Annotated in this window: 107 protein-coding genes, 2 tRNA genes and 1 pseudogene (1 of these 110 running past the window's edge); 57 read left to right on the forward strand and 53 right to left on the reverse strand. The window is 53.0% G+C overall.

All coding sequences use genetic code 11. The features are described 5' to 3' along the window. From RKA07_RS10130 to RKA07_RS10150, 5 genes are all read left to right on the forward strand, one after another. Positions 1-712, forward strand: the 3' portion of a protein-coding gene (locus RKA07_RS10130) for a DUF4892 domain-containing protein (RefSeq protein ID WP_227714609.1). Its footprint begins 191 nt before the window's first position; 712 of the gene's 903 nt are visible here — the last part of the coding sequence; the start codon falls outside the window, past its left edge; it ends in the stop codon at positions 710-712. A gap of 18 nt (positions 713-730) precedes the next feature. Further along, positions 731-1,849, forward strand: coding sequence for a patatin-like phospholipase family protein (locus RKA07_RS10135; protein ID WP_200369508.1), 1,119 nt, complete (start codon positions 731-733; stop codon positions 1,847-1,849). 92 nt (positions 1,850-1,941) lie between these two features. Next, positions 1,942-2,844, forward strand: a complete 903-nt coding sequence (prmB, locus tag RKA07_RS10140) for a 50S ribosomal protein L3 N(5)-glutamine methyltransferase (protein WP_310966264.1) — start codon at positions 1,942-1,944, stop codon at positions 2,842-2,844. Between the two features lie 37 nt (positions 2,845-2,881). Next, positions 2,882-3,976, forward strand: coding sequence for a chorismate synthase (gene aroC / locus RKA07_RS10145; RefSeq protein WP_200369509.1), 1,095 nt, complete (start codon positions 2,882-2,884; stop codon positions 3,974-3,976). A gap of 152 nt (positions 3,977-4,128) precedes the next feature. After that, a complete protein-coding gene (locus tag RKA07_RS10150; protein ID WP_310966265.1) occupies positions 4,129-5,298 on the forward strand; it encodes an MFS transporter in 1,170 nt (389 codons plus the stop codon). Here the strand turns inward: RKA07_RS10150 and RKA07_RS10155 are convergent. Further along, complete coding sequence (locus tag RKA07_RS10155) at positions 5,286-6,164, reverse strand: LysR family transcriptional regulator (protein WP_200200781.1); 879 nt, start codon at positions 6,162-6,164, stop codon at positions 5,286-5,288. The genes RKA07_RS10150 and RKA07_RS10155 overlap by 13 nt on opposite strands. Positions 6,165-6,341: 177 nt before the next feature. Here RKA07_RS10155 and leuC point away from each other — a divergent pair, with 177 nt between their 5' ends. The 20 genes and pseudogenes from leuC to cobA form a co-directional block, all read left to right on the forward strand. Further along, positions 6,342-7,760, forward strand: coding sequence for a 3-isopropylmalate dehydratase large subunit (leuC, locus tag RKA07_RS10160; protein WP_200369510.1), 1,419 nt, complete (start codon positions 6,342-6,344; stop codon positions 7,758-7,760). Positions 7,761-7,781: 21 nt separating this feature from the next. Then, complete coding sequence (gene leuD, locus RKA07_RS10165) at positions 7,782-8,429, forward strand: 3-isopropylmalate dehydratase small subunit (RefSeq protein WP_310966266.1); 648 nt, start codon at positions 7,782-7,784, stop codon at positions 8,427-8,429. A 125-nt stretch (positions 8,430-8,554) separates the two neighbouring features. Then, a complete protein-coding gene (gene leuB, locus RKA07_RS10170; RefSeq protein ID WP_200200778.1) occupies positions 8,555-9,628 on the forward strand; it encodes a 3-isopropylmalate dehydrogenase in 1,074 nt (357 codons plus the stop codon). Between the two features lie 112 nt (positions 9,629-9,740). Further along, complete coding sequence (asd, locus tag RKA07_RS10175) at positions 9,741-10,856, forward strand: aspartate-semialdehyde dehydrogenase (RefSeq protein ID WP_200369511.1); 1,116 nt, start codon at positions 9,741-9,743, stop codon at positions 10,854-10,856. A gap of 311 nt (positions 10,857-11,167) precedes the next feature. Beyond that, on the forward strand, positions 11,168-14,275 hold the full coding sequence (locus RKA07_RS10180) for a FimV/HubP family polar landmark protein (RefSeq protein ID WP_310966267.1): 3,108 nt from the start codon (positions 11,168-11,170) through the stop codon (positions 14,273-14,275). A 106-nt stretch (positions 14,276-14,381) separates the two neighbouring features. Further along, positions 14,382-15,293: a tRNA pseudouridine(38-40) synthase TruA gene (gene truA, locus RKA07_RS10185; RefSeq protein WP_310966268.1), complete on the forward strand. Its 912-nt coding sequence runs from the start codon at positions 14,382-14,384 to the stop codon at positions 15,291-15,293. Beyond that, entirely contained in the window at positions 15,290-15,919 is a 630-nt protein-coding gene (locus RKA07_RS10190) for a phosphoribosylanthranilate isomerase (protein ID WP_310966269.1), read from the forward strand. The genes truA and RKA07_RS10190 overlap by 4 nt, the downstream gene beginning before the upstream one ends. Positions 15,920-15,923: 4 nt before the next feature. Further along, positions 15,924-17,120 (forward strand): tryptophan synthase subunit beta, encoded by a 1,197-nt coding sequence (gene trpB, locus RKA07_RS10195; protein WP_200201278.1) that lies wholly within the window; start codon positions 15,924-15,926, stop codon positions 17,118-17,120. Between the two features lie 31 nt (positions 17,121-17,151). After that, positions 17,152-17,964, forward strand: coding sequence for a tryptophan synthase subunit alpha (gene trpA / locus RKA07_RS10200; RefSeq protein ID WP_200200773.1), 813 nt, complete (start codon positions 17,152-17,154; stop codon positions 17,962-17,964). Positions 17,965-18,016: 52 nt separating this feature from the next. Continuing rightward, a complete protein-coding gene (gene accD / locus RKA07_RS10205; RefSeq protein ID WP_310966270.1) occupies positions 18,017-18,943 on the forward strand; it encodes an acetyl-CoA carboxylase, carboxyltransferase subunit beta in 927 nt (308 codons plus the stop codon). Beyond that, positions 18,927-20,228 (forward strand): bifunctional folylpolyglutamate synthase/dihydrofolate synthase, encoded by a 1,302-nt coding sequence (locus RKA07_RS10210; protein WP_310966272.1) that lies wholly within the window; start codon positions 18,927-18,929, stop codon positions 20,226-20,228. Before accD ends, RKA07_RS10210 begins: the two co-directional genes overlap by 17 nt. 111 nt (positions 20,229-20,339) lie before the next feature. Next, on the forward strand, positions 20,340-21,017 hold the full coding sequence (locus tag RKA07_RS10215) for an SPOR domain-containing protein (protein ID WP_310966310.1): 678 nt from the start codon (positions 20,340-20,342) through the stop codon (positions 21,015-21,017). A gap of 91 nt (positions 21,018-21,108) precedes the next feature. Then, positions 21,109-21,645, forward strand: a complete 537-nt coding sequence (locus RKA07_RS10220; RefSeq protein WP_310966273.1) for a CvpA family protein — start codon at positions 21,109-21,111, stop codon at positions 21,643-21,645. A gap of 34 nt (positions 21,646-21,679) precedes the next feature. Then, the gene (gene purF, locus RKA07_RS10225) at positions 21,680-23,206 is read left to right on the forward strand and encodes an amidophosphoribosyltransferase (protein WP_200369516.1); all 1,527 of its coding nucleotides are present in this window, start codon (positions 21,680-21,682) and stop codon (positions 23,204-23,206) included. Between the two features lie 26 nt (positions 23,207-23,232). After that, complete coding sequence (locus tag RKA07_RS10230) at positions 23,233-24,468, forward strand: O-succinylhomoserine sulfhydrylase (RefSeq protein WP_310966274.1); 1,236 nt, start codon at positions 23,233-23,235, stop codon at positions 24,466-24,468. 13 nt (positions 24,469-24,481) lie between these two features. Continuing rightward, positions 24,482-27,073, forward strand: a complete 2,592-nt coding sequence (locus RKA07_RS10235; protein WP_200369518.1) for a DNA translocase FtsK — start codon at positions 24,482-24,484, stop codon at positions 27,071-27,073. A 12-nt stretch (positions 27,074-27,085) separates the two neighbouring features. Further along, positions 27,086-27,745: an outer membrane lipoprotein periplasmic chaperone LolA gene (gene lolA / locus RKA07_RS10240; RefSeq protein ID WP_200369519.1), complete on the forward strand. Its 660-nt coding sequence runs from the start codon at positions 27,086-27,088 to the stop codon at positions 27,743-27,745. Position 27,746: 1 nt separating this feature from the next. Beyond that, positions 27,747-29,084, forward strand: coding sequence for a replication-associated recombination protein A (locus RKA07_RS10245; RefSeq protein ID WP_310966275.1), 1,338 nt, complete (start codon positions 27,747-27,749; stop codon positions 29,082-29,084). A gap of 100 nt (positions 29,085-29,184) precedes the next feature. Next, a complete protein-coding gene (serS, locus tag RKA07_RS10250) occupies positions 29,185-30,459 on the forward strand; it encodes a serine--tRNA ligase (protein WP_200200764.1) in 1,275 nt (424 codons plus the stop codon). Between the two features lie 95 nt (positions 30,460-30,554). Continuing rightward, positions 30,555-31,313: pseudogene (cobA, locus tag RKA07_RS10255) on the forward strand (uroporphyrinogen-III C-methyltransferase); the annotation flags it as partial. Positions 31,314-31,383: 70 nt separating this feature from the next. Here the strand turns inward: cobA and RKA07_RS10260 are convergent. Continuing rightward, positions 31,384-32,460: a 3-deoxy-7-phosphoheptulonate synthase gene (locus RKA07_RS10260; RefSeq protein WP_200369522.1), complete on the reverse strand. Its 1,077-nt coding sequence runs from the start codon at positions 32,458-32,460 to the stop codon at positions 31,384-31,386. 174 nt (positions 32,461-32,634) lie between these two features. On the opposite strand from RKA07_RS10260, the gene RKA07_RS10265 reads away from it, so the two are divergent. Both RKA07_RS10265 and RKA07_RS10270 read left to right on the forward strand, forming a co-directional pair. Beyond that, on the forward strand, positions 32,635-34,458 hold the full coding sequence (locus RKA07_RS10265) for a DUF1631 family protein (protein ID WP_310966276.1): 1,824 nt from the start codon (positions 32,635-32,637) through the stop codon (positions 34,456-34,458). A 31-nt stretch (positions 34,459-34,489) separates the two neighbouring features. After that, positions 34,490-34,903 (forward strand): PilZ domain-containing protein, encoded by a 414-nt coding sequence (locus tag RKA07_RS10270; RefSeq protein ID WP_200369524.1) that lies wholly within the window; start codon positions 34,490-34,492, stop codon positions 34,901-34,903. 68 nt (positions 34,904-34,971) lie between these two features. On the opposite strand, the gene RKA07_RS10275 is transcribed toward RKA07_RS10270, so the two are convergent. The 7 genes from RKA07_RS10275 to gloB form a co-directional block, all read right to left on the reverse strand. After that, positions 34,972-35,757, reverse strand: a complete 786-nt coding sequence (locus RKA07_RS10275) for an enoyl-ACP reductase FabI (RefSeq protein WP_200200759.1) — start codon at positions 35,755-35,757, stop codon at positions 34,972-34,974. Positions 35,758-35,823: 66 nt separating this feature from the next. Next, positions 35,824-37,440, reverse strand: a complete 1,617-nt coding sequence (locus tag RKA07_RS10280; RefSeq protein WP_310966277.1) for an ABC transporter ATP-binding protein — start codon at positions 37,438-37,440, stop codon at positions 35,824-35,826. Positions 37,441-37,451: 11 nt separating this feature from the next. After that, on the reverse strand, positions 37,452-38,477 hold the full coding sequence (locus tag RKA07_RS10285) for an ABC transporter permease (protein ID WP_310966278.1): 1,026 nt from the start codon (positions 38,475-38,477) through the stop codon (positions 37,452-37,454). A gap of 1 nt (position 38,478) precedes the next feature. Beyond that, positions 38,479-39,564: a microcin C ABC transporter permease YejB gene (locus RKA07_RS10290; protein WP_200200756.1), complete on the reverse strand. Its 1,086-nt coding sequence runs from the start codon at positions 39,562-39,564 to the stop codon at positions 38,479-38,481. Positions 39,565-39,579: 15 nt separating this feature from the next. Beyond that, positions 39,580-41,421: an extracellular solute-binding protein gene (locus tag RKA07_RS10295; RefSeq protein ID WP_310966279.1), complete on the reverse strand. Its 1,842-nt coding sequence runs from the start codon at positions 41,419-41,421 to the stop codon at positions 39,580-39,582. A 120-nt stretch (positions 41,422-41,541) separates the two neighbouring features. Next, on the reverse strand, positions 41,542-43,251 hold the full coding sequence (locus RKA07_RS10300) for a LysM peptidoglycan-binding domain-containing protein (protein WP_200200754.1): 1,710 nt from the start codon (positions 43,249-43,251) through the stop codon (positions 41,542-41,544). A 154-nt stretch (positions 43,252-43,405) separates the two neighbouring features. Continuing rightward, positions 43,406-44,200, reverse strand: coding sequence for a hydroxyacylglutathione hydrolase (gloB, locus tag RKA07_RS10305; protein ID WP_200369528.1), 795 nt, complete (start codon positions 44,198-44,200; stop codon positions 43,406-43,408). A gap of 123 nt (positions 44,201-44,323) precedes the next feature. On the opposite strand from gloB, the gene RKA07_RS10310 reads away from it, so the two are divergent. The 4 genes from RKA07_RS10310 to RKA07_RS10325 all read left to right on the forward strand — a co-directional run bounded on the left by RKA07_RS10310 (position 44,324) and on the right by RKA07_RS10325 (position 48,241). After that, complete coding sequence (locus RKA07_RS10310) at positions 44,324-45,115, forward strand: class I SAM-dependent methyltransferase (RefSeq protein ID WP_200369529.1); 792 nt, start codon at positions 44,324-44,326, stop codon at positions 45,113-45,115. Positions 45,116-45,149: 34 nt separating this feature from the next. Beyond that, positions 45,150-45,587, forward strand: a complete 438-nt coding sequence (gene rnhA / locus RKA07_RS10315; RefSeq protein WP_200369530.1) for a ribonuclease HI — start codon at positions 45,150-45,152, stop codon at positions 45,585-45,587. Between the two features lie 10 nt (positions 45,588-45,597). Next, positions 45,598-46,308 (forward strand): DNA polymerase III subunit epsilon, encoded by a 711-nt coding sequence (dnaQ, locus tag RKA07_RS10320; protein WP_200200750.1) that lies wholly within the window; start codon positions 45,598-45,600, stop codon positions 46,306-46,308. Between the two features lie 226 nt (positions 46,309-46,534). Next, entirely contained in the window at positions 46,535-48,241 is a 1,707-nt protein-coding gene (locus RKA07_RS10325) for a FimL-related protein (RefSeq protein ID WP_200200749.1), read from the forward strand. A gap of 88 nt (positions 48,242-48,329) precedes the next feature. Here the strand turns inward: RKA07_RS10325 and RKA07_RS10330 are convergent, their stop codons facing one another. Beyond that, positions 48,330-48,644 (reverse strand): SCP2 sterol-binding domain-containing protein, encoded by a 315-nt coding sequence (locus RKA07_RS10330; protein ID WP_200200748.1) that lies wholly within the window; start codon positions 48,642-48,644, stop codon positions 48,330-48,332. A 234-nt stretch (positions 48,645-48,878) separates the two neighbouring features. On the opposite strand from RKA07_RS10330, the gene sohB reads away from it, so the two are divergent. Together sohB and RKA07_RS10340 are read left to right on the forward strand one after the other, a co-directional pair. Beyond that, a complete protein-coding gene (sohB, locus tag RKA07_RS10335) occupies positions 48,879-49,943 on the forward strand; it encodes a protease SohB (RefSeq protein WP_200369532.1) in 1,065 nt (354 codons plus the stop codon). Between the two features lie 22 nt (positions 49,944-49,965). Next, the gene (locus RKA07_RS10340) at positions 49,966-50,964 is read left to right on the forward strand and encodes a YhdH/YhfP family quinone oxidoreductase (protein WP_200369533.1); all 999 of its coding nucleotides are present in this window, start codon (positions 49,966-49,968) and stop codon (positions 50,962-50,964) included. Positions 50,965-51,108: 144 nt separating this feature from the next. Here RKA07_RS10340 and RKA07_RS10345 read toward each other — a convergent pair whose 3' ends face one another. The 4 genes from RKA07_RS10345 to metH form a co-directional block, all read right to left on the reverse strand. Next, the gene (locus RKA07_RS10345; protein WP_200369534.1) at positions 51,109-51,615 is read right to left on the reverse strand and encodes a DUF934 domain-containing protein; all 507 of its coding nucleotides are present in this window, start codon (positions 51,613-51,615) and stop codon (positions 51,109-51,111) included. After that, positions 51,608-53,260, reverse strand: a complete 1,653-nt coding sequence (locus RKA07_RS10350) for a nitrite/sulfite reductase (RefSeq protein WP_200369535.1) — start codon at positions 53,258-53,260, stop codon at positions 51,608-51,610. The genes RKA07_RS10345 and RKA07_RS10350 overlap by 8 nt, the downstream gene beginning before the upstream one ends. 367 nt (positions 53,261-53,627) lie before the next feature. Next, on the reverse strand, positions 53,628-53,864 hold the full coding sequence (locus RKA07_RS10355) for a DUF2970 domain-containing protein (RefSeq protein ID WP_200200743.1): 237 nt from the start codon (positions 53,862-53,864) through the stop codon (positions 53,628-53,630). A 34-nt stretch (positions 53,865-53,898) separates the two neighbouring features. Then, positions 53,899-57,597, reverse strand: coding sequence for a methionine synthase (gene metH, locus RKA07_RS10360; RefSeq protein ID WP_200200742.1), 3,699 nt, complete (start codon positions 57,595-57,597; stop codon positions 53,899-53,901). 242 nt (positions 57,598-57,839) lie between these two features. Here metH and nfuA point away from each other — a divergent pair, with 242 nt between their 5' ends. The 3 genes from nfuA (at position 57,840) to RKA07_RS10375 (ending at position 60,314) form a co-directional block, all read left to right on the forward strand. Beyond that, entirely contained in the window at positions 57,840-58,427 is a 588-nt protein-coding gene (gene nfuA, locus RKA07_RS10365; protein WP_227714611.1) for a Fe-S biogenesis protein NfuA, read from the forward strand. Positions 58,428-58,751: 324 nt separating this feature from the next. Further along, complete coding sequence (locus RKA07_RS10370) at positions 58,752-59,951, forward strand: DUF445 domain-containing protein (protein ID WP_310966281.1); 1,200 nt, start codon at positions 58,752-58,754, stop codon at positions 59,949-59,951. Positions 59,952-59,981: 30 nt separating this feature from the next. Next, on the forward strand, positions 59,982-60,314 hold the full coding sequence (locus RKA07_RS10375) for a hypothetical protein (protein WP_200200740.1): 333 nt from the start codon (positions 59,982-59,984) through the stop codon (positions 60,312-60,314). On the opposite strand, the gene RKA07_RS10380 is transcribed toward RKA07_RS10375, so the two are convergent. The 5 genes from RKA07_RS10380 to RKA07_RS10400 form a co-directional block, all read right to left on the reverse strand. Beyond that, a complete protein-coding gene (locus tag RKA07_RS10380) occupies positions 60,311-60,637 on the reverse strand; it encodes a TusE/DsrC/DsvC family sulfur relay protein (RefSeq protein WP_200369536.1) in 327 nt (108 codons plus the stop codon). The two genes, RKA07_RS10375 and RKA07_RS10380, sit on opposite strands and share 4 nt — an antisense overlap. Before the next feature lie 3 nt (positions 60,638-60,640). Further along, positions 60,641-60,925, reverse strand: a complete 285-nt coding sequence (gene tusB, locus RKA07_RS10385; protein WP_200369537.1) for a sulfurtransferase complex subunit TusB — start codon at positions 60,923-60,925, stop codon at positions 60,641-60,643. Between the two features lie 23 nt (positions 60,926-60,948). After that, entirely contained in the window at positions 60,949-61,299 is a 351-nt protein-coding gene (locus tag RKA07_RS10390) for a DsrE family protein (protein WP_200200737.1), read from the reverse strand. Between the two features lie 2 nt (positions 61,300-61,301). Then, a complete protein-coding gene (gene tusD, locus RKA07_RS10395) occupies positions 61,302-61,718 on the reverse strand; it encodes a sulfurtransferase complex subunit TusD (protein ID WP_310966282.1) in 417 nt (138 codons plus the stop codon). A 105-nt stretch (positions 61,719-61,823) separates the two neighbouring features. Beyond that, positions 61,824-62,540, reverse strand: coding sequence for a Bax inhibitor-1/YccA family protein (locus RKA07_RS10400; protein WP_200200735.1), 717 nt, complete (start codon positions 62,538-62,540; stop codon positions 61,824-61,826). A gap of 257 nt (positions 62,541-62,797) precedes the next feature. On the opposite strand from RKA07_RS10400, the gene RKA07_RS10405 reads away from it, so the two are divergent. From RKA07_RS10405 to RKA07_RS10415, 3 genes are all read left to right on the forward strand, one after another. Further along, a tRNA-Ser gene (locus RKA07_RS10405) sits at positions 62,798-62,888 on the forward strand. 120 nt (positions 62,889-63,008) lie between these two features. Beyond that, the gene (locus RKA07_RS10410) at positions 63,009-63,692 is read left to right on the forward strand and encodes a hypothetical protein (RefSeq protein ID WP_310966284.1); all 684 of its coding nucleotides are present in this window, start codon (positions 63,009-63,011) and stop codon (positions 63,690-63,692) included. Between the two features lie 19 nt (positions 63,693-63,711). Next, positions 63,712-63,951 (forward strand): hypothetical protein, encoded by a 240-nt coding sequence (locus tag RKA07_RS10415; RefSeq protein WP_310966285.1) that lies wholly within the window; start codon positions 63,712-63,714, stop codon positions 63,949-63,951. Between the two features lie 236 nt (positions 63,952-64,187). On the opposite strand, the gene RKA07_RS10420 is transcribed toward RKA07_RS10415, so the two are convergent. The 9 genes from RKA07_RS10420 to RKA07_RS10460 form a co-directional block, all read right to left on the reverse strand. Beyond that, positions 64,188-64,448, reverse strand: a complete 261-nt coding sequence (locus tag RKA07_RS10420) for a hypothetical protein (RefSeq protein ID WP_310966286.1) — start codon at positions 64,446-64,448, stop codon at positions 64,188-64,190. 248 nt (positions 64,449-64,696) lie between these two features. Then, positions 64,697-67,444: a phage tail tape measure protein gene (locus RKA07_RS10425; RefSeq protein ID WP_310966287.1), complete on the reverse strand. Its 2,748-nt coding sequence runs from the start codon at positions 67,442-67,444 to the stop codon at positions 64,697-64,699. Positions 67,445-67,456: 12 nt separating this feature from the next. Then, entirely contained in the window at positions 67,457-69,316 is a 1,860-nt protein-coding gene (locus tag RKA07_RS10430) for a head maturation protease, ClpP-related (RefSeq protein ID WP_310966288.1), read from the reverse strand. An 87-nt stretch (positions 69,317-69,403) separates the two neighbouring features. Next, positions 69,404-69,850: a hypothetical protein gene (locus tag RKA07_RS10435; protein WP_310966289.1), complete on the reverse strand. Its 447-nt coding sequence runs from the start codon at positions 69,848-69,850 to the stop codon at positions 69,404-69,406. Positions 69,851-70,088: 238 nt separating this feature from the next. Then, positions 70,089-70,499, reverse strand: a complete 411-nt coding sequence (locus RKA07_RS10440; RefSeq protein ID WP_310966290.1) for a hypothetical protein — start codon at positions 70,497-70,499, stop codon at positions 70,089-70,091. 291 nt (positions 70,500-70,790) lie between these two features. Further along, positions 70,791-71,018 carry a hypothetical protein gene (locus RKA07_RS10445; RefSeq protein WP_310966291.1) on the reverse strand — a complete coding sequence of 76 codons (228 nt, stop codon included), beginning with the start codon at positions 71,016-71,018 and terminating at the stop codon, positions 70,791-70,793. Then, the gene (locus tag RKA07_RS10450) at positions 71,015-71,209 is read right to left on the reverse strand and encodes a helix-turn-helix transcriptional regulator (RefSeq protein ID WP_310966292.1); all 195 of its coding nucleotides are present in this window, start codon (positions 71,207-71,209) and stop codon (positions 71,015-71,017) included. The genes RKA07_RS10445 and RKA07_RS10450 overlap by 4 nt, the downstream gene beginning before the upstream one ends. A gap of 107 nt (positions 71,210-71,316) precedes the next feature. Continuing rightward, entirely contained in the window at positions 71,317-71,814 is a 498-nt protein-coding gene (locus tag RKA07_RS10455) for a hypothetical protein (RefSeq protein ID WP_310966293.1), read from the reverse strand. After that, a complete protein-coding gene (locus tag RKA07_RS10460; protein WP_310966294.1) occupies positions 71,811-73,106 on the reverse strand; it encodes a tyrosine-type recombinase/integrase in 1,296 nt (431 codons plus the stop codon). Before RKA07_RS10460 ends, RKA07_RS10455 begins: the two co-directional genes overlap by 4 nt. A gap of 375 nt (positions 73,107-73,481) precedes the next feature. Between RKA07_RS10460 and RKA07_RS10465 the strand changes: the two genes are divergently transcribed. Further along, the gene (locus tag RKA07_RS10465) at positions 73,482-73,700 is read left to right on the forward strand and encodes a hypothetical protein (RefSeq protein WP_200200734.1); all 219 of its coding nucleotides are present in this window, start codon (positions 73,482-73,484) and stop codon (positions 73,698-73,700) included. A 67-nt stretch (positions 73,701-73,767) separates the two neighbouring features. Here RKA07_RS10465 and hemH read toward each other — a convergent pair whose 3' ends face one another. From hemH to RKA07_RS10485, 4 genes are all read right to left on the reverse strand, one after another. Then, positions 73,768-74,877, reverse strand: coding sequence for a ferrochelatase (gene hemH / locus RKA07_RS10470; protein WP_200369539.1), 1,110 nt, complete (start codon positions 74,875-74,877; stop codon positions 73,768-73,770). 44 nt (positions 74,878-74,921) lie between these two features. Further along, on the reverse strand, positions 74,922-75,350 hold the full coding sequence (locus RKA07_RS10475) for a protein tyrosine phosphatase family protein (protein ID WP_200200732.1): 429 nt from the start codon (positions 75,348-75,350) through the stop codon (positions 74,922-74,924). Positions 75,351-75,436: 86 nt separating this feature from the next. Beyond that, a complete protein-coding gene (locus RKA07_RS10480) occupies positions 75,437-75,895 on the reverse strand; it encodes a DUF6691 family protein (RefSeq protein WP_200200731.1) in 459 nt (152 codons plus the stop codon). Between the two features lie 3 nt (positions 75,896-75,898). Beyond that, on the reverse strand, positions 75,899-76,336 hold the full coding sequence (locus tag RKA07_RS10485) for a YeeE/YedE family protein (protein WP_200369541.1): 438 nt from the start codon (positions 76,334-76,336) through the stop codon (positions 75,899-75,901). Between the two features lie 393 nt (positions 76,337-76,729). Between RKA07_RS10485 and RKA07_RS10490 the strand changes: the two genes are divergently transcribed. Then, positions 76,730-77,146, forward strand: coding sequence for a phasin family protein (locus RKA07_RS10490; RefSeq protein ID WP_200369542.1), 417 nt, complete (start codon positions 76,730-76,732; stop codon positions 77,144-77,146). 7 nt (positions 77,147-77,153) lie between these two features. On the opposite strand, the gene RKA07_RS10495 is transcribed toward RKA07_RS10490, so the two are convergent. From RKA07_RS10495 to RKA07_RS10540, 10 genes are all read right to left on the reverse strand, one after another. Next, positions 77,154-77,786 (reverse strand): TetR/AcrR family transcriptional regulator, encoded by a 633-nt coding sequence (locus RKA07_RS10495; RefSeq protein ID WP_200369543.1) that lies wholly within the window; start codon positions 77,784-77,786, stop codon positions 77,154-77,156. Positions 77,787-77,804: 18 nt separating this feature from the next. Further along, on the reverse strand, positions 77,805-78,617 hold the full coding sequence (gene xthA / locus RKA07_RS10500; protein WP_200200727.1) for an exodeoxyribonuclease III: 813 nt from the start codon (positions 78,615-78,617) through the stop codon (positions 77,805-77,807). An 81-nt stretch (positions 78,618-78,698) separates the two neighbouring features. Continuing rightward, positions 78,699-79,451: a hypothetical protein gene (locus RKA07_RS10505; RefSeq protein WP_310966296.1), complete on the reverse strand. Its 753-nt coding sequence runs from the start codon at positions 79,449-79,451 to the stop codon at positions 78,699-78,701. Next, positions 79,452-79,976, reverse strand: a complete 525-nt coding sequence (locus RKA07_RS10510) for a DUF2878 domain-containing protein (RefSeq protein ID WP_200369544.1) — start codon at positions 79,974-79,976, stop codon at positions 79,452-79,454. Then, positions 79,973-81,250 (reverse strand): SAM-dependent methyltransferase, encoded by a 1,278-nt coding sequence (locus RKA07_RS10515; protein WP_200369545.1) that lies wholly within the window; start codon positions 81,248-81,250, stop codon positions 79,973-79,975. The genes RKA07_RS10510 and RKA07_RS10515 overlap by 4 nt, the downstream gene beginning before the upstream one ends. After that, the gene (locus tag RKA07_RS10520) at positions 81,238-82,122 is read right to left on the reverse strand and encodes a DUF1365 domain-containing protein (RefSeq protein WP_200369546.1); all 885 of its coding nucleotides are present in this window, start codon (positions 82,120-82,122) and stop codon (positions 81,238-81,240) included. Before RKA07_RS10520 ends, RKA07_RS10515 begins: the two co-directional genes overlap by 13 nt. Before the next feature lie 2 nt (positions 82,123-82,124). Continuing rightward, complete coding sequence (locus RKA07_RS10525; protein ID WP_200369547.1) at positions 82,125-83,390, reverse strand: NAD(P)/FAD-dependent oxidoreductase; 1,266 nt, start codon at positions 83,388-83,390, stop codon at positions 82,125-82,127. After that, entirely contained in the window at positions 83,387-84,187 is an 801-nt protein-coding gene (locus tag RKA07_RS10530; RefSeq protein ID WP_200369548.1) for an SDR family NAD(P)-dependent oxidoreductase, read from the reverse strand. The genes RKA07_RS10525 and RKA07_RS10530 overlap by 4 nt, the downstream gene beginning before the upstream one ends. Beyond that, positions 84,184-84,639, reverse strand: coding sequence for a nuclear transport factor 2 family protein (locus tag RKA07_RS10535; protein WP_227714612.1), 456 nt, complete (start codon positions 84,637-84,639; stop codon positions 84,184-84,186). The genes RKA07_RS10530 and RKA07_RS10535 overlap by 4 nt, the downstream gene beginning before the upstream one ends. After that, positions 84,636-85,592, reverse strand: a complete 957-nt coding sequence (locus tag RKA07_RS10540; protein ID WP_200369549.1) for an acyl-CoA desaturase — start codon at positions 85,590-85,592, stop codon at positions 84,636-84,638. The genes RKA07_RS10535 and RKA07_RS10540 overlap by 4 nt, the downstream gene beginning before the upstream one ends. 118 nt (positions 85,593-85,710) lie before the next feature. On the opposite strand from RKA07_RS10540, the gene RKA07_RS10545 reads away from it, so the two are divergent. Next, positions 85,711-86,754, forward strand: coding sequence for an NAD(P)/FAD-dependent oxidoreductase (locus RKA07_RS10545; RefSeq protein WP_200369550.1), 1,044 nt, complete (start codon positions 85,711-85,713; stop codon positions 86,752-86,754). Here RKA07_RS10545 and RKA07_RS10550 read toward each other — a convergent pair. Further along, the gene (locus RKA07_RS10550) at positions 86,744-88,228 is read right to left on the reverse strand and encodes an HD domain-containing protein (protein ID WP_310966297.1); all 1,485 of its coding nucleotides are present in this window, start codon (positions 88,226-88,228) and stop codon (positions 86,744-86,746) included. The genes RKA07_RS10545 and RKA07_RS10550 overlap by 11 nt on opposite strands. 113 nt (positions 88,229-88,341) lie before the next feature. Here RKA07_RS10550 and RKA07_RS10555 point away from each other — a divergent pair, with 113 nt between their 5' ends. From RKA07_RS10555 to RKA07_RS10585, 7 genes are all read left to right on the forward strand, one after another. Then, on the forward strand, positions 88,342-89,562 hold the full coding sequence (locus RKA07_RS10555; protein ID WP_310966298.1) for a PP2C family protein-serine/threonine phosphatase: 1,221 nt from the start codon (positions 88,342-88,344) through the stop codon (positions 89,560-89,562). A 16-nt stretch (positions 89,563-89,578) separates the two neighbouring features. Continuing rightward, positions 89,579-90,070: an STAS domain-containing protein gene (locus RKA07_RS10560; protein WP_200200716.1), complete on the forward strand. Its 492-nt coding sequence runs from the start codon at positions 89,579-89,581 to the stop codon at positions 90,068-90,070. Between the two features lie 66 nt (positions 90,071-90,136). Further along, positions 90,137-91,204 (forward strand): NAD(P)H-dependent glycerol-3-phosphate dehydrogenase, encoded by a 1,068-nt coding sequence (locus RKA07_RS10565; RefSeq protein WP_310966299.1) that lies wholly within the window; start codon positions 90,137-90,139, stop codon positions 91,202-91,204. A gap of 41 nt (positions 91,205-91,245) precedes the next feature. Then, complete coding sequence (gene sixA, locus RKA07_RS10570) at positions 91,246-91,695, forward strand: phosphohistidine phosphatase SixA (RefSeq protein ID WP_200369553.1); 450 nt, start codon at positions 91,246-91,248, stop codon at positions 91,693-91,695. Between the two features lie 43 nt (positions 91,696-91,738). Next, a complete protein-coding gene (locus tag RKA07_RS10575; protein ID WP_310966300.1) occupies positions 91,739-92,635 on the forward strand; it encodes a radical SAM protein in 897 nt (298 codons plus the stop codon). A 23-nt stretch (positions 92,636-92,658) separates the two neighbouring features. Further along, positions 92,659-93,225 carry a DUF1285 domain-containing protein gene (locus tag RKA07_RS10580; protein WP_310966301.1) on the forward strand — a complete coding sequence of 189 codons (567 nt, stop codon included), beginning with the start codon at positions 92,659-92,661 and terminating at the stop codon, positions 93,223-93,225. Between the two features lie 200 nt (positions 93,226-93,425). Next, complete coding sequence (locus RKA07_RS10585) at positions 93,426-93,887, forward strand: FKBP-type peptidyl-prolyl cis-trans isomerase (protein WP_310966303.1); 462 nt, start codon at positions 93,426-93,428, stop codon at positions 93,885-93,887. Between the two features lie 154 nt (positions 93,888-94,041). Here the strand turns inward: RKA07_RS10585 and RKA07_RS10590 are convergent, their stop codons facing one another. Beyond that, entirely contained in the window at positions 94,042-95,694 is a 1,653-nt protein-coding gene (locus RKA07_RS10590; RefSeq protein WP_310966304.1) for an electron transfer flavoprotein-ubiquinone oxidoreductase, read from the reverse strand. 533 nt (positions 95,695-96,227) lie between these two features. Here RKA07_RS10590 and RKA07_RS10595 point away from each other — a divergent pair. The 3 genes from RKA07_RS10595 (at position 96,228) to RKA07_RS10605 (ending at position 98,869) form a co-directional block, all read left to right on the forward strand. Beyond that, complete coding sequence (locus RKA07_RS10595; protein WP_200369560.1) at positions 96,228-96,977, forward strand: electron transfer flavoprotein subunit beta/FixA family protein; 750 nt, start codon at positions 96,228-96,230, stop codon at positions 96,975-96,977. Further along, a complete protein-coding gene (locus tag RKA07_RS10600; RefSeq protein WP_200200708.1) occupies positions 96,978-97,919 on the forward strand; it encodes an electron transfer flavoprotein subunit alpha/FixB family protein in 942 nt (313 codons plus the stop codon). 107 nt (positions 97,920-98,026) lie between these two features. Continuing rightward, positions 98,027-98,869 carry a putative RNA methyltransferase gene (locus tag RKA07_RS10605; protein WP_200369561.1) on the forward strand — a complete coding sequence of 281 codons (843 nt, stop codon included), beginning with the start codon at positions 98,027-98,029 and terminating at the stop codon, positions 98,867-98,869. Between the two features lie 13 nt (positions 98,870-98,882). Here the strand turns inward: RKA07_RS10605 and RKA07_RS10610 are convergent, their stop codons facing one another. Next, positions 98,883-99,359, reverse strand: coding sequence for a hypothetical protein (locus RKA07_RS10610; RefSeq protein ID WP_200200706.1), 477 nt, complete (start codon positions 99,357-99,359; stop codon positions 98,883-98,885). A 12-nt stretch (positions 99,360-99,371) separates the two neighbouring features. Continuing rightward, positions 99,372-99,713 carry a hypothetical protein gene (locus RKA07_RS10615; protein WP_200200705.1) on the reverse strand — a complete coding sequence of 114 codons (342 nt, stop codon included), beginning with the start codon at positions 99,711-99,713 and terminating at the stop codon, positions 99,372-99,374. Positions 99,714-99,923: 210 nt separating this feature from the next. Between RKA07_RS10615 and RKA07_RS10620 the strand changes: the two genes are divergently transcribed. Continuing rightward, entirely contained in the window at positions 99,924-101,165 is a 1,242-nt protein-coding gene (locus RKA07_RS10620; protein WP_200369562.1) for a saccharopine dehydrogenase family protein, read from the forward strand. Positions 101,166-101,175: 10 nt separating this feature from the next. Here RKA07_RS10620 and cydC read toward each other — a convergent pair whose 3' ends face one another. From cydC to RKA07_RS10640, 4 genes are read right to left on the reverse strand one after another with little or no spacing between them, the layout of a single operon-like run. Further along, positions 101,176-102,792: a thiol reductant ABC exporter subunit CydC gene (gene cydC / locus RKA07_RS10625; RefSeq protein ID WP_200369563.1), complete on the reverse strand. Its 1,617-nt coding sequence runs from the start codon at positions 102,790-102,792 to the stop codon at positions 101,176-101,178. Beyond that, positions 102,785-104,500 (reverse strand): thiol reductant ABC exporter subunit CydD, encoded by a 1,716-nt coding sequence (gene cydD, locus RKA07_RS10630; RefSeq protein ID WP_200369564.1) that lies wholly within the window; start codon positions 104,498-104,500, stop codon positions 102,785-102,787. The genes cydC and cydD overlap by 8 nt, the downstream gene beginning before the upstream one ends. Beyond that, entirely contained in the window at positions 104,501-105,502 is a 1,002-nt protein-coding gene (cydB, locus tag RKA07_RS10635) for a cytochrome d ubiquinol oxidase subunit II (RefSeq protein ID WP_200369565.1), read from the reverse strand. 2 nt (positions 105,503-105,504) lie between these two features. Continuing rightward, positions 105,505-106,932, reverse strand: a complete 1,428-nt coding sequence (locus RKA07_RS10640) for a cytochrome ubiquinol oxidase subunit I (protein ID WP_200369566.1) — start codon at positions 106,930-106,932, stop codon at positions 105,505-105,507. Between the two features lie 184 nt (positions 106,933-107,116). Between RKA07_RS10640 and RKA07_RS10645 the strand changes: the two genes are divergently transcribed. The 4 genes from RKA07_RS10645 to RKA07_RS10660 all read left to right on the forward strand — a co-directional run bounded on the left by RKA07_RS10645 (position 107,117) and on the right by RKA07_RS10660 (position 109,833). Further along, on the forward strand, positions 107,117-107,743 hold the full coding sequence (locus RKA07_RS10645) for a class I SAM-dependent methyltransferase (RefSeq protein ID WP_200369567.1): 627 nt from the start codon (positions 107,117-107,119) through the stop codon (positions 107,741-107,743). An 84-nt stretch (positions 107,744-107,827) separates the two neighbouring features. After that, positions 107,828-107,914, forward strand: a tRNA-Leu gene (locus RKA07_RS10650). A 670-nt stretch (positions 107,915-108,584) separates the two neighbouring features. Beyond that, positions 108,585-108,902, forward strand: a complete 318-nt coding sequence (locus tag RKA07_RS10655; RefSeq protein WP_200369568.1) for a hypothetical protein — start codon at positions 108,585-108,587, stop codon at positions 108,900-108,902. Beyond that, the gene (locus RKA07_RS10660; RefSeq protein WP_310966307.1) at positions 108,874-109,833 is read left to right on the forward strand and encodes a reverse transcriptase family protein; all 960 of its coding nucleotides are present in this window, start codon (positions 108,874-108,876) and stop codon (positions 109,831-109,833) included. The genes RKA07_RS10655 and RKA07_RS10660 overlap by 29 nt, the downstream gene beginning before the upstream one ends. A 502-nt stretch (positions 109,834-110,335) precedes the next feature. On the opposite strand, the gene tnpC is transcribed toward RKA07_RS10660, so the two are convergent. The 3 genes from tnpC to tnpA form a co-directional block, all read right to left on the reverse strand. Further along, positions 110,336-111,877 (reverse strand): IS66 family transposase, encoded by a 1,542-nt coding sequence (tnpC, locus tag RKA07_RS10665; RefSeq protein WP_200371917.1) that lies wholly within the window; start codon positions 111,875-111,877, stop codon positions 110,336-110,338. A 75-nt stretch (positions 111,878-111,952) separates the two neighbouring features. Continuing rightward, on the reverse strand, positions 111,953-112,288 hold the full coding sequence (tnpB, locus tag RKA07_RS10670) for an IS66 family insertion sequence element accessory protein TnpB (RefSeq protein WP_200371918.1): 336 nt from the start codon (positions 112,286-112,288) through the stop codon (positions 111,953-111,955). After that, positions 112,285-112,650 carry an IS66-like element accessory protein TnpA gene (tnpA, locus tag RKA07_RS10675; RefSeq protein ID WP_200371919.1) on the reverse strand — a complete coding sequence of 122 codons (366 nt, stop codon included), beginning with the start codon at positions 112,648-112,650 and terminating at the stop codon, positions 112,285-112,287. Before tnpA ends, tnpB begins: the two co-directional genes overlap by 4 nt. Positions 112,651-112,732 lie beyond the last annotated feature (82 nt).

The following is a 112,732-nucleotide window of genomic DNA, read 5'->3' on the forward strand; positions in this document are numbered from 1 at the left end:
TCGCTCCGAAACCATGGCCCGATTGCCGGTTTCCGGGGAAGGACGCCTTTACCAAATTTCCCGGGACGCAAATCGCCGGGAAGCACTGGAACACTATCTTGGCCAGCTCAACCAGCGCGGTGCACAGATCCTGTTCGAGTGTTCTGGCATCCGTTGTGGCCGCAGTAATGTGTGGGCAAACCAGATTTTCAATCAGCCGGTTCTTTATGGCCGTGATGGCACTCAGGATTACTTGGTGGCAGGTGTGGTGGCCGACGATGGCACCCGCTGGTTGACCTCTGTTTACACGGTTACCCGGGGCAACCTCAGGGAATATGTATGGGTTGAACACCTGAAGGTTGCCACTGGGGCCGTTGTCCCTGGGCTTGGGTCGGCTACCAGCAGGGTTGAAGGGCCAGTGGTAGTACCCTGGCAGGGTGGCGTTACCTACCGCTTTGACTGGCAGGCTACGGATCGCCGCAAGGTCAGTGAGCTTGCACGCGCTGAGGGCGCCAAAGTGGTACTTGTAGGTTACTCCGCGCTAGGAGATGGGGAATCGTTCAGTGCTTCCATGGAGCGCGCTCGCAGAGCGGTTGAGTCCCTTTCCGAAGTTCTGGCTAAAACCGGAGTATCGAGGCAGCAGCAGGAGTTGGTTATTGTTGGGCCGTCCGTAGTGGTGACAGATCCGGCACGTCAGGGTGATCGGGTTGAAGTAATGGTTATAACGCGCTAAATGGAATGAGGTAGTAACGTGCCGGATAACCCTGTAGCCAAGGTTCCTGAAAACTCAGAAAACAAAGTCCCGGAGCGCAAACGCCAAACGGTTGCTCTCACGCTTGGTAGTGGTGGTGCCCGCGGTTATGCCCATATTGGTGCTATCGAAATTCTGGCAGAGCGCGGCTACAACATTGTGGCAATCTCCGGCTGTTCTATGGGTGCCCTTGTAGGCGGAATGTACGCTGCCGGCAAGATGCAGGACTATAAAGACTGGGTAACCGGGCTGGGCCAGTTTGATGTGCTCAAGTTGCTCGATTTGACCTTCAATGCTGTTGGTGCGATTCGGGGTGAAAAGATTTTTTCAATTGTCCGCGAAATGCTGGGCGACACCCGTATCGAAAACCTGCCGCTGCACTATACGGCTGTCGCCACTGATTTGCTGGCACATAAGGAAATCTGGTTTCAGGAGGGGCCGTTGGACAGGGCAATCCGGGCGTCCGTTGCCATTCCTAGTGTAGTTACCCCTCTGGTTCTTGACGGCCGTGTATTGGTTGATGGTGCGTTGCTTAATCCGCTACCCATCATGCCGACTATTTCTGCCCATGCAGATCTGGTTGTGGCCGTGAATCTCAGTGGGGAAAATGACCGGCGCCAGCGTATTCCCGATGCTGCTTTTAGCGGGTACCAAAGTGAATCCGAGGATGACGGCCCGGATGCGCTGATGGATACGTTCCGAGATAAGGCCTCCCGTTGGCTTGACTGGAACTCGCTAAGATCCCTCGGTGTTGGGAGGGCGAGCGCAGGCGAAGATGAAAGCCCGGAAGAAAAAATTCACAAGCAAGTTGAAAAAGAACGCAGCAAGAAGAACGAAAAAAAGTACCAGGAAGAGCATGAAACGATCAACTGGGACAAGCTGGGTATCGGCAAGTTTGATGTGATGAACCTGACGATCGAAACCATGCAAAGTGCTTTGGTGCAGTACAAGCTTGCGGGTTATCCGCCTGATTTATTAGTGAATGTTCCCAAAAATGCCTGCCGGACATACGACTTTCATAAAGCGCCTGAGTTGATTCAGCTTGGGCGCGAATGCATGGCTGCCGCTTTGGACCGATTTGAGGAAAACCGGAACAGTTCTGGGCCGCTATCAGTTTGAGCCAATGAGGCCAGGGCAATACCATGGCTGCAGTAGAGCATTTAAACAGCGTATAATCCGCGCTGAATCTGACCTGACAGGAAACAGCGTTTGTGACCAGCCCGATTGAAGACCTCCACACCGTTCGCGATTACCTTCGCTACGCCTCATCGCAATTCGCTGCAGCGCCGGTGTTTTTCGGCCATGGCACAGACAATGTGTGGGATGAAGCCGTGCAACTGGTAATGCGCAGCCTTTACCTTCCGCTGGAAAACAACACGCTGTTTCTGGATGCGCGGCTGACCCGGGATGAGCGCCAGCTTGTGCTTGAACGTATTCGGCGCCGCATTGATGATCGGGTTCCCCTGGCTTACCTTCTGGGCGAAGCCTGGTTTATGGGGATGCCATTTCATGTGGATGAGCGTGTGTTGGTTCCGCGCTCTCCCATTGGGGAGTTGATTGAAAACGGGTTCCAGCCCTGGTTAGGAGACAAACCTGTTGAGCGGATTCTTGATCTTTGTACTGGCAGCGGTTGTATTGGCATAGGTGCAGCAACAGTATTCGAAGACGCTGATGTAGATTTGTCTGATATATCGCCAGATGCTTTGGCAGTTGCCGAATCCAATATAGAGTTTCATGAACTTGAAGGCAGAGTGCGCACTGTACAGTCGGATGTGTTCGCAAATATAAGAGGGCGGTACGATATTATTGTGAGCAACCCGCCTTATGTTGATGCAGAAGATATGGGCGACATGCCCGATGAATTTCACCATGAGCCCGTATTGGGGCTGGCTGCCGGTGATGATGGGCTGGATATTGCGCACCGGATTATCGCCGGAGCAGCAGAGCATCTTACGCCCGGCGGTTTGCTGATCGTCGAAGTGGGGAATAGCTGGGTGGCTCTGGATGAGGCTTATCCGGAACTCCCGTTTACCTGGTTGGAATTCGGCAATGGCGGCGATGGTGTTTTTGCCATTACTGAGCAAGACCTTCGTCAGTGGCAAAGCAAACATTAAACCATATTATTCAAATACCCTTACAAGATATTGAATTATGTCAGGAAATACTTTCGGAAAACTCTTTACCGTTACTACCTTCGGTGAAAGCCATGGGGCCGCACTGGGTTGTATTATCGATGGTTGCCCTCCTGGGCTGGAACTGTCGGAAGCTGATATGCAGGCAGATCTGGATCGGCGTAAGCCCGGTACTTCCCGACATACAACCCAGCGCCGTGAGGCTGATGAGGTTCGTATTCTGTCTGGCGTGTTTGAGGGTAAAACCACGGGTACACCCATTGGGCTGATTATTGAGAATACCGATCAGCGCTCGAAAGACTACTCCAAGATCTCTGAGCAGTTCCGCCCGGCACACGCTGATTACACCTATGCTCACAAATACGGCATTCGGGATTATCGTGGTGGTGGCCGTTCTTCAGCCCGTGAAACCGCGATGCGAGTTGCAGCTGGTGCTGTGGCCCGGAAGTTTTTGCAGGAGCGGTTGGGCATCCGAATTCGCGGGTACTTGTCTGAGCTTGGGCCGGTTCGTGCGGAGAAGCTTGATTGGGATCAGGTTCATCAGAACCCGTTTTTTTGTCCCGATGTCGATAAGGTGCCGGAGATGGAGGCTTATATGGATGCCCTTCGTAAGGAAGGGGATTCCATTGGCGCGCGAATTAATGTTGTGGCCGAGGGTGTGCCCCCGGGGCTGGGTGAGCCGATTTTTGATCGTTTGGATGCGGATTTGGCCCATGCGCTGATGAGTATCAATGCGGTAAAGGGTGTGGAGATCGGCGCGGGCTTTGGGTGTATCGCTCAAAAGGGTACAGAGCACCGTGATGAGATGACGCCTGAGGGCTTTTTGTCGAACCATGCTGGCGGTGTACTGGGGGGTATTTCTTCCGGGCAGCCGATTTTGGCGAGCATTGCGCTGAAGCCCACATCGAGTTTGCGTTTGCCGGGCCGCAGTATTGATGTGCATGGCAATCCGGTGGAGGTTATTACTACTGGGCGGCACGATCCTTGTGTGGGTATTCGCGCTACGCCGATTGCGGAGGCGATGATGGCCATTGTATTAATGGATCATTACTTGCGTCATCGTGGTCAGAATGCTGATGTTGCTGTTGAAACGCCGGTTATTGGGCAGCTTTAAGCCTGCTAACTTGAGTGCCGATCCAGCCAGGTGAAACTATTCAAAAAACGCCCGTAAATACATCCATGTAGGGCTTCGTCGCGCCGTCCTTGGCGCTCCAGATTTTTGAATAGCTTCACCTGACTGAATCACCGTAGTTCGGCGTTTTACCCGTGTTTCTGGGAGATACAGAAATCTACTGGCGCCTTTCTAATCTCTACTTCTGGTTTTTCGCCCTCTTGGGCGGGCTTTTGCCCTATTGGTCTTTGTACCTTCAGGAGCAGGGCTTTTCCTATCTTCAAATTGCCACCTTGATGGCGACCATTCAGCTCACAAAGATCGTAGCACCAAGCCTTTGGGGGCATCTGGGGGATAGGGCTGGCCAGAGGGTTCGGCTTGTTCGTCTTGGAGCTATTACCGGTTCGTTGTTTTTTGCCGGTGTGTTCCTGGAACCAGGGTTTTACGGGCTGCTGCTGGTGATGCTGGCGTTTACGTTTTTCTGGAACGCTATTCTTCCGCTGTATGAGGTGATTACGCTTAGATCACTTGGAGAGCATCGGGACAAGTATGGCAAGGTGCGACTCTGGGGCTCGATTGGCTTTATTGGTGCTGTCGCCGGAGTCGGTCTGATTCTGGGGTGGGTGTCGATTCAATGGTTACCCTGGCTGCTTGTGCCGGTGTTTATCGGAATTGTGGTGTCGGTGTTTCTTTTGCCGGCAGAACAGGGGGAGCGGAAGCCTCCCGCGCCAAAGGGCAGTCTGCGGGCGATTGTGACGCATCCGGCGGTGGTTGCCTTTTTTCTGATGAACTTTCTTCTGCAGGTTTCCCACGGCGCCTATTACACGTTTTTCAGTATTCATCTGGAGCAACACGGGTACGGGAATCTTGCGATAGGGCTGCTTTGGTCGCTTGGGGTTATTTCGGAGATTGGATTGTTTTTGGTAATGCACCAGTTAACCCGGCATTTCACAGTGCGGCAGATTGTGATTGGTTCTTTGGTGCTTACGATGATTCGTTGGGTATTAATTGCCGAGCTAACGGATTTTCTCCCGGTGCTGCTGTTTGCTCAACTATTACATGCGGCTTCGTACGGCGCGCTTCATGCGGTTTCGGTGCAGTATGTTCAGGGATTTTTCGGCAAGCATCATCATGGGCAGGGCCAGGCGCTATACAGCGGGCTAACGTTCGGGGCGGGTGGGGCGCTGGGGGCCTGGCTATCAGGCTTTCTGGTAGAAGGGTTCAGCACGTCCGTCGCATTTTGGGGTGGCGCTGTCGCCATGGCAATCGCCATTGTTATAACGGCGCGGGGGCTGAGTGCTCCGCCGGAGCCTTATTCCGGGTGATCTTCCTCCTGTTGAACAATGGAAAGTAGTGCTTTGGCCGCGTTACCCGGATGCCTGTCGGTTAGTCCGATTCCTCCAAGAACCCGTGAAACCGGCTGCTTTACCTCGAGCACTTTCAAACTTTCGTCAACCATGCGCAGTGGTAATACGCTCCAGCCTAAGCCGACGCTGGTCATCATTTTCAGTGTTTCCAGGTAGTTTGTAGGCATTTGGGGGTGTAAAGGCAGGCTTTTTTCGAGAAACAACCGGCTCACTGCTCGATACGTTGAGGTGGATGTATCTGGAAGCAAGGCTGGGTGTGGTGCCAGGTCGGCGAGGGTTGGCTTTTTGACTGTTGCCAGGGGGTGGTCGGCGCCTGCAACGAACGCCATGGGATCTGGCCATTGGGCGAATACGTTGAAATTTGGCAGCATGCTGTCACTCAGAGTGACAAAGGCCAACTCGGCGTTGCGCTTACGCATTTGTTCGTATGCAGCATCGGATTCCATAAACTGCAGGTTTATGGTTACCTGCGGGTATTCACGCTTGAAACGTCTCAACCACTTGGGCAGGTGGTGTAAGCCTATATGGTGGCTGGCAATAATTTGTAGTTCGCCCTCAAGTAATTCTGAGTCGGGTGATAAGGCAACGCGGGCATTGTGAATTTCGTCGAGAATTTTTCGCGCATGGGGTAGAAGCCTGCTCCCGGTATCAGTCAGGCGGATTTGCCTGTGGGTGCGGTCGATCAGAGTTGTGCCTAGTTGGTTTTCCAAGGCAGCAAGGCGTTTGCTGATGGCTGGCTGCGTGAGGTGAAGTTGCTCAGCTGCCTCCGAAAATGAGCCTTGGTCGACGATGGTGAGGAAGGCTTTGAGTGCATTTGAATCCACGGTTGGTGCTCCACCGGTGTTTTTCGGTAAAGATTACATTATAGCCAAATGGAATGCGATGAATGCCAAACATGAATTGCGGTTATCCGAAGGTGGGCGGTATGATTACTTCAAGGTTGGACATAAGTATCCAGGTATAGCACTAGAAACAGTACCTCCAGACAGTGAGAGAGAATCATGGCGGGTAAGACTTTATACGACAAATTGTGGGACGACCATTTGGTCAAGCAGCGGGAAGATGGTTCCGCGTTGATCTACATAGATCGGCAGTTGTTGCACGAGGTAACGTCACCCCAGGCGTTTGAAGGGCTGCGCTTGGCCAATCGCAAGCCTTGGCGTATCGACGCAAACCTGGCTACCCCTGACCACAACGTTCCGACTACGGATCGTGCGAAGGGCATTGAAGGTATTGTCGATCCGGTTTCGCGTATTCAGGTGGAAACCTTGGGCAAGAACTGCGATGAGTTCGGCATTCTTGAATTCAAGATCATGGATAAGCGCCAGGGTATCGTGCATGTGATTGGGCCCGAACAAGGCGCCACTTTGCCGGGCATGACCATTGTGTGTGGGGATTCCCATACCTCTACCCACGGTGCGTTTGGGTGTCTTGCCCACGGCATAGGAACATCCGAAGTTGAGCACGTGCTGGCTACCCAGTGCCTGGTTCAGCAGAAGATGAAGAATATGCTGGTGAAGGTAGACGGCAAGCTGGGGAAAGGTGTTACCGCCAAAGATGTGGTGCTGGCGATTATTGGTAAAATCGGCACCGCCGGTGGTACCGGCCACGCCATCGAATTTGGTGGTGAGGTGCTGCAGAACATGAGCATGGAAGGTCGAATGACCGTGTGCAATATGGCCATTGAAGCCGGTGCCCGGGTTGGCATGGTTGCCGTAGATGGCACCACGATCGACTATGTAAAAGGTCGTCCTTTTTCGCCCACGGGAGAAAACTGGGACGCCGCCGTAAAATACTGGCGCACGCTGCACAGCGATCTGGACGCGGTCTTTGACAAGGTGGTTGAGCTGGACGGTTCAGAGATCAAGCCTCAAGTAAGCTGGGGTACCTCGCCAGAGATGGTCGCAGATGTTACCGGTAATGTGCCGGACCCAGCCAAAGAAGAAGATCCTATCAAGCGCGAAGGCATTGAGCGGGCCCTGAAATACATGGGTTTGCAGGCTAATCAGGCGATTACCGATATCAAGCTCGACAGGGTGTTTATTGGTTCCTGCACCAACAGCCGTATTGAAGACCTGCGAGAGGCTGCTGTGGTCGTTAAAGGGCGTAAGGTTGCTGATAGTCTCAAGCAGGCGATGGTGGTGCCGGGTTCCGGTCTGGTAAAAGCCCAGGCGGAAGAGGAAGGGCTGGATCGTATTTTCCTGGAAGCTGGCCTTGAATGGCGCGACCCGGGCTGTTCCATGTGTCTGGCCATGAACGCTGACAAATTGGGACAGGGCGAGCACTGTGCGTCCACATCCAACCGTAACTTTGAAGGCCGGCAGGGCTTTGGCGGGCGTACCCATTTGGTAAGCCCTGCGATGGCAGCAGCCGCTGCTATTGCTGGTCATTTTGTTGATGTTCGCGAACTGCTGAACTGAGCCACAGGAGAGAACTGAACCATGCGCGCATTTACGCAACACCAGGGCCTTGTGGCCCCCATGGACCGTTCCAATGTGGATACGGACATGATTATTCCCAAGCAGTTTCTGAAATCCATCAAGCGCACGGGCTTTGGCCCTAACCTGTTTGATGAGTTGCGCTATCTGGATGAAGGCAAACCGGATCAGGACAGCTCCCAGCGTCCGCTAAATCCGGATTTTGTGCTAAACCAGCCCCGTTACAAGGGCGCAAGTGTGTTGTTGGCTCGCAGTAACTTCGGTTGCGGATCGAGCCGTGAGCACGCCCCCTGGGCGCTTGATGATTATGGCTTTCGGGTTATTATCGCTCCAAGTTTCGCAGATATTTTCTACAACAACTGCTTTAAGAATGGTCTGTTGCCCATTGTTCTTGAAGAAAAATTGGTAGATAAGTTGTTTGATGAGGCTGAGGTTCTGGAAGGCTATCAACTGACTGTGGATCTGGAGGCCAAAACCGTGATCACGCCGTCTGGTGAATCTTTCAGTTTTGATGTTGATGATTTCCGTCGTCATTGCCTGTTGAATGGGCTGGATGATATCGGCGTGACTCTGGAAGATGCAGAGCTGATCAAGTCCTATGAAGATCAACGTCGCAAAACGGCGCCCTGGTTGTTTGGCGCAAGCCAGTAAACTGGGCTTCAGGTATTTTTCTGAAGAGCTGAAAAACGTAACAGTCCGGGCGCAAATTCCATACCCGGCAACATTTAATGTGCCGGCCTGGTCGGGGCCGGCTTATCACGATATGGAAGCACATGATGTCCAGAACAGTACTTCTTCTGCCGGGTGACGGCATAGGCCCGGAAATTATTACCGAAGCAGAAAAGATCCTGCGTGCCATCAATGAAAAGTTTGACCTGAAACTTACGTTTGAGACAGGCCTCGTTGGTGGGGCTGCTCTGGACGAAGAAGATAATCCGTTACCGGATGAGACCCTGGAGAAGGCGCGCAAAGCAGATGCTATTTTGTTGGGTGCAGTTGGTGGGCCAAAGTGGGATGCGCTGCCCATGGCCAAGCGTCCCGAGAAAGGCCTGCTGGGTTTGCGTTCCAACCTGAAGCTGTTTGCCAATCTGCGGCCGGCTATTCTTTACCCACAACTGGCCTCTGCATCTTCACTCAAGCCCGAGGTTGTTTCGGGCCTGGATATCATGATTGTTCGTGAGCTAACCGGTGGTATCTACTTCGGTCAGCCGCGTGGTGTGCGTCAGTTGGAGAGCGGTGAACGCCAAGGCTACAACACTTACGCTTACACCGAGACCGAGATTCGCCGTATTGGCCGGGTGGCATTTGAAGCTGCTCAGCAGCGGGGCAAGAAGCTGTGCTCGGTAGACAAAGCCAACGTGCTTGAGGTGACCGTGCTGTGGCGCGAAATCATGAACGAACTGAAAAGCGAATACCCGGATGTCGAGTTGTCCCATATGTACGTGGATAACGCGGCAATGCAGCTGGTTCGTGCGCCCAAGCAGTTCGATGTGATTGTGACTGGCAACATGTTTGGTGATATTCTTTCAGATGAAGCAGCCATGCTGACTGGCTCCATTGGCATGTTGCCATCGGCATCGCTGAACTCTGAAAAGCAGGGCATGTACGAGCCGTGCCACGGTTCTGCACCGGACATTGCCGGTAAAGGCATTGCCAATCCTTTGGCAACGATTATCAGTGCCGCAATGATGTTGCGGTACAGCCTTGATGAAGAGGCAGCAGCTGCGGCGATCGAAGCGGCTGTGAACAGGGTGCTGGACCAAGGGCTACGTACTGCCGACATAATGTCGGAAGGCGGTACCCGGGTATCAACCCGTGAAATGGGCGATGCGGTACTGGCCGCCCTGTAAATTACGACCATCCCCGACAGCAACACGATGCGGTTGCTGCGGGAACATTCATCCTGTCCCCGCCAGCGATATAGGCCGAGGGCGGGCATAAAGCGAGGTTCAAAGGTCGCACATGAAGCGAGTTGGACTTGTAGGTTGGCGCGGTATGGTGGGCTCTGTCCTCATGCAGCGCATGCGCGAAGAAAATGATTTTGCTGATATCGATCCGGTATTTTTCACCACCTCTCAAGCTGGTCAGCCAGCGCCGGATGTGGGCAAGGAAGGCGTGCCGCCCTTGCAGGATGCATTCGATATCGAAACCCTCAAAACTCTGGATGTGATTCTTACTTGTCAGGGTGGCGACTACACCGGTGCTGTCTATCAGAAACTGCGTGATGCAGGCTGGGAAGGCTACTGGATTGATGCTGCGTCTACGCTGCGCATGAAGGATCACTCTGTCATTGTTCTGGATCCCGTGAACCGCAACGTTATTGATGATGCGTTGAAGCTGGGTGTGAAGGATTACATTGGCGGTAACTGCACTGTAAGCCTGATGATGCTCGCCCTCGGCGGGCTGCTCGAACAGGATCTGATTGAGTGGGCTTCACCCATGACGTACCAGGCTGCTTCTGGCTCTGGCGCCCAGAACATGCGTGAGTTGCTCAACCAGATGGGCGAACTTAACCGCAGTGTGAGTGATGAGCTCGCCAGCCCGTCCTCAGCAATTCTGGACATTGATCGCAAGATCACTGAGGCCATGCGTTCAGATGCGTTTCCAACCGAGCATTTTCAGGTGCCTCTGGCTGGCAGCCTGATACCGTTTATCGACAAACAGCTTGATAACGGCATGAGCAAGGAAGAGTGGAAAGCAGGGGTGGAGACCAATAAAATTCTTGGTCGGACAGATAACCCGATTCCTATTGATGGCATTTGCGTGCGGATTGGAGCCATGCGCTCCCACAGCCAGGCGCTAACCATCAAACTCAAGAAAGATCTGTCGGTTTCAGAAATTGAGTCAATTCTGGCGAAGGCTAACGACTGGGTTAAAGTGATTCCCAACGAGCGCGATGCAAGCGTTACGGAACTGACACCTGCGAAGGTGACCGGCACTCTGAGCATACCCATTGGTCGAATTCGTAAATTGGCCATGGGGCCGGAGTATATTTCTGCGTTTACAGTAGGCGATCAACTGTTGTGGGGTGCCGCTGAGCCCTTGCGCCGCATGTTGCGAATCCTTCAGGAACGTTAAGAATTGTTACACAGAGGCAATAAATGCCAACTGTGTCCGGTTTCAGAAAACCGGTTACGGGGCGGAGGCTGATTTCAGGCTCCGCCCCTGTTATTTTCAGGGCTAGTAGGGAGTTCCGTGCAACTGATAAATAATTGGTGCAAGGATTGCGGCTGATTGATTGATAAAAGAGGTTTTATCAACAATACTTGCCGGACTAAGAGTTGAAAACGCGACATATTAATCCAGAATTATCCAGACGGAAGTCACCCTACCTCGTCCGGTTCTGTTTAAAAACAGTCGCGGATAACGGAGACTTGAAAGGAAAAAGCATGAAGGTACGCAAGCTTGCGGTTGCACTGGCGTTGGCGGGAGGGCTCGGATCCGGCGTCGCTCAAGCCCTGGGGCTGGGTGAAATTGAACTTCAGTCCTATCTGAATGAGCCGATGGACGCGGAAATTGTTCTGCCACAAAGCCGGGGAGTTGATCCCGGTGATGTGTTTGTGAACGTCGCTCCAGAAAGGGCATATCAGAGATTGGGTCTGCAACGGAGCCAGTTTGTTGGCAAGCTCCGTTTTAATGTAACTACGAGCCCCGATGGCAGTCTGGTGGTGAATGTATCCTCCCGGGAGCCGTTGAGAGAGCCGTACCTCAATTTCCTGCTGGAACTGACCTGGCCTAATGGCCGGATCATGCGTGAATACGCAGTTCTTGTAGACCCTCCGGTTTTTGCGGAAGACTCAGGCATTGCAGAGCCTGTGCGAGCACCTTCTGCACAATCCCGTCCCGCTACTGCAGATCGCAGTGCTGAGTCAGTTCGACGTCAAACAAGGGTAGAGCAGTCGCGAAGCAGCGGATATGGTTCAGATACCTTCGGGCCTACAGGCCCCGCTGATACGCTTTGGACTATCGCATCTGCTGTTCGCCCTGATAACAGCCTGTCCATGCAGCAGGTAATGCTGGCGCTGCAGGATCTGAATCCTGACGCGTTTATTGGCAACAACATTAACCGGCTCAAGCGCGGTCAGGTTTTGCGTGTTCCAACGGCAGATCAAATCCGTAATCGCAGCCGTGCCGAGGCAACCCGTGCGGTAGCCCGGCAAAATCAGGAATTCCAGCAACCCAAACGCACGGTAGATGCCACACCTGCCCAGCAAACCGCTGCGAGCAGTGCAGGAGCAGTGCAGGCCGGTGGCGACGAACTTAAACTGCTGGTTGCCGATGATGAAGGCGGTCGTACTCAGGCTGAAGGTGGTTCAGCCGGCGGTGATGGACAGCTGTCTGGTGGTGTAGATAGCGGTTCAGCCATAGTGATGGAGCAGCTTGAAAGCACGCGCCGTGAGAACGATGAGCTCAATAGCCGCGTTGATGATCTTCAAGACCAGGTGCAAACTCTGCAGCGCTTGCTTGAACTTAAAAACACTCAGCTAGCGGAAATGCAACAAGGTGCAGCCGCTGCCACTGCTACAGTCGATGCTGAAACAGCTCCTGCGGCAGACGTAACTGTTGATGAAACGGTTGCTAGCGAAGATGACGCTGTATCTGAGCAGGGCGAAACACTCGCAGGCATGACTGAGGCTGAGCCTACAGGTGAGCTTGGTGAAGAGCAGGCAGCAGCTGAAACTGATCCTGCCGGTATGGAGGTGGCGGTTGATCAGGAAGAGTCTGCAGGTGAAGCGGATTCTACCGACGTAACTGCTGAACCCGAGCCGACCGGGGAAGCGGCCGAAAGCGGTCTGGAAGCAGATGTGACCAGCAGTGATGCAGTGCCTGTCGCTGGTGAGCAGCCAGATATGACAGAACAGCCTGCAGCGCCAGACGCACCTGTGGCCAAAGCCCAGCCAAAACCTGCGCCCGCTGTTGAGAAGGGCTTTCCCGGCAATATTATCGATGCCATTACTGGCAACACGATGTACCAGATTGCCCTTGGTGGTGGCCTGATTCTGTTGCTACTTCTCCTTCTGCTTCTTGCCCGACGCAGTGCGAACAGAGAAAAAGCGTTTTACGAGCAGTTGAGCAGTGACCCTGAAGGTCCGGAAGATACCTTTGATCTTACCTTGGATGATGAAGAGTCTGTTCAGAGTGAAGTCACCAGTGATGCTCTGGAGGAGGCTGACACTTACGTAGCATACGGCCGCTACGATCAGGCAGCTCAGGTTCTGGAAGCTGCAATCTCCAAAGAACCAAGCCGCACAGACCTGCGCCTGAAACTTCTTGGTGTCTATGCCGACAACCGGGATCGTGAGTCTTTCGAGAAGCAGTTTGGTGAAATTCAGGCACTGGATGACGACGAGGCTCTTGCGCAGGCGAACGAACTTAGCGCTCGCCTCGAAGAAGCCGAGTCAATGCCGAGCATTGATGACCTGGAGTCCCAGCTTCGTTCCGACTCCTTCGGCGAAGAATTCGAGGCGCCTGCACCTCTGTCTGATGAGCTGTTGTCTGATAAGGCTGAGTCAACGCGCGAAGAGTCGGTTGAAAACGAATTCGGCGATTTTGACGCCGATCTGGCTGACTTTGATCTCGATTCGCTGGAAGATACAGAAAGTTCTGTGGATGCCAGCGCAGATGAAGAGGAATCAGCAGAAGGCGAAGAAAAGAAGGATTCTGATGCCCTGATCGAATACGACTTGTCGGGCCTTGAGTTGCCTAAAGCCGATGAAGAGGGGTCAGGCATTCAGGAGGAGAGTGACTTTTCTTCTCTGGAGATAGACCTGGATGATTCTGATGAGTCTCTCGAGGATACCCTTGGGGAGCTTGACGAACTGGGTGACTCCTCAGATCTGATGCTAGATGATGCCCTCGAATCCGACTTCAAGGTTGCGCCTGAGGCAGCCCCGAAGAATGAAGCAGAACCGGAAGCTGAGGTTGACGGCTTGGGTCTTGATTCATTGGATGAAAGCTTCCTTGACGAGTTGGATGCCGAGCTTGATAAGGTCGCCGGTGAAGAAGGCGAACTTGCCGACGGCGAGCTGGAAGAGTCTACGCTTGATGATCTTGAGCTGGATGTGTCCGATGAAGACCTGGCCTTGATGGAAGAGTTCTCTGACGCTGTCGAGAGCGATAACGTCAGTCTTGAAGACGATGAGCTCTCTCTTGATGATGAATTGTCACTGGATGACGAGCTTGGGCTGGAAGACACTCTTGAGTCGGAAGATGACGAAAGCCTTCTTGATGAAGAGCTGCCTATTGCTTCCGAAGAGGTGCAGGATGGTGTCGTAAAACCACCGCTTTCCGAGATTAATGAAGATGATCTTGGTGACGATAATGATTTCGACTTCCTCGCAGGAACTGATGAGGCCGCGACCAAACTTGATCTGGCAAGGGCTTACATTGAAATGGGCGACAGTGACGGAGCCCGTGACATTCTTGAAGAGGTTGCTCTTGAGGGTAACGACGAGCAGAAAGCTGAAGCACAGGACTTGCTTAAAAATCTGTCCTGATCCGTTATAATCGGATTATTGAGGCAGCAAGCGCCGGCCGCCGGGGAATCTCTCGGCAATCAGCCGGCGCTTTGTTTTTACAGCAACATACATTTCGGATTCACACTTGTTTCTCTACCCTCAGGAACTCACAACGGACAATGCCATTGGTGGCGGGCGTGTTGCCTTGGCTTTTGAATACGATGGCCGAAAATTTCATGGCTGGCAGTTGCAAAAGTCCGGAGTTCGATCGGTTGAAGCTGAGCTTACAAAAGCCGTTTCCAGGGTGGCTGACCATCCCATAAATCTCGTATGTGCCGGCCGTACTGATACCGGGGTACATGCAAGCTATCAAATTGCCCATTTTGAAACGCACGCTGTTCGTAATCTCCGCTCTTGGGTTATGGGCATCAATACGGCATTGCCGTTCGATATTGCTGTGCACTGGGCAGGGAACACCAGTGAGGACTTCCACGCGCGCTTTTCCGCCGTGTACAGACGCTACCGCTACGTTATATACAACAGCCCGGTACGCCCCGGAATTCAGCGTGGGCAAGTGAGCTGGACGTTTCGTGAACTGGACGCGGAGAGAATGCACGAAGCAGCCCAGTCGCTGGTGGGGGAGCATGATTTCTCCTCTTTCCGTGCTGCCGGTTGCCAATCTCGAACCCCTATTCGGTTTCTTGAACAGATAAAAGTAACCCGCAAAGCAAACTTCGTCGTAATTGATGTGCAGGCTAATGCTTTTCTCCACCACATGGTGCGGAATATTGCGGGGGCTCTAATGGCTGTAGGGTCCGGAAAGCAGTCCTTATCCTGGATTCATGACATACTGGCTGCGAAGGATCGGACCCTGGCCGGAGTCACCGCGCCGCCTCACGGCTTGTATCTGGTTGATGTGGGGTATCCTGACAGTTATGAAATACCACCTGCGGAATGTGGTCCGGGATTTGCCCGGCCCTGGTTTAGCGTGGTGGATAATTCCCCGGTTCAGCCAACGCACATTCATCCAAAGCAAAAGCCGGTGCAGATGCCATGAATACGCGAGTTAAAATTTGTGGGCTGACCCGAGCTGAGGACATTGAGGCAGCAGTCGCCAAAGGAGCTGATGCAATTGGGTTCGTGTTTTACGAGCCGAGCCCCCGTTCCGTTACCATTGAGCAGGCGGAGGCCCTTGCCCATCACATCCCGGCATTCGTGTCGGTTGTCGGGCTGTTTGTGAATCCAGAGCGAGATTACGTCAACGAAGTTTTGAGGCGTATTCCTCTTGATTTGTTGCAGTTTCATGGCGATGAAACTGCGGGGTTTTGCGAACAGTTTGATCGTCGCTGGATCAAGGCTATAAGGGTTCAGCGGGCCGGGCAGATCGAACAGGCATTTGACGATTACAAGTTCGCCTCCGGGCTTTTGGTTGATGCCTGGGACCCTGATCGCTATGGGGGCACTGGCCACTCATTCAATTGGGACCTGATTCCGTCTGAGCGTGCTTTACCCCTCATATTGGCCGGTGGGTTGTCATCTGATAACGTGTCTGGCGCCGTAAAGAAGGTGAGGCCCTGGGCTGTTGATGTCAGTGGTGGTGTAGAGAAGAGCAAAGGCATCAAAGACGTCGAAAAAATCACCAAGTTTATTAGAGAGGTTCACCGTGTCTGTAAAACTGACTGAAGAAATGCTGACGGCATTGCCGGATGCGCGAGGACACTTCGGCGCCTTTGGCGGACGATTCGTTTCCGAGACGCTGATGGATTCCCTGATGACGCTAGAGCGGGAATACTTGCGGCTCAAGAACGATCCTGAGTTTCAGGCCACGTTTGATAAAGATCTTGCAGATTATGTTGGCCGCCCCAGCCCTTTGTACTTTGCTGAGCGACTGACCCGGGAAACCGGTGGTGCCCAAATCTGGCTAAAGCGGGAAGACCTGAATCACACAGGCGCTCACAAGGTAAACAACACCATCGGCCAGGCCTTGCTCGCCAGCTTCCTTGGTAAAAAGCGGATCATCGCAGAAACCGGTGCCGGGCAACATGGCGTTGCTACAGCCACTGTTTGCGCCCGACTGGGCCTGGAATGCCATGTGTTCATGGGCGCAGACGACGTTCAACGTCAGTCACTGAACGTATACCGCATGAAGCTTCTCGGCGCACAGGTGCATGCCGTTCAGAGCGGCAGTCGTACACTTAAAGATGCAATGAACGATGCCATGCGCGATTGGGTTACCAATGTGGACGATACTTTCTACATTATCGGTACGGTAGCCGGGCCCCATCCTTACCCGTTGTTGGTACGCGATTTTCAATCGGTTATCGGGCGCGAAACCCGCCGTCAATCTCTTGAAAAAACGGGTAAATTGCCGGACGCTCTGGTTGCCTGTGTCGGTGGTGGCTCCAACGCGATTGGCATGTTCTACCCGTTCCTTACGGATGAATCTGTGCAGCTTTATGGCGTTGAAGCCGGCGGTCATGGCATTGAAACCGGTGAGCATGCTGCGCCTTTGTGTGCTGGTCGCCCTGGAGTACTCCACGGCAACCGCACCTACCTGATGGAAGACGATGACGGGCAGATCGCCAGCACCCATTCCGTCAGTGCCGGGCTGGATTACCCGGGAGTAGGGCCAGAGCATAGCTGGTTGAAGGATATCGGGCGGGCTAACTATGTGTCGGTAACCGATGATGAGGCGCTCGAAGCATTTCGTATGCTGACGCTCGTTGAGGGCATCATGCCAGCGCTGGAATCCGCTCACGCAGTCGCCTACGCGGTCAAGCTTGCAGCCACGATGGACAAAGACCAGATGGTGGTAATTAATGTCTCCGGTCGCGGCGACAAAGACATCCATACCGTCGCACAGCTGGATGGTATTGAACTGTGAATAGTGGTCTGATTAATCGACAGGAGCAGGCATGAGCCGAATTGAAGGGGTTCTCCAGACCCTCAAAGGACAGGGCCGTAAGGCACTTATTCCGTTTATTACCGCTGGTGATCCGCACCCCGACGAAACTGTGGGGTTGATGCACACTATGGTAGACGCTGGTGTCGATATCATCGAGCTGGGTGTGCCTTTTTCAGACCCGATGGCCGATGGGCCGGTGATTCAGCTGGCCTGCGAGCGCGCGCTAAAACACGGTACATCATTGCGTCGTGTGTTGGCGATGGTGAGCGAGTTCAGAAAAACCAATGACACCACTCCAGTGGTGCTGATGGGGTACCTCAATCCCATTGAAGCCATGGGCTATGAAGCTTTTGCAGATGCAGCGGTCGCGGCGGGTGTCGATGGCGTTCTGACTGTGGATTTACCCCCGGAAGAAGCGGACCAGGTTGCGCCTTTGTTCGCTGAGCGTGGGCTGGATCCGATTTTCCTGCTGGCGCCGACCACCACGGATGAGAGAATTCGTGCAATTGCCGATCACTCTTCCGGTTATGTGTACTATGTTTCATTTAATGGTGTGACCGGAGCTGCCAAAATAAACGTCGATGAAGTCGCCGCTAAAGTGGCCCATATCCATGAGTTGACGGCACTGCCGGTTGGTGTTGGCTTTGGTATTCGTGACGCTGAAACAGCTGCTGCCGTAGGAAGGGTATCCGATGGTGTAATTGTTGGCAGTGTATTGGTAGATACAATAGCCAGAAATCAAACAGATATCGACGCGCTTAAACGAGCACTGACAGATCTGCTCAACCCGATGCGTGAAGCACTGGACAGCCTGGCCTCCTGACCTGAAAGTTGGAAGGTGAGGGCAGACAGGAATCAAAGGACAGGATGAAACCATGAGTAACTGGCTGGACAAGATAATGCCGGGCAAAATTCGCTCGGAATCCAATCGCAGAACAGGTGTTCCTGAAGGGCTTTGGAAAAAATGTCCCAAATGTGGAGCCTTTCTCTACAAGCCGGAGCTGGAGAAAAACCTGGATGTTTGCCCCAAGTGCAATCATCACCTGAGGGTTGCTGCCCGTCGCCGTCTTGATATTTTTCTGGACCCGGAAGATCGCGAAGAAATTGGTGCAAACCTTGAGCCTTGGGATCGGTTGAAGTTCAAGGACACCAAGCGCTACAAAGATCGCCTCGTGCAAGCTCAAAAAGCTACGGGTGAGAAAGACGCCCTCGTTGCCATGAAAGGCAAAACACTGGGTGTTCCACTGGTTGCCTGCTCTTTTGAATTTGGTTTCATGGGCGGTTCTATGGGGCAGGTGGTGGGTGAGAAGTTCGTTCAGGCAGCCAATGTGGCGCTTGCCGATCGGATTCCTCTGGTCTGCTTTTCTGCCAGCGGTGGGGCCCGGATGCAGGAAGCCATTCTTTCATTGATGCAGATGTCCAAAACAGCAGCTGTGTTGGAGCGCATGAAGCAGGAAGGCATACCGTATATTTCTGTGATGACGGATCCGGTTTTCGGTGGTGTATCTGCCAGTCTTGCGATGCTGGGCGACCTCAATATCGCCGAACCCAACGCATTGATTGGTTTCGCGGGGCCTCGGGTTATTGAACAGACGGTTCGTGAAAAACTTCCCGAAGGCTTCCAGCGCAGTGAATTCCTGCTGGAGCACGGAGCGATAGACATGATTCTGCACCGTCACCAGATGCGTGAGCGAATTGCCCACGTACTGGCGAAGTTTACCGGGCAGGAACGCCCGGGTACCGACGAACCCATCGAATTTGAGATAACGGAAAAGCCAGACGCTGATGTTCCAGCCGAGTAAACCGAAATCCCAGCCCCCGAAAGCACCGGGGGCTGGGGCCTCCCTTGATAACTGGCTGTCCTGGCTGGAATCGATCCACCCCACCGAAATTGATCTTGGGCTCGACCGGGTGCTTTTGGTGTTGCGCCGGCTTTTCCGCAGCAAGCCCAGGGCACGTGTAATTAGTGTTGCCGGAACCAACGGCAAGGGCAGCACGGTCGCAGCCCTGGAAGCAGTGTTACAAGCCCACGGCCGGCGCACCGGTGCCTATACCTCACCGCATCTGCAGAATTACAACGAGCGTATCCGTGTTGATGGTGTGGACGTTGATGATGCGACTCTGATTTCAGCGTTTGAAAAGGTAGAGGCGGCCCGCGGTTCAGTAACACTGACGTACTTTGAATTCGGCACCCTTGCTGCATTTGTTGTTCTCAATGAGGCCGGTGTTCAGGACTGGATTCTTGAGGTGGGCCTCGGAGGGCGCCTCGATGCCGTTAATGTGATTGATCCGGATCTTGCGATTATTACTTCTGTGGATATTGACCATGTGGCGTTTCTTGGAGACAACCGGGAGGTTATCGGTTTCGAGAAGGCCGGTATTCTGCGGCCCGGCATACCAGCAGTGCTTGCCGATGTCGACCCGCCGCGCTCAGTGATTCAGCAGGCGGTTGCACAGAAAGTCGCACTCAAACGAGTAGGCGAGAACTACACAATTGAGGAGGTTGCAGGTGGTAACGCTGGCCTGGACTTCATTCTGCATGTTCAGGAGCAGGATATTCGGTTGCCGGCTGGGCCTTTGCCTGTTCCTGGCGTGGCTGCTGCGGCTGTTGCAATGCTGACGCTTGAGCCAGGCATGGCGATCGGGTCACTTGAAGCTGCGCTGGCCAAGGTCACAGTGCCGGGTAGGTTCGAGCGTCTTGGGTACGAACCCGATCTATATGTTGATGTGGGCCACAATCCCCACGCCGCCCGTTGGCTTTCAGCAAGGTTGCAGGCTCTGAAAGGAGCAAGTCAAAAAGTGCATGCAGTATATGCAGCATTGGCAGATAAGGATGTGGAGGGTGTTGCGCACGCCATGGCCCCGATTGTTGACTGCTGGCACCTTGCGGGGCTTAAGGTGCCCAGAGGCCTGAGTTCGGAAACCCTGCAAGACAGGCTTGTGCCCTGTGAACTAAGCAGAGTTTGCGCACACGATTCTGTCGCCAGTGCTATCGCAGAGGCGCGGGTGGCGGCAGGCCCGAATGACATTATTATTGTTTTTGGTTCGTTTTTTACGGTCGCAGAGGCGCGTTCACTGCTTGTATGAGCAGTCGGGGGCCAGCCTTAAACTTTGTCCATAGCTTGCCGCAAGGCTTGGAGTTATGGATGGCGGGCAGTTAGTATGACTCTGGGAAAAATGAGCGAGGAGCCAAGAAACGTGGATGGACTGAAGCAAAGAATCATTGGGGCGCTGGTTCTTATTTCACTGGCTGTTATTTTTGTCCCTATGGTTTTCGATGAGCCCCACTCAAAGCGCACTTCCACCTCGATTAATATCCCCGAGGAACCGCCTTTCCCGGAAGTTGAAACACCGGTATCAGATTTGGCAGCGCCCCCCACGTATCAACAAGATAGCGTGGAAAGTGCCAGCTCCGGCAATCAAGGCTTCAGAATTCTGGAAGATGATACATCTGCTGCCCAGCCTGTACCGGATGCACGAGAAAAGCCCACCGCGGATGTGGTCAAACCTGCACCGGCAGAACCGTCTCAGCCCAAACCGGTTGCGTCTTCTGTTACGACCCGGCAGACCGCGCCAGATCCAAAAGCGCCTGAAACCAGCGCAGAGCAGGAAAGTGCAGAGTATACGCGCTCTCTGGAAGGAGCCTGGGTTGTTCAGTTGGGTAGCTTTGGGGATAGTGATAATGCCCGCCGTCTCCGCGATAACGTCCGCAAAGCGGGCTATAGCTCCCATCTTCAGGAAGTTGTTCGAGGTGATACCACGCTGACACGCGTTTTCAGTGGGCCTTTTGCTGAAAAATCCAAAGCAGAGGAAGCGAAGCGTGCCCTTGATGAAGCTTTTAAATTGAACAGCTTGGTCACTTCTGGCGACAAATAACGCTTTTGATCTGCTTTATGTCAATCAGGCGTTTTGGCGCACGGCGGTTTCCTGATAGAATTCGCGCTTCCTTTTCTCCACCGGGACTTCCATGGAAGCGCTGATCTGGATCGACTGGGTCATCATTGCCCTCATTACAGTTTCCACTCTCATCAGTTTGAAGCGGGGCTTCGTCAAGGAAGCCTTGTCTCTCGTGACGTGGGTGGGCGCGTTCATACTTGCCCGAACCTTCCATCCCCAGATGCAGGCGTTGCTCGAGAACACCGTAGAAACGCCGCTGGTGCGACTGATTGCAGCCTTTGCCATTCTCTTTTTCGGCACGCTTATCGTCGGCGCTATAATCAACAATATGATTGGCCATCTTGTCCGTGCCACAGGGCTCTCTGCCACCGACCGTGTTCTGGGTATGGGGTTTGGGCTGTTGCGCGGCATTGTTGTTGTGATTGTCGCGATAGCCTTCATTCGTTTTACCCCTCTGGCCCAGGATACCTGGTGGAGGACATCCGTCATGATTGATCGATTGGGGGTGGTTGAAGACTGGTCCCGGCGAACATTCGGTGACGAGTTTGCGCGTTTTCTGGCACCAGAATCTCAAAAGGCCGTGGAACCCACGTCCGCATCCCGCTAACATTCAGAACTAACACCCGGAGATCATCTTATCCATGTGTGGCATTGTCGGCATCGTCAGTAGTTCCCATGTAAATCAGTCGCTTTATGATGCGCTGACTGTACTTCAGCACCGAGGCCAGGATGCGGCAGGTATTGTAACGTTCCAGGATGATCGCTTTTTTCTGCGTAAAGACAATGGCTTGGTGCGGGACGTTTTCCATACCCGTCACATGCACCGTCTTGTGGGCAATGTTGGCATAGGCCATGTGCGCTATCCCACCGCAGGCAGTTCCAGTTCCGCCGAATCCCAGCCTTTCTATGTGAACAGCCCTTACGGTATTACTCTGGCTCATAACGGCAATCTGACCAATGCCGACGAACTGAGCCAGGATCTGTTCCGTACAGATCTGCGCCATATCAACACCAACTCGGATTCAGAAGTTCTGCTGAACGTTTTTGCACACGAACTGCAAAAGCTGGGTAAATTTGATCCGACAAAAGATGAAATTTTCTCTGCGGTGCGGGCCGTGCATGAACGTTGCCGCGGAGCCTATGCCGTTATCGCCATGATTACCGGTTACGGCATTGTGGGTTTCCGTGACCCCAATGGCATACGCCCGGTTTGTTATGGTGAGCGCACCGATGAAACCGGCCGTAAGGAATACATGATCGCATCCGAGAGTGTTGCTCTCAGCGCGGCTGGTTACACGCTTGTACGGGACATCGCTCCCGGCGAAGCCGTTTACATCGAAACCGACGGCACGCTTTATACGCAGCAATGCGCTGCGGCACCGAAACTGTTCCCCTGTATTTTCGAACATGTCTACTTTGCACGACCAGACTCCATAATTGATGGCGTGTCGGTCTATAAAGCCCGACTGCGTATGGGTGAGACTCTGGCAGACAAGGTCCAGCGCGAGCGCCCGGACCACGATATCGATGTGGTTATGCCAATTCCCGATACCAGCCGCACATCTGCCATGCAGATGGCTCACAGGTTGGGGTTGAAGTTCCGGGAGGGGTTCATAAAGAATCGCTACATTGGCCGAACATTCATCATGCCTGGACAGACCATGCGCAAGAAATCTGTGCGCCAGAAGCTGAACCCCATTGAGTTGGAGTTCAAGGGCAAAAACGTCATGTTGGTGGACGATTCAATTGTTCGGGGTACCACCTGTAAGGAAATTGTTCAGATGGCAAGGGATGCGGGTGCCAGGAAGGTTTATTTTGCCTCTGCCGCGCCCCCGGTTCGCTTTCCTAACGTTTACGGCATAGATATGCCGTCGGCCAATGAATTGATTGCCCACGACCGAACGGTTGACGAAATTCGCGATTTGATTGGCGCAGATTGGTTGTTGTATCAGGATCTGGAAGATCTGGTGACCTGTGTCAGTGACGTGAATGACAGCATTGATGGTTGGGAGTGTTCGGTGTTTACCGGGGATTATGTAACCGGCGATATAGATACGGCCTACCTCAACCGCCTTGATGAAGCGCGTAATGACATCCAGCGCTCGGGGGGCGGAGACGCAATGTCTGGCGACAACGGCATTATTGACCTTCACAACGACGAAGACTGATTACCGAGCCTTAGCAGGAGACGCTCATGACTTTTCACCGCGAAGAAACTGTCCAGATTCCCGAATCGGATCTTGAGGGTATGTCTCTGGATACTCTGGCGGTGAGGGCAGGGCAGCTGCGCACTGGTCAGCTGGAACACAGCGATGCCATTTTTCCCACTTCCAGCTTCGTATACTCCAGTGCAGCTCAGGCAGCGGCCCGTTTTGGTGGTGAAGAGCCAGGTAATATCTACTCCAGGTTTACCAACCCAACGGTCCAGGCATTTGAGGGCCGTATCGCTGCAATGGAAGGTGGTGAGCGTGCGGTTGCAACCTCATCTGGCATGGCCGCTATTCTCAGCACCTGCATGGCACTGTTGAAGACTGGCGATCACGTTATTTGCTCCCGTGGTGTATTCGGAACCACCAATGTGCTGTTTCAGAAATACATGGCTAAGTTTGGTGTTGAAACGTCATTTGTGAGCCTTACTGATGCTCAGGAGTGGGCCGGGGCTATGCGGTCAAATACCCGCATGCTGTTTATCGAAACACCGTCCAATCCTCTTTGCGAAGTGGCCGACATGGAGGCGCTGGCAAAGCTTGCCCACGAAAATGATGCCCTGTTCGTGGTGGACAACTGTTTCTGCACGCCGGTGCTGCAACGGCCTTTGGAACACGGCGCGGATATCGTTATCCACTCTGCAACCAAGTATCTTGATGGTCAGGGCCGCTGTGTAGGTGGTGTGGTGGTTGGTCCAACAAAGCTCATGGGCGAAGTCTATGGCTTCCTGAGGTCCGCGGGGCCCACAATGAGCCCTTTTAACGCCTGGGTCTTTCACAAGGGCCTGGAAACCTTACCAATCCGTATGCGAGCCCATTGCGACAATGCGCTAGAGTTGGCAGTGTGGCTGGAGCAGCAGCCTGCGGTGGAGCGGGTATATTACGCAGGGCTTGATAGCCATCCACAGCATGCGCTTGCTAAAAAGCAGCAGAAAGGGTTTGGTGGGGTTTTGTCATTTTGTCTGAAGGGCGGCCGGGAAGAAGCCTGGAAGTTTATCGATGCCACCCGGATGATTTCCATTACCGCCAACCTGGGCGACGTTAAAACCACGATTACCCATCCGGCCACAACGACTCACGGGCGCTTATCGCCGGAAGACAAATCCAGAGCTGGTATCACCGAAAATCTTTTGCGTGTTTCGGTGGGCATAGAAGCAGTCGAAGATCTGAAAACAGACTTGTACAGAGGGTTTCAGGTACTTCAGAACGCAAGCAACACCTAACGTTTGAGTATTCATGGCCGAATCTGCAAAAGCGAAGCAATCACCACAAAAACTGACAGAGAAACAGCTGCGCTTTCGCCGCCTTGCTGCGCAGGGTGCCCGTGAAGGCGCGGTGATCGGGCTCATTGCCCTATGCATTTATTTGGCTATGGCGCTTGTGACGTTCAGCCCTTCGGACCCAGGCTGGGCCAGTATTGGTCATGATACCAGCGTGTTGAACGCAGCCGGCCGCTCCGGCGCTTGGCTGGCGAGTCTGTTGATGGACTTTTTCGGTCACGTTGCCTATCTGTTTCCGATGATGGTGGCGGGTTATGCCATCATGCTGATCCGCAGGCGTAATGATTCTCTTGATATGCACTGGCCGCTGTTTCTGATGCGCTTTGGCGGCTTTTTGCTGATCCTGCTCTCTGCTACCAGTCTTCTCTCGCTTTACTCTGTGTTTGGTCTCGGTGCGTCCTCAGGTGGTGTACTTGGTACCGCTGTTTCAGATGCCATGATTCGGTTTTTTAACCTGCCTGCAACCACGCTTTTACTTATAGCGATCTTTCTTTTCGCTCTGACAGTCACTGTCGGATTGTCCTGGTTCTGGCTTATGGATCAGCTCGGTGGCCTCGCTCTCCGGCTGGGGCAGTATCTCAAAAAACTTGTGCAATCCGACAAAACGAAGCCAGCGCTGGAGAAACCTGCCCAGCCGGAGCAGAGTCCTGTCGCTCAAAAGCCTCAACCAGCGGCCCGGATTAGCCAGCCTGACAATAATGTTGCCAGGGACAAGTCAGGTAAACGTTGGTGGCATAGCATCCCCGGATTTGGGCCAGCCAAGGCTTCCAAACCAAAAGCCCGACACAGCGAGCGGCAAGAGCCTGCTATTGAAGGTTTTTCTGCTAGTGAAGATCCGGAACCTGCCCGGCTGGAAAGTTTCAGCTCCCGGGACGATGCGCCTGCGAAAGGGCGCAGCCAATCGCTGGACCCAAACAAGGAAAAAGCAGCCCCACCGGCCGGTGGTCGGTCACTGAAAATATCGCCATTCAAGAAGAACGAGCAGCCACCGCTGGCCAACAGCGCTAAAAACTCTCAGGCCTCGCTGCTTGAGGATATAGAAAGCCCGATTCCGCCTATTTCCTTGCTCGATCCACCCGAGGAGCATAAAGAGAGCGGGTACTCCGAAGAGGCTCTGGAGCACATGTCGCGATTGCTTGAGGAAAAGCTGAGCGACTTTGGTGTGTCTGTGGAAGTGGTTGAAGTTAACCCTGGCCCGGTAATCACCCGGTTCGAAATCAAACCGGCAGCGGGTGTTAAAGTCAGCAAGATTTCCAATCTTGCCAAAGACCTGGCGCGTTCACTTGCGGTCCTGAGTGTTCGTGTTGTTGAGGTTATTCCCGGCAAGTCAGTCGTTGGCATTGAGATTCCCAACGAAAAGCGGGAAATTGTTCGGCTTAGCGAAGTGCTCGGTTCCCGGGTGTTCAAGGAATCCAGTTCGGCGCTTACCATGGCGCTGGGTAACGATATCGGCGGCAACCCTATGGTTGCGAACCTGGCCAAAATGCCTCACCTGCTGGTTGCCGGTACCACCGGTTCCGGTAAGTCGGTCGGTGTGAACGCCATGCTGCTCAGTATGCTTTTGAAGGCTGGGCCAGAGGATGTGCGCTTCATCATGGTTGACCCCAAGATGTTGGAACTCAGCATTTACGATGGTATCCCGCACCTTCTTGCACCTGTTGTTACCGACATGAAAGAGGCGGCAAATGCACTGCGTTGGTGCGTGGCGGAGATGGAGCGTCGATACCGGCTAATGTCCACGCAAGGGGTACGAAACCTGGCGGGTTACAATCTTAAAGTTAAAGAAGCGGCTGCCGCCGGTGAACCGCTTCTGGATCCGCTTTGGAAACCGGACGAGTACCTTGCCGACGATGAGCAACAACGCCCGGAGCTTGAGCATTTGCCGTTGATTGTTGTGGTTATCGATGAGTTCGCCGACATGATGATGATTGTTGGCAAGAAAGTAGAAGAGCTGATTGCACGTATCGCCCAGAAGGCGAGGGCGGCAGGTATTCACTTGATCCTCGCCACTCAGCGGCCCTCTGTGGATGTAATTACTGGCCTGATCAAGGCAAACATTCCTACCCGTATTTCGTTCCAGGTATCGTCCAAGATTGACTCGCGCACTGTTCTTGATCAGGGCGGCGCGGAGCAGCTACTAGGACACGGCGATATGCTTTATCTGCCACCTGGGTCCGGGCTTCCTGTGCGAGTTCACGGCGCCTTTGTGGATGACGATGAGGTGCACCGTGTTGTGAGTGCCTGGAAAGCCAGAGGCGAGCCGGTGTACGTGGATGACGTACTTAATGGCGCTGAAGGCGAACACCTGCCGGGTGTACCCACCTTATCTGAGGGTGGCGACAATGAAGGCGACGCGCTGTTTGATGAAGCGGTCGCTTTTGTAACCGAAGGGCGCAGAGTTTCTATTTCCTCCGTGCAGCGCAAATTCAAGATAGGTTATAACCGGGCGGCCAACCTGGTTGAAGCCATGGAAGCATCCGGAGTGGTCAGTTCAGCCGGTCACAACGGGGCCCGTGAAGTTTTGGCCCCGCCCCCACCCAGAGATTAGGAGTCGTATTGTATGCAACAGCTTTTTCTGAAACGCCTGTCGGCATTGGTTGCGACACTGACGGTGGCAGTATTGTTCAGCGGTTCACTGCTGGCAGCGGGCAAAGATGGCTCAGCCACTGAGCTTGCCTCCCTGCTGAAAAGTTACGAAACCTACCAGGCAGACTTTATTCAGATAGTAGTCAGTGAGAACGGGAATAATGTGCAGGAAACCCGTGGTTTGCTGAAGGCGAAACGACCAGGCCTGTTTTACTGGGAAACCCGCGCGCCTTTGTCACAGCTCATTGTCAGTGATGGAAAGAGTGTAGAGGTTTATGACCCGGATCTGGAGCAGGTAACGATTCACAGTCTGGACGACCGCGTTCAAAACACCCCCGCCCTGCTGCTTAGTGGAGAGGTTGATAACCTGGAAGAAACCTACAGGGTTTCCGGCCGCCAGATAAGCGAAGACACCCGGGAGTTCACGCTTGAGCCGAAAAATGAAGATTCGTTGTTTGTATCTCTGCGTTTGACCTTCTTCAACAATGAGTTGCAGGAGATGCGTATGCAGGACTCGCTGTCACAGCTCAGTGTACTCAGCTTTGATCACATTCGGCTAAATGAAACCGTGGAAAGAAGTGTGTTCAAGCTTGAGTACCCGGAGGGCGTTGACGTAATCCGGGACGATAACTGATATGCAAAGCAGCCTGTTCACCGAGCAGGTCGGATTTCGGCCTCTCGCGGCACGCATGCGCCCTGAAAGCCTCGACGATTACGTTGGCCAGGCCCATCTTGTCGGGCCGGGAAAACCACTGCGCAGAGCAGTAGAGCAGGCACAACTGCACTCCATGATCCTGTGGGGGCCACCGGGAGTTGGTAAAACCACCTTTGCACAACTGCTGGCAAGCGTTGGCGATCTCAGCTTCGAAACAGTATCTGCGGTGCTCAGTGGTGTTAAGGATATCCGTGCCATTGTTGAGCGCGCCCGTAACCGCAAGCAATCCCAAGGTCAGGATACGCTTTTGTTTGTGGACGAAGTCCACCGCTTCAACAAAAGCCAGCAGGATGCGTTCCTGCCACATATCGAAGACGGCACGTTTATATTTGTTGGTGCCACCACCGAAAATCCTTCTTTTGAATTGAACAGCGCTTTACTGTCTCGCACCCGTGTGTATGTCCTCAAGAATCTGGAGGAAGCCGATATTCTGCGGCTGTTGGCCAGGGCGCTTGCAGCAGAAGAGGGGTTCGGCGGCCAGCTTGAGGTGTCGGATGACGTGCTTGGAGTTATGGCCTCGGCATCTGGTGGTGATGCGCGCAGAGCGCTCAATATTCTTGAGATTTCGGCGGATCTGGCGGAGCCGGGCAGCGACGGGAAAAGCCGGGTTAATGCCGACCACCTTGAACAGGTGATGCAAACCAGTCTGCGGCGCTTTGATAAGGGCGGAGACGTATTCTTCGACCAGATATCAGCCCTGCACAAGTCTGTAAGGGGCTCAGACCCCGATGGTTCGCTTTATTGGCTGTGCCGTATGCTCGATGGTGGGTGTGATCCATTGTACGTTGCTCGCCGCCTGGTGCGCATTGCGAGTGAAGATATAGGCAATGCCGATCCTCGTGCGCTGCAATTAAGTATGGATGCCTGGGATGTTCAGGAGCGCTTGGGCAGTCCTGAAGGAGAGCTTGCCCTGGCACAGGCGGTGACCTATCTCTCGCTTGCCCCAAAAAGCGATGCCGTTTACAAGGCCTATAATCAGTGCATGGCCGATATACGGAAGGACCCGGATTACGAAGTCCCGGTGCATCTGCGAAATGCCCCCACCAAACTCATGAAAAGCCTGGGCCACGGTGACACCTATCGCTATGCACATCATGAGCCGGATGCCTTTGCGGCGGGGGAGTCCTACCTGCCCGAGGCCATTCATCAGCGTCGGTACTACGAGCCCGTCAACCGCGGCCTGGAAATCAAACTTTCAGAAAAGCGCCAGCGGCTCGACGCACTCAATCAACAAAGCCCCATAAAACGCCATACCTGAACCCCAAACAAGGTTTCTGCAGCGGTAGCCACCGGCGCCGGCACGGGTATAATGGCGAGTTATTCTACATACATCGCAAACCGGAAAATCCAGGATACCCATGCTCGATCCCAAACTCGTCCGCAACCAGACTGAAGAGATCGCCCGCCGGCTGGCCATCAAGAACTTCGTATTTGATATCGCCGCTTTTGAAACTCTTGAAGAGCGCCGCCGTGCCCTTCAGGTAAGCACAGAGAACCTGCAGAGCGAGCAGAATAAAAAATCGAAGTCCATTGGTAAGGCCAAAGCGGCGGGTGAAGACATACAGCCGCTACTGGACGAAGTAGAAAGCCTGAAGTCCCGTAAGTCTGAGGCGGAGAAAGAGTTGAATGTCTTGCAGCAGGAACTCAATAACTTTCTTGCGGGCATTCCAAATCTGCCGGATGCGGACGTAACCCCTGGCGACAGCGAAGAAGACAACATTGAAGTTCGCACCTGGGGTACACCCAAGACGTTTGATTTTGAGCCCAAGGATCACGTTGCATTGGGCGATGAACTCGGCGGTCTGGATTTTGAAACCGCCACCCGGCTTGCGCACTCACGATTTGCCGTCATGCGGGGGCAAATCGCGCGACTGCACCGTGCTCTTGCCCAGTTCATGCTGAACCTGCACACAGACGGACATGGTTATTCAGAAACCTATGTGCCTTATCTGGTTAATGCCGATGCGCTTTATGGCACAGGCCAACTGCCAAAGTTTGAAGATGATCTGTTCAAGATGCAGGGCGAACCTTCACTCTATCTGATACCGACCGCAGAAGTACCGGTAACCAACCTGGTGTCAGATACGATTCTCGACGCCGCAGAGTTGCCTCTGAAGATGGTTTGTCATACCCCTTGCTTCCGTAGTGAAGCGGGATCCTACGGCCGTGATACCCGAGGCATGATCCGCCAGCACCAGTTCGATAAGGTTGAATTGGTGCAAGTGGTTCGCCCTGAAGAATCCGATGCTGCACTGGAAGCGCTTACTGGTCATGCCGAAAAAGTGCTTCAGTTGCTTGAATTACCATATCGACTGGTTGCTTTGTGCGGTGGGGATATGGGCTTTTCGGCAGCGAAAACCTACGACATTGAAGTCTGGCTGCCTGGGCAAGGCAAGTATCGTGAGATCTCCTCCTGCTCCAATACTCGCGACTTCCAGGCTCGCCGAATGGGTGCCCGCTGGCGTAACCCGGAAACCGGTAAGCCAGAGCCTGTACACACTCTGAACGGTTCTGGCCTGGCGGTTGGCCGAGCTTTGATTGCTGTTATGGAGAACTATCAGCAGGCGGACGGCAGCATTCTTGTTCCCGAAGTCCTCAAACCATACATGGGTGGTGCCGAGCGTATTCAATGAACGACAAGCCTGAACAACCAGTAGGATCAGGTGTGGGTTCAAGGCCTGCACCTGTCCGCTACAGAGCAAACCCGGTCACCTCGAACCCCAACAGCTCCGCAGGGGAAGTTGCCCTTGTGGGTGCTGGCCCCGGGGATCCGGAGTTGCTTACGCTGAAGGCCTGGCGCCTTATTACCTCGGCAGAGGTGGTGCTCTACGATCGTTTGGTTTCGCCGGAGATTCTCGCGTTGATTCCCGAATCAGCTGAGAAGATCCACGTTGGTAAACAGCGGGCGAACCACACTTTGCCTCAGGATCAGATCAACCAGAGATTAGTGGATCTTGCCAAGCAAGGTTTTCGGGTTGTCAGATTAAAAGGCGGAGACCCGTTTATCTTTGGCCGTGGCGGTGAAGAAATTGAGACATTGGCCAGCGCTGGAATTCGGTTTCAGGTTGTGCCTGGGATAACGGCGGCATCCGGGTGTGCGTCCTATGCGGGCATTCCGTTGACGCACCGGGATTATGCTCAGTCTGTGCGCTTTGTGACAGGCCATCTCAAAAATAATACCTGCGATTTGCCCTGGAAGGATTTTGTCCAGACCAATCAGACACTGGTTTTTTATATGGGGTTGGTTGGCCTTCCTATTATCTGTAAAGAGCTGATAGGGCATGGTATGACACCGGATATGCCGGTTGCTCTTATTTCCAAGGGCACCACTCGGGAACAACAAGTGGTTACCGGCAACCTGGAAACTATTGTGCAGCGGGTAACCGAAGAAAACGTTCAGGCGCCAACCCTTGTCATTGTTGGCCATGTCGTTGCTTTGAGGGATCGCTTGGACTGGGTTGGAGGTTTGCCTGACCTGACGGCCTGATTAGCAGTATTAGTCAAAAAAAACGGGGAGCCTGAAGCTCCCCGTTTCCATTTATGCCGTTGCATCAAAATCAGGTTGCTTTTCGCTTTGGCAGCACGTCTTTCAGTTTATTGCGCATCTCGCGAATGGCTTTCTCGGTGGTTTCCCAATCGATACAGGCATCGGTGACAGACACGCCGTATTTAAGGTCTGCCAGATTCTCGGGAATAGACTGGTTGCCCCAGTTGATGTTGCTCTCAATCATCAGGCTTTGAATCGAAGTATTACCTTCGAGGATCTGATGGGTGACGTCCTGCATAACCAATGGCTGGATAGCCGGGTCTTTGCTGGAGTTTGCGTGGCTGCAATCCACCATAATGGATTTACGCAGGCCGGCTTTTTCCAGTGCCTGTTCACACAGAGTAACGCTCACGGAGTCGTAGTTGGGCTTGCCACCACCCCCGCGCAGAACCACGTGGCCGTACTGGTTGCCTTTGGTTCGGATGATCGCAACCTGGCCTTGCTGGTCTATTCCTAGGAAATTGTGGGAATAGGAAACGGACTTCATGGCATTTACGGCAACATCCAGGCTGCCATCTGTGCCATTCTTGAAGCCAATGGCCATGGACAAGCCGCTGCTCATCTCACGGTGCGTCTGGGATTCTGTGGTGCGGGCGCCAATGGCAGACCAGGCAATGGAATCCTGAAGGTATTGCGGCGAAATTGGATCAAGTGCTTCAGTCGCAACGGGCAAGCCCAGCTCGTTAATATCGAGCAAGAGACGACGACCAAGTTGCAGGCCTCGTTCGATATCAAAGGTGTCGTTCAGGTGTGGGTCGTTGATCAGACCTTTCCAGCCAACGGTTGTGCGTGGTTTTTCAAAATATACACGCATCACGATAAGCAGGGTGTCGCTTACTTCATCTGCAAGCTTCTTGAGGCGGTTGGCATAATCACGGGCCGCATCCACGTCGTGAATAGAGCAGGGGCCCACCACCAGGAACAAACGATGGTCTTTACCGTCAATAATGTCATAAATCGCCTGGCGGCCATTCGTAACGGTTTGCGCGGCCTTACCGGTGAGTGGCATATCCTGTTTGAGCTTTTCAGGGGTAATAAGTGTTTCCTGGCTCGCCACGTTCAAGTTTTCAAGTTTATTGCCGGACATTTTTTGCGGGTTCCCCGATTCTTTTCATTGTAGCCTGGCTGTACTGTGAAATAAGCCAGCAGGACTGCAGATTAAAGCAAATAAGGCCGGGCGCAGTTGTGGTCAACCCCGGCGAGTTCGTTATACTGCTTTATTTACTGGGCCTTTTCAACGCTTCTTAAGCATGAGGAATGGATGTCACAAAACAGGCCGAAGTCCCACCAGGTGGCTTCGCGGAAGGCGGTTGCCGAAAAAATTGACGATGTGCTTGCCGGTATCCGTGTTCCCGACCTTCCTTACCCTGTGGGTAAGTTGTCACCAGAAACAGCCAGCGACTGGAAGCCGCTGCTGTTTTCATGCTGGACGGAACAACGGAATGAGCGTGTAACTCACGTTATTCGTTCTGTGCACCTTGAGTGGTCAGTGCGACAGATCAACGCGGCCTATGTGGCCGATCGCATCATGGATGTATTCCTCAAAACGAGCGGGCTGCACGCCGAGATTGCCCGACGTATCGCCCGCTTACGGTTTTATCTTGCTTGGCGTATGGATCTCGATGGCCATCAGGCTTTTAGTAACGTGTTGCTGGAGTGGCTCGATAGCTTGCAGGAGTGGCGTGGCTGGAGTGATTCTGGTGGCCGCTCATCGAAAGCGCTTCTCGATCAGCTAGACACGCTGGTTGTTGCGGTTTCTGCCGCTTTCGATTCTGACTCCACCGGTGCTGTGGACACGTTTTGCGAGCAGTGGCAGGAGGATTCAGCCAAGCGTGATGCACAAACTGGAAGGCTGCGCCTGCGACTGCAGGAGACCGAGCAGGGTGCCGCGCGCCAGCGGCGAGCAGAGCAGACTTCAAGAGCTCTTATTGGCCGGGCCCTGCAGGGGCGGAAATTGCCTCAGCCGGTACTCGATTTTATTTTTGATCATTGGCAGGGCCTGCTCAAGCAGGCTGTGTGGGACTCAGGAGTTAACGGTGAAACCTGCCGCCATGGCAGCAAATTGCTGGAGTGGTTGGTGTGGGTTGGTGACCCCTCGCTGTCAGATAAAGACAGGGATCGTTTGTACCATGTTGGCGAACAGATAGGTGACCGACTGGTGGATGTTTGGGGCCGTGTGTTTGATCGCCCGCTTACACCTAACTCCCTCGCCGGCATTGGGACAGTGATGATGTCCAGATTACGTGGCGATACGCCCGAATTGATCGATGCACTGCCTGAAAGCCGTAACTTCTCATGGAACCCTGTGTGGCTCAGCTTTGAAGCTTTAGAAAGCCGGGAATTTCAGTCTTTTGAGGGGATGTGGTTCGTTCAAGGTGAGGGCGAATCTGAACAACGTCGTTTTTTCTGTGTTTTGCTGGAAGATACTGCTGAAATACTTTGGACCAACGGCACGGGCGTAAAGCTCGGTTTGCAACCCTGGGAGGACTTCTGTGAAGCCAAGGAGATCGGAAAAATTCGCCCTCTGCCGGCTCCGACACCTTTTGGTAATGTGCTTGAAGAAACCGTGCAACTCCTTGCAGCAGCGTACGAAAAACAGCGGGTGCAGCGTGAGGCGGCGGCTGCTGCGGCAAAGGCCCGTGCCGAAGCGCTGCGCAAAGAGAGGGAGGCGGCAGAATTAGCCCGTCAGCAGCAGGAAGCTGAGCGCCTGGCAATGCAGGAGCGCCAGCGCCGGGAAGCAGAGGACCAGCGTTTGGCAGACGAGCAAGCGGAGCAGGAAAGACTCTACAGGGAAAAGATGCTGGTTGCGCAGAAGCAGGTCGACGAGATAGGCCTGGGTGGCTGGATTGTGGTGAAAGCAGAAGAACCCGAAACTGAAGATGCCAGACTCAAACTTGCTGTTCGCACAAATGCCTCCAGAAAACTGATATTCGTCGACCGGCTTGGGCTCAATCGCCGGGAATTTCTGGAAGATGAGCTGGTGTTGGGAATCGTCGAGGAACGGATTCGCGTTATGGGCGGCGCAGCGGAGTTTGATGACACACTAAGCAGAGTGGTTGGCCGTATACGAGTCGGGCGTAACTGATCAGTCCGCAAACAAGAAGCCAGGAATAATAATGAAAGATACTGACTATACGTTTGGAACAGAGGAAGACCCCGCTGGCGGGCAGGACAACCGCAAACAGTACCGTCTAACGGCCCGTGCACAGATTACGCTTGAGCTTGAAGCCGGATATCCTGCATCTGAAGGCATCCCTGGTTCCTCCAGACGAGAGATGGCTTGTGCCGTGCGTGATATTTCCGTCAGCGGGCTTTGTCTGCTTTCTGAGGAATGCCTGTCGGCGGGTGCCTTGTATCCGGTGTCAGTCTCACTGGGAGACCATGAAGAACCGTTTGTTCTGACTGTGGAGGTTGTTTGGTCTCGGCCGGAAAAGGCCGGCTATCTGGTAGGGATGCGAATTGTTGAATCTGCTCAAACAGCCTATGTGGAATGGACAGAGGCTGTAGCCAGCGCCATGGAGGCGTCCTAGTTCATACTGTCCGGTTCTGAAAGTAGAAAAGCCAGCTTGCCGCTGGCTTTTCCATGATCTGCAATGGATTACTCTTCAAGTTCGCCCATGCCAGTGATGTTGAAGCCACCATCTACGTACATAATCTCACCGGTAATACCGCTGGCCATGTCAGATGTTAAAAATGCGGCCGCATTACCCACTTCCTCAATGGTTACGTTACGACGAAGCGGTGCGCGACGTGCGTTTTCTGCCAGCATCTTGCGGAAACTCTTGATGCCTGAGGCTGCCAGGGTTCTGATCGGCCCCGCAGAAATACCGTTCACCCGAATTCCATCGCGGCCCAGGCTGGCAGCCATGTACCTTACGTTCGCTTCAAGTGAGGCTTTGGCAAGCCCCATCACGTTATAGTTCTGAAGAACCTTCTCTGCACCCAGATAGGTGAGAGTGAGCAGAGAGCTGCCTTCGTGCATCATGGAGCGTGCACCCTTTGCCAGGGCAACAAAGCTGTAGGAGCTGATGTCGTGGGCGATCTTGAAGCCTTCCCGGGTGGTCACGTCAACGTAGTTGCCATCGAGCTCATGCCCAGGTGCAAAGCCAACGGCGTGGACGATAATGTCGATGTTGTCCCAGTGCTTGTTCAGTTCCTTGAAGACATTTTCAATTTCTTCATCGCTGGCCACGTCGCAAGGAAATATAAGCTTGCTACCCCAGCCCTCGGCAAATTTCTCTACTCGCGGTTGCAGCTTGTCGTTCTGGTAGGTGAAAGCCAGTTCCGCACCTTCGCGGGCAAAGGCGTCTGCAATACCGTAAGCAATGGACAGTTTGCTGGCTACGCCAACAATCAGCGCTCTCTTACCACTGAGTATACCCATGGATCCTTCTCCCTTTGTTCCTGATTTTAGAGCATTATCCCCGAAGTAAGCCGGCAGGAGTAACGCTCAAATAGTCGTAGTGATATTGGCATCTTTCGCTTGGTAGAAAAAAGCCGCGTGCAGCAACTCTTGTGTGTATGTTTCAGCAGGGGCCCGGAAAACATCACCGGCATCCCCATATTCCACAATCGACCCCCGCCGAAGTACCAGCAACTGATGACTAAGCGCCCGCACAACCGCAAGATCGTGACTGATAAAGATATAGCTTAGACCATAGCGTGCCTGAATATCCCGAAGCAGTTCGATGACCTGCTTTTGCACGGTGCGATCCAGGGCTGAGGTGGGCTCATCCAGAATGATGAGATCCGGCTGCAGCACCAGTGCCCTGGCGATTGCAATGCGCTGACGTTGGCCACCAGAGAATTCATGCGGGTAACGGTGCCTTGCATCAGGGTCTAACCCTACGTCCTTTAGCGCCGCAATCACTTTTGTGTCGTGGGTATCACGGTTATCCGCATCGTGTATCTCAAGCCCCTCGCGAACAATTTCGGCGATGGACATTCTCGGGCTCAGGCTACCAAACGGATCCTGAAATACAATCTGTACCCGGCGGCGCCAGGGCCGGAAGGCGCTCTGATCCAGATCCGACAGCTCTTGGCCGTCTAGCTTGATACTTCCGGTGCTGCCGGTAAGTTTCAATAGCGCATGGCCTATGGTTGTTTTACCACTACCGCTTTCACCCACAATGCCTAACGTCTGGCCGCGATCTAGGCTGAAGCTGACCTGTTTGACCGCATGAAAATGTTCTTTTACTTTGCCGAATAGCCCCTTGCGAGTGGGGAAGCGAACATCCAGATTGCTGACGCTCAACAACGGCTTGTCGCTTTTCGGGGGAGCCAGAGGTGCTTCCGGAGGTTCGGCACTCAAAAGTTTGCGGGTGTAAGGGTGGCTGGGTGAATCAAACAGGGTAGTCGTTTCAGCTTGCTCAACCAGTTTGCCGTGCTCCATGACCGCAACCCGGTTGGCATAACGCCGCACAATAGTGAGGTCGTGAGTAATCAGCAAAATGGCCATGCCTAACTTCTGCTGCAGATCCTGTAACAGCTCCAGAACTTGCTTCTGAACGGTTACGTCCAGCGCGGTGGTTGGCTCATCCGCGATCAGCAAGTCCGGCTCGTTTGCCAGCGCCATGGCAATCATCACACGTTGTTTCTGACCTCCGGAAAGCTGGTGCGGATAGGCGCCAAGGCGGCTTTCCGGGTTCTCTATACCGACCAGCGTTAACAGTTCCAGGCAACGCTTCCTTGCCTGGGGCCCGCGCATGCCCTTGTGCAGTTCCAGGGTCTCGCTGATTTGCTTCTCAATGTTGTGCAGAGGGTTCAGAGAGGTCATGGGCTCCTGAAAGATCATGCTGATCTCGCGCCCACGAACCTGGCGCAAACGCTTCTCTGAGGCCTGCAGAAGGTTTTCGCCCCGATAGCGAATCTTACCACTGGGATAGCTGGCGTATCGTTCATCCAGAAGCCGTAACACAGACAACGCCGTAACGGATTTACCCGAACCACTTTCACCAACCAGCGCCAGAGTTTCGCCTTTGTTCAGGCTGAGGGATATGGAATCCACGGCCTTTGGTCCCTGGTTGAAGCTGACCGACAGATTTGTTATTTCCAATAGTGTGCTCATATAGCTGCCTCTTAACCGTTCTTGCGGGGATCAAAGGCATCCCGCACAGCTTCCCCTACAAAAACCAGCAGGGTCAGCATCAGTGATAAGGAAGCGAAGGCTGAAATGCCTAGCCAGGGAGCGTGCAGGTTCGCCTTGCCTTGGGCAATCAGCTCCCCAAGAGAAGGTGAGCCTGAGGGCAAACCAAAGCCAAGAAAATCAAGGGAAGTCAGGCCGGTAATGGCTCCGGTCAGGATAAATGGCAGGAAGGTCAGAGTTGCCACCATCGCATTAGGCAAAATGTGGCGGAACATGATTTTCCGGTTATCCAGCCCAAGTGCCCTTGCGGCTTTGACGTATTCGAAATTACGGGCTCGCAGGAACTCTGCGCGGACTACATCAACCAGTCCCATCCAACTGAACATTAACATGATGCCGAGCAGCCACCAGAAGTTTGGTTGCACAATGCCGGAGAGAATAATCAACAGATACAGTACCGGCAGCCCCGACCAGATTTCTATAAAACGTTGACCAATCAAGTCAATTTTGCCGCCGTAAAAGCCCTGGATTGCACCAACCATTACGCCAACGATACAGCTGGCGATGGTGAGCGTCAGGCCGAACAAGACCGAAATGCGGAAGCCGTAAATAACCCGTGCGGCGACATCCCGACCTTGATCGTCAGTGCCTAGCCAGTTTACGGAACTTGGCGGTGCAGGTGAGGGCACCTCAAGATCATAATTTATCGTGTCGTAACTGAAGCGAATCGGCGGCCAGAACATCCAGCCATTGGCCTGAATTTCTTCAGCAATGAAGGGGTCCCTGTAGTCTGCATCTGTTGGCAAAAAACCGCCAAAGGTTTCCTCAGACACTCTCTCTATTACCGGGAAATACAGTGTGTCCTGATAGGAAATGACAAGCGGTTTGTCATTTGCGATTAATTCGGCCACCAGAGTAAGCCCAAAAATGGCCAGAAATACCCACAGAGACCAGAATCCGCGGCGGTTCTTGCGGAAGTTACGCAAGCGTCTTTGTTGAATGGGCGTCAGCGCCTTCATGTTACGCGCCCTCCCGGCTTTCAAAGTCGATGCGGGGGTCTACGAGCACATAGGTAATGTCGCTGATCAGTTTCAGAGCGAGCCCCATGAGCGTAAAAATAAAGAGGGTGCCAAAAATAACCGGATAATCCCGGTTTAGCGCCGCTTCAAAACCAAGCAGACCAAGGCCGTCCAGGGAGAAAATCACCTCAATCAATAGCGAGCCGGTAAAAAACAGCGAAACAAGAACACCGGGAAGGCTCGCAATCACAATCAGCATGGCGTTGCGGAAAACGTGCCCGTACAGAACCTGCTTTTCATCCAGACCCTTGGCTCTTGCTGTTACCACATAATGTTTGCCAATTTCGTCGAGGAATGAGTTCTTGGTGAGCAGGGTGAGTGTGGCGAAGCCGCCGATCACGTTGGCGGTAACCGGCAACGCGAGGTGCCAGAAATAATCGCCAACCTGCTGGTACCAGTTCATCTGATCAAAGTCGGAAGAGGTCAGTCCTCGCAGAGGGAACCAATCGAAGTAGCTACCACCGGCAAAGAGGACGATGAGCAGGATAGCGAACAGGAAGCCCGGAATAGCGTAGCCGATAACAATGGCAGAACTGCTCCACACATCAAAACGGGAACCGTCTGTCACTGCTTTACGGATGCCAAGCGGTATGGATATAAAGTAGATGATCAGGGTAGACCAGAGCCCAAGGGAGATAGACACAGGCATCTTGTCCACAATTAGCTCGGTGACACTTCGTTCCCGGAAAAAAGAATCTCCAAAATTGAAGGTGGCGTAGTCTTTGAGCATTTTAAAGAAACGCTCATGGGCGGGTTTGTCGAAGCCATACATGACTTCGATTTCCTTCAGCATTTCATCAGGAATACCTCGGGAGCCCCTGCGGTCACTGGAAGCGCTGGAAACCTCGCCTCCTGTATCGCCGCCACCTGCCCGGGCCAGGGCACTGCCGCCGTGGCCTTCCATTTCCGCAATCAGTTGTTCAACCGGGCCACCAGGCGCAGCCTGAATGATCACGAAGTTGAGCAGCAAAATGCCGATCAGAGTAGGAATAATCAGCGCCAGGCGCCGGAGTATATAAATGCCCATTTAGCGGCTACTTCCTCAGGGCTCAGCCCACCAGTCGTCGAGGTCGGTGCCGTTTTTGGGAGTCTTTTCCGGATGTTTCAAGTGGCTCCAGTAGGCAACGCGATCTTTAGCCAGGTGCCAGTGTGGTACCACGTAATGCCCGTGCAGCAGAACTCTATCGAGCGCGCGGGTGCGCTGTACCAGTTCATCCCGATTTGGGGCCTGAATTACAAGGCTTACCAGTTCGTCGACTACCGGATCATTCACGCCAGCGTAGTTGCGCGAGCCGTTGGCATCTACCGTGGATGAGTGCCAATACTCGCGCTGCTCATTACCCGGGGAGTCTGACTGGCCGATGCCCTGGGTAATCATGTCGTAGTCGAACTCACGCACACGTTGAACGTACTGATTACTGTCCACAAGGCGCACAGACATATCAATGCCCAGACGGGCGAGGTTATTTTTGAAGGGCAGGACAACTCGCTCAAAGGTTTTCTGGAATAACAGTATTTCGAAGGCCAGTTGTTTGCCTGTTTCTGTATGCACCATTTTGCCGTCGCGAACTTCATAACCCGCCGAACGCAGCAGTTCCATCGCTGTTCTGAGGTTACCTCTCAGGCCTTGCTTACCATCTGTGGAGGGTGCTTCAAATGCTTTGGTGAAGATGTCCTGGTCCAACTTGTCCTTGTAACCTTCGAGTATTTCAAGTTCCCGGCCAGTTGGCAGGCCGGTTGCTGCCAGTTCACTGTTTTCGAAGTAGCTGTTGGTGCGGTCATATTGACCATAGAACAGATTTTTATTGGTCCACTCAAAATCGAATGCGTAAGTGAGTGCTTCCCGTACCAGGGGATCGCTGAACACTTTCTTGCGGGTGTTGAACACGAAACCCTGCATACCTGTGGGGCGGTGGTGTTCAATGGCTTCAGTGATGATAGTGCCGTTATCAAACTTTTCACCGGTGTAGGCTGTTGCCCAGTTTTTGGCAGAGGTTTCTACTCTGAAATCAAAGCTACCCGCTTTAAACGCCTCCAGTGCAACCGTATCGTCGGTATAGTAATCGTAGCGAACACGGTCGAAATTCAACCGGCCTTTACGCACGCCAAGGTCTTTTGCCCAGTAATCGTCCTGTCGTTCGTACTCGATCGTGCGGCCTGCTTCAAAGCTGCCAATGCGGTATGCACCACTTCCAACGGGTGGTGTCAGTCCGTTCTTGCCAAACTCACGATTCTCCCAGTAATGCGCCGGGAAAATAGGCATCTGGCCGAGAATCAGGGGTAGTTCCCGGTTGCTGGTTTCCTGGAAATCAAAACGGATGCGGTGAGGGTTCTCAATCGTTACCTTGCTCACATCCGCATAATAATTGCGGTAAAACGGGTGCCCCTGGGTGGTCAGAATTTCAAAGGAAAATTTTACGTCGTCCGCCTCGATGGGCTCGCCATCCTGAAAGCGTGCTGATTCCCGGAGGTTGAATACCACATAGCTGCGGTCTTCCGGGGTTTCCAGTGACTCCGCAATGAGCCCATACATGGAGAAGGGTTCGTCTGCCGAGTACTCCAGCAGAGTGTCGTAGAGATAGTTACTGATGCCCGCTGCGGCAACTCCGCGAATAACAAAGGGGTTGAAGGTGTCGAAACCGTTAGCCACTACGGCCATTTTCAGAGCGCCACCTTTTGGCGCCTCGGGGTTAACGTAGTCGAAATGGCTGAACCCCTCCGGATATCTGGGCGCGCCATGCATGGCCATGCCGTGGACCGGTTGGGCTTCGAGCTGCTCAGTGTCTGTTGATGAATCGCTGGCATACAAAGAGGTGGGAGAAGCAAAAAGAGCCAGAACTGAAAAAAATGTTGTAAGGCGTGGGGCGGTAAAGATTCTTGTCATGGGTCTCGCACATTCAGGTGTTTTAAGCTGACGCGCCGGGCATCCTGCCCCGCGCTCCTGTCTGCTAAATTTTTATGATTCTTATACTTACTGAAAGTTCCGGCCCTTAGTAGGTGATGATCAGGGGCTGTTCCGGATGTCGACGTAGAGTACCAGACTTTGCCCTGGTTGCAGATAACGGGAGGTGTTCAGATCGTTCCAGCTTGCGATGTCTCGCACATTTACCGAGAAACGATTGGCAATGAGGGCAAGAGAGTCGCCTTTACGAACGCGGTAGCCCACCTTGCGGACCATGGCTTTGCCACGGGTGCTGTCAGCTGAGGCAATGGTGGGTTGGGCTGTATTTGACCAGATCACCAACTCCTTGCCGGGTATGAGAGGGTCTCCGGGCGCCATACCGTTCCAGGCCGCAACCTGGCGTACTGAAACCCGATGCTCGCGGGCAATATCCCAGAAGGTGTCGCCACGGCGCACGGTATAGCGCAGCTTGCTTCCTGCCCGTTTTTTGTCCTGCTTGCGCTCTAGCCGCTGGGATGCGCTGAGAGCGTAGGCATCGGAATTTTTTGATGCTGAGGGAATCATCAGCCGTTGGCCAATGCGGATCAGGTCGCTGTTGAGGTTGTTGACCTGCTGCAATACCGCCGGCGTGGTGGAGAACTTTCTGGATATGGTGTTCAGGCTGTCACCCGATTTGACGACATAGTTACGCCAGGACACGCGTTTTTCCGGTGGGATTTCCGCCAGAGCTGTGCGGAAACTTTCAGCATTCTTGTGCGGCACCAGCAATCGATGGGGGCCTTCCGGAGAGGTTGCCCAGCGGTTATACGAGGGATTTAGCAGGTATATCTCATCGATGTCGACCCCCGCAAGCTCCGCTGCCTGGGCCAAATCCAGTTGCCCACCAGTGTCAACGATATCGAAATAGGGTTCGTCCAGAAGGGCAGGGAGCTCTATACCGTAGGCTTCGGGGTCATCAAATATCTTTGCCAGCGCAATCAGCTTTGGGACGTAATGTCGAGTTTCTTGCGGTAGCTGTAATGACCAGAAATCTTCGGGTTTGTTGCTTTTTCGGTTCCGGCGCATGGCGCTGGAAACCGTGCCGCCGCCACTGTTGTATGCAGCCAAGGCGAGGGTGTAGTCACCACCAAAGCGAGTGGTCAGGCGGTCAAGGTAAGTGAGGGCGGCATCCGTCGCGGCAATTACGTCGCGGCGGTCATCGTGCCACCAGCTTTGAGTCAGCCCAAAGTACTTGCCTGTTGAGGGTATAAATTGCCAGAGCCCTGCTGCCCGCCCGTGGGAGTACGCAAAGGGATCAAATGCGCTTTCTACCACGGGTAACAGTGCGAATTCTGCTGGAAGACCTCGTTTCTCAGTTTCGTTAACAATGTGGTAAAGGTACCGGCTTCCGCGCTCGACTACCCGGTTTATGTAGCCTGGGTGCCGCGCATACCAGTTAAGCTGGTCCTGAACACGCTTGTTGTCAATATCGTGGTCCAACATAAACCCGGCTCTGAGCCGGTCCCACATATCTGCCTGCCCGGCAACTTCTGTGGTGATATTCTGATCCGGATTATCCAGTTTTTCCCGAGCTTCCCGTGCGGCAACTTTGAGTTCAGGCGCGATTGCGTCATCCAGTGGCTCATTTCGTACTGCGTCACTGTCTTTGCCACTTTCCACCGATTCTTTAAGCCCTTCATCTCCGGCAGCGAGAGTTACCTCTTCCGAGTCCAGCGGGTTTTCAGATGCAGATTCTTTGGAAAGATACAGAGAGCTGCAGCCGCCTGCCAAAGCACCAAGAATAAAAAGCAGGGGCAAACGTTTAACCAACATAGGCGTTTTCCGAGTCTGGATTGTCGCTGGGATTGTGTCTGAAAACCCGGCATATTTAATGAGTTAGGAGCAAAAGTTTAAACGATTCTATGGGAGCTCGTTTAATTGGGTCAAGAAACCTCTCGTTACGACATTGAGAGGTTTTGTTAACCGATCAATAGTTATCTTTACCGTGACGAATTGCAGCGAAGATCGCACTGTCCGAATCCACCGGCAGACCGTGTTCGGCTGCATAGCGTTTGGCTGCACTTACTACCATGGGGTCGTCCCAGCGTAAAAACGGGTTAAGTTGCTTTTCCTCTTCAAGAACTGACGGCACGGTAGGTTCACCTGCTTGTCGCTTGTCTTTGCAATGGCGTTCAAAGGCTTCAAGTTTGCTGTCATCCGGCAGTAAACTGCGGGCGAAGCGAAGGTTGGAAAGGGTGTACTCGTGGGCGCAGTAAATGGCCGTTTCACCTGGGAGTTCACGAATGGACTTCAGTGACTCCAGCATCTGGGCCGGTGTGCCTTCAAAGAGCCGGCCGCAGCCGATAACGAAAAGGGTGTCGCCACAAAACAGAGCTGGGCGCCCACCGATTTCAACGTCGGTGAAGTAGGCAATGTGATCAAGAGTGTGCCCTGGAACACCCATAACCTGGAAAGTGATATCTCTCCAAATCACTTCGTCGCCCGGATGTACAAGGTTGGTGCTACCTTTAAAGGGTGATTCTGCTGGTCCGGTTACGCGGCAATCTGGATTGTCCTGAACCAGAGTCTTGATGCCCCCAACGTGATCAGGATGGTGGTGGGTAACGAGAATCGTGTCCAGTTTCAGCCCCTGTTCTGCGAGATGATCCTGAACCGGCTTTGCCTGGCCAGGGTCCACAATCAGGGCTTTACCGGTATCTGTGTCTGCAATGCACCAGATGTAGTTGTCGTTGAATGCCGGTATGGCGGAGATGGTGAGCATCAGATGTCCCCGTAAATGCTTGGCAAGTTTGTCTCATATGATAGAGCATTACGGTCGTAGCCCCAACAGTCGGTGAATTCGGGGTTGTCCTTGCCGGTTATTCAAAACGGGAGTAATGGCAGTGTGAAGAATGCCCAGAACGTTGATTATTCATCCAGGAGCGAGAGCTTTGAAAACTGGTTTCAGACACCGCTTGGGCGCAGGTTGCTGGCAGACCAACGGGCTTTTCTTGAGCAGCGACTGAATCGGTTGACGGGAGCGCGGCAGCTTCAGGTTGGCATTAGTCATCGGCTTCCACTGGCAAATGGAACTGACTTTTCCCAGAAAATCATGACTACCCCCAGCTGCTTTGCCAACATACCTGACGGGGTGGTTGTGTGCGATGCCGACGAATTGCCCTTTCCCGGGGACTCAATAGATCTTGTGGTCCTCCACCATACCGCAGATTTTTCGCCCTATCCCCATCAGGTATTGAGAGAGGCTGCCCGGGTGTTGCGAGGCGATGGCATGATTGCTCTGATCGGCTTTAATCCCATCAGTTTATGGGGAATGCGAAGGCTGATATCACGCCATAATGGTGGCCCGTGGGGTGGGCGGTTCTTGTCCCGTGGACGAATGGAGGACTGGCTCCACTTGCTGGACTTTCAGGTTGAAACATCCCTGACTCGTTTTTATCGATTACCTTTCCAGCGCAGTGGTCGCAAGGGGACGGGTGTGCTGGGTGAGCGATTATCTGGTTACAGGTTTCTGCCGGTTGGGGCCTATTACTGTATCCTTGCAAAAAAACGGGTGTGTGCGCGAATCCCACGGCGACATGTTTGGCGGCAAAGTAGCGTTTTGGGTTTGTCTGGAACGGGTACAGTTGGTGCTGCGCGGGGATGCTCGCCACAGAGCCGTGACCATCCGGAAAAATGACAGGCCTACAGGGCCATTAATTGTGGGAGTTTGAATGTCGGGGAAGGTAATTGTGTATACCGATGGTGCTTGCAAAGGTAACCCGGGCCGAGGTGGCTGGGGTGTTGTTCTGCGCTATGGTGATGCGGTAAAAACCATGCACGGTGGAGAGCGGCACACCACTAATAACCGCATGGAGTTAATGGCTGCAATCAAGGGGTTGCAAGCACTCAAGCGCGATTGCGAAGTGGAGCTGTACACGGACTCCCAGTATGTACGGAAGGGAATTACTGAATGGCTCTCAGGATGGAAGCGTAACGGCTGGAAAACATCAGCGAAAAAGCCGGTTAAAAACGAGGACCTTTGGCGGGAACTGGATTCGGAAACCAGTAAGCACAAGGTTAATTGGCACTGGGTAAAAGGCCACGCAGGTGTGCCGGATAACGAACTCGCAGACGAACTTGCGAACAAGGGCGTTGCTGAACTGGATTAATGTGGGAATTATGAGACAGATAATACTGGATACAGAAACCACCGGTATTGACCCGGCACAAGGTCACCGGATCATCGAGATCGGGTGTGTCGAGATGATGGAGCGCAAGCTCACAGGGCGTAACTACCATGTGTACGTGAACCCTGAGCGGGAAATCGAAGCCGAAGCCATCACTATCCACGGGATTACCAACGAGTTTCTCGTGGATAAGCCGAAATTTGCAGACATTGCTGATGAGTTTTTCGAGTTCATCAAGGGTGCAGAGCTTGTTATTCATAATGCCGCGTTTGACGTGGGTTTCATGGATTCGGAGTTTGGCCGGATCAAACCTGTGCGCAAAACGGCGGATTACTGCGGTATTGTCGATTCCCTTGCGATTGCGCGAGCCAAGCACCCTGGGCAGAAGAACAACCTGGACGCCCTTTGTAAACGCTACGGCGTTGATAACAGTAACCGGGAGCTGCATGGAGCTCTGCTGGATGCCGAGATCCTTGCAGAGGTGTATCTGCTTCTCACCGGTGGGCAGACAGCCTTGTCGCTGGATGCCGGGTCGGATAATGGAGGCATGGGTGGAGGAATTCGACGGTTGAGTCCTGACCGTCCCCGTTTGCGTGTTGTTGCCGCCACAGACGTTGAATCAGAGGCGCATCAGGCATTCATGTCTGCTATGGAAAAGAAGGCAGGTGAAACTGTCTGGAGTAAACTCGAGGGCGCAGAATGAGAACTGTGTCGGCCTGTACTAATTGTTACACGCCAGCCTTGTTGAGGTACTCGAGTTTTATGTTATAAGTAGTGATAAGTACGTCAGTTTTTTAGTGCAAAGTGTACGGGCTCAGTTCAGGAAAGTTTGAGCCAGCTCAACAACAAAAAGGTCTGGCACGCAGCCTTGTCGGCCTACAGTTCACTAGGAAGGTGCGGTAGTTTCCGCAGATTAACAGGAAGCGTTTATGGTTCAATCGTCTCTTGCGACGAAATCGCAGTCGTTTGATCTGGTCAAAAGTGAAATAGAGCAGACCATCAAGCAGGCAGAATCCAGTCTTGAGCGCTTTCAGGAAAACCGTGAAAGCGGGGAGGATTTGCAGAACTGTCTGGATTTCCTCAATCAGCTTCGTGGCATCTTTATCCTGGTGGAGCTTCGCGGTGGTACGCTTCTGTGCCAGGAGGCCGTGGCAATGGCCAACGATGTTCCTGTCGGCGCCAACGATGACAAGAACATACTACTCACCACCTTGAGCAATGCGCTGTTTATTCTTCGCCGCTATGTTGAGTACTACCATCAGCAGCGTGCAGACCATCCTGAATTGTTATTGCCCGTAATTAACGAACTGCGAGAAGCTCGCCGGGAAAAACCTTATCCCGAGTCCTGCTTTTTTGATGTGGACGTAAAAGATCAGCGGAATTTTTGCGCTGGTTTAAAGGTGTCTGATTTTGAAGGTAATGAGGCTGAGTACGAAATCGTTGCCCGGCGGATGCGCCTTACGTTTCAGGTAGCTTTGCTCGGTATTCTCAGGGATCGAAACCCTGTGGTGAGCCAAAAACTCATAAGCCGCGCCGCTCGTGGTTTTGTTCGTTTGTGTCAAGGTGCCCCAATGGGACAAATGTGGTGCCTCGTTGCGATCGTGGCAGACACCATGCTTGACCGTGCCATGCCGTTTACCAAAGCCCGCAAGCGCACGTTTATGCGCATTGAAAAGTACTCGCGGGAACTGGTGTATGTCGGCAAGGTAGCAACCGCTAAAGATGCGCCCGATTCACTCATTCGCGACCTGGTATATCTGCTTTATCGCAGTGGCTCCGGTAATCCCGAAGTGACTCGTGTACTTTCAGAATTCCAGCTCACACCAGCTGAGTTTCCGGATTCCATTCTTGAAGCCCATGCAAGAAGATTGTACGGCCCTGGTACTGACGTACTGACGTCGCTATCCGAGGCACTGCAAGATGAACTCAACCAGCTAAAAGACAAGTTGGATATTATCGAGCGCGGCATAGAGCCGGATCTGGCAGAGCTGTCCTCCATTGCAGATGCTCTGGAACGCCTTTCTAACACCCTGGTTATGCTGGACCTTAATCGGCTTGCGACCATAGCTCGCGAAGAAGCAGGCAGGCTTCGCAACTGGGAAGCAGAATCACGGTTGCCCGGAGAGGAAGAGCTTTTCCGCCTTGCGGATTCTGTGCTGGGTATTGAAGACGCTGTTATGCAAATCGTCAGCCGGGGCATTACCGCTGAAACTGACGCACTGGCGGGCAGCGAGCGCAGCCGTGAAGAGTCTATGTACTTCAAGGAAGCTGTGTATGTAGTTGCGGATGAAGCCCGTGGCGCATTAACGTTGGCGAAGCGCGCGATTACCGCGTTTGTGGAGTCGGATTATGACAAGCTTCATTTGGCTAACCTGCCTGCAACCCTGCACAGCATTTGGGGCGGGTTGCAGATGATAAATGACCCAGGCGCTGCCCACGTGCTTGAGCGTGTGGCAGCCTCTATTCAGGAACGCATGCTGGATTCTCGCGATGCACCGGGGAACCAGGTTCTGGAAGCTTTGGCGGATGCACTGACATCTCTCGAGTACTATATTGAGGGGATTGGCAAGCGTGAGGAGAGTAACGTAGATCTGCTGCGTTTGGCGGAAACATCCCTGGATGATGTGGATCTTTGATGAGTGTTTGAAACGCTCCTCCAGATAATAAAAAACCCGCGCAATGCGCGGGTTTTTTATGAGCGTTGGTCTGCTCACAGGGGCGAAATCAGCCCATGTTGAAAAGCTCACCCAGCTTGGTAGCCAGCATCATGTCGCCTTCAGCGCGCAGCTGACCAGCCATGAAAGCTTGCATGCCGTCGGTTTCGCCAGACACGATACCCTGCAGGGTTTCAGAGTTCATGATCAGTGTTACAGAAGGATCGTCGTGAGGGCCTTCGTGCAGCTTGCATGTGCCATCTTTGATGACCAGGTGGTGGGTCTTGTCGTCTTCGATATCAAACTGGAATACCAAGTCCAGGCCCTGAGCGGCATCTGCGTTGAAGTTCTGCTCGAGCTTTTCAAAGATTTGATCTACAGACATTTTTTTACCCTTTGTTTGGTGGTTGTCTTGTATTGAAAACTGCTTTGTATGCATGGCTTCACAAGCCATCGTTGGCAGCTGCCGGATAGAGCCGACTTCGCTTCCCGACTTTATGGGGAGACTTAATCACTGTCAAGCCCGATCGAACGCTTGTTTTAATTTTTTTGCTCTGCTTATCACCAGAGTTTCGGTAAGTTACACTCTCGTGCTTGCTTAACTGGCTGGAGAAGCGATTTGGCGTTCCTGACTGAATACGGTTTGTTTTTGGCAAAAGTGATCACCTTTGTTATTGCGGCAGTTGTGGTGGTTTCAATTATTGTTGCAGCAACCCAGAAAGATAAAGACGGAGAAGACGACGACGGTGAGCTGCAAATACGTAAGCTCAACGAAAAGTACCGCAAATTGCGGGAATCTATTCAGGCGCGCCTGATGACTGACCAGGAACTGAAAGCCTGGAGCAAGGCTAAAAAGAAAAAAGAGAAAGCTGATAAAAAGGCGGATAAAGCCAAGAAACCGGATACAGATAAGCCAGAAACAACGCCAGCACGGATTTTTGTGCTGGATTTTGACGGCGATATCAAAGCAAGTGATACCGACCCACTGCGCAGGGCAATTTCTGCCGTATTAAGCGTGGCTGAGCCCGGCAAAGATGAAGTTGTTATCCGGTTGGAAAGTGGCGGCGGGCTGGTGCACTCCTATGGCTTGGCGGCTGCACAGCTTGATCGTATTCGCAGCAAAGGCATTCGTCTGACCGCTTGTGTCGATAAGGTGGCGGCAAGTGGTGGATACATGATGGCCTGCGTGGCAGATCGTATCATTGCTTCGCCCTTTGCGATTCTTGGCTCGATTGGCGTTGTGGCACAACTGCCAAACTTCCATCGCCTGCTCAAGAAAAACAACGTCGACTTTGAGATTCTGACCGCGGGCGAGCATAAGCGCACTATGACCATATTCGGGGAGAATACCGATAAAGGCAGACAGAAGTTTCTTGCAGATCTGGAAGACACCCACGACCTGTTCAAAGACTACGTTAGCGAGCGCCGGCCAGAGCTGGATATTGCGGCAGTAGCTACCGGTGATATCTGGTTCGGAAAACGTGCCTTGGACGTAAAGCTGATTGATGAGATCAAAACCTCCGACGAATATCTCATTGAGGCTTGTGACAGGGCAGACGTAGTATCAGTGTCATTCGAACGTAAACGAACCTTGCCTGAAAAACTCGGGCTGGCAACCAGCTCTGCGCTGGAACACACCGTATGGAAAGTGTTGAGTGCGTTTCGCAACCAGAAAATCCAGTAGCTAACTAAAATTGGAGAAGGCCATGACCAGCGATGTCGAATTCAAAGCCTGGAGAGTTGAAGAGCTAGATGGCAACTACAAAGGCACAGAACAGACCCTGAGCACGGCCGATCTCCCGGCTGGCGAAGTGCTGATAAAAGTCAGCCACTCCTCGCTGAACTACAAAGATGCGCTTTCGGCCTCTGGAAACAAAGGCGTTAGTCGATCCTTTCCACATACACCAGGCATAGACGCCGCAGGCGAAGTGGTTGAGTCCGCCACGGGAACCCCGGCAGTAGGCAGCCAGGTTATCGTAACCGGCTATGATTTGGGCATGAACACCGCTGGAGGTTTTGGCGAGTACATCCGGGTACCCGCCGCTTGGTGTGTTCCCATGCCCTCTGGTTGGGGTGCTCAAGCCGCCATGATCTACGGTACTGCCGGCCTCACAGCCGGTTTGTGCGTGCAAAAACTCCTGACCATGGGTGCCAGGCCAGAGCAGGGCAGAGTGGCAGTCTCCGGTGCCTCAGGTGCAGTTGGCAGCGTTGCTGTAGAACTGCTGGCAAAACTTGGCTTCGACGTAGTCGCGATCAGCGGCAAAGCCGACCATGCCGAAAGCCTCAAAGCTCTGGGTGCAACACAAGTGCTTGGCCGCGACGCACTGGCCGAAGACAGGAAGCCCATGCTGAAACCGGCCTTCGCCAATGCCGTGGATACAGTAGGCGGGTTACCTCTTGCCGAACTGCTAAAGCAAATCAAACCGGGCGGTTCCGTATCCTGCTGCGGACTGGTTGCTGGCCCACAGCTACAAACAACGGTGCTTCCATTCATCCTGCGGGGTGTAAACCTGCTGGGTGTTGATTCAGTGGAGATTCCGCTGGCGGACAAAGAAGCCGTATGGGAAAAGTTTGCGGGTGACTGGAAGTGCGAGAAGACGGAAGCGTCTGCAAAAAGGATTGGCCGTGCTGATCTGGAACGTGCGCTAAACGCCTTTTTGAAAGGCGAGTCATCAGGAAAAATCATTTTAGATCACGCGATCTAAAACGCCATAATTTAAGCCGCCAGAGCGGGGCTACTCGTCAAAACTGTGCGGAGCCATGGATGGCGGAGCCAAGCGTACAAGGACGTATCCACAGCGTGTTTTGACGAGTAGCCGCGCTCTGGCGGCAGACTCCGGGTCAGAGCTTCAAGAAGCCCGACGCCGAAACAACGGCAAGTCGGTATCCGTAGCAGCCTGATATCCCTGACTGAAGAAATTCAGACACCGAGCCGCCTTGCGAATATCCTTATCAGGGCGCAACTCATAAGTATCAAAGCCACAACGCTTCATAAACTGAAGCTGATCCAGCAGCACATCCCCAATTGCCCGCAGCTCATTCTTGAAGCCAAACCGCTCCCTCAAAAGGCGAGCAGAGCTATAGCCCCGGCCATCGCTGAACTTGGGGAAGTTAACCGCAATCATCGGCAGATCATTCACATAATCTGCCAGAATCTCCGGCTCATCATGGCTATCGAGCCATGCGCCGACGTCGTCATTACCAATAAACCGCTCACGATTTTCAACCCACAGGTCAGCTGGAATCAACACGCGCTGCTGTGTTGGAATATCCAAAGCTTCGCCATTTTCAGGGCGCTGTACCACATTCCATTGGTTCTGACGGATGCTGCCATCCCGGAAAATAATGTCAGGCATAAACCCGCTCCTTGAAAGGATCAATTCCAACACGGCGGTAGGTATCCAGAAACGATTCTTCCTCCGTGCGCTTGTTAACGTACACGTCAATAATCTTGGCGATCACATCCGGCATATCATCCCGAGCAAAAGATGGGCCCAGTATCTTGCCGATAGTGGCGTCGTGTTGTGATGCCCCACCAAGGCTCACCTGGTAGAACTCCTCACCTTTCTTGTCTACCCCAAGAACACCGATGTTTCCTACGTGGTGATGACCGCAGGCATTCATACAGCCTGAAATATTCAAATCGATTTCACCAAGGTCGTACAGGAACTCCAGATTATCGAAGCGGCGCTGAATCGCATCTGCCACAGGAATCGACTTGGCATTTGCCAGAGCGCAGAAGTCACCGCCCGGGCAGCAAATAATATCCGTCAGCATGTTCAGGTTGGCGGTGCCAAACCCCATAGGCACAATCTCTTGCCAGAGTTCCAGCAAACGATCCTGACGCACATCGGCCAACACCACATTCTGCTCATGGGTGACCCGAACTTCGCCAAAACTGTATTCATCGGCCAGATCTGCAATCTGCTCTAACTGCCGATCCGTCACATCTCCCGGTGGGGTCCCGGTTTTTTTCATAGTCAGAGAAACAATCGCATAACCGGGCTTTTTGTGAACATCCACGTTGTATTTAAGCCACTGGTCGAAACCACGATTCTCGAACCTTTGCTGGGCGAGAAGTTCAGTCGCATTATCCAGGATGGCGTAAGCCGGCTCGGTAAAGTAGGACTTGATGCGATCGATAGCTTCAGGGGTTAGTCGGCTGGGGGAGTCCTTGATGTGAGCCCACTCAGCCTCAACCTTCTCCGCAAAGCCTTCTGGCGTTAACGCCTTCACCAGAATCTTGATGCGGGCTTTGAATTTGTTGTCGCGGCGGCCATAGCGGTTATAAACCCGGAGAACCGATTCCAGATAGGTCAGCAGGTCGAGTTCCGGCAGGAACTCTCGGATAACCGGAGCCACCATGGGCGTTCGCCCGAGACCACCACCTACATGAACCCGAAAGCCCAGTTCGCCTGCTTCATTACGTACAATCTGAAGACCTATGTCGTGAACCTGAATGGCCGCCCTGTCGGTTTTCTCTGAGGCGTTTACCGCAACCTTGAACTTCCGGGGCAGGTAAGCGAATTCCGGGTGAAACGTAGACCACTGGCGAATGATTTCGCAGTAAGGTCGCGGGTCTGTAAGCTCATCGGACTGTACGCCAGAAAACTGGTCAGTTGTGGTGTTTCTGATGCAGTTACCGCTGGTCTGGTTGGAGTGCATTTCGACTTCTGCCAACTCGGCAAGAATGTCAGGCACATCCTCCAGGTTGGGCCAGTTTAGCTGAATGTTCTGGCGGGTTGTAAAGTGCGCATAACCCTTGTCGTAATCCCGGGTGATACGGGCCAGGCGGCGAAGTTGAACCGAGCGCAGCATGCCGTAAGGCACACAGATGCGCAGCATGGGTGCGAGCCGCTGCACGTATAGCCCGTTCTGCAAACGAAGGGGCAAAAATTCATCTTCAGCCAATTCACCGGCCAAAGCCCTTTCGGTCTGGTCCCGGAATTGTGCAACCCGCTCGACAGCCATTTGCCGATCGTGTTCGTCGTATACGTACATAGTAGAGAGATCCCGCGGAAATAATATCGTGAAAGCGTGGTTATGGAAGCCGGCGCCTTATATCTGAAACGAAGGATAACAGTCGCCCCTTATACTAGAAACGATTATTTCAAGATATGTTTATCGATTATGGTGATAAGGGCTCGCGCGGTGAGCTGGACGAATGTCAATTTGGTGCTTTACTGATACGGAGAAACTTAAGTGAGCGGTCGTCTCACTCAACATCAAAGTTGCAGGTTTTACATAACAGGAGCAGGGAATGAAGGACTCGATGCAATCAGATAGCACCATTGACGCTGTAGCTGCAGTAGTAATTATTGGGCTCGTTGTGGCGTTTGCGGTGCTGTGGGTATCTGGCCAGTAAGGATTACCGGCCAGACAAAACCATCTGCACAACCACGATAAGAGTGCCGATAAAGAGGCCGGTGAAGAGAAGGGCACCAATGACATAGGGCCATGGGCTGTGGCTGCCAAAATCCTCTTCCCGGCGCTTGCTGGACTGAACGCCCAGAGCGCCGGCAGCCACGCTTTGGATTACTTTTAAAACACCTGGCCCTTGAGGCTTTTCGTTTTTGTTTTTATCTTTGCCTGGCGTATCTGCCATAAAAACTCATCCTGATTGGGTGCGAGCCTGGCCTTTACTCCGCTGGATCATAGGCAAGGCTTGGTGCCAACCAGCGCTCTGCTTCCGCTTTTGAAAGGCCTTTACGCTCAGCATAGTCTTCAACCTGATCTACGCCAATTTTACCCACAGAGAAAAACTTGGACTCAGGGTGTGAGAAGTACCAACCCGAAACCGCAGCTGTTGGGAACATGGCAAAGCTTTCTGTAATCTCGATACCGGTCTGGGCGGTGGCATCGAGCAGCTTGAACAGAGTCGCTTTCTCTGTGTGGTCAGGGCAGGCCGGGTAGCCAGGCGCCGGACGAATTCCGTGGTACCGCTCCTTGATCAGATCTTCGTTAGCCAGTTGCTCATCGCTGTTGTATGCCCAGAACTCTTTGCGTACCCGCTCATGCATGCGTTCTGCAAAGGCCTCCGCCAAGCGGTCTGCGAGGGCTTTGACCATGATCGCGTTGTAGTCGTCGTTGGCGTTTTTGTACTCCAGCGACATTTCTTCCGCGCCGATACCGGTGGTTACCGCAAAGCCACCAACATAGTCGCAATGCTCAGAACCTTCTTCTGCCACAAAATCTGACAGCGCCATCATCGACTTGTTCGGGGCTTTTTCATCCTGCTGGCGCAAGTGGTGCAGGGTGGTTAGCTCTTCAGTGCGGCTTTCGTCTGTATAGACCACAATGTCATCGCCACGGCGGTGTGCTGGCCAAAAACCAATCACACCAGAGGCGCTTACGCGCTTCTCGTCAACCATTTTGCGAAGAATAACCTGGGCGTCATCAAACAGGTTTCGCGCTGCTTCACCGCGTTTGGGGTCGTCGAATACCTGGGGATATTTGCCGGCGATATCCCAAGAGATGAAGAAGGGCGTCCAGTCGATGTAAGGTTCAAGCTCCTTCAGGTCGTACTCTTCAAACCGCCGTATTCCCGTGAAGGTCGGCTTGGGTGGAACGTAGTTGTCAAAGTTGATTTCCGGAGCCCGTGCCCGAGCTTCTTTCAGGCTGACGAGCTTGGTGCGGTCACCGCGCTGCTTGCGGCGTTCCCGGATCATGTCGTATTCCTCACGCGCATCGCTAACCAGTTTAGGCTTGGCAGTTTTGCTGAGCAGTTGTGAAGCGACGTTCACGCAGCGAGAGGCATCAGACACATAAAGGGCAATGTCGTTTTTATAGTGGGGCTCAATTTTAACAGCCGTATGTGCCTTGGATGTGGTGGCACCGCCAATCATCAATGGCAGATGGAAATCCAGGCGCTGCATCTCACGGGCAACATGCACCATTTCATCCAGTGACGGTGTGATAAGGCCGCTCAAGCCGATGATGTCGACATTGTGCTCTTTGGCTGCGGCCAGAATTTTATCGCTGGGCACCATAACCCCAAGGTCAATCACTTCGTAGTTGTTGCACTGCAGCACTACGCCAACAATGTTCTTGCCTATATCGTGAACATCGCCCTTAACCGTGGCCATCAGGATTTTGCCTTTAGCCTGCTGGTCTTCAGATTTCTCTGCTTCAATAAAGGGAATAAGGTGGGCAACCGCCTGTTTCATAACTCGGGCGCTTTTAACTACCTGGGGCAGGAACATCTTTCCGTCGCCGAACAGGTCGCCAACCACGTTCATGCCGTCCATCAGCGGGCCTTCAATTACATGAATCGGGCGCTCGGCCTGTTGGCGGCATTCTTCTGTATCTTCAATAATGAAGTTCGTAATACCCTTAACCAGCGAATGTTCTAGCCGCTTTATGACGGGCCATTCACGCCAGGCCAGATCTTCTTCCTGGGTTTTGCCGCCTTTACCCTTGAAACGCTCAGCAATTTCCAACAAGCGATCCGTGGCATCTTCGCGACGGTTGAGTACAACATCTTCAACCAGCTCTTTCAGCTCTGGCTCAATCTCATCGTAAATAACCAGCTGCCCGGGGTTTACGATACCCATGTTCATGCCGGCTTTGATGGCGTGGTAAAGAAACACGGAGTGGATGGCTTCACGCACCACATCGTTGCCACGGAAGGAGAAGGAGACGTTACTTACACCACCTGAAATGGATGCGTGGGGCAGGTTCTTCCGAATCCAGCGACAGGCGTTTATGTAATCCACTGCGTAGTTGTTGTGTTCTTCAATGCCGGTGGCAATGGCAAATACGTTCGGGTCGAAAATAATGTCGCCCGGATTGAAGCCAATGCCGACCAGAACGTCATAAGAGCGCTTACAAATTTCGGTTTTACGCTCAAAGGTGTCCGCTTGCCCTTGTTCGTCGAAGGCCATAACCACAACAGCCGCGCCGTATCGCATGCAGATCTTTGCGTGTTTAATGAAGGCTTCTTCGCCTTCTTTAAGGCTGATGGAGTTAACCACCGCCTTCCCCTGAATGCAGCGTAGCCCGGCTTCAATGACGTCCCATTTGGATGAATCGAGCATGATGGGCACGCGTGAGATGTCCGGCTCGGAGGCAATCAGGTTCAGGAAGGTGACCATCACCTCCCTGGAATCCAGCATGCCTTCATCCATGTTGATGTCGATGATTTGAGCACCGTTCTCAACCTGGTCCCGGGCAACGCTCAGGGCTTCTTCATACTGCTCTTCTTTAATCAGGCGCAAGAAGCGCTTGGAGCCGGTAACGTTGGTGCGCTCACCAACGTTGATGAAAAGAGTGTTTTCGTCACCTGTGAAAGGTTCAAGGCCTGATAGGCGAAGTGCTTTTGGACGCTCAGGAATCTTGCGGGGAGGGTACTTGGCAACGGCTTTGGCTATGGCTTCGATATGGTCAGGCCGCGAACCGCAGCAGCCGCCAATAATATTAAGGAATCCGTCGCGGGCAAAGCCTTCAATAATTTCAGCCATTTCTTCCGGTGTCTGATCGTACTCACCAAACTCGTTAGGGAGGCCAGCATTCGGGTGCGCACTAACGTAGGTTTCTGCCTTGGCTGAGAGTTCTTCAACGTAAGGGCGCAAGGCATCGGCGCCCAGAGCGCAGTTAAGCCCCACAGAGATCGGGCGAGAGTGGGCAATCGAGTTCCAGAAGGCTTCTGTTGTCTGGCCTGAAAGCGTGCGGCCGGAGGCATCAGTGATAGTGCCGGAAATCATGATAGGCAGTTCTATACCACTGTCTTCGAAGTACTGTTGAGTTGCGTAAATGGCAGCTTTAGCGTTGAGCGTGTCGAATATGGTTTCGATAAGGATAATATCGCAACCGCCCTCAACCAGGCCCTCTACCGATTCATAGTAGTTATCAACCAGGCTCTGAAAGTCAGTGTTTCGGTAGCCAGGGTTATTCACGTCGGGAGATAAAGACGCCGTGCGTGAGGTTGGCCCAACGGCGCCTGCCACAAATCTCGGCTTGGAAGGGTCTTTGGCGGTATACTCGTCCGCTACTTGCCGTGCCAGCTTTGCGGCCTCTACGTTCAGCTCCCTTGAGATTTCTTCAAGGCCGTAGTCCGATTGGGATACGCGAGTGGAGTTAAAGGTGTTGGTCTCAATAATATCTGCGCCTGCATCCAGGTATTCAGCGTGGATATTCCGCAACAGGGCAGGCTGAGTGATATTGAGCAGGTCGTTGTTGCCCTTTACTTCACGGTCGTAGTCGGCGAACCGATCGCCCCGGAACGCTTTCTCGTCCAGTTGCAGGTTCTGGATCATGGTTCCCATGCCGCCATCGAGAATCACAATGCGCTCTTTCAGGGCTTTGTGAAGTTGTTCCAGGCGAGTATTGCGATCGGTCATAGTCAGTATTCCGGATGTCGTCATTAACGGCGTGTTTGGTCCAATGGCGCGGGATCATAGCAAAAATGCTGGCGACAGTCGTAGTTCCGCGCCCAGTTATTCTTTACTTGCATCAAGTTCGTGTGGACGGCCTATGGTAAGGGAAAGTTACTACCCTGGGAAAGACCAACTAAATTGGTTGGTCTTTCATGTTGCCACGAACTCCCTTAAAATGAATCTAAACTTACCAACGGGTTGATAACATGGCATTGGTTACTGTGACAGATCCCGCACGGGATTATCTTGCACAACTTATCGAAAAGCAGGATGTGGAAGGCATGGGCGTACGGATTTTCGTAACCCAGCCGGGCACTAAAAATGCTGAAACCTGCTTGGCTTATTGCCCTCCCAACGAGATTGTACCTACAGATGAGCAGGTCGATCTTGAAAAGTTCACGCTGTACCTGGATCACAACTCTGTACCCTTCCTTGAAGAAGCGTATGTAGACTATTCCAAGGATCAGATGGGCGGCCAGCTAACGATCAAAGCCCCGAATGCCAAGGTTCCAAACGTTGATGAAAACGCGCCTTTGCCAGACAGGGTGAACTACGTTCTGGCTTCAGAAATCAACCCGAACCTGGCGGCCCACGGTGGTGACGTTTCGCTAGTGGAAATTGTCGACGGCTCCGTTGCAGTATTGCGTTTTGGTGGCGGTTGTCAGGGTTGCTCAGCGGTTAGCCTTACTCTGAAGCAGGGTGTAGAAACCACGCTCAAAGACAGAGTGCCAGAAATCACAGCCGTTCGTGATGTGACGGATCACTCGAAGACCGAGAACGCGTACTACCAATAATGCTCGCAGGCTTTAAGCCCGGTTGCCATTGCTGATGTAAGTTTACGTCAGATCCCGGAATATCTGCCAGATACATCGCAGGTATCCCGGGTGCATTGCTTTTCCTTTCAGCTGTACTCTTTCTCCCTCTGGTTCTCAGCTCTAAAGCTTTTCCTGATTTCGCTGCCACAGTTGCTGTGTAACGATGGCTTCTCGGCCAATGTCACAGATTGCGGGCTATCGCATCATTCGTTCTACAATCAGAGGCGGCAACTGATGGCCCGCCCGACCACAAATGAAAAAAGCTGCAGGTAAAATGCCTGTATTTGAAAACCGGGGTTCCGCTTGTTTGACGCTGCGTTTATTTCCGTGCCCATCATGGCCGCCTTGGTAGGCTGGTTTACCAATTGGCTTGCAATACAGATGTCCTTTTACCCGGTGCAGTTTGTCGGCCTTGGAGTTATTGGCTGGCAAGGCGTAATTCCGCGTAAAGCCGAGAAAATGGCCCATATCTGTATCGACCGAACACTTCGGCAGTTTGGTGATCTTAATGCCGTCTATCAAAAGCTTGAGCCTCAAAAGATTGTTGAACAGGTTCTTTCGCAGGTAACGCCACGACTCGACGAATACATTGATGAAATGATGTACGAGATTCAGCCGGTGCTCTGGGATAACTTGCCCATGTTTTTGCGCAGGCGCATATACCAATGGGCGCGGGAACAATTGCCGGCTCGCATTGAAGATCTTGTTGAGGATTTTGGTGATGATCTTGATGAGCTGGTTGATCTCAAAGCGCTGCTAAGCAGAGAGTTGAAGCAGCACCCCGATTTGATGAACCGCATATTCAAGCAGGCCGGCGCGGTTGAGCTCAGATCGGTCATCAACCGTGGGGCTATCATCGGAGGCATTCTTGGCTGCGTACTTGCTCCGCTCTGGTCGCGCTATCCCGAACCTTGGTTGCTGCCGGTTGGCGGGTTTGTAATCGGCTTTGTAACGAACTGGCTTGCGATTAATCTTATTTTTTCGCCTCTGAAGCCTCGCCGCTTTCTGTTCTGGCATATACAAGGGCTGTTTCTGAGGCGCCAGCCTGAAATCAGTGACATCTGGGCAACCTTGGTTGCAGAAGAGCTGATTACTGTCGAGAAAGTGGCGGATGCCATGATAAACGGATGTCGGGGCGACCGCACTCGTGCAATTATACAGAAGCACTTGAGGCCCCTGATGGACAACTCCTTGCTAGTGAAGCTTACAGCTCAGGTAACGGTTGGGATGAGCGGCTATACCGAGTTGAAAAAGGCGATGAATCAGCAGGCACTTCATGCAACACAGGACGTATTCAGCGACCCCGCTTTTAACAAGGAGCGTGCGCCTGTTGTGGCCAGGGTATTGGCTGAGCAAATGAAAGCGCTGCAGCCTGCAGAGTTTCAGGACATACTCCGACCGGCATTTCGCGAGGAGGAGATACAGCTCATGTTTGTTGGTGGCATATTTGGCGCCATCGCGGGAACCATACAGTTTTTGGCGTTGATCAATTACCCGCTTTAGCTACTCAATATTGAATTAAAGGAGAGCTCCATGCCTGTCTGGGCAATGCTTGTCGCACAGTTTGCTGTTACTGCTGCCGCTGTTCTTTCAGTGCTTCTGGGGTTTTGGCTGCTTGTGATTCGGCCTTACCTTGATCGTAAGGTGGCGGAGATTGTTGCTATGACTGACGAAATTGAGCCCCGTGTAGCTCAGGGTGTAAAGGTTGGTGTGGCTGAAACCCTGAGGGAGCTACCCGAAAACGCCTGGGATGGCACCGTCAAGGAGTCTACTCGACAATTCCTCAAGTTTGGCTCCGGTATTTTCGAGAACGGGCTCAGCAGCTTGCTTGGCAGTGCAGCAGATCTGGAACGACGCAAACCCTAGAGGCAATTTGTCGGCCGGGGCAGACCTGCTATCCGGCAAGCTGTTTTGGCAGGGGTGCCAGGAAAGAGTTGCATGAGATAGATGCTGTTACCTTTATCCTCACCCAAAGCCTCCTTCACTGACTTTACAAACAGTCGGTTTGAGGGCGGTGACATTTCGTGTTCTTTGTAAAAACATCTCAGAAACTCTATGATTTCAAAGTGGTTTTCATTCAGCTCGATCTGGTCGTCTGCAGCAATTATAGCGGCAATCTCAGGCGTCCAGTCGTTCGGATTTTCGAGAAATCCTTCGTTGTTCCTCTCGGGCATGCTTCTTTGTGTCATGGGTTACCAGCTTATTACTTTTTGCGCCTGTGCGGTCAACTCAACCATGGCTGGGAAGTCCACAAGCGAAGCTTTTCGAGCAGTCTGAGCAAGACCGCGGGCTAACACGTCTGGAGACAGGGCATAAACGGGTATGCCAGCAGTCAGCTCCCCTGGGGTCGCAAGTGCCAGTACCGCGTTCTCAATAAGAAGAAGTGCGTCCCCGGGATTTAAGGACCGTAGGCATTCGCCTGAGCGCGGGTGCTCGGGGGCCTTGTTAAGAATATGGAGAGTGTGAATCTGGGCCATAACGGGTTCCGACCTGGTGTGAGTCAGCCTGCAAAGGCGGTGTGTGAGTGTTGGCGTATTACCTCAGCACTGCTTTCAGCTATGGCGACACCTGCCACCATACTGTCCGGTACAAGTCCGTACAGGGCGCAGGCTGTTGCATCTGCATATATCGCTTCAACACCAAAAACCGGCGCAGCGGAAAGATTCCTTTCTACCGATTTTTGCTCAATCCCCATAGTTTCCTGGGACTTTCGCAGCCAGTTAACGCCAGCCCCTGTAAACAGCAATGCAACTGGTTGGTCGAAAGCTGCAAGTGAGAAAGCCATGTCGAGGGCTTCGCGGCCCGCCCAGGCTCCGTAAGGAGGTTGATCAATAACAATCAGCGTGCTCATGCTCAGTCGCCTGCGTGGAAATAGAGTACCCGTGAAGATGCCATAGTGCCTTCTACCCACTCACCAAGCCCGGCAATGATGAACGGCTCCTGGAGGTTGCTGGCGGGCAGCTCATAACGCTTTTGTTCTGACTCATCTATCAGACCGCGCCTTAACGCCGACGCAATGCAGGCGACGCCAGGTATATCGTTATCACTCAGAAAATTGCCCCATTGGTCTGCCCAGTGGGTTTCGTCCGAAGGGGGTGAGGAGAGCGAGGAGGCAAGGTGAACGCCATCTCCATAAAGGAAGACTCTATCCACGGTATGCCCAGCCGCTACCGCAGCTTTTGCAAACAGCAGCGCTGTTTGCGGGGCTTGGGAAGAGTAGGGTGCTCCGGTGATGACCAAGGTGTAGTTTTGAACAGTGGTGGCAGTCATGGGTGCAGTTCTCGCCTGAAGTTGGGCCAGTGTACCAATAGCAAAAACCCCGGCAAAGGCCGGGGTTTCCATTAACTGCAAATTGCGTGGAGTGCTTCCCCGAGGTTAGTCGTTGGAGAAAGCTCCAATAAGGTGCAGCAGACTCACGAACAGGTTGTAGATGTTCAGGTACAGTCCTGTAGTGGCCATGATGTAGTTTGTTTCACCACCGTTAACGATACGGCTGGTGTCGTACAGGATGAAGCCTGACATCAGGAATACAATTGCTGCGCTCAGGGCCAGGCTGAATGCTGATATTTCAACCCCGAACATGGATGCAATCATCGCACCCAGTGCGGCAACCAGAACCACAACCAGACCGGCAACGAGCATGCCACGCATGAAGCTGAAGTCTTTTTTGGTAGTGAGAACATAGCCGGACAGGGCGAAAAACACCAAACCTGTGCCGCCGAGGGCTTGCATGATGATCTCACCGCCACTTGGGAACTGCAGGTAGTAGAACAGGATCGGCCCAAGGGACAGACCCAGCAGGCCGGTGAAGGCAAATACTACAGCAATGCCGGCTGAGCTGTTCGCAGTACGTGGGAGTACAAACCAGATCAGAGCGAGTGCGCCCAGGCTGCACACAAGGCTTGCGCCCTGGCTCAAGCCAATGGACATGGATACGCTTGCCATGACAGCACTGAATACCAGCGTCATTGCCAGCAGGGTGTAGGTGTTACGCAAAACCTTGGTAGCTGACGCACTCATTGGTGCGGTAGCGGACCCACGGGCAATCATGCCATTGCGGTTCTGCTGAGCGTTGAACTGTCTGTTTTGCATTCTGATCTCCGGTTAAATGCAACTTGGTTGGTTACGGGCGTCAGGCCCAAAGCCTGATAGGCGCCAATCACCTAGAATTACACACTATCATAATGTCGAATTCTCAACTTTCAATCATTTACGACACGAAAGTCGTCCCGAGATTCCATTAAACACAGTTAATGTTCAAATTTGCATGGAGTTTTGTGCAGGGCGTTGACAGCACAGACAATTCCGGTATCATGCACTCCGCTGTCGCTAGGCAGCAATGGAAAAACGGTGGGCTGGCAGAGTGGCCGAATGCAGCGGTCTTGAAAACCGCCGAGGGTTAGTAGCCCTCCCGGGGTTCGAATCCCTGGCCCACCGCCATTTTCCCTTTCAAAACAGCAAGTTACCTCCCAAGATTCAAAGCGGCCATCATCTAGGCCCACATCCCTGATTCGCTTGTTTTCGCCCAATATCGGGCCAGCAAACGAAGGGGACGTGACCATGAATAAATACTCAGACCAGTTAAGCATTATTCAAACCAGCCTGTTTGAAGCGGAGGCTTTGCTGAATTTCATGCGTAAGCCGGAATACCTCAATACCCTACTGGAAGCAGACTCACCCGACATCGTGCTTGGCGCCATGCTAGAAAAGGCATGGGATCATGTAGCCAATGCAAGCGGTGCCTGCTTCTCTTTGGCAGGTGCAAGTGACGAGGGTCTGAAAGCAGAGCTACACCGGACAGCATTAGAGTTGATTGCAGACGGTTCAAGTGTTGAGCTCGACAAGAAAGCAGCGGCGGCAAGTCAGGATAGCCACAATGATGCCCGTGATAGCGAGGGTGCCAGCATCGCAAGTAGAGACGACCTTAGCTTTACAAGAAGAGATGAAAGCGAATATCGACGCCTGGTTAACTGGGCGCCGCAAAGGGTACCCGTTCAAAACGGTCAATGGAACATAGAGTTCGAAATGGGCAAGGCAATGGCGGCGGAAGTTTGCGCTTTGCAGCGAGTCAACGAGGATGACGCATATAACTCAATACGGGCGGCAATGAATGCGCCTAGCTGGCAAATAGGTGGATATGGCGCGGAATCCGGCTTTTCTGACGAGATTGCAGCATTAGCTATTGTCGGAATGCGAGCGCTTAACGCAGGAGCAGAGCCATTCGAGGAAGGCCCCATCGCGTAGACACCCAAGGGGGTGAGGTATGAGCAACGTTATAAGATTGTCAGACAAGAAGTGTAGCTTCCGGTACCAGAAAGGCGATATTGTGCAGGCGCTAACCCAAGGCCTGCTGCATCAGGTATGCAGAGATGACATTGAACAAGCGCTGCATGACCTCCTGTTCGTTGCCGGAGAAGAGGATGTGTTTGCTGCAAGGTCTATGCTGTCCGACTTGCTAGAAGCTCAAGCGGCTACCTTGGAGAGCAAAGAGACGAATCAATAAGCAGTGCTAACAAAGTAATCAGGCCCGCCATTGTGCGGGCTTTTTGTTTCTGGATTATTGGCCGGTTGTTGTAGCTGTAGACTATCGAAACTATATTATCTATAGCCAGTAGCTACTTAGCGTGTCTGGCCCAGGGCAATCTATACAACAACCAGCGCTTTAAAATTCTGATATGAAGCGAATTACCGCGCTTCTGCGCACCCATGAGGCCAACCCCTCTGGGAGTACCTTTTTTGCTATTGCCTAGTTGCTGGTGCTGCTGCGTTGGTTTTCATGACGCGGTCATAATTTCGTTTTGCATTTCCCTTGGATGCTTCCATCAGGAATTCTTGCTCTTCTTTCGTAATGTGTTCGTGATGACACATCACCATTACCATCCCTAATGCCATTCCAAGATACCTCTCGAGTGCTATCTCGGTTTCTGCTATTTCCATATTTTGGAGAACATGACCCAAAGGGTGATGTTGAAACCGGTCTCTGAATTCTTCGCTGGTCATTTCTTGATTCCTTTGAGGGGAGGGGGTAGTTAATTATCTCAAGAGTAGATCAAAGTTGGGCAGTTTTTTTTGGATGGTCTGCCAACATCTACCTCGGCTGGTACGCACAAGGTTGCAGGTCTGTTTTGTTGGGTGCTCCTACCTTCACCAGCCACCCATGCCAAGGGGCTGCAGCCTCGTTGCTGCCTTGGGTACATTGTCAGGGCCATGTACCAGAGCCAACGCCCCCGAGAGGAAGTCGGGAGGTATTAACTTAGGCCTAGTAGCATTTCTTCACCGTCCGCATTCACGCGGACCTGAATTTCTCTCAGAATCTCAAACATGAAGGCTTCCAAGTGCGGTTGCAGACCAGCGCCATCAACTTTTATGAGGGCATCGCCCCGCTTCAGGTTCTGCGTTTTCTGCCTAATGTTGTCAATTTGCGCCTGTGTCAGCTTGCTTTGGTCGTCGAGGGCCTGCTTGCGGTATTCGTTTTCCTTCTTTATCTGGCTGGCCATATCAAGCTGCGTCATGCGATATGCATCATCAATCCCGCCAAAAAGGGAGGTTATAACGTCACCAGTGTTCTCAAAGGTTTTCCCAAGGGTTTCTGCAATGGCTTCAACCCGCTTGGTGTTCGCTTCAAATTCTGCAATATCAAGCGACACCTTGGCGTCGATGAGTTTGATGCGCTCGTTAGAGTTCAACTCCAGGAGTTTGAGCTCATAGGCTTCAGTCTGCCTGACAACTTCCTTTGTTTTTTCCGCTGCGTCAGCTAGCGCCTTGCCTGAGCCTATAACGGTCCCACTGAAACTGTTCACTTTTCCGGTAGTTTCGTCATATCCGAGCTGCAGGGATTTGTTGCTATTGGCAAGCTCAAGAGTTGCTTGAGACACGCCGGCGAGTGCGCCGCCGCCATCGCTGGCAACCCTGCTCATTTCGTCTAGTGCGCCAGCCACTTTGCCTTGACTGCTCGCGACGGCCTCGCCGGAATTAGCTGCCTCAACCAACTCGTTGGCGTATTTTTGCCAAGCTGACTGCTGCTCTTCGGTGGCAACTGCGGTTTCGCCAAGCGAGCGATTTAGAATCTCATTGATTTCTTTAAGGTCTGCAGAGTCTTTGGCAGATCGCCTCAACTCTGATGCGTAGCCTTCCCACTGCGCCTGAGCAATGGCAATCTCGTCGGAGTGCAATAGATCATAGATCGCACCGCCAAGCGTGCCGCCAAGAGCGTCCTCAAGTGGCTTGATGATGGTGTCGTTGATGATGGTGCCAATACCATAGCCTGCCGCGCCCGCACCAAGTAGCGCCGCTCCAACCAGCCCGAACTTGCCCGCACCTGCCGCAACCGATTGAACCGCGCCAAGGTTGCCGATTAGTGCCTTGAATCCTTGTGCGCCCGCCAATGCAGTAAGGCCGGTGCCAATCGAATCAAGCCCTGAGCCAAGCGCCCCGACTGCAGGCAGCAACGTGTTGATGGTTTTCGCAAGCCCGAGCATTTCGCCAATGCTGCGCTTTGTGGCCTCGTCAAGATCCTGGAATCGGTCAATGCCCTCGCCAATCAGAGCAAACAGAGGTTTCAGACCGTCAATGATGCCCGCAGATACGTTCACCAGCGCTGTGAATGCGTCAACAATTCGCTGCAGAACGTCCTCAAGCCCTTTGGCGCTGCTTAGATCAACTTCGCCAAACAGGTTTTTAAATAGCCCGCCAAGCTCATTTCCAAGATAACCGAACGCATCCAGTAGGCCGGTCATATCTAGGTTTGAGAGCGCTTCAGGGAAGTTCTCTGCAATGACCTTGATCCTTGAATCAATATCCTGAGCAAGCCCCTCCATAGCATTCAGGATGGGCGCAAATGCGCCATCACTCAGGGTGATCTCATTACCCAGCGAGTTAAAAATACTCGTCATGGATTTGACAACGCCGCGAGTCTCGTCGGTCAGCTTGCCGCCAACGCCAATGAGCGCAGAAGACACGTTGTTTTGCAGTGTTTGCCCAAGGTTTCCGAGCGTGTCCGTTAGCTCGCGTGAGGCAATCTCAGCCGCTCCAGCGTTGGTTTCAAACGCTTTCAGGTTATCGCCAAACTTCTCGGAGGCGTTGCCTGTCAACGCGAGTACGGGGGCAAGCGCTTCAACCGATCCAAATAGCTTGGCGATGATTTCGGTGTTGCCGCCTGTGGCTTTGGCTACCTCATCCAGAATACCGGCAAAACCCTTGCTTTTGAGCGCTGCAGCGTTGAACTCTATCCCTAGATCAGCGGCAACGTCGCGGGCTTCGCTGGAAGGCTTCAGGAGCGAAGTTATTGCGGCGCGAATACCGGTGATAGCTTCGGCGGTGCTTGTGCCCGTTTCGGCTGTAATAGTTGCGATAGCTGCGGCCATCTCGTCAAAACCAAGCCCTGCAGCCGATGCGATAGGCGCAAGCCTACCCATAGTTGCAGACAACTCCGGTATGGTGGTCTGGCCAAGCTTAACCGCCGTGAAGAACGTATCGGCATACGCGCCTGCCTCGTCAGCGCTCGCGCCAAAGGCGTTCATGGTGCTAACCAGTGCAGCGGTTGTGTCGCCAAGATCCGCCTTGCCCGCTATGGAAAGCCGTTCTGCCGCCGCAATCAGTCCCAGCGAATTGCTGTAATCAACGCCAGCAGAGATAGCGCCATAGGTAGCGCTTGTTATCTGGTCGAGCGAGGCTGTTGAGGTGTTGGAATACTGGAGAATCTGAGCCTGAAAATCTCTCAGGTTGTCGGCTGGCTGGCCGATAAGAGTAGCAATCTCACCGAAAGCCGTATCGAAATCATCCGCTATCTTTACGGCGTAAGCGGTCACGCCAATGGCGGCAGCAGCTAATGCAGCATCGAGCTTCAGAACGCTGTCAGCAACGCCCGCAAGTGGCCCCGTAAGATCCCCGACCTTGCCGGTTAAAGACTCAAGGTTACGGCCAACAGAGCTGATAGCGCTGCCTGTTTTATCGACGCCACCAAAGATTATTTCAATTGTCTTTTGCTTGTCAGCCATAACCTTTCTCCTTTATGCGAACTGCAGCTTTACAAGGCCTCGGTAGTCCACCGGCACCGCGGCAAACTCTAGGCGGGCTTTAACCTGCACTCCGTCCACTTCCCACCCTTGGCGCATCTCGTAGTACGGGCGGGGGGTATTCGCCAAGTATGCGCGGGTGATGGTGTCCACCTGGTCGGGGCTGGCTGCTAAGTAGCAGTCTTTCTCTGATACCGCATCGAGGCGGGAATCTACCACCAGGGTTAGGCCGCGAATAAAATCAGGGTTCGTTGTGTCGTTGCTCTTTGAAGGATCGACGACTGAGGCTAGCAACTGCTCTGCGGTTGTTTCCTGTGAGGCCGGGACAATCAAGAAGCGGGGAACGACGTTTATCGGCGCTGAACTATTCAAGCCTTTCTGTTTCCGCATCTTGGCGCGGGGTTCTGACAAGCTGGTGACTGTGAGGCCGGTTACACCTGTAACGAGGTTGCCGTGTGAGCTATGGAACAGGGCCTTACCATCGTTTAGCGTTGGGTTTCCGGTTAGCACTGAGTACACCAGGTCGGCTTCTTTGCGCTTGGCGCTTTTGCCGAAAGCCTGCGGGAGCCTGGTAAATGCTTGCAGGTCGTCGTTAATCATCGCTTCGTAGGTCAGGCTGAACATCTTGCCGTACTTGTCGATGCTGAAGGTCATTCCACCGTCTGAGAAAGTTCCGTATTTGTATTCAGCACCCTCGGCAATTTTGTCGAGGTCCGGGGCTTCGCTCAGTTGCACCAGGCTCTGCTCTTTGAAGTCGGGAACCTCCACCGATCCCGTCCAGATCTCATGGCTTCCGTATTCTTCTTCGTAAGCCGTTCGCAGTGACTTGCCGGCGGTGTTGCCTAGCAGCTTTCCAAAATCTGAGGTTGAATGCATGGCGAACGCTGTATCAAGAATCTGGCGCTTGCTCATCATCATGGTGGATTTGCCGGTCATGTTCAGCAACTTCTCAGCCATGCCCATGACGGTTAGGCCGGTAAGCTCCTTGGCACCTTCGGAAGCGTTTTTCACGGGTACGTTATTTCGGATTAGCAGCGCGTCGGAGGCTGCGTTCATAAAGCTCTTAATCTGTTCGTTCTGATCCATGGTAAATACTCCGGATGATGGTCTGTGATGCTTGCCCAATTCGGTCATTAGGTGGGCGCGTACTGCTTCGGGTGTGGTTTTGCCGGAAGCCATTAGGCTTTCAGCGGTGACGTTTTCCATCACGCTTTGCCCCTTGTACAGATCCACAATGTTCTGAATCTCCTGGAAGTTGGCGCGGGCTCTGTTGTTGATCTTGGCGATATGCTCCGGCACTTGGTCATAAGCGGAGAGGTCAGCAGAGGCCGCAATTGCCATTGCTTGAATGACTTCATCCACGAACCCAAGCTCGAAGGCTTCAGCAGCGGTCAGCCAGGTTTCAGCTGCTAACATTTCGTCAAGCTTGTCGTTGCTGATTCCGGTCTTTTTCGCGTAGGCATTCACCAGGGTTGGCTGGAACTTATCTAGAATCTCGCCAGTCTTTCGCATGGCGTCAGAGTCCCCAACCGCACCGGACCAAGGCCGATGAATCATCATGATGGCGTTCTCTGCCATTCGGGTTCTTCCTGCCATAGCCACAACAGAGGCCGCACTTGCTGCCAGTCCGTCTATGTAGCAAACGACATCGTTTAGCTCGTTCAGGGCGTTGTAGATTGCGAGGGCATGTGCAACGTCTCCACCTTCGGAGTTGATGCGCACGTTTACCGTGCTGGCGGTGTTCAGGGTCTTGAGGGTGTCGATAAAGGCTTTCGCAGTGATGCCGCCTTCACCGATAGAGCCGTAGAGGTAAACCTCGTTATCGGCCAATAATGCTTTGATTTTTTGGGTCATGAGTCTGGCTCCTTTGATGACTTGGAACCAGACTACCGATAAGGGGAAGTGTCTGAAATACTGCGGGTTTCGTCGGAATTTGGGACGCTAGTAGCAGCCGTCCCCATTCATAATTTCAAGTGTTCGCTTCCAGCCAAGGGCTAGGGTTGAATCACCTTTTTGGTTGATACAGATAACTCGGAGTTTGCATAAGAGAATGGTTGTTTCCCGCTCATCCACATTAGGCACAGCGGTATTCATGGCATAGGCAATAATTTGAGCTGCCAACGTTTTGTTGACCTCGCTTTTAAGCCTTGTAGCAATCTCGCGGATTAATCGGTTGCGCTCTCGTTTGCGCCAGACAGCGGGTAGCCGTTCGTGGGCCCGTCCAGGGCCAACAGATAAGCCGAGAGCATCATCAAGTGTTTTGTCATAGCCGGAGCGGTAGCGCTGGAGGCCGGACAGCAGCCAGATAACAAGATCCTCTGAAAGCTCCTGTTTCCTTTCCAGGCATTCAATTACATTCAGAGTGGCGTCTATCGGTGAGAGGTTCATGGCTCGACCTCCGAAGGCGTGGCGCGTTTGGGGCCGTTGCCTTCTTCCCTTCGGTCATTCGTAGAAGAGTACCCATGGTAAATTATAAAGGTGTACACATAGTGACTACAGAAAAGCCAAAAAACGGCCTGACTGATACACATAGTGACTACATTAGGGGGGTAATCAGCCCGTTTCAGGTCTGGTGTGATCGATATATGACTAGATTGATACACATAGCGACTACCGATTTTAATTTTCATGCGGCCTCGCTTTTGAAATTCTGGAATAGGTTGCTTGGTGCGACTGTTGGGTTCACTTCCAGTTTGCCCTTGCATTCGTCTATGCCTCGCCAGGTCACGGCGTAAAGGGTGCAACGATGACGACCACCGCTGCGTGTCTCCTGGATTAGACCAGCTCTCAGGAGTCCTTTAAGCGCCTTGTTTAGTGTGCCGGGGGAGTTCCACCCCCTGACCGCCATTACTGTCCAGGATGCGCCCAAATCGCCGTTATTCTTGCCAGTGAATTGTGATGCTATATCCACCAGCAATTTGACTTCCCAGCCGCTTAGACTCCGGTATGCTTCACTGCTCAAAACGTGCTTGGGCAGCTGGAGAAAGGGCGCTGGAGCGCCTTTCCCGGTCAGTTTCGCGCGTCTATCCATTGCCATGAGCTCACCCCGCGCAATCTGCAAGTAGCCTTAAAGCTAGTCCTTGAGATTTAGGGCTCAGAACGTAAACGCAGTAGGTAACGGGCTTTCCATTTCGATCCAACGTTTTGCGCTCGTCTGTGTCGATCTCCAGCCCCTTATCGCGTAACGTCGAAATAAGTTGTGGGACGCCATTGCAGGGTATTTTGTCGAACAATTCCCGGACAGAGCGGGGCCCTTTCATCAACAGTAAGAGGGCTCTATACTGACGGGGAGATGAAAGACGTTTGGTTGTGGTGGCCGGCGTCTTTTTCATTTCTGCTCCCCCCGTTTATCTATGAATCGATAAAGCTCACTCAGAGCAACGGCCTTGCAGCCGCTTATACGCACTATTTCAAGTTCACCCCGTGCGGCAGCATCAGCTACCTCTGAAGCGGTCAACTTGAGCGCCTGGGGGACTTGCGAGAGGGCAAGGAATTGTTGGTTGTTGCTGGAGAACCAGCCGGGGCTGCGTTTTGGGGGTTGTTGATGCTGTCTCATGCTGCCAACTCCTTGCCAGCTTCCCAGGCTTGAATGTCTGAGAGCTTCCAGCGTGTGCAGTTGGGGCCTAATTTTACGGGAGAGGGGAACGCGCCTTTTTTTGCCCATCTCCAGGGCGTGACTCGGGAGACTTCGTAGCGGGAAGCAAGCTCCCTGTCGGATAGGTACTTCTCTTTCTGTTCAGGTTTCATCGTTTGACCTCGTGTGATTCTGCGTAACACGGGATCAAGGATGCTTTTGTAAGTGTTTTTGGCCGTACCAAATAGCAGTTGAAAAAAACGGAGTGCTATTTAGGGTCTTAGGTCATCGGATCCTTTCGAGCCTCTCGAAGCCAGTTATCTAGTGATTGCTCAGAGTAATCAGCACCCAACCCACTTTCCTCAATAATGCGCTTGGTAATACCTCTTGCAGCGCGACCGCGGTCCATAGCTACAGCTAGACGGGCTGCAGCCTGATGGTATTGCATTGCCCTGCTTCGTGGTCGAGGCAAAGTGTCATTGAGGGCTAGAGTGCAAGCCACCCAAGTTTTACATGCAGCATCATTGGCCTCAGCGATATGCTTTTCCATTCCATTAAACGGAAGATTTTGAGCCTGCATGACGAGCGGATAAAGTGCATCCTGCAATGCTTTGGCCTTCTGGCAGGCCACCTCAAGCTTGAGTTTTATTTCATCTCGGAGTGTTTGTGATTGCCCTTCACCCAGTTCACGGCCTTCAAACTCTACATCTCTGGACTGCTTCTCTCGAAGGTACTTTGCAGAATCTTGTATCCATTTTTCGATTTCAGAATTGATCATGTTTTACCTCCACCGATAGAAACGACTTTCGCGACTTCTTGCGCTTTGCCGTGGTAGCAATACTGCTCCCAGTCCTGCATCAGTTGCCGGCGTTTGTCTATCAGCTCTGAGCGCGCGTAGGCGGCGCGTGTAGCGTCACTGTTAACGTGAGCAAGGGCAAGCTCTGAAACCTCGTCAGCGTAGGCTGTGCGCTCTCTGGCCCAGTCCTTAAAGGTTGAGCGGAAGCCGTGAGCAGTGACTTTCCGATCCATTCGTTTAAGCAGAGCGGTTAGAAAGTTGTTTGATGGTAAGTCACCCTTGGGGCCGGGAAAGATCAAGTCGTCTGGGGCGCCTTTTTCCATCCCCTCAAGAATCTTGATAGCGGAATCTGCAAGCGGTACGCGGTGCTCCTTCTCGGATTTCATGCGACTGGCCGGTACCGTCCAGATTTTGCGGGCAAGGTCGATTTCCTGCCAGGTCACACCGGCTTTCCCTATCCGTTTATCGCCGATAACCTCATTAGTGCGGCTGGCGGTCAGAATCAGGAACTCCAAGGCCCTGGCAGCTGTTCCTGTGCGCTTTCCAAGGTCATTAATGAATTCTGGCATCTCATCCACTGGCAGCGCTGCGAAATGCCCCCGCTTTTTGATCTTCTCCGGGGAGGGGTAAACCTCATCTAGATAGCCCTGCCAACGGGCGGGGTTCTCGTTTGAGCGGTATCCGTGAATAGCGCACCAGCCGAGAATGTTCTCGATACGGGCTCTAACACGGTTGGCGGTTTCAGTTTTGGTTTCCCAGATAGGATCAAGAACTTGCTTGATGTGGGGAAGGTCAATCTCTCTAACCGGCAATTCGCCTAGATGGGGGATGGCGTAGGTGGTCAGGCTATTTGTCCACTGCGTTTCCTGACGGGGGTTCCTGAACTCCTTGGCCTTCATCCTGATGTATTCTTCCATCGCCTTCTGAAAGGTCAGGGTGCTTATTTGCTCTGCCAGCAGGGAGCGTTTTAGCGCTCGCTTTTCCTCCAGCGGGTCTATCCCGTTCCGGATCTTCTCTTTCACTTCCCGGGCTTTGTCTCGGGCCTGTGCAAGCGAAATCTCAGGGTAGGGTCCAAGACCAATATCTGGTCGTTTCTTTCCGACTTTGGTTCTTAGAATCCATTGCCTCGAGCCAGTGGTCGTAATCTTGAGAAGAAGCCCGGACACACCTCCAACTGGATAACGAACTTCTAACGGTTCGCCGGTTTCAGAATCTACCCGAAAAGAAAGGCGTTTTACTTCGATAGGGGAAAGCTCTTTAGCAATCTTTGGCATCGATTGGCCCACATCCTGGCGCACAAAAAAGGTTGTCATTGGATGCTACAGGGTGTTATCGTGAGTTACAAGCAATCAGGGTATGCGCTTGTTTCTAGAGAGGTATTTCTGATTAGTTGTTATTAGAATCAGTTAGTTATGCGGGTTTTTTAAGGTCTGGCCCACCGCCATTTTTTCCATGAAATCATATGCTTAATCTCTCCAGAATACTTCTCGCATCACCCAATAGCTCGCTTTAACTTTTACAAGTCAGTTGTGGTCCGGCACCCCGATGCATGCTCTTTGGTATTCCAGGCTTTAAACTGGACGAAGCGGCCCCATCTTATCCCCTTGACGCTGAGCTTTGTATTTCAGGGGTGCACACGGGAGGTAGATATGTCAGGCAATAAAGTAGATACCATGAACGAGGCTGGCGCTGTAGATCGTCGCGATCGCAAGTTTTCTGTCTCTACTAACCGCGGCCAGGCCAGCCACAGAGTGCGCTATGTTGAGACGGGTGGTGCCAGTGTGGATATTGATGAGTGCACCTTCTGTGAAGCCATGCCTGATCTTTCGGGCACAGGACAGCGCCAAAAGGATGAAGAGGAAGAATAGGGCGTACAGTGCTTCATACCATTTTCAAAATCGGCTCAGAAGCGGTAAATGCTACTGAGCCTTTGGTTTAAAGTTCCCGGCCAGGGTAGATCGCGCTTTTTTGCTCATTTGCGTGTTGATTGCGGGCGATGAGCGTTTCAGGCTGGTTATCCGGTAGCTGCCAGCCTTTGAGGTTTTCTTCAATTAATTGCACCAGAGCATCAATGTGCCCGGGTGTCGCATTGAGGGCGGTGATGTAGCTGAAGCCTTCACCGCCTGCCTCCATAAAGTATTCGCGATTTTCTTCGTCGATTTCTTCGATAGTCTCCAGGCAGTCAGACGAAAAGCCGGGGCAAAACACGTCTATAGACTTTACTCCCTGGCTTGGCAGAGTCTTCAGCGTCTCGTCGGTATAGGGCTTGAGCCACTCCTCTCTACCGAAGCGGGACTGGAAAGTGGTTATATAGTCTTCTTTCGCCAGTCCAAGCCGTTCCGCAAGAAGCCTTGAGGTTTTGTGGCACTCGCAGTGGTAAGGGTCGCCCTTCGTAAGGTATTTGAGGGGCACTCCGTGATAGGAGAGGACCAGTTTCTGGTTGCGCCCTTTTTCTTCCCAGTGGTTTTCAATATGGCGCGCCATCGCCTCAATGTAGGGCGAGTAGTCCGGGTAGTGAGAGACAAAGCGAAGGTCCGGTATCCAACGGCGCTTTGAGAAATCTTTTGCAATGGCGTCGAATGTAGAGGCAGATGTCGAAGCGGAATACTGCGGGTAAAGTGGCAGGACTATAAGTTTCCTGACACCTTGCTGTTGCATTTCATCAAGTACCCGTGGAATTGAAGGGTTGCCGTAGCGCATGGCAAAGCCTACAACCACATCGTTGCCGTATTTCTTTCTCAGGCTCTCCTGAATGCCTTCGGCTTGCTTCGCTGTATGAATCAGTAGTGGCGAGCCCTCAGGTTGCCACACGCTGGCGTACGCCGCAGCGCTGCGCTTGGGGCGGATGCGAAGGATAACGCCATGCAATATCAGCCACCAGAGGGGGCGAGGTAGCTCAACTACTCTGGGGTCAGACAAAAACTCACCCAGGTAGCGCCTTAAAGCTGAGGGGGTTGGGGCATCTGGAGTGCCCAGGTTGGTTACCAGTACACCAATCCGTTCCGGCTGGTTGTGCCGGAAGTTCTCTGAACCTTTGTATTGCATGGGGAGGTGAATCCTGAGCGTTGATCGAAAATACGAAAGACTATTTACTGGCTGCGAGCTTGCTGCGCCATGCGAGGGGCCAGACCACTGATGTCGTATCCGGCGCCTCGCGCTTTTGTGAAAATTTCCTCGGCGTTAACACTGCGAGCAGCATTCAAAGCCCAGAGCACAGTACAACGGGTTCCGCTTCTGCAGAAAGCCAATACGGGCTTTTCGGAATTCTGGATCATTGCCCCAAAATGATCCACATCGGCGTCAGTGATGTTCCCCGATGCCACTGGCATGTAAACCCAAGTCATGCCATTTTCCAATGCGGCGGCCTCGAGATCAGCCATAGCCGGCTGTCCAAATTCCTCCCTGTCTGGACGGTTGGCAACCAGTGTCTTGAAACCAAGCCTGGCGGCTTCTGCCACATCGCCGTACGTAATCTGTGGAGCGACAGAAATTGTGTCGTCAATCTTTCGGATATCCATGGGGGTTAGTCTCCGGATTCGGTAAAAAACGACGCCATCATCTCATAGGTGATGGCGTCTGTCAGAATGATAGGCGGTCAGTCGGCTCACTCTTGGGCCGTCGTGCTCCAACCTTGGGCGGGCTTGCCCGCTCGCATGCGCTCTATCAGTTCGAACAGGCCCATGCCAGCCACCATGGACGCTACAAATACAACGGATTTGATTTCACCCGCGCCCACACCTACAAGCCCGGGGCCCGGGCAGATACCGGCGATACCCCAACCAACCCCGAACAGCAAGCCGCCGATGACCAGGCGTTTATTTATATGTGACTGGCCCGGCACCCTCATGCTGAAACCAAGGAACGACAGGGTTCTTTTTCGCGCAATCGCAAATGCAAAAAGCCCAACGATAACTGCGCCGCCCATCACGAATGCAAGAGAGGGGTCCCAAAGGCCCGCAATATCAAGGAAACCTAACACTTTTTCCGGATTTGCCATGCCAGAAACAATCAGTCCAATACCAAACAGCAAGCCTGCGAACAACGAGGCCAAAGCAGATTTCATGAATTACACTCCCAATACGTGTCGGATTATATAAACAGTCAAAAACCCGGCGAACATGAAGCTCACCGTTGCCGCTAATGATCTGGGCGACAGCCTTGAAAGCCCGCAAACCCCATGACCACTTGTACAACCCGAGCCATACCGTGTGCCCACGCCCACAAGGAGCCCTGCAATTATAAGCGCTGGGTATCCGGCCTCTATCTCAATGGGCGGCAGTTCCGCAGAAAGCACCCATATAGCCGGTGCACCGATAAGACCGGCGAGAAAGGCTATGCGCCAGCTAGTGTCACCGGATGATGGAGACAGCAAACCTCCAAGTATTCCACTGATTCCGGCAACCCTGCCGTTTAAAAGAAGAAAACTGGCAGCAGCGAGGCCGACCAATACGCCACCAACCAGAGCCGACCAGGGAGTAAAACTACTCCAGGCTATGTCAATCATTCAGTAACTCCTATAACGCACGATTTCAGTTAAGGTATTCTAATTGCCTTCCAGTGCTAAGCAGATTCCAAAGATGGAATAGGAATAAGCTTATAACCGGAAGCAATCATACCAAAAAAAAGCCCGGCGGGAATGCCAGGCAGAAGTGTGCGAGTAGTATCCATGAAAGACTTCCAGACAAACCGGCGTCAGCAGGGACTCCGGTATAAGCAAGTATTGTCTATATTATGAACACTTCAAGCTTGAGGCACTCTTGCATGGGAACATTTTTGCATATAAATCCCACTCTTATACTGCGGCCTGTTGCAAAGCGGCTCTCAGCCCGACTGAAATTGCCTGCCAGCTGTAATATAATAAGCGCCAAGCGAACTATCCCTTCCCTGAGGTTGTTACATGTCTGATGAGAACGACAAGAAGCCGGAAAATGATCCGCAACTTGCTGCAAAAATAAAGGATTCAGCACGGCAGATCTGGCTGGCTGGTCTTGGGGCCTATACGAAAGCTGAGGAAGACACCGGTCGCTTCTTTGATCGTCTCGTCCAGGAAGGCGAACAGTTGGAGAATAAGACCCGGGGAGCTGTCGAGAAACAAATTCGCTCCGTGGAAGATCGGGTTGAGGGTGTTCGCGAGCGGGCAACCGGCACCTGGGACAGGCTTGAACATCTTTTTGATGAGCGCGTTTCGGGCGCCTTGCGCAGGCTGGGCATTCATCGCAGTGAAGATATAGCTGCCCTGGAACACAGGATTGAAGCTCTGGAAGCGGAACTGTCGATGCTGCGGGACGGCCACCGCGCAGACGAAGAAGAATAAAGGGAGATTACACCAGGTATTCCTGGCTGATCAGTTTCGCGTGCTCCTGAACATCGGGGACGAAGTAGGGCAGCATAAGGTGCATCATCTGATAGACGCCGCGACCGGGATCTACCGATTCCCGGTCGTCAAGATGGGATAGAGTGTCATATGCACTCCAGTAACAGGCGGTAAGGGTGAGCTGCTCGCACAGAGAGTCCAGGTCATCATCCTCAATGCTCATCATGTTTTGGTTCCGTAAGCTTTGGCAGATGCTACGGAATGCCCCGGTCTTCTTTTTAAGAATCCGTTTGAATCGCAGTTGCAAGCGATCGTAACGGGACAATACATTCACCAGATCCTGGTACAGAAACCGGTACCTTGCCACTGCCTCAAATAAAATGTGCAAGAAAAAACTCTGTTGATCCAGGCTGATATCTACGTCTTCGGGAACAGAAAGCAAATCCAGCACTTCGGATTCATAGGCAGAAAACAGCTCTTCTACAATGTCGCCCTTACTTTTGAAGTGGTAATACAGGTTGCCGGGGCTGATATCCAGCTCATCCGAGATCAACAACGTAGTTACGTTAGGCTCACCCAGACTGTTGAATAACGACAGGCTGGTGTTAAGTATTCGATCCCGGGTTTTAATTTTTGTCATATCGGCCCCGGCCAGGTATCAGAGGTCAAATGTAGCCCATACCGGGCAGTGATCGGATGGCCGCTCCATGCCACGGAACTCGTAAGACACGCCAGCTTCCTTTGCTTTCGTTAACAGGCCGTCGCTGGCCATGATCAGGTCAATACGCAGACCCCGTTTGGGCTCCCGTTCAAACCCTTTACTGCGGTAATCAAACCAACTGAAGGTTTGTGCCTCATCAGGGTACAGGTGGCGAAACACATCGGTGTAACCTCGAGCCTCAACCTGGGCCAGCCATTCACGCTCTTCCGGAAGGAACGAGCATTTGCCGGTACGCAGCCACCGCTTTGCGTTGTCTGGGCCAATACCGATATCTTTATCGGTGGGAGAAATGTTCATGTCACCCATGATCACCACGTGGCCGTCCCGATCGTTAAGCTCGTCCAGATAGGCCATCAAATCTGCGTAAAACTTTTCTTTGGCTGGAAACTTGATGGGGTGGTCGCGGCTCTCGCCTTGGGGGAAATAACCGTTGAGAACAGTGAGCTTTTGCCCATTAATTGTGAACTGGCCGGTAATCATGCGGCGCTGGGCGTCTTCGTCATCTCCAGGGTAGCCTTTAGTAACCTGATCTGGCTCCATGCGTGACAATAAGGCAACACCGTAGTGGGTTTTCTGGCCGTGGAAATGCACGTGGTAGCCCAGTTCACGAATGGCCTCAACCGGGAATTCTTCATCTCTTACCTTGGTTTCCTGAAGGCCGATAAAGTCGGGGTTATGGCTTTCAATCAGCGCTTCAAGCTGGTGCAGGCGGGTACGTATACTGTTGACGTTAAAAGACACAAACATCATGACTAAAAACTCTCCGGCGTTGGTTGCCGCAGGAGTTTACCACATTGAAACCGCTGAGCTGCGTCCCTGGAGACGGCAGTTTCAGGGAATGAGGTCACATTCCGGATAGTTGTTCACTTCATAATGGATGGTCGCAGTGTGGTTTTGGTCAGCGTTCTCGCGCACGTTGGTAAGGCCCGAGTAGGCTGTGAGAGCGCCTTTGTTGTTGTAGCCAAGAACAATAGGATCCACCAGGAATTTCAGAACAAGGCTTTCCGGGCGGATTTGCACCAGATGATCGGCCTCTATTGAAAGGTTTTGAGCAGGCTCCAGTATAAAGGCGTAATCCGTTCCACGGGTGGGTGCCAAGAACCGGAATTTTACGGATTCACCATTGGTAAGCTTATGCCAGTTCTGGCGTACCAGGTTGTCAAAGCCGGCATCCACCACCAGATCGTTCGAACCCCCTAAATTGGACTGTTTGATTTCTCCCCCGGGCTGCTGCCACACAATCGCCGCAGAATCTGAAGCCGGGTAGGTAATTTCAAGCGACTCTTTAAAGTCTGGCTGTTGATATTTCACCACTGGGCGCAAAAGAGAAGAGCGGTAATCGAGGCGCTTTTCAGCGAAAGGGTGGCGATTACTTTCAGCTCGGCGGATATAGACAACCCTATGCTCCAGAGGCTGGAACACTCCGGCTTTACAAGAACCTTCAATGCGGTGCCGTTCCTCATATAGCGCTTCTCCAGTGCTGGATTCCGCCTCCCCGGTAAACTCAAACAGACCAGCAGATGCTGGTGCTGCCAAGGCGGCCAGAACAATCGCAGCAGCAACAGTTGTTCCTGTCCGAGTCATCTACACAAGCTCCGGGTAGAGTGACTTGCGAAAGAACAGTAACAACGGAAACACTACAAACCAGCCCAGAGCCAAGGCTGCCAGGGAGAGCGGCAAGTCCGGAAGGGCTACATTTCCCAGTTTACTTGCCGACCAATAGGCGAGTGGACCTGCAATGGGCGCAAACACAAAGGCCAGCCAGACTTTGCGACTGATCCAGTTCAGGGAATGGCTGAGGGTGGTCATGAAGATTGCCCAGATAGCCACCAGCCACACAGGTGTAATCAGGTGTTCATCGCCTGTGTTGCCATCAGTCAGAATGCCGGCATTGAGCCAAAGGCCATCAAGCAGGGAGCCAACAAGGACCCCCAGCCCGATAAATTGCAATTCCGTAAAGCGATGCTGGCTCACCAGCACAAAATGGATAACCAGAAACGCCACGACCACCAAGGGCCCCATCAGATCGGGATACACAACACAGGTAAACCAACCGATCTGAAAGAGTAAGAAGTTCAGTATATTACGAGCAGCTTCTGAAGTAATCATACACTCAGTATGTTCTGCCGCTTATTGCCGGGCTTGGCGAAAACCAACTGTGATACTCCGATAGCCCGCTCGCTGAACCCTGCTTCGCAATAGGCGAAGTAGAAGTTCCAGAACTTGCGAAAGGCCTGGTCGTAACCCATGGATTCGAGGGCGTCCCGGTTGGCCATAAAGCGGTCACACCAGTCCCGGAGCGTGCGAGCATAATGAAAGCCGGTATCTTCCGAATGGGTGAGTACCAGGTTTGACTGATTACGCACCGATTCCAGAATGGCACCGAAAGATGGGATAAAGCTCCCGGGGAAGATAAAACGCTGGATAAAGTCCACATTTTTCAGGGCGCGTTGGTAACGCTGTTCCGGCATGTTGATGGCCTGAATCAGGGCCAGGCCATCTGGTTTCAGCAAGGCGTTAATCTGGCTGAAATAGCTGTCCAGAAACTGCGGTCCAACGGCCTCGATCATCTCAATGGAAACCAGCTTGTCGAATTGGCCTTCCAGGTCGCGATAATCATCGAAGAGCATGGTGATTTTGTCGTCCAGGCCTTCGCTGCGTACCCGCGCTTGTGCCAGTTCCAGCTGCTCTTTGGAGATGGTTGTGGTGGTTACGTGACACCCGTAATGTTTGGCAGCGTGAATGGCAAAGCCCCCCCAGCCGGTGCCTATCTCGATCACACGGTCGCCGGGCTGCAAGTCCAGCTTCTTACAGATGGTGTCAAGCTTGTGAACGGCGGCTTCCTCCAGTGTCGATTCCTCACTGGGGTAAATCGCAGAGGAATACATCATGGTGGGGTCGAGAAAGGTTTCGAACAGATTGTTGCCCAGATCATAATGGGCACTGATGTTCTTTCTGGAGCCATCTTTTGTGTTGCGGTTCAGCCAGTGCAAGCCTTTCAGCGCAGGCTTGGTGACCCAGCTGAATTTGTCTTCAAATTCGTTCATCCGGTCTATGTTGCGGGTAAAGAACCGGAGCAGGGCAACAAGATCCGGTGATGACCAGTCTCCCGCTACGTAGGCTTCAGCTGCGCCAACGCTGCCGCCAGTCAGCAGGTCACGCCACGTGCTTTGGTGGTGTACGATCAGCTCTGCCGGTGGGTGTTCAGAGTTGCCATCGCCAAAAATCAGGTCGTCCATGCCGGATTCGCGAATAGTGAGTGTGCCTGCCTCCAGTTGCCGTAGCTGCTGGATAACCAGGTTGCGCGCAACGCGTGTAACCAGAGAAGAGCGGCCCTTCGAGCTGGTGATACTGGTAGTGGCCGAAGTGTTTATGTTCTCCATGAGCTTACCTTTCCTCGAGTCTTGTTTGAGTCGCCTGTGCTGGTCACATCGACACCCTGATCGGTGTTCCCCAGCCTGTGGGCGGGGTCACTGTCAGCGAGTTTGTCCGGGTGGGTGTAGAAGGGCGCACCCTTGAATTTCAGCTTCAGCGCGTGCCAGTAAATACCGGCAGCAACCTTGAATGCTTCCACCGGGAACTGGCGCAGACTTTTATGAAGGGTTTTACGTGTGAGAGGGGCTCTCTGGACTACCAGGGTGGCATCAAAATGTTTTTTGCCTTCTTCCAGCACGTTCATGTGAATTCTCAGCTCCGGCCCACGAAAGCTGAATGTCCATTCGTAGTGTTGCGCCATGGCGTTGAAGGGAGACACATGAAAGCGCTTGGTGAACCCGAACTGTTCTGTGCGCCAGCCAGCAGAATTGGGCTCGCTGCCCGTTGTTTCCAGGCAATACACATGACGCTCATGCCAGGGGGTATTGGTAATCTGCGCCATGATCACAGCAGGAACATCGCCGTTGGCGCCACTTTTGCCAGTGCGATAGCAAAAGTAAAAACTCACCGGGTTGAAAATATACCCGGCGTAGCGGGGGTGAGTAATCAACTCCACCGTCCCGTCAGGAAACCAGCCTGTTGCCGCTTTTACCTGATCCCGCACCGCTTCTGACAGGTCACCGGCCTCAGGTCGGAAGTAGTCTTTGCGCCTCAGGGACATCCAGTTGAAGCGTTCCAGCGAGAAGAAGGGGCTTACATTGGCAACCTGATGCCACTCATCGGTATCCAGCGCCAGCATGCCAGTGTGGTATTCAAACTCGTGCCGAACCGGATACAAACGCCGGTGTCGGATTGAGCCATGTAACCATTGGCTACCCATGTTCAGAGCTCCACTCCAAAATCACCCGTTACCCGCAGGGCGCTGCGCACGCCATCCTCATGGAAACCGTTGAACCAGTATGCGCCGCAATAATGGGTGCGGTTTTTATTGCCAATGTCTGCATACCGCTCCTGGGCTTGAACGGCTTCAAGGGTAAACACAGGGTGAGCATAGTTGAACCGCTTGATGACCTTATCCGGTGCGATGTCACGACTGCGGTTCAGGGTGACGCAGAAAACCTCCGGGGCCTGATGAAAATTCTGCAGAATGTTCATGTTGTAGGTGACCGAAACCGGCTCGGTGCTGTGCTTTGGAATGTGGTAATTCCACGCGGCCCAGGCTCTTTTGTTGCTTGGGAGCACGCTGCTGTCAGTGTGCAGAACCACATCATTCTTTTGATAAGGAATGGCACCCAGAATGTCACGTTCCTGGTCGCTGGGGTCGGTCAGCATCTTGAGTGCCTGGTCGCTATGGCAGGCAAATATGACCTGATCGAACTCGTGGGCCTGCCCTTGTGCCGTTACCGTAACGCCGCTCTCATTTCTGCTTACAGCTTGTACCGGTGTATTCAGGCGAATGCAGTCACCAAGTCGATCCATCATTGCTTTCACATATTGGGCAGAACCACCGGAAATAACCCGCCAGGTGGGACGGTCGTCAACCGATAGCATGCCATGGTTATTGAAGAACTGGAGGAAAAAGCGGATCGGGAACTGCTCCAACACAATTTCCGGCGCCGACCAGATAGCTGCACCCATGGGCACAATGTAGTAGTTCCGGAAGTATCGGGAGTAGCCGTTGCGGTTCAGGTAGGCGCCCAGAGTTTCAGTGCTTTCGATATTTCCAGCCGCCATGTCGGCGCGGGTTTCTTTATTAAACCGGAGAATCTCCCGAACCATATTCAGGAATCGCAGATTGAACAGGTTTTTACGTTGGGCAAATAGCGTATTCAGGCTGGTACCATTGTACTGCAGGCCCGTGGTAGTACTGTCTACGCTGAAGCTCATATCACTGACTTCGGAAGGTACTCCCAAGCGCTCCATCAGGCGCATGAAATTCGGGTAGGTCCAGTCATTGAACACAATAAAACCGGTATTAACCGGCCAGGTTCGCCCGTCTGCTTCCACATATTCAGTGTTGGTGTGGCCACCCGCGTAATCGCTGGCTTCAAAGATTTCTACATCGTGTTTTTCTGCCAGAAGCCAAGCAGCCGTGAGGCCAGATACACCGGCACCGATAACGGCAATTCGCTGACGTTCGTTGTTCATTGATTGGTTTCCTGTTCGCTGGAGCTTTTGCGGGCCATGGAAGCGGCCATGCGGTCAATCAGTGACTGGGGCAGGGCTCCCAGACATTTCAAAATCCATGTAAAGCGCTTGGGGAAAGCGATTTCGCTATGGCCCTTGGCAAGGCCGCTCACAATCCGTTCTGCGGCCTCTTCGGCAGTGACGAGAAAGGGCATAGGAAAATCGTTGCGGTCGGTCAGGGGCGTTTTTACAAACCCCGGAGATACCAGCACCACATCAATTCCTTCTGCGGCAAGATCCGCTCGCAGGCTCTGGGTGAAGTACGCCAAGGCAGCCTTGGATGCGCCATAGCCTTCTGCCCGGGTGAATGGAAACCACCAGGCAGAAGAACCTACAATAACCAGGGTGGCTGGCAAGTCTTTGGCGCGAGCACGGCGCAGTGCAGGCAAGGCAATGTCAATACAGCGCGCAGTGCCGATCACATTGGTTTCAACATTCCGGGTAATAACATCGCTGTTGTAATCGGCGACATCGAGGTATTCACAAGTACCGGCATTGAGTATGGCCATATTAAGATCGCCAAAGGATTCCAGATTTGGCGCTATGGCTTGCAAGTCCTCTTTGCTGGTTGTGTCTGCCACTGCCGGAACAATCCTTTCTGCTGCAAGACCTTGAAGCTGCTCCAGGGGTTCAACACGGCGTCCGGTAACGATTAATCTGTGCCCACCGCGTATGAGGGCCCGGGTTACAGACTCGCCAATCCCGGAACTGGCGCCGGTGATCCAGATATTGGATACGGTTTTAAGGCGATCGCTCATCCTGCGTAACCCTTCACCCAGCGAACAACCCTGCCAATCACCGGGAGGTTTTCATACAGCAACTGGCCCGCATCGAAATAATCCCGGTGATAACAGATTTTGCCGCACTTCACGGCCACATGGCTGATGCCAGCAACCTGTATTTCACGCCCGCCACGAATGCGCTTGTGGCGTAAAAGCATTACCCAGGGAATAGTGGCAGAGCTGTCCTGAACCACGGCATCTTCAAAAACAAATTGGCAGGAGATTACGTTGGAATAGGCCCCGGCGAAGTAATGGGTTAACGCATCAAGGCCTTCGACAGCGCCAAGCGGGTCCTGAAACTGTATGTCCTCACTGTACACAGCAGGCAACTTGTGCAGGTTACCTTTGTCCAGTTGGTTGAACAAAACCCTGAACGCTTCCAGTGTCGCGGGCATGGCCGGGTTGGGACAGCCAACTTCGATTTTCATTTCTGCACCTTTCTGATTTGGTCACGCTGGCGGGTTTCTTCCCGAATATGTTTGGGTATCGGGTTCAAATCCCAAATGATGCCCAGTTTCGATAAAGCCCAAAGCCCATACCAGGTCACATCGATTTCGTACCAGCGGAATCCTTGGCGGACAGATTGAGGCCAGCGATGGTGGTTGTTGTGCCAGCCTTCACCGAGGGTAAGCAGCGCCAGCCAGAAGTTGTTGCGGCTGTCGTCCGATGTTTCAAAGCGGCGCTTACCCCACACATGGGAGAGGGAGTTGATGGAAACCGTTGCGTGGAACAGCGCCACTGTGGAAATGAAGAATCCCCAAACCAGCAGCTGCAGACCATTAGTGCCAAGCTCCGGTGCCCAGGCAGCTAGCGCTTCACCTAGCCCGTAAATCGAAAGTGCAGACGCAGCTGGCACCAGCGCATCAAAACGGTTGAGAAGTTTGAGTTCAGGGAATTTCAGCCAGTCGCGTATGCGCTTTTCATCGGTAATAAAGCCTGCATCACAGGTAAACCACCCCATATGGGCCCACCAGAAACCGCCGTGATGAGGGGAGTGCAGGTCTTGTTCCCGGTCAGAATGCTGGTGGTGGTGCCGGTGATGCGCTGCCCACCAAAGGGGCCCCCGTTGAGCTGCACTGGCACCGAGCACCCCAAAAATGAATTGTGCTGCGCGACTGGTTTTAAAGGTCTTGTGTGCAAAGTACCGATGATAGAATCCCGTAATGGCGAACATTCTTAGCCAGAAAAACACAAGGGCAAAACCGGCTGCAAACCCGCTAACGCCGGTGTAGAAGGCCAGTAAACAGGCCAGGTGCAAAGCCAGAAATGGTATAACGCGCACAACGTTGAAGGCGCGGGAGTTAGCATCTATGTGATCCGATCCGGCGTCGGAATCGAACCATCTTTGAATATTGATGAAGAAATTTTGCACTCGGGTCATACCCTGATTGCCCTTTTGCTCTGAATGGAACCTGTACAGCGAGGTGTTCGGAAATCCCGGGCCCTGTCGCTTGCTCGTTTGTACGCTCTGACCACTGTAATTGGATGCACCATAAACCATGTTTAATCAGACGATTTCTGAAAATGATATACGCCGTATCGCGATAGTTGGTTCAGGCCTTGCCGGTTTAACTGCCGCCATCAAACTGAAAAAGAAGGGCCACGACGTAACAGTGTTTGAAAAAAGCCGAGGCCCCGGCGGCAGGCTCGCAGCCAAACGGGTTGCCGGTGGTTCCGCAGATGTTGGTGCCCAATACTTCACTGCCCGCAATCCCGACTTTTTGCCATTTCTGACAGAGTATGCCGGGAAGAATAGCTTTGGCACGTGGAAGGGTCATCTGGCGTTTCAGAACAAGCAAGGCCAGTGGCAGGGGTTTCCTGAGGAACCCCGCTATGTTGGTACGCCGAGAATGACTGCTATTTCCCGTGCGCTGGCGGCCCATGTAAATGTGGTGGCAGAAACCCGGATCGAACAACTTGTTCGCAACAGGGATGGTTGGTTACTCTCGGATACCGGTGGAGAGCAGGTGGGCCAATTCGATCAGGTGATTATCACCGCGCCACCGGCCCAGGCCAGAGATTTGCTGGCGCAAAGTAATTTGCCTGAATTGGCTGCACAGCTTGATGATGCAGTAAGCCGGGTTTTACCCTGCTGGGCTGTGGCCGTCAGGTTTGAGGAAAACCCATGGCCGCGCCACCTTGGCATGCGGTGTGATCATCCCGCTCTTTACTGGGTGGCCAATAACTCCAGTAAACCTGGGCGTGAAAGTGCAAATTCCGAGGACAAAGGCGTGTGGTGGGTGTTGCATGCAAACGCTGACTGGACGGAACAGAATGTCGATGCAACGCCGGAGCAGGTAACAGCAGATTTAACCGCAGCCTTCCGGGAACTGACCGGATCGGATGCAAAAGCGACCGACTCAGTCGCTCACCGCTGGCTGTATGCTCGCTCAGAAGGTGGCGCCAACCCGGGCCACCTTTGGTTTGAAGAGCAGGGTATCGGCCTTGCGGGCGATTGGCTCTGCGGCGGCAGGGTTGAAGGCGCTTTCGACAGCGCCTCTGGTTTGGTATCTGCCTGCTCGGCAAAGCCAGTTAGCCGGTGATCCCTTTTGCGGCATCTACGGTGGAATCCGGGCGGGTATAAAAGTGGGTGATGGTTCCGTCGCTGAACTTGCTGAAAAAAGCACTGACATCGGTAATCTTTTTCAGCGAGCGGGTACGGTTCACCGGGTCCCGCACCAATACCTTTATGCCGTTGAAGTTATCCTGAATGTTGGAAAAACGAGCCCGCATTGAGCAAGTCACCACGTGGGCAGGATTCAATTCCATAGCTTCGGCCAGCCAGGCGCTGTGGCTGGCAATGCCACTGGCTGACAGATCTTCCCGGGTATCCAGGTGGTTCAGCTTTACCCGGTTGACGATGCAGAAGGAAAAACTGTCGGGGCGCTGGCGGGCAACCTTCCGGAAAGCTTCCCAAAAGAAGTTGTCAGTGAGTTCTGCAAAGTACCGCATGTTGCTAAGGCAGGTATCAACCCACTCAAAGCTCTCTGCATCCTCCAGAACTTCGTTGATGGCCTCACGTAACAGCCAGTCAAATCCCAGCGCTGTTTTGTGGGCGTATACCTTGCGGTACATCTGGTAGCGGCTGTATACAAAGTCCTCCAGCGCCCCCAAACCTTTCTGGGTAATAGCCAGTCCAAGCCAGGGTTCTGATTCGTCCCATCCAATACGCAGGTTGCTGAGCAGGTGATCGAGGTTAAACCCACCGATGGTTACCGACGAGTGGAACCCGTCGCGGAGCATGTAATCCGCGCGATCGGCATCAATTTCCCCGGATACAATGGATGAGAGCAGGCCAAGCACCAGCTGCGGAATATTCTCGCTGATCAAGGACCCGGCTTCTGCATCTTCTCCTGCAATAAACCCCCAGAAGGTTCTGGCATGGCGGCAGAAGGTCTCGCTGGGCGTTACCTCGGTGGTTTCCATAATGCCGATAACATCTTCGGCATGGAGCCCGGCGCCTTCCATATCCACCGCTGCGAGCACATCGTGCGCTACCCGCACGGAATAGTGCTCGTGTTCCAGTTCCTCTGGCTCGGTGCTGTGGTAGGCAGAGTAATCGACGCCTTCCCACAAGTCGGCAAAGCGACTAGGGCGGCTCATCAGATCACGAATCCGCTGTGCCTTGGTGAACTGATGGGAAAAGCTTGAGTGCCCACTGTCATGAAGCAGGCAGCCCATTCGAATGGTCTTGGCCAGGTAATCAATGGCGTCGAGTTGGCTCAAGCTGAGGTCGGTCTGGTTGCTAAGCTGTCGCTCACGCAGGTAGGCGTCGATCATTGAGCGGAACATGCGCGTGCCAACGTGCATCACGCCAATGCTGTGCAGAAACCGGGAGTGTGTTGCGCCGGGGAATACCAGACTGAGAATGTCGTTTTGGCAGATGTTGCGCAGGCGCTGGAAAAGAGGGTGGTCAATCACCTGCACCTCATGACGGTATAACGGAATTGCACCGTGAACCGGATCCATTATCAGCTTGTCATAAGCGCCTAACAGGTCATTTACTGCACTTCTCATTCGCAGGAATCTCCGGGTTTCGTGAAACTGGCCTTGTTATATCACAGGGGCGTGCCAAAATAGGTTTTGAAAAGCCGATTTTCGTTTATCGCTAGTAGTTTAGGGCAGCAGCCATGACCTCGCGCACCGGGCGCCTACTCATTCGAATACTGATCATTGATGCAGACGAGAAGACTCGTGCCGAACTTGCGCGCTACCTTGAAACCAGGGGCTTTTACGTGTCGGGATATCATGATCTGGCCACAGCAAGTGCGGTCATTGAAGATAGCATGCCCGATGTTATCTTTGCAGACCTCATGCCCCCTCAGATCGAGAGCCTGGCAGATCAGCTGGACGAAGCTGAATCACCAACGCCCATCGTTGCATTCTCAGCCACTGAATCGAGTAAACAGGTCGTAGACGCGCTTCGTGCCGGCGCATCGGATTTTGTCCTCAAGCCGTTTGCTAAAGATAAAAAGTCCCTGAGCGATGTGATTCGCAAGTTGCTCGACCGTGTAAGGTTGAGTCGGCTTAATCAGTTGTATCGTCAGGAGCTGGAAGACGCCAACCGCGACCTGAGGGATGGCATTGCAGAATTGCGAGCCGATCAAAGGGCAGGACGCAAGGTTCAAATGCGCATGTTGCCGGAGAAAGAGCAGTTTACCGGTGGCCTTTTCGTCGACCATCTGATCAAACCCTCTCTTTATCTTAGTGGCGACTTTCTCGACTACTTCCCTCTTAGTGAAGACAAGACACTGATCTATATTGCCGATGTGTCCGGCCATGGTGCCAGCTCCGCATTCGTGACCGTGCTGCTGAAAAACCTGAGTAACCGGTTGCAGCGCAACCTTCGTCGTGGCTCTACTGACGACATTCTTTACCCTGACCGCTTTCTGCAGCGAATTAACTCTGAACTGCTCGATACCGGCCTGGGAAAACACGTTACGATGTTTGTTGGTATCATATCCCTTAGCGAGCGTAAGTTAAGATATTCAGTGGGAGCCCATTTCCCGATGCCGGTGCTCTCATTTGAAGGCGGGGAAACGGCATTTCTGGAAGGTAGCGGCCTTCCAATAGGGCTCTTTGAAAACCCTGAGTGGGAAGTGTATGACGTTGCTCTGGACAAACCTTTCCACCTGATTCTGTTTTCAGATGGGATTCTTGAAGTCATCCAGCAAAAGAGTCTGGATGAAAAGGAGCAGAGACTACTTGAACTCGTATCTGGAGGTCGTCACACTGTCGCATCTCTAAACGAGGCTCTCAAGCTCGATGAGATCACGGAGTTGCCGGACGATATCGGTATAGTGACGGTTACTGATACGGTTAAAGTGTCAGACAACACATCGTTGAAATAGTGGCAGTGTGAGAGACATGGCTGGTTACAAGATCCTGCAGGCTGAAAAACAGGGCATTTATGTCCTTAAGTTTATTGGAGAAATCCGGCTGAACCTTTGTTGCACGCTGGATAACCTGGTTGATTCCATTACTCTGGATCCGCACTTCAAAACCGTGGTGATTGATCTCACGGAAACTGAAATTATTGACAGTACCACCCTCGGCCTCCTCGCCAAAATTGCGATGGCCGCCCAAAAGCAAAGCCAATTCTTACCTACGCTTATTACAACCAACCCGGATATTACCCGTATTATCACCTCCATGGGCTTTGATAAGATCTTTATTATCGTCCGTGAGCCTGCCTCCCGCATCGAAGAACTCGAAGAAATACCTGTATTGAGAGCGAGCGAGCAGGACGTGCGTGACAGGGTATTGGCCGCTCATAAAGTTCTTATGGGACTGAACAGCCAAAATCGGGAAGAGTTCAAGAATCTTGTTCGCGCTCTGGAGTGCGAAGAACCCAGCTGAGCCGCTGTGTTTGCCTCATCAGGGCCCCAACGGATTCGAACCTGATTCAAAATAGACGGACTAACTATGCCTGAACAAAACGAGCCTCTAAAACATGGGGCTGAAGAGCCGGTGCACGATGTAGCGGTTCTCGGAGGAGGCAGCTTTGGCTCTGCCCTGGCAAAAGTACTCGGTGAAAATGGTCACCGGGTGCACTTCTGGATGCGTGATGAGGTCCAGGCTGAAGAAATCCGCACAACCGGCATCAACAGCCGTTACATGCCAGATGTTGTAATTGAAGGCGATATACTGCCAACCACGGACCTGGGCAGCGCTGTAAACAAGGCGGAAATCGTATTTGTCGCCATCCCCAGCAAGGCGTTCCGTGCCGTAATCAAAGAAAACAGTGGCAACTTTCCCCAAGGACAGATTGTTGTAAGCCTGACCAAGGGCATAGAAGCCAATGGCTTCAAACTCATGAGCGAAATTCTCCAGGAAGAGATCCCTCAGTGTCGCATTGGGGTTCTAAGCGGCCCGAACCTGGCGAACGAAATTGCAAACCGGGAGCTTACCGCCACGGTGATTGCAGCCAAAGATCCCCAGGTAAGAAACAAGGTTCAGGATCTTCTGGGGTGTGAGTACTTCCGTGTGTATGCCAACGTGGATATCTATGGCGTGGAACTAGCGGGCGCGCTCAAGAATATCTACGCCATTGTTTCTGGTTTAGCCTCCGCCTTGAATATGGGTGAAAACGCCAAGGCCATGCTGATTACCCGCGGGCTTGCGGAAATGAGCCGCTTTGCTGTCAGCCTTGGAGCAAACCCGATGACCTTTATGGGGCTTGCGGGCGTAGGTGATCTGATTGCTACCTGCACTTCTTCAAAAAGCAGAAATTTCCGGGTTGGCCATGCTGTAGGCCAGGGTAAGAAGCTGGATGATGCAGTGGCTGAGCTAGGTCAGGTAGCGGAAGGCATTTACACCCTGGAGCTGGTGAAAGAAAGGGCTGAAGAGCTAGGGATCTACATGCCCTTGGTTCGCGGGCTTTTTGAGATTTTGTACGGAGACGCTCCCATCAGTGCCGTGATCAACAAACTGATGATGTCTGTGCAGAACTCCGACGTGGAGTTCATACTGCCGAGAACAGTCGCAGAATAAAAAGTAAAGGGTAATGCGGGAGCCACTATTGGAGGTTAACTGTGCATCTGCTCATTATGCGTCATGGCGAGGCTGGCTGGCATTCGCTTGATCAGGAACGAACACTCACCGAAATGGGCCGCAAGCAGGTTGCGCAGTGCGCCAGGCAGATCGCCGCATCGCCTTGGCGCCCTGAAGTTATCTGGAGCAGCCCCTACATACGTGCACGGCAAACAGCGGCCATTGTGTCAGAAATCCTGAACTGCCCCGTGGAAGAGAAAGACTTCATTACGCCGGATGACGACCCCGGCGTTTGCCTGAACGCCCTGCTTGAAAGCAAACACTCGCCATTAATGCTGGTATCGCATATGCCTCTGGTAGGGGCCTTATCCACATTGCTGGTTGATGGGCACCGTCGGGGCATTCCCTTTATGACGTCGCAAGCAGTGGTTCTTGATATGCCCGTTGTAGGCCCTGGCTGCGCAGACTTGAAAACCCAGTTTTTGCCCTGATTGAATTATGATCAGGGTCACTTCTATTGTTTGAGTACAGATTATGTACAGCTTTCCTATTGATTATGTTGAACCCGTTTTCCGGCCACCCAGCGAAGCAAAATCGCTGATACTGCCGGTAACCAATGGGTGTTCGTGGAATAAGTGCACCTTCTGCGAAATGTACACCCAGCCACAGAAAAAATTTCGCGCCCGCAAGCCGGAGGATGTCCGCAAGGATATTGAAAATGCTGCCAAAAGCCTTGGCGGCGTAAAGCGAGTATTTCTGGCAGATGGTGACGCCATGGTGCTGCCGACCCGGCGGCTATTGGAGATTCTGGGGGAGCTGAATGCAGCGTTCCCGGAATTGCAGCGGGTGGCCAGCTACTGCCTACCCAGAAATCTTGCCAAAAAAACCGTAGAAGAACTAAAGCAGCTGCGGGAAGCGGGGCTTAAAATCCTCTATGTAGGTATGGAATCCGGGGACGATGAAGTCTTGCGCCGCATCAATAAAGGTGAAACCTGGGAATCAACACGCTCTGCCTTGGTGAAAATTCGTGAAGCGGGGCTAACCAGCTCTGTAATGGTGTTGAATGGTTTAGGCGGCGAAACTCTTTCCCGCCAACATGCCATCAACACGGCAACCCTGTGCAACGAAACCCAGCCCGATTACCTGTCTACTCTGGTGGTCAGTTTTCCCCAGGGCGAAGCACGTTTCCGTGAAGGGTTTGGTGCGGATTTTGTACCGCTTTCCCAGCAAGGCCTGTTTGAGGAGATTAAAACCTTTCTTGAACACCTTGAACTCGATAGAACCATATTCAGAAGCGACCATGCCTCAAATTACCTGATCCTCAAAGGGACCCTGGGACGCGACAAGCAGGCCTTGCTGGATCAGGTTAACCTGGCCATCACCAGCCCGGGTGCAGTGCCGCTCAGGGCCGAGTGGCAGCGTGGGTTGTAATTACCGGTTAACGGAGCAGAGATATGAGCCAAAGCCCGGACAATATTGTTGAACAAGTGCAGAAAGCTGGAAAAAACCTCAGCCATCCACCGCTGGGTAAATGGCACCCGGAGCTTTCTGGAGACATGGATCTGCGCGTGAGCCGTGATGGCGAATGGATTCATAAGGGTGAACCAATCAGCCGGGAAGCCATCGTCAAGCTGTTTTCAACCATACTCCGCCGTGAAGAAGACGGGCACTACTACCTGGTAACGCCTGTAGAGAAGTGGCGGATTCAGGTTGAGGATACGCCTTTGCTTGCTCACTCTCTCACCGTTGAGGGAAGCGGCGAGCAACAGATCATGAAGTTAACCACCAACGTGGGCGAAACTATTGAAGTTGGCGAAGAGCATCCCCTGGAAGTCGGGAGCTATGAGGAATCCGATCAACCCAGGCCCATAGTGCGGGTTCGCCATGGTGTCGATGCTCGCCTTGTAACAGCGGCTTACTATGATCTGGCGGAGCACGTTGTGGAGCAAACCGTCGATGGAAAACCGGTGCTGGGCGTATTCAGCCACGGAAATTTCTACAAAATCGGGCAGGGCGGTTGAAAAGCCTAGCCATGCCCCCAGAAATGACGGTGGAAAACGCACTCTGTCACTTGTTAAACTGTGTTTTCACTCTTGTTACGAGCCTGGCTCTCAAACGAGGCCCGGTGGTCGTTAGTCCCTCTGTTCAGTCTGGCTGTTCATGATTACTTTCGATTACCCTTAATCAATCAAACAGTCATTGCGACACTCAAGGAGATCACATGGCCCAACCTCGCGTTGTTACCATCCACTACACGCTCACCAACAACCAGGGAGAAGAGCTGGACTCCTCCCGTGGCGAAGGTCGCGAGCCTCTGTCTTATCTGGAAGGTGCACAAAACATTATCGGCGGGCTGGAAAGTGCTCTGACCGAAAAGAGCGCAGGCGACCAGGTTAAAGTTTCTGTTGAGCCTGCTGAAGGCTACGGCGAAATCAACGAAGAGCTGGTTCAGCCAGTTCCACGTACCGCGTTTGAAGGTGTAGACACCATCGAACCAGGTATGCAGTTCCAGGCGCAGACCCCGGGTGGCCCCCAGGTTGTACGTGTTGTGGAAGTGAGCGAAGAGACCGTCACCATCGACGCGAACCACCCGCTTGCCGGCGAGACTCTGCACTTTGATGTTGAAGTCATCGAAGCGCGTGACGCCACTGAAGAAGAACAGGAACACGGCCACGCTCACTAAGAGTGTTGGAACGGTTTCTGAAGAAGGGCTCCTGAGGGGGCCCTTTTTTTGTGGTGCTGTAATGCCGTGATAAAAAAACGGAGATGCGGTTTCAGTCGCAACTCCGTTCTTTTTAAGCACCGGGTAAATCGATGCTTCAAGCTACCAAGCCAACTTACATGTTGGGGTAGTTTGGACCACCGCCGCCTTCTGGCGTTACCCAGGTGATGTTCTGCGAAGGGTCCTTGATATCACAGGTCTTGCAGTGAACACAGTTCTGGGCGTTGATCTGGAACCTCTTACCGCTACCATCATCCTTTTCAACCACTTCGTAAACCCCGGCAGGGCAGTAACGTTGAGCAGGCTCATCGTACTTCGGCAGGTTGTGGTTAATGGGAATGTCAGGGTCGGTCAACTTCAAGTGAACCGGCTGGTTTTCCGCATGGTTGGTGTTGGAAATAAACACCGACGTAAGGCGGTCAAAGGTCAGCTTGTTATCCGGCTTGGGATAGGTGATCTTTTTGCACTCAGCTGCAGGCTTCATTGCAGCGTAGTCAGGCGTCAAATCACGCAGCGTGAAAGGCAGGCTTCTGCGCAGAATGTTCTGCTCAAAGAATGCAATTGCGCCACCAATAAAGTTACCGAACTTGTGCATAGCCGGGCCGAAGTTGCGCTCATCGTACAACTCTTTATACAGCCAGCTCTTTTCAAAGCGGTCCGCAAAACTGGTAATTTCCTCACCAGTTTGGCCATTCTTGAGTGCTTCAAATACTGCTTCAGCGCCTAAAAGACCTGACTTCATAGCAGTATGAGATCCTTTGATCTTGGAGCTGTTCAATGTGCCCGCATCGCAACCCAATATCAGACCACCAGGGAAGCTCATCTTGGGTAGAGCGTTGTATCCACCCTTGCTCAGGGCACGGGCGCCATAAGAAACCCGTTTGCCGCCTTCCAGATACTTTCGGAATTCAGGGTGCAGCTTGAGTCGCTGGAATTCTTCAAACGGGCTCATGTGCGGGTTGCTGTAGGAAAGGTCAGCAATCAACCCAACATATACCTGGCCGTTCTCAAGGTGATAAAGGAAAGAGCCACCGGTAGAGCCGGTTTCTGTCAGGGGCCAGCCGGTTGTGTGTACAACAAGGCCTGGCTCATGCTTGGCTGGGTCGATGTCCCACAGCTCTTTAATGCCGATACCGTAGTGCTGAGGGTCTTTGCCTTCGTCGAGCTTGAAATCTTTAATCAGACGCTTGCCGAGATGTCCACGACAGCCTTCGGTAAACAGTGTGTATTTGGCGCGAAGCTCCATGCCGGGCATGTAGCCTTCTTTTTCCGAGCCATCGGCTGCAACACCCATGTCACCGGTAATGATACCTTTAACCTGGCCATCTTCTACAATCGTCTCAGCTGCAGCAAACCCCGGGTAAACTTCTACGCCCAGTGCTTCTGCCTGCTCGCCAAGCCAGCGGCACAGGTTACCAAGGCTGATAATGTAGTTGCCGTGGTTGTGCATGTTCTTCGGTACAAATGCGTTTGGTATCTTGGTTCCCTTATCCTGGTTTTTCAGCAGGAAAATATCGTCACGGGTAACCGGAGTATTCAGTGGGGCGCCTTTTTCTTTCCAGTCGGGAAAGAGTTCGTTGAGGGCGGTGGGCTCAAATACGGTACCGGCCAGAATGTGCGCGCCGATCTCAGAACCTTTTTCTACTACGCATACCGTCAGTTCTTCGCCGGACTCTTGTGCCAGCTGCATCACTCGGCAAGCTGCCGACAAGCCAGCAGGGCCGCCGCCGACGATAAGAACATCAAATTCCATCGATTCGCGTTCCACGTTGGTCTCCTCAAACATCTTTAATGGATATTGTATGCCCGTAGGCTTTTTTAAAATTCTGGGGCGCCATCATACCGGTAAATGTTTGCCCAGACGACTACCCACAGGCGAATACTCAGCCTTTATACGCTTAAAGGATAACGTATTTAAGGATTCAAACAAACGTTTGTTTGAATTTTAGGCAAAGGTTTGGCATTGTAGATTTGTGCTGTAATTCAGTGCTCTGAGCCGCCTGGAGCGTGTGATGCTGCCATTGGCAGCAGGCGCCGTACCGGTTAATTGGCCCAGAAAACATGCGTGGCGCGTCTAACTGGACTATTGACCCATTTAATCTTTGCCTTCAGTATTAGTCCGCCGTGACGGATGGCCCCAGTGCGAGGCCGCTGTTTGTAACGTTCGGTTTGTATACCAGTTTATCGGTATCTTGCCGAGACGCAGCAATCGAGAATGCTCTGTCACCCGCCCATACAGGGCCTGTCTTAGAGTATTTTTGGTTGAGAGTCATTAACCCATCGTAGAAGAACGAGGAATCTATGAAGGTTCTGGTCGCTGTAAAACGAGTAATCGACTACAACGTAAAGGTACGCGTCAAGCCGGATAACACTGGTGTTGATCTCGCCAACGTCAAAATGGCAATGAACCCATTCTGCGAAATCGCTGTTGAAGAAGCGGTTCGTCTGAAGGAAAAGGGCATTGCAAACGAAATCGTCGTGGTTTCCATTGGTCCCAAAGCTTGCCAGGAGCAGATTCGTACTGCTTTGGCGCTGGGTGCTGACCGTGGTATCCACATTGAAGCCGATGAGGACGTTCAGTCCCTCGACGCAGCCAAATTGCTAAAGGCCGTGGTTGAGAAGGAAGAGCCAAAACTGGTTATTCTCGGCAAACAGTCCATCGATACTGATAACAACCAGACCGGCCAGATGCTGGCTGCGCTGACTGGCATGGGCCAGGGCACCTTCGCGTCTGAAGTGGTTGTTGATGGCGACAAAGTAAATGTTACCCGTGAGGTAGACGGTGGTCTGATGACCCTTTCCCTGAACCTCCCTGCGGTGGTAACCACCGACCTGCGTTTGAACGAGCCACGTTATGCGTCTCTGCCAAACATCATGAAAGCCAAGAAGAAGCCACTCGATGTGACGAGCCCGGCGGATCTGGGTGTTGAGATTGCTGCGCGCCTGACCACGTTGAAAGTGGAAGCACCGGCTGCCCGTTCAGCAGGTATTAAAGTGGCAGACGTAGCCGAGCTGGTCGATAAACTGAAGAACGAAGCGAAGGTGATCTAAATGAGCATCCTTGTAATTGCTGAACACGACAACAGCAGCCTGAAGCAGGCGACTCTGAGCGTTGTAGCGGCTGCCAAGGCCATCGGTGGCGACATTGATGTCTTGGTTGCCGGCGAAAACTGTGGCGCGGTTGCAGAAGCTGCCGCCAAGGCGGAAGGCGTTGCAAAGGTACTGGTTGCCGACAACGCAGCATACGGTCACTTCCTGGGTGAGAATCTGGGCGAGCTGGTTGCAGAAGTGGGTAAGGGCTACAGCCACATCCTGACTTCTGCCGGCACCACAGGCAAAGACTTCATGCCGCGCGTTGCAGCGCTGCTGGACGTTGCCCAGGTATCTGACATCATTCGCGTTGAATCCGCAGACACCTTCGTTCGTCCGATTTACGCCGGCAACGCCATCGCAACGGTCAAGACCAGCGATAGCATCAAGGTAATCACCGTGCGCCCGACAGGCTTTGATCCTGTAGCCGCTGAAGGTGGTTCTGCATCCGTTGAGCAGCTGGACGTTGTAAAAGACGCAGGCCTGTCTTCGTTTGTAGGCGAAGAGAAAGCCAAATCTGATCGTCCTGATCTGGCCAGTGCCGGTATTGTTATCTCCGGTGGTCGTGGCATGCAGAACGGCGACAACTTCAAAATGCTGGAGCAGGTGGCTGATCTGCTGGGCGCTGGTATGGGTGCATCCCGTGCTGCGGTTGACGCCGGTTTTGTACCGAACGACATGCAGGTAGGTCAGACCGGTAAGATTGTTGCGCCACAGCTGTACATCGCGGTGGGTATCTCCGGTGCTATCCAGCACTTGGCCGGTATGTCGGATTCCAAGGTGATCGTTGCGATCAACAAGGATGAAGAAGCACCTATCTTCCAGGTTGCCGATTACGGCCTGGTAGCGGATCTGTTTGAAGCAGTACCGCAACTTGAGGAAGAGCTGAAGAAGGTTCTGTAACCTTCTGCCAGCAAACGAAAAAGGCACCTTCGGGTGTCTTTTTTGTTGCAGAGCCATAAGTTGTAATCTTACCCTCGTAATCAGCCTTCCACTCCGGATGTCTATTAATGACCATCACCCCATTTGAAGCACTTGCTTGCCCAATCGACGGTTCTGTCCTGCAGCTAAAGGGTAGAAGTTGGCAGTGTGATGCTGGCCATAGTTTTGATATTGCGCGCCAGGGATACGTTCATTTGTTGCCCGTTCAGAACAAACGCTCCAAAGATCCTGGTGATAACAAGGAGATGGTTGCGGCACGCAAGAGATTTCTGGCGGCGGGATTTTATGAGCCTATTGCTGAAGCAGTTTTTCAGGCAGTGTTCCATGAAACTCACTGTGAGGCGGCTATGGCTTGTATGGATGCCGGGTGTGGGGAAGGGTACTACATGCGATATCTGGCAGAGAAAATGCCAGACGCAGCACGCCTTGCGATGCTGGGACTGGATATCTCAAAGTGGGCCATATTATCCGCAGCCAAGCAGGATAAAACGCCTGCATGGGTAGTTGGGAGTAACGCAAACTTGCCGGTACTGCCCGAAACACTCGATTGCATACTATGTTTGTTCGGCTTTCCGGTTTACAGGGAATTTGCCCGAGTGCTCAGACCTGGCGGGGAGATAGTACAGGTAGACGCAGGCCCGGATCACCTAATAGAGCTGCGAAACATTATCTATCCAGAGCTGAAAGAGCCTCGCCAGCCTCCAAGTGATGCGCCTGAAGGTTTCACAGCTGTGGATACGTCGGCCGTTCGTTTCAGCCTTACTCTTCCGGATAAGCAGTCTGTTTCTGACTTGCTGGCGATGACGCCACATTTGTATCGGGCTGGAGCGGAAGGTCTTGCGCGTGTGGCAGAGCTTGAGTCACTTACCGTTACTGTAGAGGCCACCGTAAAGCGCTTCAAAAAGAACTGATCTGCCTTGCGACCTATTCGTCGTTCTTTTTCTGCTCGGGGGTGCCCCTTCTCAATATCACTCGCCGCTCTGCTTTAGTGATAAACAGAGAGTCAGCAAGAATATGAATGGCTTTATTCGTGGTGCGCACCGCATGATAAACCTGCTTGCTGGTGTGATCGTGGGTTTTGCGGGCTTTAAGGGCGCTTTCGCGGGCCTCGTCGTCTTTTGAAAGGCGCTCAACCAGGCTAAAAGTGGTGTTTGCGATGACTCTGTGCACCTTCTCAACAGCGCTCGCGCCACTGGATACCGTGTCTTCCAGAAGTTTTGCCCGGTTACGCACCTCATAGAGATCGAGGCGGCGTTTTTGAACAGCACTGTTGGTCTTTATGCGGTAGGAATTAAGCTTGCGTATGAGAGCTCTGGAGCCCCTGGCTTGCACGAAGCCATAGCCAAGAGCGCCAGATGCTACAACTAATAAAAGCAATGCCAAGGATAGCTGGACGGTCACTGTGCGAAACTCCTAGCGATACTCAATCTTCAGCTCCACGTCGATTTCACGCTCAACCATCTCTTGCTCCAGCTCTTTCATAACGCCCTGGTACACCATTTTTCGTACCATCACCGGGAGTTTATCCGCCAGAACCCGTGCAGAACGGGATTCACGCTTCGCCACAGTAATCGGGTTGAGCACTTTAAGCGTAAGGATCAAGTCTGGCTCTTTCCCAAGATCAGCTTCCGGGTCTGCTCGCATTGTTTCGGTGATCAGGTGTGACAGAATCTTGCGCTGCTCAATGAATTGCCAGCAAAGAAAACCACTGAATATGGCAAGAAGCAAACAAAGTATCAGGAGGAATATGGCCAATTGGAATCTCCAAAGGTGCATCTATTCGATATTCACCAGTGTGCCTTATACACCAAGCTGTGCGATTGGCCGTGACGACGTCACTAAAGCGCTCCCAGTGAAGTTAGAACGGCACCTCAAAGCTGCTAAGATCCTTCTATTGAATTCGCTGTAAATAGTCAGAAAAACTCACACAATTCCGGCAAAAAGATCTCATAAAAAGGACAGGCAATGACCAAATCAGCAGAAACCACCTACGACCTGGTTGTGTTCGGTGCGACCAGTTTCGTCGGCCAGATACTTACGCAATACCTGTATGACACCTACGGCGTTGCTGGCGAGGTTAAGTGGGCCATTGCCGGGCGTTCAGAATCCAAGCTAAGCACGCTAAAGTCGGGTTTGGGAGCTGACGCAAGCGAACTTCCGGTGATTCTCGCAGATTCCACCGACGACGCTGCCTTGAAAGCTATGTGCGAACAAACCCGCGTGATCATCTCCACGGTAGGGCCTTACGCGCTGTACGGTGAGCCTCTGGTGAAAGCCTGTGTTGAGACAGGCACCGACTATTGCGATTTAACCGGTGAAGTTCAGTGGATTCGCCAGATGGTTGACCGCTATGAAGATCAGGCCAAGGCTTCCGGTGCACGAATTGTGCATTGCTGCGGGTTTGATTCCATTCCGTCGGATATGGGCGTCTGGTTCCTGCAACAACAGGCAGAAAAGACGTTTGGCGAGCCATGCCAAGACGTGCGCATGCGTGTGAAAGTAGCCAAAGGCGGGGTTTCCGGCGGTACGGTTGCTTCTATTATCAACGTAGCCAAAGAAGCTGCATCCGACTCGCAGCTGCGTAAGGAAATAGCCAATCCTTTCTCTATCAGCCCACCGGAGCATCGCTCAAAGGTGCGTCAGCCGGCTCTGAAAGGCGCGGAATTCGATAAAACATTCAATGTGTGGCTGGCACCATTTGTTATGGGTGCGATCAATACCCGTATTGTGCACCGCTCCAATGCCCTGCAAGACGCCCGCTATGGCAAAGAGTTCACCTACGATGAGGCCATAATGACGGGCACTGGCACCAAGGGCCGTTTGGCTGCTTATGGTGTTACTGCGGCCCTGATGGGTTTCTTGACGGCGTCTGCTCTTAAACCAACACGTTGGTTGGTCGAGAAGTTCGTGCCTCAGCCTGGCGAAGGCCCGAGCCCCGAAGCTCAAAAGGCAGGATTCTATGATTTGCGATTTGTAGGGCGCACCCCGGATGGCAAAACCATGATCACCAAGGTGACTGGCGATGCAGACCCGGGCTACGGTTCTACCGGTAAAATGCTGGGCGAAGCCGGCATGTGCCTGGCATTCGATGTTCCTGCAGATAAGCAGGGTGGCTTCTGGACGCCCGCATCGATACTCAGCGACAACCTGCTGGGCCGTTTGACCAGCAAAGCAGGGCTTACGTTTGAGGTAGTTGAAACCCGGTAAACGCAGGGGTTTAAACGCCTAGATGAATCACACGGTCGGTGCCCGGAAGGGCTTCCGACCCGTGTGCCAAGCTGATTACTGTTCGTCCTTCCAGCCAGACATCCATTTGCTTGGTGATCTTCTCTCGTGTGGGTGCATCAACCCCGGTAAATGGCTCGTCCAGTATCAGCAAGGGGGCAGGGCTTAACAGCACTCGGGCAAGCACAACGCGACGTGCCTCACCACCGGAAAGCCGGCTTCCTGAACTTCCCAACCATGTATCAAGTTGATCCCGCTCTGAGCCGAATCGCTCTGCAAGGTCCACCATCTCAAGAACTCTCCAAAGCTGTGCATCGCTTGTATCCGGAGCGCCCAGTAACAGGTTTGCCCGCAAGGTATCTTCAAACAACACCGTTTTTTGAGTGAGATAAGCACACGGAAGGCTTGAGCTGGCACCGCTTGAAGGAGTTAGAAGACCAGAGAACGTATCCGCAAGGGATGACTTGCCACTACCTGAATGGCCAAGAATACCCACTCGCTCGCCGGTTGCTACCTGCAAATCAAAGTGGGTAAAAAGCGGTGCATGTTCGGGATACTTTACGGTGAGGTCTTTGGCCAATAGAGCGGCGCCTGAAGGTAGTTCAATGGCCTCCCGCACATCCTCAAAGTCTTTACTCCTGCAATCCCGGTTCAAGCGCGCTGCAGAGGCCTGGGTAGCACCCAGCTTGCCAAAGGCTTCCGGCAGCATGCTGTAAACTTCTGCCAAGCCGAGCAGGGCGATGGGCAGCAGAACCAGAACTGGCCCGGAAATGGCGCCAGCGCGGAACAACTCGAAGCCTGCCCAGAGTGCGAATGCTGCAGAAAGATTAATCAGCAAGTTGGAGCCTGCCAGATGCCAGCCGGTGCGGGAGTCGGCTTTCACCTGCTCCGTTGCCGTTTGGTGCGCCTGGCGCATAAGCCAGGCACCGTGTTTGCCTACGCGGCCAGCTGCAGTAAGCTCCGCAAAACCTTCCAGGTGCTCTACAACCGCCATGCGAAGAGATTCCTGCTGATCACTCTGCCGGGCTGCAATCCTGGCTGTTCTTGCGTAAACACCGATCGTGGCCACTACAAAAGCGAAGCCGAGTATCAGGGCGACGCCAGCAGCGATCCTGACATCAAACAGTATCCAAGCCAGTCCAAAAAGCAGCAGCGCCACAAACGCAGCCAGAGCCGTTGGCGCAATCAGGCGCAGGTACAGGGTGTCGAGGGCATCCACATCGCTGGTAAGCCGCGATAACCACTGGGCACCAGTCAGTTCCCGCCTCTGGCCTCGTCCGGTGGCGGCAAGCTTGCGAAACAGGGCGACGCGAATGTCCGTGAGCAGTAGCAGCACGGTGTCGTGGTTATACAGCCGCTCCACATAACGGGAAACTGTACGGGATACTGCAAAAAAACGGATGCCACCGCCTGGCACATACAGATTGATGGTGGCGGGCAAACTGGCCGCCAGAAGAACGCCCACCAATGCAGTTTCAGTGATAAACCAGCCGGAAAGCGCAAGCAGACCAAGCCCCGAAAGCAGGGCGGCCAGCATCAGCAGGGCGCCTACGAAGAGCCTGCCCGGGCGCTGATATATCAGTGTTAGCCATGGCTTCAGTTCAGACATCTTTAACCTCCCCGCCAGAAACCAATAGCACGCGATTGGCGAGAGCCAGCAGCGCCTGATGATGGGTGGAAAAGATCAGTGTCTTGCCCGCCATAGCAAGCTTGTGAAGCGCCTCAAGAACAAACATCTCACTGTCGCTGTCGAGGCCAGCAGTTGGCTCATCCAGGAGAATTACATCGTAATCCGCCACAAAAATTCGTGCCAGGCTCAAACGACGGGCCTGACCACCAGACAAGCCTTGGCCGTCTTCCGACACCTGACTGAAAATGCCGTCTTCCCGGCTGTCCAGCAAGGAGCCAAGGCCAACGTTTCTCAATGCTGTCTCGATAGCCACATCAGAAGCATCCGGACTGGTCAGCCGAAGGTTCTCCGCCCAGGTACCGTGCACAAGAAATCCGCTCTGGCCTAGCCAGCCAAAGGCAAAGCTGCCTGCTGGCATGCCAAACAGGTGAATATCGCCGCTGTCTGGCACCAAAAATCCTGCAAGAAGATTCAGAAGCGTGGATTTACCACCCCCAGAAGGGCCTGTAAGGGCAATTACATCGCCTTTACCGATCACCAGCGATACATCCCTGAGAACGTTATGGTCAGCGCGAAAAGCCAGTGACACGGCGCTCAGCTTGATTGTCTCGTTGCCGGTAACGGGCTCGGGGACTGAGGGCATAGCTCTTAGGCTTTCTGTTTCATCGCTCGAGGAAGAAACAGCCGGTTCGTCTTCATTCAAACGGGCAAGAATCTCAGCACCAGCCCCAAGCGCAGCGGCCCGATCGTGGTAGTGCTGGGAGAGTATGCGCAATGGCTGAAAGAACTCCGGCGCCAACAACAGAATCAACAGCCCGGAGAACAGCGTTAAATCCGAAGACGGCCCATAGGTTATGTAACCCAGAAGACCAAAACCGATGTAGATAGCGATGACCGCGATGGCGACAGACGCGAAGAACTCGAGAACCGCTGAGGATAAAAACGCAACGCGCAGGGTTTTCAGAGTGATTTTGCGGTACTGATCCGAACGCTGTTGAATCACTTCTGCAGCGCTTTCGGTTTGCCCGAACAATTGCAGAGTGGTTATGCCTCGAACCTTATCCAGAAACTGACCAGATAAACGGCTCACAGTCTCAAAATGCTGTTGGTTAAGCTTCTCCGCGCCCATACCCACCAGTGCCATGAAGAATGGGATCAGTGGGGCCGACAGAAGCAGAAAAATCCCGGCAAGCCAGTCGAGATAGAACACCAACATCAGAATCAAAAGCGGAACGATCAGGGAAAGCGCCATTTGGGGAAGAAAGCGAGCGAAATAACCGTGCAAGGCATCAACGTGGTCAATCCACTCTCTTGCCAGACTACCTGCAGAGGTTTGCCCCAATTCAAGTGGACCCATGCTGCACCAGTGCTGATGGATCTGACGCCGTGCAGTGCGGCGTACTTGTTCGCTGCATCGTGCCGCAAGGTGAGTTTGCACGCCCTGGGCTACAGATCGGAAAACAATAGCCAGAACAAGGCCAAAAAAATAGGGCGCCAACTCGGAGGCTGGCGCATGCTCGATAACACCAAGGTGAACAATGCGCGCCAGAAACACCATCTGCACGATGGTGGCGACGCCGGCCAGGGTACCTGCGGCAACCGTACCCTGAATCCAGCGCCGGTTGCCACTTGTAAGCCCTGAAAGCCAGCGCCGTACTGCGCGCTGGTCAAGAGCCTGCTTTGTCACTTAGTGGTAACCCTCCCCAGCACGTACCTTGCCCCGGAAAACCCAATAGGTCCACGCCGTGTAGGTGAGTACAAATGGAATAACAATCAGCAAACCGATCAAAAGGAACAGCTGCGAATCGTAAGCCGAGGCTGCATCCCACAGGGTGTAGTCAGGCGGAACCAGATACGGCCACCGGCTGACAATCAAACCCAGATAGGCTGTTATGAACAATCCCATAGTGGCCACGAAAGGCATGCCTTCAAACCGGTTACGCACCGACCGGAATATCTGGAAAGCGCACAGCAAAGTCAGTGCTGGCAGAATCCAGATAAGGCTCAGGTTGCTGAACCAGCGGTCGCGAACCATATCGTCTATAAACGGTGTCCACACACTGATAATGCCAAACACCACCAGCACAGCGGCTAACAAGGGCAGGGTGATTTTGTACGCCCACTCCTGCAACCGGCCTTCGGTTTTCAGAATCAGCCATGTAGAGCCCAGCAGTGCATAACCAGCGAGCAGCCCAAGGCCAGTCAGTACAGTGAACGGGGTCAGCCAATCAAACGCACCGCCAGTGAACACGCCATTGGCGGTTTCGTAGCCCTGAATGTAAGTGCCTACAACCACGCCCTGGGCGAATGCGGCCACAGTCGAGCCACCGGCAAAGGCCCAGTTCCAAAGATAACGGGAGGTGCGCGCTTTGAATCGGAATTCAAAGGCAATGCCCCGGAAAATCAGGCCGGCCAGCATCAGGAACACGCCAATGTACAAGGCCGGCAGCAATATGCTGTAGACCAGCGGGAATGCGCCCAGCAACCCGGCACCGCCGAGCACCAGCCAGGTTTCGTTGCCATCCCATACCGGAGCAACCGAGTTCATCATCACGTCGCGATCCTGCTCTGTCGGGGCGAAGGGGAAGAGTATTCCCACGCCCAGATCGAAGCCGTCCATCAACACATACATGATTACGCCAAAACCGATGATAAATGCCCACACGAGTGCCAGATCAAGCAGTTCCATAATCAGTGTCCTCCCTGTTTGGTCGGCTGTTCTTTGGAGTCTTGGAGTTCAAATGACGTGTGTGCGGCAGACATAGGCCGTTTAGCCCGTTCAGACTGGGTGTCTGGCTCGTGCTTATCGTTCTCCATACCTTCGTAAAGCACCCGCATGAGGTAATAAACGCCTGCCGTGAACACCAGGGCATACACAACCACGTAGCCAATCAAAGTAAACAGCGCCATACCGCCGGTGAGGGATGGGGTGACTGACTCAGCCTGAGTCATCATTCCATAGACCAGCCATGGAGCCCGCCCAAACTCGGTTACAAACCAACCCGTGAGAACAGCAATAAACGGCGCAACGCTCATGAATCGCATACCCTGAAGGAACCAGGGTGCCTGCCAATAGCGGCCACCTGCACGCAGAACGAGACCGGTAAGAGCAAAAAGAATCATCAACATTCCCAACCCAACCATAATCCGGAAGGACCAGAATACGATGGCAACCGGTGGCTGCTCTGCTACAGGAACATCTTTAAGGCCAGGAATCTCGCCGTCCCATTCGTGGGTAAGAATCAGGCTGGCAAGGCTGGGTACACCAATTTCATAATGGTTGGTTTGGTTTTCCTGATCAGGAATCGCGAACAACAACAGCGGAACGTTGCGGGAGGTTTCCCAGTTGCCTTCCATTGCCGCCACTTTTGTTGGCTGGTGCTCAAGGGTATTCAACCCGTGGAAATCGCCAACCACCAACTGCGCAGGTGCAAGAATCAACAGCAACCAAAGGCACATGGACAATGCTTTTCGGTTTGCCTCCACCTCACGGCCTTTGAGCAGATACCACGCGCTGACACCGGCCACAACAAAGCCGCCGGTCAGGAACGAAGCGATAACCTTATGGGCGAAGCGGAACTGGAAAGACGGGTTAAATATCGCCTCGCTCCAGGAAGTAACGTAGAAGATGCCATCTCGCAGCTCGGTTCCGGCAGGTGTTTGCATCCAGCTGTTAGCTGACAGAATCCAGAACGACGATATGAAGGTGCCCGTGGCGACCATGATTGCGGCAAACAGGTGTGCACCAGGTGGCACGCGATCGCGCCCGAAGAGCAACACCCCAAGAAACGCCGCTTCAAGGAAGAAGGCGGTAATAACCTCATAGCTGAGCATGGGCCCAAGGAAGTTGGCAGACGCCTGGGAGAAATTACTCCAGTTGGTACCAAACTGGAACGACATAACAATCCCGGATACCACACCCATTCCGAAGACCACCGCAAACACCGTGGTCCAGAATGAAGACAGCTTCAGCCATACCGGGTTCCTGGTTTTGTACGCAAGCCCTTCAAGTACGGCAATGTAGGAAGCAAGACCGATGGTGAACACCGGAAAAATGGCGTGAAATGACACGACAAAAGCGAACTGGATTCGCGATAGGATGAGAGGATCTAGTTCCATAGGAACCCCCGGTAAAGGTTAACGTCACAATAAGCGAGCACAGCGCACCCACTCCACAGCTGCCACAGCCTGAATTGTAATATTGTTTTTACCGGCAGTTAGAGAGCATGCTACTGGATATCGCTGCTAAACCGATAGGGCAGATTGTCGCACCCGTTGACTAAAAACAAGTATGGTGGAAAGCATGAGCTTTTACGAAGAACGCATCCTGCCGCATATTATCGACAAGGCCTGCTCCATGGGGCAGGTTATGAAACTGCGTAGCCAGCTAGTACCCCGGGCCAAAGGCCGTGTGCTGGAAGTAGGCATGGGATCGGGTATTAACCTGGAATTCTACAACCCGGACACCGTGGAAATGGTTTACGGCCTGGAGCCTTCGGAAGGCATGCGCCGCAAAGCACAGCCAAATCTAAAGCGCGCGCCCATTCATGTGGAGTGGCTGGGCCTGCCGGGGGAGCAAATACCGCTACAAGATAACAGCGTGGATACCGTTTTGCTTACCTTCACCCTGTGCACCATTCCCGACTGGAACGCCGCGCTGCTGCAAATGAAGCGCGTGTTAAAGCCTGGAGGAGAACTCCTGTTCCTGGAGCACGGCGAGTCGCCCGATGACAGCACCCGCAAATGGCAAAACCGCATCAACCCAAGCTGGAAAAAATTGGCGGGTGGCTGCCACCTGAACCGCCATATCGCAGACCTGATCCGCCATGCCGGGTTTGAGCTTGAGGAACTGGAAAACCTCTACATTCCGAAATCACCGAAGATAGCCGGGTATATCTACAAAGGGATGGCCCGGAAGCCAGTAGCCTGAGGGAAAAACTAACTGAGGGTGTTTTGAATTGCGTTATCGCCCATGGCCTTATACAATTCCGGCCCTCAAAACTTCCCCCCGAATGCTCCGGTGGTGAAATTGGTAGACACAAGAGACTTAAAATCTCTCGACCTCACGGTCGTGCCGGTTCGATTCCGGCCCGGAGCACCATATTTTTCAATAGCTTACAGAATTCCTGTCATGTCCGATTTCCTGGCGTTTATCTTATGTAGACGCTATGTAGACAAAACTTACTTCTTTAAAAGCTATCTTTTTACTTAGGCGCAAGGCAGTTGAGTGTTCTCGTGAAGTTGACTCCTGTTTTTCATCTGCTATTGTTGGTGTGCCTTCAATCAGGGAAGTATCACAGAGAAGCGTTAGCTTAAATTAGAAGTGGAAACATTTCGTGGAGTTGAAAGACTCTGTCTGATCCGGTGAACGCGCGCGCGCGGCAAGCCGACTTCGCGTCGCCCGGATCGCTCGTCTGTGAGACGAGCAGGTTAGTTCGTGGGTAAAAACTTCCAAACACTCCCTGTCGTTTTAACTTAGTTACTCTGTGAGTCCGTCAATTTCGGCGGGCGTAACTAAGAGGTGCAATCATGCTGAAGCGAATGAAGGTTTTTGGAAGACGATGGGTTGGTAAGGTAGGGCGTCTATTACGGCATCCTGCCATGGTTAGGGTTACAGTTCTGGTTACGGCTAAGGTCGTTTTCTGGATTCTACAACTTCTGATCATTGCTCTGCTTACAACAGCAGGTATGGCATTGCCCGTTGGATGAGCTTATAGGCTCTTTCTACATCACCCGCGGGCACATAACCTCAAACGAATACGAGAGCAAATATGGTTAACACAAAATATCTGCGCTTAGCTCTTGAGATAGATCAAAGAGAAGTGCAAGTCCGAACCCAGCTAACTTTTGAAACGCTTTGCTTAATTGAAAGTGGGTGTTTGGGTGTTCCTCTGGCGCTTTCAGACTACTATGCTTCAAAGCTCAGCATAGACAAAAGGTTAATGCGTATACTCTTAGTGGGCAGTGAGCGTCGAGTTCCTTTCTTCGAAACTATTCGGACTTTTTTTCTGAAAATGTTTAACGGATATCTGAAACTCAGCCTATGGATGTCGGCCTTTGATGAGAACTCGAAAAAAATACCCAATTGATCAAAGCCCTTTATACAAACTCTCCAATCATAAACGTCTCGCTAAGATACTTGCTGTGCAGCCATCAACTCTAAAGAAGTTGGTAGCGCGCGGTGATGCGAATTATAAATTTGGCAGTGTCGGTGACGAAGACCCCAGAGACATAGAAATTCCGAAAGCGCAACTCCTTCGCATCCATAAAAGGTTGAACTCTCTTCTGAATCGGATCGAAAAGCCTGACTATTTGATGTCTGGCGTCCGAGGGCGCTCTCATGTTGATAATGCTAAACGACATCTAGGTCACCATGCGGTTGTAAAAGTTGATATAAAAAAGTTCTACCCTTCGACCACAAAGAGCATTGTGAGCCGGGGACTGAGGAAGACATTTCGTTGTTCAGAGGATATAGCTGAAACATTGGCGGAACTGTCGACAGTTCGTTCTTATATCCCAACTGGCAGCCCCCTTAGTCAAAGCATGGCATTTATGGTGAACCTTCCAGCGTTCAACCATATTAATGCGTATTCTAGGTCCCGTAATCTCAGGTTTACACTCTACGTCGATGACTTGACGTTCTCGGGAGAGAAAATCCCCAAAGACTTTGTTTCCTATGTACAGAATTACCTTAAAAACAGCAGGGGTTACGGCAGCCATAAGATTCGAAGATACAGCGCGAGCACAGAGAAAGTCATTACAGGCGTTGTCCTTGACGGGAACAATGCCAAGGTCAAACGAACACAAAGAAGAGTCATAGCTAGTCTTTATCGCAGCATCCCTTACTATTGTGAACCGGTTCGTCGAGAAGACGCAGCGACGATTAAGTTCTTCCAAAGAATAATAGGTCATCTTTTCTCGGCGGGTGAAATCAGCCCTGGATACCGGAATCTTGGAGCGAAGACTGTCGCAAAGCGTAAAGCTGCCGGGGTTAGAGCTCAAAATCAGAACACTATCTAGGGTGGTCGCTGCTCAATCCCAGTACAGTTATTGACAGAACTCCAAGGTGGCGGGAAATCCTCACTGTTCAGCTTCTCCCATGCATAAGCGGTGTCGTCAGGAAGTGCGTCAATTTCCGCAAGTGTCACTTCACGGACTTGAGAGAGGCGTTGAAGGCGTTCGAGCCAGGAGTCGTGCGATGTGGAGGTTAATTCTATCGTTCGCTGCGGTCGTTTCACCTCCCACCGTAAAGTTCTCGTAATCCAGTATCGACCCCGAGCATAAAGACCAAACAACTTGCCCTTGGAGAGCTCGCCATACTGGTTAATGGGGCAATCAAGGTATTCTCCAGTGTCCTGATCGAACTCCAGCCATTTGGCCGCTTTTATAGGGTGGTCGGCACGCTTGGCACACGGGCCATACATAGCCGTAACGAATCCCGCCCAATCGCTGTTGTCCGCTGCAACTCGAGCAGCCTCTACGGTTTCATCATCTGAGTGCTCTAAACGTAAGCGTCCGCCCATCACACCTTGCTAATGCTCACCGGCCTCCAGTTGTGCGGTAGCAGTTCATCAATGGCGTTGTTTTTCTGCGTCGGCAGTTTCGTCAGAACATCTTTCAAATAGGCATACGGATCATGCCCATTGAGCTTTGCGGACTGGATTAACGTCATCACCGCAGCAGCGCGTTGACCACTTCGCAATGAACCTGCGAACAACCAGTTACTCCGACCCAATGCCCACGGGCGTATCTGGTTTTCCATCCAGTTGTTGTCGATGGGCACTGCGCCATCGTCCAGATAGCGCGTCAGCGCTGTCCAGCGTTTGAGACTGTAGTCCAAGGCTCTGGCCGTGCCGGAGCCATCCGGCACTTTCTGTCGGTGCGCCAACATCCATTGATGCAGGGCATCGGCTATTGGTCTGGCCTTTTCATTTCTGATTTGCTGTCGCTTATCCGGCGGCAGGTCTTTGGCTTCTCGCTCGATCTGATACAGCTGACCGATGTATTCCAGAGCCTGTGCCGCTATTTGGCTCTGGTTAGCTTGGTGTAGGTCGTAGAACTTGCGACGGGCATGGGCCATACAACCGATTTCGGTGATGCCGTTGCCGAAGCCCGCCTTGTAGCCCGAGTAATCGTCGCAGACCAGTTTGCCTTGCCAGCCTTCCAGGAAGGTTCGAGCGTGCTCACCCGCCCGGGTTGGGGCGAAGTCGTAAACAACGGCCTTCAGATTGGAGAACGGTGTGGTGCAATAGGCCCAGACATAGGCTTTGTGGGTTTTTTTCTTGCCCGGAGCCAGCATGCTGACCGGTGTTTCATCGGCGTGCAGAACGCCGTGTTCCAGTAGTGCATTTCTAAGAGCATTCACCAGCGGTTGCAGCTGCACACCGCAAGCGCCTACCCATTCCGCCAGAGTTGAGCGCGGGATAGCGAGGCCAGCACGACCGAAGATACGTTCTTGACGGTATAGTGGTAAATGATCCGAGTACTTGGCCACCAGCACCTGAGCCAGTAATCCGGCGGTGGGAATGCCTTTATTGATAACCTGCGGAGGCACCGGTGCCTGGGTCAGGGTTTCGCACTGCTCACAGGCCCATTTGCCGCGGATGTGGCGCTCCACTGTGAACTCGCCCGGCACGTAATCCAGCTTTTCACTGACGTCTTCGCCTATGCGCTTGAGCTGGCAGCCGCAGCGACACTGAGTGTTCTCGGGTTCGTGATGGATCAGGGTGCGGGGCAACTCCGGTGGCAGTGGAGCCCGCTTGGGTTGTATTTTTGGCTTGGGCGGTGTTTCGGCGGCTGTGAGTTGTGCCAGTTCAGCCTCGATGGCAGCAATGTCGCTGTCGATCAGCTCATCCAGCAAGCGGCCTTGAACCGCATCCAGTTGTTCGCTGCGACGGGCGAACTTGTGGCGTTTAAGGATGGCCACTTCGTGGGTCAGTTTCTCGATGACTGCATCGCGGTGTACGAGTGCTCGATCCTTATTTTCTACGCGATCGAACAGATCCGTGACTAGGGCACGGAGTTGATCGGCGGAGAGTTGATTAAGGTCGGGACGTTGTGACATGCAGAACAGTATCCCAAGTCACGGCCACTGTGACGATTCGCCATTCTGATGATGGTCTGGGTAACCGGCTTGTGGTTACAGAATCGAGATCACACCGGCGGCACCGAGGCGTTGCCACGGCAACCCTTGAACCAGCGCAGCCAATTGTTCGTCTGTTAATAACAGTTGCTTGCCACGCCAGGTTTCGCCCCAGTGGAACTTGCCGCGATTCAATCGACGGGCACAGAGCCATATACCAAGACCGTCGTGGATCAACACTTTCATTCGGTTGCCCCGTTTGTTGGCGAACAGGTACGCACAATGGGGCCTGGCTGAGCCGAACACCTGGACGACACGCGCCAACGCGGTGTCTGGCCCAGCCCGCATATCCAAGGGCTCGGTGGCCAGCCAGATCTCGTCAATGCGGATCATGGCAACAGTTCGCGCAGAAACGCCGCGCATTGCTGACCTTGATCGGCGGGCCATTCCACCACAACCGGGCCGCCGGCTCGCGGAATCTCGATGCGGATGGTGCGATCCTTATCGGCAGGTTTCGTGGTATGCACGGCCGTCGCTGGAAAACGAACCGGTAGAAAGGCTGGGGCTTGGCTTCCATCGTCTTGCTTCGACTCTCTGATCCAGCGCCGAAGTTGGTTGGCGTTGAGGTCGTTATCCAGGGCAATGCGGGAAACAGAAGCTCCAGGTCTGTGGCACTCGGCCACCAGCCGAGCTTTAAATTCCGGAGCGTGTCGGCGACGTTTTCGGTAAGGGCGGGTTACGCTTACGTTGTTCATAGATAGTGTCCACTAAAGAATAAGTGGACACTATCTTGAAGCCTTCGGCATCACACTCAAGATGGGTTTGCCGGACGCTTAC

This window comes from Marinobacter xiaoshiensis, assembly GCF_031631795.1.
Taxonomy (GTDB): domain Bacteria; phylum Pseudomonadota; class Gammaproteobacteria; order Pseudomonadales; family Oleiphilaceae; genus Marinobacter; species Marinobacter xiaoshiensis.

Coding starts and splice junctions, on each gene's coding strand:
- trpA (WP_200200773.1), top strand. CDS start 17,152: ATGAGCCGAATTGAAGGGGTTCTCCAGACCCTCAAAGGACAGGGCCGT.
- RKA07_RS10485 (WP_200369541.1), bottom strand. CDS start 76,336: ATGATTGACATAGCCTGGAGTAGTTTTACTCCCTGGTCGGCTCTGGTT.
- RKA07_RS10480 (WP_200200731.1), bottom strand. CDS start 75,895: ATGAAATCTGCTTTGGCCTCGTTGTTCGCAGGCTTGCTGTTTGGTATT.
- RKA07_RS10260 (WP_200369522.1), bottom strand. CDS start 32,460: ATGTCCGGCAATAAACTTGAAAACTTGAACGTGGCGAGCCAGGAAACA.
- xthA (WP_200200727.1), bottom strand. CDS start 78,617: ATGATGTTTGTGTCTTTTAACGTCAACAGTATACGTACCCGCCTGCAC.
- RKA07_RS10605 (WP_200369561.1), top strand. CDS start 98,027: ATGACCATCACCCCATTTGAAGCACTTGCTTGCCCAATCGACGGTTCT.
- tnpB (WP_200371918.1), bottom strand. CDS start 112,288: ATGATCCGCATTGACGAGATCTGGCTGGCCACCGAGCCCTTGGATATG.
- RKA07_RS10230 (WP_310966274.1), top strand. CDS start 23,233: ATGACTTTTCACCGCGAAGAAACTGTCCAGATTCCCGAATCGGATCTT.
- RKA07_RS10420 (WP_310966286.1), bottom strand. CDS start 64,448: ATGACCAGCGAAGAATTCAGAGACCGGTTTCAACATCACCCTTTGGGT.
- RKA07_RS10190 (WP_310966269.1), top strand. CDS start 15,290: ATGAATACGCGAGTTAAAATTTGTGGGCTGACCCGAGCTGAGGACATT.
- RKA07_RS10435 (WP_310966289.1), bottom strand. CDS start 69,850: ATGAACCTCTCACCGATAGACGCCACTCTGAATGTAATTGAATGCCTG.
- RKA07_RS10390 (WP_200200737.1), bottom strand. CDS start 61,299: ATGAGCACGCTGATTGTTATTGATCAACCTCCTTACGGAGCCTGGGCG.
- cydC (WP_200369563.1), bottom strand. CDS start 102,792: ATGTCTGAACTGAAGCCATGGCTAACACTGATATATCAGCGCCCGGGC.
- RKA07_RS10545 (WP_200369550.1), top strand. CDS start 85,711: ATGTTTAATCAGACGATTTCTGAAAATGATATACGCCGTATCGCGATA.
- hemH (WP_200369539.1), bottom strand. CDS start 74,877: ATGCAATACAAAGGTTCAGAGAACTTCCGGCACAACCAGCCGGAACGG.
- RKA07_RS10425 (WP_310966287.1), bottom strand. CDS start 67,444: ATGGCTGACAAGCAAAAGACAATTGAAATAATCTTTGGTGGCGTCGAT.
- RKA07_RS10565 (WP_310966299.1), top strand. CDS start 90,137: ATGCCTGAACAAAACGAGCCTCTAAAACATGGGGCTGAAGAGCCGGTG.
- RKA07_RS10560 (WP_200200716.1), top strand. CDS start 89,579: ATGGCTGGTTACAAGATCCTGCAGGCTGAAAAACAGGGCATTTATGTC.
- serS (WP_200200764.1), top strand. CDS start 29,185: ATGCTCGATCCCAAACTCGTCCGCAACCAGACTGAAGAGATCGCCCGC.
- RKA07_RS10550 (WP_310966297.1), bottom strand. CDS start 88,228: ATGAGAAGTGCAGTAAATGACCTGTTAGGCGCTTATGACAAGCTGATA.
- RKA07_RS10325 (WP_200200749.1), top strand. CDS start 46,535: ATGGTTCAATCGTCTCTTGCGACGAAATCGCAGTCGTTTGATCTGGTC.
- RKA07_RS10245 (WP_310966275.1), top strand. CDS start 27,747: ATGCAAAGCAGCCTGTTCACCGAGCAGGTCGGATTTCGGCCTCTCGCG.
- aroC (WP_200369509.1), top strand. CDS start 2,882: ATGTCAGGAAATACTTTCGGAAAACTCTTTACCGTTACTACCTTCGGT.
- RKA07_RS10300 (WP_200200754.1), bottom strand. CDS start 43,251: ATGTTGGTTAAACGTTTGCCCCTGCTTTTTATTCTTGGTGCTTTGGCA.
- RKA07_RS10270 (WP_200369524.1), top strand. CDS start 34,490: ATGAAAGATACTGACTATACGTTTGGAACAGAGGAAGACCCCGCTGGC.
- RKA07_RS10430 (WP_310966288.1), bottom strand. CDS start 69,316: ATGACCCAAAAAATCAAAGCATTATTGGCCGATAACGAGGTTTACCTC.
- tusB (WP_200369537.1), bottom strand. CDS start 60,925: ATGGCCCAGATTCACACTCTCCATATTCTTAACAAGGCCCCCGAGCAC.
- purF (WP_200369516.1), top strand. CDS start 21,680: ATGTGTGGCATTGTCGGCATCGTCAGTAGTTCCCATGTAAATCAGTCG.
- RKA07_RS10460 (WP_310966294.1), bottom strand. CDS start 73,106: ATGCCAAAGATTGCTAAAGAGCTTTCCCCTATCGAAGTAAAACGCCTT.
- RKA07_RS10180 (WP_310966267.1), top strand. CDS start 11,168: ATGAAGGTACGCAAGCTTGCGGTTGCACTGGCGTTGGCGGGAGGGCTC.
- RKA07_RS10265 (WP_310966276.1), top strand. CDS start 32,635: ATGTCACAAAACAGGCCGAAGTCCCACCAGGTGGCTTCGCGGAAGGCG.
- RKA07_RS10355 (WP_200200743.1), bottom strand. CDS start 53,864: ATGGCAGATACGCCAGGCAAAGATAAAAACAAAAACGAAAAGCCTCAA.
- RKA07_RS10640 (WP_200369566.1), bottom strand. CDS start 106,932: ATGGAACTAGATCCTCTCATCCTATCGCGAATCCAGTTCGCTTTTGTC.
- RKA07_RS10440 (WP_310966290.1), bottom strand. CDS start 70,499: ATGGCAATGGATAGACGCGCGAAACTGACCGGGAAAGGCGCTCCAGCG.
- nfuA (WP_227714611.1), top strand. CDS start 57,840: ATGGCATTGGTTACTGTGACAGATCCCGCACGGGATTATCTTGCACAA.
- RKA07_RS10620 (WP_200369562.1), top strand. CDS start 99,924: ATGACCAAATCAGCAGAAACCACCTACGACCTGGTTGTGTTCGGTGCG.
- RKA07_RS10295 (WP_310966279.1), bottom strand. CDS start 41,421: ATGACAAGAATCTTTACCGCCCCACGCCTTACAACATTTTTTTCAGTT.
- RKA07_RS10580 (WP_310966301.1), top strand. CDS start 92,659: ATGAGCCAAAGCCCGGACAATATTGTTGAACAAGTGCAGAAAGCTGGA.
- RKA07_RS10285 (WP_310966278.1), bottom strand. CDS start 38,477: ATGAAGGCGCTGACGCCCATTCAACAAAGACGCTTGCGTAACTTCCGC.
- RKA07_RS10660 (WP_310966307.1), top strand. CDS start 108,874: ATGAGAACTCGAAAAAAATACCCAATTGATCAAAGCCCTTTATACAAA.
- metH (WP_200200742.1), bottom strand. CDS start 57,597: ATGACCGATCGCAATACTCGCCTGGAACAACTTCACAAAGCCCTGAAA.
- RKA07_RS10645 (WP_200369567.1), top strand. CDS start 107,117: ATGAGCTTTTACGAAGAACGCATCCTGCCGCATATTATCGACAAGGCC.
- asd (WP_200369511.1), top strand. CDS start 9,741: ATGAAGCGAGTTGGACTTGTAGGTTGGCGCGGTATGGTGGGCTCTGTC.
- RKA07_RS10540 (WP_200369549.1), bottom strand. CDS start 85,592: ATGACCCGAGTGCAAAATTTCTTCATCAATATTCAAAGATGGTTCGAT.
- RKA07_RS10600 (WP_200200708.1), top strand. CDS start 96,978: ATGAGCATCCTTGTAATTGCTGAACACGACAACAGCAGCCTGAAGCAG.
- RKA07_RS10655 (WP_200369568.1), top strand. CDS start 108,585: ATGGTTAACACAAAATATCTGCGCTTAGCTCTTGAGATAGATCAAAGA.
- RKA07_RS10555 (WP_310966298.1), top strand. CDS start 88,342: ATGACCTCGCGCACCGGGCGCCTACTCATTCGAATACTGATCATTGAT.
- RKA07_RS10400 (WP_200200735.1), bottom strand. CDS start 62,540: ATGCAAAACAGACAGTTCAACGCTCAGCAGAACCGCAATGGCATGATT.
- RKA07_RS10585 (WP_310966303.1), top strand. CDS start 93,426: ATGGCCCAACCTCGCGTTGTTACCATCCACTACACGCTCACCAACAAC.
- RKA07_RS10450 (WP_310966292.1), bottom strand. CDS start 71,209: ATGAAACCTGAACAGAAAGAGAAGTACCTATCCGACAGGGAGCTTGCT.
- RKA07_RS10380 (WP_200369536.1), bottom strand. CDS start 60,637: ATGACACAAAGAAGCATGCCCGAGAGGAACAACGAAGGATTTCTCGAA.
- leuC (WP_200369510.1), top strand. CDS start 6,342: ATGGCGGGTAAGACTTTATACGACAAATTGTGGGACGACCATTTGGTC.
- RKA07_RS10415 (WP_310966285.1), top strand. CDS start 63,712: ATGAGCAACGTTATAAGATTGTCAGACAAGAAGTGTAGCTTCCGGTAC.
- RKA07_RS10290 (WP_200200756.1), bottom strand. CDS start 39,564: ATGGGCATTTATATACTCCGGCGCCTGGCGCTGATTATTCCTACTCTG.
- RKA07_RS10235 (WP_200369518.1), top strand. CDS start 24,482: ATGGCCGAATCTGCAAAAGCGAAGCAATCACCACAAAAACTGACAGAG.
- RKA07_RS10505 (WP_310966296.1), bottom strand. CDS start 79,451: ATGACTCGGACAGGAACAACTGTTGCTGCTGCGATTGTTCTGGCCGCC.
- RKA07_RS10520 (WP_200369546.1), bottom strand. CDS start 82,122: ATGGGTAGCCAATGGTTACATGGCTCAATCCGACACCGGCGTTTGTAT.
- RKA07_RS10595 (WP_200369560.1), top strand. CDS start 96,228: ATGAAGGTTCTGGTCGCTGTAAAACGAGTAATCGACTACAACGTAAAG.
- RKA07_RS10375 (WP_200200740.1), top strand. CDS start 59,982: ATGCCTGTCTGGGCAATGCTTGTCGCACAGTTTGCTGTTACTGCTGCC.
- rnhA (WP_200369530.1), top strand. CDS start 45,150: ATGTCGGGGAAGGTAATTGTGTATACCGATGGTGCTTGCAAAGGTAAC.
- RKA07_RS10410 (WP_310966284.1), top strand. CDS start 63,009: ATGAATAAATACTCAGACCAGTTAAGCATTATTCAAACCAGCCTGTTT.
- RKA07_RS10530 (WP_200369548.1), bottom strand. CDS start 84,187: ATGAGCGATCGCCTTAAAACCGTATCCAATATCTGGATCACCGGCGCC.
- lolA (WP_200369519.1), top strand. CDS start 27,086: ATGCAACAGCTTTTTCTGAAACGCCTGTCGGCATTGGTTGCGACACTG.
- RKA07_RS10465 (WP_200200734.1), top strand. CDS start 73,482: ATGTCAGGCAATAAAGTAGATACCATGAACGAGGCTGGCGCTGTAGAT.
- tnpC (WP_200371917.1), bottom strand. CDS start 111,877: ATGTCACAACGTCCCGACCTTAATCAACTCTCCGCCGATCAACTCCGT.
- leuD (WP_310966266.1), top strand. CDS start 7,782: ATGCGCGCATTTACGCAACACCAGGGCCTTGTGGCCCCCATGGACCGT.
- RKA07_RS10275 (WP_200200759.1), bottom strand. CDS start 35,757: ATGGGTATACTCAGTGGTAAGAGAGCGCTGATTGTTGGCGTAGCCAGC.
- RKA07_RS10340 (WP_200369533.1), top strand. CDS start 49,966: ATGACCAGCGATGTCGAATTCAAAGCCTGGAGAGTTGAAGAGCTAGAT.
- RKA07_RS10445 (WP_310966291.1), bottom strand. CDS start 71,018: ATGAGACAGCATCAACAACCCCCAAAACGCAGCCCCGGCTGGTTCTCC.
- RKA07_RS10575 (WP_310966300.1), top strand. CDS start 91,739: ATGTACAGCTTTCCTATTGATTATGTTGAACCCGTTTTCCGGCCACCC.
- RKA07_RS10515 (WP_200369545.1), bottom strand. CDS start 81,250: ATGGAGAACATAAACACTTCGGCCACTACCAGTATCACCAGCTCGAAG.
- RKA07_RS10280 (WP_310966277.1), bottom strand. CDS start 37,440: ATGAGCACACTATTGGAAATAACAAATCTGTCGGTCAGCTTCAACCAG.
- accD (WP_310966270.1), top strand. CDS start 18,017: ATGAGTAACTGGCTGGACAAGATAATGCCGGGCAAAATTCGCTCGGAA.
- trpB (WP_200201278.1), top strand. CDS start 15,924: ATGCTGACGGCATTGCCGGATGCGCGAGGACACTTCGGCGCCTTTGGC.
- RKA07_RS10455 (WP_310966293.1), bottom strand. CDS start 71,814: ATGATCAATTCTGAAATCGAAAAATGGATACAAGATTCTGCAAAGTAC.
- leuB (WP_200200778.1), top strand. CDS start 8,555: ATGTCCAGAACAGTACTTCTTCTGCCGGGTGACGGCATAGGCCCGGAA.
- tnpA (WP_200371919.1), bottom strand. CDS start 112,650: ATGAACAACGTAAGCGTAACCCGCCCTTACCGAAAACGTCGCCGACAC.
- RKA07_RS10495 (WP_200369543.1), bottom strand. CDS start 77,786: ATGACAAAAATTAAAACCCGGGATCGAATACTTAACACCAGCCTGTCG.
- RKA07_RS10535 (WP_227714612.1), bottom strand. CDS start 84,639: ATGAAAATCGAAGTTGGCTGTCCCAACCCGGCCATGCCCGCGACACTG.
- RKA07_RS10510 (WP_200369544.1), bottom strand. CDS start 79,976: ATGATTACTTCAGAAGCTGCTCGTAATATACTGAACTTCTTACTCTTT.
- RKA07_RS10475 (WP_200200732.1), bottom strand. CDS start 75,350: ATGGATATCCGAAAGATTGACGACACAATTTCTGTCGCTCCACAGATT.
- RKA07_RS10490 (WP_200369542.1), top strand. CDS start 76,730: ATGTCTGATGAGAACGACAAGAAGCCGGAAAATGATCCGCAACTTGCT.
- RKA07_RS10350 (WP_200369535.1), bottom strand. CDS start 53,260: ATGTACGTATACGACGAACACGATCGGCAAATGGCTGTCGAGCGGGTT.
- RKA07_RS10330 (WP_200200748.1), bottom strand. CDS start 48,644: ATGTCTGTAGATCAAATCTTTGAAAAGCTCGAGCAGAACTTCAACGCA.
- cydB (WP_200369565.1), bottom strand. CDS start 105,502: ATGGAACTGCTTGATCTGGCACTCGTGTGGGCATTTATCATCGGTTTT.
- tusD (WP_310966282.1), bottom strand. CDS start 61,718: ATGACTGCCACCACTGTTCAAAACTACACCTTGGTCATCACCGGAGCA.
- RKA07_RS10345 (WP_200369534.1), bottom strand. CDS start 51,615: ATGCCTGACATTATTTTCCGGGATGGCAGCATCCGTCAGAACCAATGG.
- gloB (WP_200369528.1), bottom strand. CDS start 44,200: ATGCTCACCATCTCCGCCATACCGGCATTCAACGACAACTACATCTGG.
- RKA07_RS10210 (WP_310966272.1), top strand. CDS start 18,927: ATGTTCCAGCCGAGTAAACCGAAATCCCAGCCCCCGAAAGCACCGGGG.
- RKA07_RS10525 (WP_200369547.1), bottom strand. CDS start 83,390: ATGAACAACGAACGTCAGCGAATTGCCGTTATCGGTGCCGGTGTATCT.
- dnaQ (WP_200200750.1), top strand. CDS start 45,598: ATGAGACAGATAATACTGGATACAGAAACCACCGGTATTGACCCGGCA.
- RKA07_RS10220 (WP_310966273.1), top strand. CDS start 21,109: ATGGAAGCGCTGATCTGGATCGACTGGGTCATCATTGCCCTCATTACA.